The 109169-nt window shown below is 62.2% G+C and carries 114 protein-coding genes (2 of these 114 running past the window's edge); 62 read left to right on the forward strand and 52 right to left on the reverse strand.

Annotated features, from left to right (window positions below; translation table 11 throughout):
• From oscA to AC3Z8Y_RS00710, 5 genes are all read left to right on the forward strand, one after another.
• Positions 1-60, forward strand: the 3' portion of a protein-coding gene (gene oscA, locus AC3Z8Y_RS00690) for a sulfur starvation response protein OscA (RefSeq protein WP_181113917.1). It extends 123 nt beyond the left edge of the window; only the last 60 of its 183 coding nucleotides appear in the window; its start codon lies beyond the left edge, outside the window; it ends in the stop codon at positions 58-60.
• A gap of 138 nt (positions 61-198) precedes the next feature.
• A complete protein-coding gene (locus tag AC3Z8Y_RS00695; RefSeq protein WP_490088031.1) occupies positions 199-1209 on the forward strand; it encodes a sulfate ABC transporter substrate-binding protein in 1011 nt (336 codons plus the stop codon).
• 69 nt (positions 1210-1278) lie between these two features.
• Positions 1279-2097, forward strand: a complete 819-nt coding sequence (gene cysT, locus AC3Z8Y_RS00700; protein ID WP_490088032.1) for a sulfate ABC transporter permease subunit CysT — start codon at positions 1279-1281, stop codon at positions 2095-2097.
• Between the two features lie 12 nt (positions 2098-2109).
• Positions 2110-2982, forward strand: coding sequence for a sulfate ABC transporter permease subunit CysW (gene cysW, locus AC3Z8Y_RS00705; protein WP_490088033.1), 873 nt, complete (start codon positions 2110-2112; stop codon positions 2980-2982).
• Positions 2983-2985: 3 nt separating this feature from the next.
• Positions 2986-3957, forward strand: a complete 972-nt coding sequence (locus tag AC3Z8Y_RS00710; RefSeq protein WP_490088034.1) for a sulfate/molybdate ABC transporter ATP-binding protein — start codon at positions 2986-2988, stop codon at positions 3955-3957.
• Positions 3958-4047: 90 nt separating this feature from the next.
• On the opposite strand, the gene AC3Z8Y_RS00715 is transcribed toward AC3Z8Y_RS00710, so the two are convergent.
• Complete coding sequence (locus AC3Z8Y_RS00715; RefSeq protein WP_181113906.1) at positions 4048-4533, reverse strand: Mpo1 family 2-hydroxy fatty acid dioxygenase; 486 nt, start codon at positions 4531-4533, stop codon at positions 4048-4050.
• Positions 4534-4639: 106 nt separating this feature from the next.
• Between AC3Z8Y_RS00715 and AC3Z8Y_RS00720 the strand changes: the two genes are divergently transcribed.
• From AC3Z8Y_RS00720 to AC3Z8Y_RS00745, 6 genes are all read left to right on the forward strand, one after another.
• Positions 4640-5221 carry an RBBP9/YdeN family alpha/beta hydrolase gene (locus AC3Z8Y_RS00720; protein ID WP_490088035.1) on the forward strand — a complete coding sequence of 194 codons (582 nt, stop codon included), beginning with the start codon at positions 4640-4642 and terminating at the stop codon, positions 5219-5221.
• Positions 5222-5258: 37 nt separating this feature from the next.
• Complete coding sequence (locus AC3Z8Y_RS00725) at positions 5259-6206, forward strand: sigma 54-interacting transcriptional regulator (protein WP_490088036.1); 948 nt, start codon at positions 5259-5261, stop codon at positions 6204-6206.
• 95 nt (positions 6207-6301) lie between these two features.
• On the forward strand, positions 6302-7087 hold the full coding sequence (locus tag AC3Z8Y_RS00730) for a MetQ/NlpA family ABC transporter substrate-binding protein (RefSeq protein WP_490088037.1): 786 nt from the start codon (positions 6302-6304) through the stop codon (positions 7085-7087).
• 170 nt (positions 7088-7257) lie between these two features.
• Positions 7258-8331, forward strand: a complete 1074-nt coding sequence (locus AC3Z8Y_RS00735) for an efflux RND transporter periplasmic adaptor subunit (protein ID WP_490088038.1) — start codon at positions 7258-7260, stop codon at positions 8329-8331.
• Positions 8328-9392: an efflux RND transporter periplasmic adaptor subunit gene (locus AC3Z8Y_RS00740; protein WP_490088039.1), complete on the forward strand. Its 1065-nt coding sequence runs from the start codon at positions 8328-8330 to the stop codon at positions 9390-9392. Before AC3Z8Y_RS00735 ends, AC3Z8Y_RS00740 begins: the two co-directional genes overlap by 4 nt.
• Positions 9389-12430: an efflux RND transporter permease subunit gene (locus AC3Z8Y_RS00745; protein WP_490088040.1), complete on the forward strand. Its 3042-nt coding sequence runs from the start codon at positions 9389-9391 to the stop codon at positions 12428-12430. Before AC3Z8Y_RS00740 ends, AC3Z8Y_RS00745 begins: the two co-directional genes overlap by 4 nt.
• A 65-nt stretch (positions 12431-12495) precedes the next feature.
• On the opposite strand, the gene AC3Z8Y_RS00750 is transcribed toward AC3Z8Y_RS00745, so the two are convergent.
• From AC3Z8Y_RS00750 to AC3Z8Y_RS00780, 7 genes are all read right to left on the reverse strand, one after another.
• The gene (locus AC3Z8Y_RS00750; RefSeq protein WP_490088041.1) at positions 12496-13140 is read right to left on the reverse strand and encodes a methionine ABC transporter permease; all 645 of its coding nucleotides are present in this window, start codon (positions 13138-13140) and stop codon (positions 12496-12498) included.
• Positions 13130-14245 (reverse strand): methionine ABC transporter ATP-binding protein, encoded by a 1116-nt coding sequence (locus AC3Z8Y_RS00755; protein ID WP_490088042.1) that lies wholly within the window; start codon positions 14243-14245, stop codon positions 13130-13132. Before AC3Z8Y_RS00755 ends, AC3Z8Y_RS00750 begins: the two co-directional genes overlap by 11 nt.
• 3 nt (positions 14246-14248) lie before the next feature.
• Entirely contained in the window at positions 14249-15058 is an 810-nt protein-coding gene (locus tag AC3Z8Y_RS00760; protein WP_490088043.1) for a MetQ/NlpA family ABC transporter substrate-binding protein, read from the reverse strand.
• A gap of 139 nt (positions 15059-15197) precedes the next feature.
• Complete coding sequence (gene tcyN, locus AC3Z8Y_RS00765; protein WP_490088044.1) at positions 15198-15941, reverse strand: L-cystine ABC transporter ATP-binding protein TcyN; 744 nt, start codon at positions 15939-15941, stop codon at positions 15198-15200.
• 3 nt (positions 15942-15944) lie between these two features.
• Positions 15945-16613, reverse strand: coding sequence for a cystine ABC transporter permease (gene tcyL / locus AC3Z8Y_RS00770; protein ID WP_490088045.1), 669 nt, complete (start codon positions 16611-16613; stop codon positions 15945-15947).
• Positions 16610-17401, reverse strand: a complete 792-nt coding sequence (gene tcyJ / locus AC3Z8Y_RS00775; protein ID WP_490088046.1) for a cystine ABC transporter substrate-binding protein — start codon at positions 17399-17401, stop codon at positions 16610-16612. Before tcyJ ends, tcyL begins: the two co-directional genes overlap by 4 nt.
• A 27-nt stretch (positions 17402-17428) precedes the next feature.
• Positions 17429-18427 carry a D-cysteine desulfhydrase gene (locus AC3Z8Y_RS00780; protein ID WP_490088047.1) on the reverse strand — a complete coding sequence of 333 codons (999 nt, stop codon included), beginning with the start codon at positions 18425-18427 and terminating at the stop codon, positions 17429-17431.
• 220 nt (positions 18428-18647) lie between these two features.
• On the opposite strand from AC3Z8Y_RS00780, the gene epsC reads away from it, so the two are divergent.
• Complete coding sequence (gene epsC / locus AC3Z8Y_RS00785; RefSeq protein WP_181113870.1) at positions 18648-19595, forward strand: serine O-acetyltransferase EpsC; 948 nt, start codon at positions 18648-18650, stop codon at positions 19593-19595.
• A gap of 155 nt (positions 19596-19750) precedes the next feature.
• On the forward strand, positions 19751-21715 hold the full coding sequence (gene betT, locus AC3Z8Y_RS00790; protein WP_181119132.1) for a choline transporter BetT: 1965 nt from the start codon (positions 19751-19753) through the stop codon (positions 21713-21715).
• A gap of 15 nt (positions 21716-21730) precedes the next feature.
• Here the strand turns inward: betT and AC3Z8Y_RS00795 are convergent, their stop codons facing one another.
• From AC3Z8Y_RS00795 to tauA, 6 genes are all read right to left on the reverse strand, one after another.
• Entirely contained in the window at positions 21731-22471 is a 741-nt protein-coding gene (locus tag AC3Z8Y_RS00795) for an SDR family oxidoreductase (protein WP_490088048.1), read from the reverse strand.
• Between the two features lie 72 nt (positions 22472-22543).
• Entirely contained in the window at positions 22544-23554 is a 1011-nt protein-coding gene (locus AC3Z8Y_RS00800) for a hypothetical protein (protein ID WP_490088049.1), read from the reverse strand.
• Positions 23555-23608: 54 nt separating this feature from the next.
• A complete protein-coding gene (gene tauD / locus AC3Z8Y_RS00805) occupies positions 23609-24442 on the reverse strand; it encodes a taurine dioxygenase (RefSeq protein ID WP_490088050.1) in 834 nt (277 codons plus the stop codon).
• 36 nt (positions 24443-24478) lie between these two features.
• Complete coding sequence (gene tauC / locus AC3Z8Y_RS00810; RefSeq protein ID WP_490088051.1) at positions 24479-25306, reverse strand: taurine ABC transporter permease TauC; 828 nt, start codon at positions 25304-25306, stop codon at positions 24479-24481.
• Complete coding sequence (gene tauB, locus AC3Z8Y_RS00815; protein WP_490088052.1) at positions 25303-26091, reverse strand: taurine ABC transporter ATP-binding subunit; 789 nt, start codon at positions 26089-26091, stop codon at positions 25303-25305. Before tauB ends, tauC begins: the two co-directional genes overlap by 4 nt.
• A 28-nt stretch (positions 26092-26119) precedes the next feature.
• On the reverse strand, positions 26120-27103 hold the full coding sequence (gene tauA, locus AC3Z8Y_RS00820) for a taurine ABC transporter substrate-binding protein (protein WP_490088053.1): 984 nt from the start codon (positions 27101-27103) through the stop codon (positions 26120-26122).
• Positions 27104-27377: 274 nt separating this feature from the next.
• Here tauA and AC3Z8Y_RS00825 point away from each other — a divergent pair, with 274 nt between their 5' ends.
• Both AC3Z8Y_RS00825 and AC3Z8Y_RS00830 read left to right on the forward strand, forming a co-directional pair.
• Positions 27378-28016 carry a peroxiredoxin gene (locus AC3Z8Y_RS00825; protein ID WP_490088054.1) on the forward strand — a complete coding sequence of 213 codons (639 nt, stop codon included), beginning with the start codon at positions 27378-27380 and terminating at the stop codon, positions 28014-28016.
• Between the two features lie 262 nt (positions 28017-28278).
• Positions 28279-28581, forward strand: coding sequence for a helix-turn-helix domain-containing protein (locus AC3Z8Y_RS00830; RefSeq protein WP_490088055.1), 303 nt, complete (start codon positions 28279-28281; stop codon positions 28579-28581).
• A 43-nt stretch (positions 28582-28624) separates the two neighbouring features.
• Here AC3Z8Y_RS00830 and AC3Z8Y_RS00835 read toward each other — a convergent pair whose 3' ends face one another.
• A complete protein-coding gene (locus tag AC3Z8Y_RS00835) occupies positions 28625-30112 on the reverse strand; it encodes an inorganic phosphate transporter (protein WP_490089909.1) in 1488 nt (495 codons plus the stop codon).
• Between the two features lie 318 nt (positions 30113-30430).
• Between AC3Z8Y_RS00835 and ssuE the strand changes: the two genes are divergently transcribed.
• The 7 genes from ssuE (at position 30431) to AC3Z8Y_RS00870 (ending at position 35772) form a co-directional block, all read left to right on the forward strand.
• Positions 30431-31024, forward strand: a complete 594-nt coding sequence (gene ssuE, locus AC3Z8Y_RS00840) for an NADPH-dependent FMN reductase (RefSeq protein WP_181113846.1) — start codon at positions 30431-30433, stop codon at positions 31022-31024.
• A gap of 73 nt (positions 31025-31097) precedes the next feature.
• Positions 31098-32060 carry a sulfonate ABC transporter substrate-binding protein gene (locus tag AC3Z8Y_RS00845; protein ID WP_490088056.1) on the forward strand — a complete coding sequence of 321 codons (963 nt, stop codon included), beginning with the start codon at positions 31098-31100 and terminating at the stop codon, positions 32058-32060.
• A 43-nt stretch (positions 32061-32103) separates the two neighbouring features.
• A complete protein-coding gene (gene ssuD, locus AC3Z8Y_RS00850; RefSeq protein WP_490088057.1) occupies positions 32104-33252 on the forward strand; it encodes an FMNH2-dependent alkanesulfonate monooxygenase in 1149 nt (382 codons plus the stop codon).
• Between the two features lie 9 nt (positions 33253-33261).
• Positions 33262-34053, forward strand: coding sequence for an aliphatic sulfonate ABC transporter permease SsuC (gene ssuC / locus AC3Z8Y_RS00855; RefSeq protein WP_181119123.1), 792 nt, complete (start codon positions 33262-33264; stop codon positions 34051-34053).
• Entirely contained in the window at positions 34050-34856 is an 807-nt protein-coding gene (ssuB, locus tag AC3Z8Y_RS00860; protein WP_490088058.1) for an aliphatic sulfonates ABC transporter ATP-binding protein, read from the forward strand. Before ssuC ends, ssuB begins: the two co-directional genes overlap by 4 nt.
• A gap of 20 nt (positions 34857-34876) precedes the next feature.
• Complete coding sequence (locus tag AC3Z8Y_RS00865) at positions 34877-35092, forward strand: TOBE domain-containing protein (protein WP_168085268.1); 216 nt, start codon at positions 34877-34879, stop codon at positions 35090-35092.
• 95 nt (positions 35093-35187) lie between these two features.
• The gene (locus AC3Z8Y_RS00870; RefSeq protein ID WP_490088059.1) at positions 35188-35772 is read left to right on the forward strand and encodes a TerD family protein; all 585 of its coding nucleotides are present in this window, start codon (positions 35188-35190) and stop codon (positions 35770-35772) included.
• Positions 35773-35799: 27 nt separating this feature from the next.
• Here the strand turns inward: AC3Z8Y_RS00870 and AC3Z8Y_RS00875 are convergent, their stop codons facing one another.
• Together AC3Z8Y_RS00875 and AC3Z8Y_RS00880 are read right to left on the reverse strand one after the other, a co-directional pair.
• Positions 35800-36438, reverse strand: coding sequence for a TetR/AcrR family transcriptional regulator (locus tag AC3Z8Y_RS00875; protein ID WP_490088060.1), 639 nt, complete (start codon positions 36436-36438; stop codon positions 35800-35802).
• Between the two features lie 50 nt (positions 36439-36488).
• Entirely contained in the window at positions 36489-37865 is a 1377-nt protein-coding gene (locus AC3Z8Y_RS00880; RefSeq protein ID WP_490088061.1) for a glutamine synthetase family protein, read from the reverse strand.
• Between the two features lie 745 nt (positions 37866-38610).
• On the opposite strand from AC3Z8Y_RS00880, the gene AC3Z8Y_RS00885 reads away from it, so the two are divergent.
• The 8 genes from AC3Z8Y_RS00885 (at position 38611) to bipL (ending at position 47899) form a co-directional block, all read left to right on the forward strand.
• Complete coding sequence (locus AC3Z8Y_RS00885) at positions 38611-39969, forward strand: glutamine synthetase family protein (protein WP_181113823.1); 1359 nt, start codon at positions 38611-38613, stop codon at positions 39967-39969.
• Between the two features lie 46 nt (positions 39970-40015).
• Entirely contained in the window at positions 40016-41380 is a 1365-nt protein-coding gene (locus AC3Z8Y_RS00890) for an aspartate aminotransferase family protein (protein ID WP_181119121.1), read from the forward strand.
• A 132-nt stretch (positions 41381-41512) separates the two neighbouring features.
• Positions 41513-42610, forward strand: a complete 1098-nt coding sequence (locus AC3Z8Y_RS00895) for a polyamine ABC transporter substrate-binding protein (protein WP_490088062.1) — start codon at positions 41513-41515, stop codon at positions 42608-42610.
• Positions 42611-42787: 177 nt separating this feature from the next.
• Complete coding sequence (locus AC3Z8Y_RS00900) at positions 42788-43882, forward strand: polyamine ABC transporter substrate-binding protein (RefSeq protein ID WP_490088063.1); 1095 nt, start codon at positions 42788-42790, stop codon at positions 43880-43882.
• A 55-nt stretch (positions 43883-43937) separates the two neighbouring features.
• On the forward strand, positions 43938-45080 hold the full coding sequence (potA, locus tag AC3Z8Y_RS00905; protein ID WP_490088064.1) for a polyamine ABC transporter ATP-binding protein: 1143 nt from the start codon (positions 43938-43940) through the stop codon (positions 45078-45080).
• Positions 45081-45112: 32 nt separating this feature from the next.
• Positions 45113-45994: an ABC transporter permease subunit gene (locus AC3Z8Y_RS00910; protein ID WP_181113984.1), complete on the forward strand. Its 882-nt coding sequence runs from the start codon at positions 45113-45115 to the stop codon at positions 45992-45994.
• Positions 45991-46887 (forward strand): ABC transporter permease subunit, encoded by an 897-nt coding sequence (locus tag AC3Z8Y_RS00915; protein WP_490088065.1) that lies wholly within the window; start codon positions 45991-45993, stop codon positions 46885-46887. The genes AC3Z8Y_RS00910 and AC3Z8Y_RS00915 overlap by 4 nt, the downstream gene beginning before the upstream one ends.
• Positions 46888-46960: 73 nt before the next feature.
• Positions 46961-47899, forward strand: a complete 939-nt coding sequence (gene bipL / locus AC3Z8Y_RS00920; RefSeq protein WP_490088066.1) for a phospholipase BipL — start codon at positions 46961-46963, stop codon at positions 47897-47899.
• 14 nt (positions 47900-47913) lie between these two features.
• Here the strand turns inward: bipL and AC3Z8Y_RS00925 are convergent, their stop codons facing one another.
• Positions 47914-48648, reverse strand: a complete 735-nt coding sequence (locus AC3Z8Y_RS00925; protein ID WP_490088067.1) for a hypothetical protein — start codon at positions 48646-48648, stop codon at positions 47914-47916.
• Positions 48649-48785: 137 nt separating this feature from the next.
• Between AC3Z8Y_RS00925 and AC3Z8Y_RS00930 the strand changes: the two genes are divergently transcribed.
• Complete coding sequence (locus tag AC3Z8Y_RS00930; protein ID WP_490088068.1) at positions 48786-49409, forward strand: 2OG-Fe(II) oxygenase; 624 nt, start codon at positions 48786-48788, stop codon at positions 49407-49409.
• A 54-nt stretch (positions 49410-49463) separates the two neighbouring features.
• On the opposite strand, the gene serA is transcribed toward AC3Z8Y_RS00930, so the two are convergent.
• Complete coding sequence (serA, locus tag AC3Z8Y_RS00935; protein ID WP_181113802.1) at positions 49464-50693, reverse strand: phosphoglycerate dehydrogenase; 1230 nt, start codon at positions 50691-50693, stop codon at positions 49464-49466.
• Positions 50694-50895: 202 nt separating this feature from the next.
• Here serA and AC3Z8Y_RS00940 point away from each other — a divergent pair, with 202 nt between their 5' ends.
• The 3 genes from AC3Z8Y_RS00940 (at position 50896) to AC3Z8Y_RS00950 (ending at position 53556) form a co-directional block, all read left to right on the forward strand.
• On the forward strand, positions 50896-51561 hold the full coding sequence (locus tag AC3Z8Y_RS00940; RefSeq protein ID WP_490088069.1) for a fumarylacetoacetate hydrolase family protein: 666 nt from the start codon (positions 50896-50898) through the stop codon (positions 51559-51561).
• Positions 51562-51649: 88 nt separating this feature from the next.
• Entirely contained in the window at positions 51650-52588 is a 939-nt protein-coding gene (locus AC3Z8Y_RS00945; protein ID WP_490088070.1) for an SdiA-regulated domain-containing protein, read from the forward strand.
• A gap of 56 nt (positions 52589-52644) precedes the next feature.
• Positions 52645-53556 (forward strand): SdiA-regulated domain-containing protein, encoded by a 912-nt coding sequence (locus AC3Z8Y_RS00950; RefSeq protein WP_490088071.1) that lies wholly within the window; start codon positions 52645-52647, stop codon positions 53554-53556.
• A 3-nt stretch (positions 53557-53559) separates the two neighbouring features.
• On the opposite strand, the gene rpiA is transcribed toward AC3Z8Y_RS00950, so the two are convergent.
• A complete protein-coding gene (gene rpiA, locus AC3Z8Y_RS00955; protein WP_490088072.1) occupies positions 53560-54231 on the reverse strand; it encodes a ribose-5-phosphate isomerase RpiA in 672 nt (223 codons plus the stop codon).
• Between the two features lie 144 nt (positions 54232-54375).
• On the opposite strand from rpiA, the gene ilvA reads away from it, so the two are divergent.
• Entirely contained in the window at positions 54376-55890 is a 1515-nt protein-coding gene (gene ilvA / locus AC3Z8Y_RS00960; RefSeq protein ID WP_490088073.1) for a threonine ammonia-lyase, biosynthetic, read from the forward strand.
• A 37-nt stretch (positions 55891-55927) separates the two neighbouring features.
• Here the strand turns inward: ilvA and AC3Z8Y_RS00965 are convergent, their stop codons facing one another.
• Positions 55928-56584, reverse strand: coding sequence for a histidinol-phosphatase (locus AC3Z8Y_RS00965; RefSeq protein ID WP_490088074.1), 657 nt, complete (start codon positions 56582-56584; stop codon positions 55928-55930).
• A 140-nt stretch (positions 56585-56724) separates the two neighbouring features.
• Here AC3Z8Y_RS00965 and AC3Z8Y_RS00970 point away from each other — a divergent pair, with 140 nt between their 5' ends.
• Together AC3Z8Y_RS00970 and ptsP are read left to right on the forward strand one after the other, a co-directional pair.
• A complete protein-coding gene (locus AC3Z8Y_RS00970; protein WP_181113787.1) occupies positions 56725-57204 on the forward strand; it encodes an RNA pyrophosphohydrolase in 480 nt (159 codons plus the stop codon).
• A 22-nt stretch (positions 57205-57226) separates the two neighbouring features.
• Positions 57227-59506, forward strand: coding sequence for a phosphoenolpyruvate--protein phosphotransferase (gene ptsP / locus AC3Z8Y_RS00975; RefSeq protein ID WP_181113785.1), 2280 nt, complete (start codon positions 57227-57229; stop codon positions 59504-59506).
• 51 nt (positions 59507-59557) lie between these two features.
• Here the strand turns inward: ptsP and AC3Z8Y_RS00980 are convergent, their stop codons facing one another.
• Positions 59558-60307 (reverse strand): NRDE family protein, encoded by a 750-nt coding sequence (locus AC3Z8Y_RS00980; RefSeq protein WP_490088075.1) that lies wholly within the window; start codon positions 60305-60307, stop codon positions 59558-59560.
• Between the two features lie 119 nt (positions 60308-60426).
• On the opposite strand from AC3Z8Y_RS00980, the gene AC3Z8Y_RS00985 reads away from it, so the two are divergent.
• The 3 genes from AC3Z8Y_RS00985 to AC3Z8Y_RS00995 are packed head-to-tail and all read left to right on the forward strand — an operon-like array spanning position 60427 to position 63046.
• Positions 60427-61209, forward strand: a complete 783-nt coding sequence (locus AC3Z8Y_RS00985; protein WP_490088076.1) for a sulfite exporter TauE/SafE family protein — start codon at positions 60427-60429, stop codon at positions 61207-61209.
• Between the two features lie 13 nt (positions 61210-61222).
• On the forward strand, positions 61223-62032 hold the full coding sequence (lgt, locus tag AC3Z8Y_RS00990) for a prolipoprotein diacylglyceryl transferase (protein ID WP_181113779.1): 810 nt from the start codon (positions 61223-61225) through the stop codon (positions 62030-62032).
• A gap of 42 nt (positions 62033-62074) precedes the next feature.
• Positions 62075-63046: a thymidylate synthase gene (locus AC3Z8Y_RS00995; protein ID WP_490088077.1), complete on the forward strand. Its 972-nt coding sequence runs from the start codon at positions 62075-62077 to the stop codon at positions 63044-63046.
• A 188-nt stretch (positions 63047-63234) separates the two neighbouring features.
• Here the strand turns inward: AC3Z8Y_RS00995 and cadR are convergent, their stop codons facing one another.
• Complete coding sequence (gene cadR / locus AC3Z8Y_RS01000) at positions 63235-63684, reverse strand: Cd(II)/Pb(II)-responsive transcriptional regulator (protein WP_490088078.1); 450 nt, start codon at positions 63682-63684, stop codon at positions 63235-63237.
• A gap of 78 nt (positions 63685-63762) precedes the next feature.
• Between cadR and AC3Z8Y_RS01005 the strand changes: the two genes are divergently transcribed.
• Complete coding sequence (locus tag AC3Z8Y_RS01005; RefSeq protein ID WP_490088079.1) at positions 63763-66042, forward strand: heavy metal translocating P-type ATPase; 2280 nt, start codon at positions 63763-63765, stop codon at positions 66040-66042.
• On the opposite strand, the gene AC3Z8Y_RS01010 is transcribed toward AC3Z8Y_RS01005, so the two are convergent.
• Positions 66009-67382, reverse strand: a complete 1374-nt coding sequence (locus AC3Z8Y_RS01010) for a GTPase/DUF3482 domain-containing protein (protein ID WP_490088080.1) — start codon at positions 67380-67382, stop codon at positions 66009-66011. The genes AC3Z8Y_RS01005 and AC3Z8Y_RS01010 overlap by 34 nt on opposite strands.
• Positions 67375-68745 (reverse strand): DUF2868 domain-containing protein, encoded by a 1371-nt coding sequence (locus AC3Z8Y_RS01015; protein ID WP_490088081.1) that lies wholly within the window; start codon positions 68743-68745, stop codon positions 67375-67377. The genes AC3Z8Y_RS01010 and AC3Z8Y_RS01015 overlap by 8 nt, the downstream gene beginning before the upstream one ends.
• An 82-nt stretch (positions 68746-68827) precedes the next feature.
• Between AC3Z8Y_RS01015 and AC3Z8Y_RS01020 the strand changes: the two genes are divergently transcribed.
• On the forward strand, positions 68828-69346 hold the full coding sequence (locus AC3Z8Y_RS01020; protein ID WP_490088082.1) for a dihydrofolate reductase: 519 nt from the start codon (positions 68828-68830) through the stop codon (positions 69344-69346).
• A 39-nt stretch (positions 69347-69385) separates the two neighbouring features.
• Here AC3Z8Y_RS01020 and ilvD read toward each other — a convergent pair whose 3' ends face one another.
• On the reverse strand, positions 69386-71224 hold the full coding sequence (ilvD, locus tag AC3Z8Y_RS01025; RefSeq protein ID WP_490088083.1) for a dihydroxy-acid dehydratase: 1839 nt from the start codon (positions 71222-71224) through the stop codon (positions 69386-69388).
• A gap of 479 nt (positions 71225-71703) precedes the next feature.
• Between ilvD and mgtE the strand changes: the two genes are divergently transcribed.
• Positions 71704-73032, forward strand: a complete 1329-nt coding sequence (gene mgtE / locus AC3Z8Y_RS01030; protein WP_490088084.1) for a magnesium transporter — start codon at positions 71704-71706, stop codon at positions 73030-73032.
• On the opposite strand, the gene AC3Z8Y_RS01035 is transcribed toward mgtE, so the two are convergent.
• Both AC3Z8Y_RS01035 and AC3Z8Y_RS01040 read right to left on the reverse strand, forming a co-directional pair.
• Positions 73010-74200: an MFS transporter gene (locus tag AC3Z8Y_RS01035; protein ID WP_490088085.1), complete on the reverse strand. Its 1191-nt coding sequence runs from the start codon at positions 74198-74200 to the stop codon at positions 73010-73012. The genes mgtE and AC3Z8Y_RS01035 overlap by 23 nt on opposite strands.
• A gap of 255 nt (positions 74201-74455) precedes the next feature.
• Positions 74456-75652: a class I SAM-dependent rRNA methyltransferase gene (locus AC3Z8Y_RS01040; RefSeq protein ID WP_490088086.1), complete on the reverse strand. Its 1197-nt coding sequence runs from the start codon at positions 75650-75652 to the stop codon at positions 74456-74458.
• Positions 75653-75789: 137 nt separating this feature from the next.
• On the opposite strand from AC3Z8Y_RS01040, the gene AC3Z8Y_RS01045 reads away from it, so the two are divergent.
• The 3 genes from AC3Z8Y_RS01045 (at position 75790) to AC3Z8Y_RS01055 (ending at position 77914) form a co-directional block, all read left to right on the forward strand.
• A complete protein-coding gene (locus AC3Z8Y_RS01045) occupies positions 75790-76656 on the forward strand; it encodes an HDOD domain-containing protein (RefSeq protein ID WP_490088087.1) in 867 nt (288 codons plus the stop codon).
• 21 nt (positions 76657-76677) lie between these two features.
• Positions 76678-77490 carry a bifunctional DNA-formamidopyrimidine glycosylase/DNA-(apurinic or apyrimidinic site) lyase gene (gene mutM, locus AC3Z8Y_RS01050; RefSeq protein ID WP_490088088.1) on the forward strand — a complete coding sequence of 271 codons (813 nt, stop codon included), beginning with the start codon at positions 76678-76680 and terminating at the stop codon, positions 77488-77490.
• 82 nt (positions 77491-77572) lie between these two features.
• A complete protein-coding gene (locus AC3Z8Y_RS01055; RefSeq protein ID WP_490088089.1) occupies positions 77573-77914 on the forward strand; it encodes a multidrug transporter in 342 nt (113 codons plus the stop codon).
• 6 nt (positions 77915-77920) lie between these two features.
• Here the strand turns inward: AC3Z8Y_RS01055 and AC3Z8Y_RS01060 are convergent, their stop codons facing one another.
• From AC3Z8Y_RS01060 to AC3Z8Y_RS01070, 3 genes are all read right to left on the reverse strand, one after another.
• Complete coding sequence (locus AC3Z8Y_RS01060; RefSeq protein ID WP_181113750.1) at positions 77921-78172, reverse strand: YfhL family 4Fe-4S dicluster ferredoxin; 252 nt, start codon at positions 78170-78172, stop codon at positions 77921-77923.
• A gap of 93 nt (positions 78173-78265) precedes the next feature.
• Positions 78266-78745 (reverse strand): pantetheine-phosphate adenylyltransferase, encoded by a 480-nt coding sequence (gene coaD, locus AC3Z8Y_RS01065; RefSeq protein WP_181113748.1) that lies wholly within the window; start codon positions 78743-78745, stop codon positions 78266-78268.
• 95 nt (positions 78746-78840) lie between these two features.
• On the reverse strand, positions 78841-79059 hold the full coding sequence (locus AC3Z8Y_RS01070; protein WP_181113746.1) for an acyl carrier protein: 219 nt from the start codon (positions 79057-79059) through the stop codon (positions 78841-78843).
• A 186-nt stretch (positions 79060-79245) separates the two neighbouring features.
• Here AC3Z8Y_RS01070 and AC3Z8Y_RS01075 point away from each other — a divergent pair, with 186 nt between their 5' ends.
• Both AC3Z8Y_RS01075 and AC3Z8Y_RS01080 read left to right on the forward strand, forming a co-directional pair.
• Entirely contained in the window at positions 79246-79950 is a 705-nt protein-coding gene (locus AC3Z8Y_RS01075; protein ID WP_490088090.1) for a TetR/AcrR family transcriptional regulator, read from the forward strand.
• A gap of 30 nt (positions 79951-79980) precedes the next feature.
• On the forward strand, positions 79981-80856 hold the full coding sequence (locus AC3Z8Y_RS01080) for a sulfurtransferase (RefSeq protein ID WP_490088091.1): 876 nt from the start codon (positions 79981-79983) through the stop codon (positions 80854-80856).
• Positions 80857-80865: 9 nt separating this feature from the next.
• Here the strand turns inward: AC3Z8Y_RS01080 and AC3Z8Y_RS01085 are convergent, their stop codons facing one another.
• The 4 genes from AC3Z8Y_RS01085 to AC3Z8Y_RS01100 are packed head-to-tail and all read right to left on the reverse strand — an operon-like array spanning position 80866 to position 85256.
• Positions 80866-81858, reverse strand: a complete 993-nt coding sequence (locus AC3Z8Y_RS01085; RefSeq protein WP_490088092.1) for a hydrolase — start codon at positions 81856-81858, stop codon at positions 80866-80868.
• A gap of 8 nt (positions 81859-81866) precedes the next feature.
• Positions 81867-82460, reverse strand: coding sequence for a 16S rRNA (guanine(966)-N(2))-methyltransferase RsmD (gene rsmD, locus AC3Z8Y_RS01090; protein ID WP_490088093.1), 594 nt, complete (start codon positions 82458-82460; stop codon positions 81867-81869).
• Positions 82460-83908, reverse strand: a complete 1449-nt coding sequence (locus AC3Z8Y_RS01095) for a M16 family metallopeptidase (protein ID WP_490088094.1) — start codon at positions 83906-83908, stop codon at positions 82460-82462. The genes rsmD and AC3Z8Y_RS01095 overlap by 1 nt, the downstream gene beginning before the upstream one ends.
• A complete protein-coding gene (locus AC3Z8Y_RS01100; protein ID WP_490088095.1) occupies positions 83901-85256 on the reverse strand; it encodes a M16 family metallopeptidase in 1356 nt (451 codons plus the stop codon). The genes AC3Z8Y_RS01095 and AC3Z8Y_RS01100 overlap by 8 nt, the downstream gene beginning before the upstream one ends.
• A 230-nt stretch (positions 85257-85486) precedes the next feature.
• Here AC3Z8Y_RS01100 and ftsY point away from each other — a divergent pair, with 230 nt between their 5' ends.
• The 4 genes from ftsY to rpoH all read left to right on the forward strand — a co-directional run bounded on the left by ftsY (position 85487) and on the right by rpoH (position 89556).
• On the forward strand, positions 85487-86905 hold the full coding sequence (gene ftsY, locus AC3Z8Y_RS01105) for a signal recognition particle-docking protein FtsY (protein WP_490088096.1): 1419 nt from the start codon (positions 85487-85489) through the stop codon (positions 86903-86905).
• Positions 86902-87573: a cell division ATP-binding protein FtsE gene (ftsE, locus tag AC3Z8Y_RS01110; protein WP_181113731.1), complete on the forward strand. Its 672-nt coding sequence runs from the start codon at positions 86902-86904 to the stop codon at positions 87571-87573. The genes ftsY and ftsE overlap by 4 nt, the downstream gene beginning before the upstream one ends.
• Positions 87570-88595 (forward strand): permease-like cell division protein FtsX, encoded by a 1026-nt coding sequence (ftsX, locus tag AC3Z8Y_RS01115; protein ID WP_181113729.1) that lies wholly within the window; start codon positions 87570-87572, stop codon positions 88593-88595. The genes ftsE and ftsX overlap by 4 nt, the downstream gene beginning before the upstream one ends.
• A gap of 106 nt (positions 88596-88701) precedes the next feature.
• Positions 88702-89556 (forward strand): RNA polymerase sigma factor RpoH, encoded by an 855-nt coding sequence (gene rpoH, locus AC3Z8Y_RS01120; protein WP_181113726.1) that lies wholly within the window; start codon positions 88702-88704, stop codon positions 89554-89556.
• A 68-nt stretch (positions 89557-89624) separates the two neighbouring features.
• Here rpoH and mtgA read toward each other — a convergent pair whose 3' ends face one another.
• Complete coding sequence (mtgA, locus tag AC3Z8Y_RS01125; RefSeq protein ID WP_490088097.1) at positions 89625-90380, reverse strand: monofunctional biosynthetic peptidoglycan transglycosylase; 756 nt, start codon at positions 90378-90380, stop codon at positions 89625-89627.
• Between the two features lie 39 nt (positions 90381-90419).
• On the opposite strand from mtgA, the gene AC3Z8Y_RS01130 reads away from it, so the two are divergent.
• From AC3Z8Y_RS01130 to trmB, 4 genes are all read left to right on the forward strand, one after another.
• Positions 90420-90791 (forward strand): DUF423 domain-containing protein, encoded by a 372-nt coding sequence (locus tag AC3Z8Y_RS01130; protein WP_490088098.1) that lies wholly within the window; start codon positions 90420-90422, stop codon positions 90789-90791.
• Between the two features lie 78 nt (positions 90792-90869).
• Entirely contained in the window at positions 90870-91070 is a 201-nt protein-coding gene (gene thiS / locus AC3Z8Y_RS01135; RefSeq protein WP_181113722.1) for a sulfur carrier protein ThiS, read from the forward strand.
• Between the two features lie 44 nt (positions 91071-91114).
• Entirely contained in the window at positions 91115-91909 is a 795-nt protein-coding gene (locus AC3Z8Y_RS01140; RefSeq protein ID WP_181113720.1) for a thiazole synthase, read from the forward strand.
• Positions 91910-91917: 8 nt separating this feature from the next.
• A complete protein-coding gene (trmB, locus tag AC3Z8Y_RS01145; RefSeq protein WP_490088099.1) occupies positions 91918-92640 on the forward strand; it encodes a tRNA (guanosine(46)-N7)-methyltransferase TrmB in 723 nt (240 codons plus the stop codon).
• 67 nt (positions 92641-92707) lie between these two features.
• Here trmB and AC3Z8Y_RS01150 read toward each other — a convergent pair whose 3' ends face one another.
• From AC3Z8Y_RS01150 to AC3Z8Y_RS01185, 8 genes are all read right to left on the reverse strand, one after another.
• Positions 92708-93031, reverse strand: a complete 324-nt coding sequence (locus tag AC3Z8Y_RS01150; RefSeq protein WP_490088100.1) for a DUF3392 family protein — start codon at positions 93029-93031, stop codon at positions 92708-92710.
• A gap of 9 nt (positions 93032-93040) precedes the next feature.
• Positions 93041-94180, reverse strand: coding sequence for a radical SAM family heme chaperone HemW (hemW, locus tag AC3Z8Y_RS01155; protein WP_181113979.1), 1140 nt, complete (start codon positions 94178-94180; stop codon positions 93041-93043).
• A gap of 5 nt (positions 94181-94185) precedes the next feature.
• On the reverse strand, positions 94186-94782 hold the full coding sequence (gene rdgB / locus AC3Z8Y_RS01160; RefSeq protein WP_490088101.1) for an RdgB/HAM1 family non-canonical purine NTP pyrophosphatase: 597 nt from the start codon (positions 94780-94782) through the stop codon (positions 94186-94188).
• 99 nt (positions 94783-94881) lie between these two features.
• Positions 94882-95502: a methionine biosynthesis protein MetW gene (gene metW / locus AC3Z8Y_RS01165; protein WP_490088102.1), complete on the reverse strand. Its 621-nt coding sequence runs from the start codon at positions 95500-95502 to the stop codon at positions 94882-94884.
• A gap of 7 nt (positions 95503-95509) precedes the next feature.
• Positions 95510-96649 (reverse strand): homoserine O-succinyltransferase MetX, encoded by a 1140-nt coding sequence (gene metX, locus AC3Z8Y_RS01170; RefSeq protein ID WP_490088103.1) that lies wholly within the window; start codon positions 96647-96649, stop codon positions 95510-95512.
• A 116-nt stretch (positions 96650-96765) separates the two neighbouring features.
• Positions 96766-97356 carry a YggT family protein gene (locus tag AC3Z8Y_RS01175; RefSeq protein WP_490088104.1) on the reverse strand — a complete coding sequence of 197 codons (591 nt, stop codon included), beginning with the start codon at positions 97354-97356 and terminating at the stop codon, positions 96766-96768.
• A 10-nt stretch (positions 97357-97366) separates the two neighbouring features.
• On the reverse strand, positions 97367-98185 hold the full coding sequence (gene proC, locus AC3Z8Y_RS01180; RefSeq protein WP_490088105.1) for a pyrroline-5-carboxylate reductase: 819 nt from the start codon (positions 98183-98185) through the stop codon (positions 97367-97369).
• A 22-nt stretch (positions 98186-98207) separates the two neighbouring features.
• Positions 98208-98906, reverse strand: a complete 699-nt coding sequence (locus AC3Z8Y_RS01185) for a YggS family pyridoxal phosphate-dependent enzyme (protein WP_490088106.1) — start codon at positions 98904-98906, stop codon at positions 98208-98210.
• Between the two features lie 67 nt (positions 98907-98973).
• On the opposite strand from AC3Z8Y_RS01185, the gene AC3Z8Y_RS01190 reads away from it, so the two are divergent.
• Positions 98974-100008, forward strand: coding sequence for a type IV pilus twitching motility protein PilT (locus tag AC3Z8Y_RS01190; protein WP_490088107.1), 1035 nt, complete (start codon positions 98974-98976; stop codon positions 100006-100008).
• A gap of 28 nt (positions 100009-100036) precedes the next feature.
• Here AC3Z8Y_RS01190 and AC3Z8Y_RS01195 read toward each other — a convergent pair whose 3' ends face one another.
• On the reverse strand, positions 100037-100675 hold the full coding sequence (locus AC3Z8Y_RS01195; protein WP_490088108.1) for a C40 family peptidase: 639 nt from the start codon (positions 100673-100675) through the stop codon (positions 100037-100039).
• A gap of 247 nt (positions 100676-100922) precedes the next feature.
• Between AC3Z8Y_RS01195 and AC3Z8Y_RS01200 the strand changes: the two genes are divergently transcribed.
• Positions 100923-101348, forward strand: coding sequence for a TM2 domain-containing protein (locus AC3Z8Y_RS01200; RefSeq protein WP_490088109.1), 426 nt, complete (start codon positions 100923-100925; stop codon positions 101346-101348).
• A gap of 60 nt (positions 101349-101408) precedes the next feature.
• Here the strand turns inward: AC3Z8Y_RS01200 and AC3Z8Y_RS01205 are convergent, their stop codons facing one another.
• The 7 genes from AC3Z8Y_RS01205 to gshB form a co-directional block, all read right to left on the reverse strand.
• Positions 101409-102680 (reverse strand): dihydroorotase, encoded by a 1272-nt coding sequence (locus tag AC3Z8Y_RS01205; protein WP_490088110.1) that lies wholly within the window; start codon positions 102678-102680, stop codon positions 101409-101411.
• Complete coding sequence (locus AC3Z8Y_RS01210) at positions 102677-103681, reverse strand: aspartate carbamoyltransferase catalytic subunit (RefSeq protein ID WP_181113686.1); 1005 nt, start codon at positions 103679-103681, stop codon at positions 102677-102679. Before AC3Z8Y_RS01210 ends, AC3Z8Y_RS01205 begins: the two co-directional genes overlap by 4 nt.
• The gene (pyrR, locus tag AC3Z8Y_RS01215) at positions 103678-104211 is read right to left on the reverse strand and encodes a bifunctional pyr operon transcriptional regulator/uracil phosphoribosyltransferase PyrR (protein ID WP_490088111.1); all 534 of its coding nucleotides are present in this window, start codon (positions 104209-104211) and stop codon (positions 103678-103680) included. The genes AC3Z8Y_RS01210 and pyrR overlap by 4 nt, the downstream gene beginning before the upstream one ends.
• A gap of 39 nt (positions 104212-104250) precedes the next feature.
• Complete coding sequence (ruvX, locus tag AC3Z8Y_RS01220) at positions 104251-104691, reverse strand: Holliday junction resolvase RuvX (RefSeq protein ID WP_181113682.1); 441 nt, start codon at positions 104689-104691, stop codon at positions 104251-104253.
• Positions 104691-105260 (reverse strand): YqgE/AlgH family protein, encoded by a 570-nt coding sequence (locus AC3Z8Y_RS01225; RefSeq protein ID WP_490088112.1) that lies wholly within the window; start codon positions 105258-105260, stop codon positions 104691-104693. The genes ruvX and AC3Z8Y_RS01225 overlap by 1 nt, the downstream gene beginning before the upstream one ends.
• A gap of 49 nt (positions 105261-105309) precedes the next feature.
• Complete coding sequence (locus AC3Z8Y_RS01230; RefSeq protein WP_181113678.1) at positions 105310-106212, reverse strand: energy transducer TonB; 903 nt, start codon at positions 106210-106212, stop codon at positions 105310-105312.
• 101 nt (positions 106213-106313) lie between these two features.
• Positions 106314-107267, reverse strand: coding sequence for a glutathione synthase (gene gshB / locus AC3Z8Y_RS01235; RefSeq protein ID WP_490088113.1), 954 nt, complete (start codon positions 107265-107267; stop codon positions 106314-106316).
• Positions 107268-107473: 206 nt separating this feature from the next.
• On the opposite strand from gshB, the gene AC3Z8Y_RS01240 reads away from it, so the two are divergent.
• The 4 genes in view from AC3Z8Y_RS01240 to AC3Z8Y_RS01255 are tightly spaced (at most 56 nt apart) and all read left to right on the forward strand, a layout consistent with a single transcriptional unit that may run on beyond the window.
• The gene (locus AC3Z8Y_RS01240; protein WP_490088114.1) at positions 107474-107887 is read left to right on the forward strand and encodes a response regulator; all 414 of its coding nucleotides are present in this window, start codon (positions 107474-107476) and stop codon (positions 107885-107887) included.
• Positions 107888-107943: 56 nt separating this feature from the next.
• A complete protein-coding gene (gene pilH, locus AC3Z8Y_RS01245; protein WP_490088115.1) occupies positions 107944-108309 on the forward strand; it encodes a twitching motility response regulator PilH in 366 nt (121 codons plus the stop codon).
• An 8-nt stretch (positions 108310-108317) separates the two neighbouring features.
• The gene (locus AC3Z8Y_RS01250) at positions 108318-108857 is read left to right on the forward strand and encodes a chemotaxis protein CheW (RefSeq protein WP_490088116.1); all 540 of its coding nucleotides are present in this window, start codon (positions 108318-108320) and stop codon (positions 108855-108857) included.
• On the forward strand, positions 108844-109169 hold the 5' portion of the coding sequence (locus tag AC3Z8Y_RS01255; protein ID WP_490088117.1) for a methyl-accepting chemotaxis protein. The gene runs 1759 nt beyond the window's last position; 326 of the gene's 2085 nt are visible here — the first part of the coding sequence; the start codon lies at positions 108844-108846; its stop codon lies off the right edge, out of view. Before AC3Z8Y_RS01250 ends, AC3Z8Y_RS01255 begins: the two co-directional genes overlap by 14 nt.

The following is a 109169-nucleotide window of genomic DNA, read 5'->3' on the forward strand; positions in this document are numbered from 1 at the left end:
GTGCAGATCGAGCGCAAGGAAAAATTCCGACTGCAGCAGTCGGCGTCCAAGCCGAACTGAGGCGTTTCCGAGTTTGACCGACCGGGCGACCGGAGGCCGCAGCAGCACCTCGCCGCTTGTTGCCCAGGCACGAGCGAGCAGCGCCAGCGCGCCATAAGAATACCAACACAGAAAAAAGCCGCCATCAGGAGCACCACCATGTCCACCCGCCGTTATGCGCTGGCTGCCATTGCCGCCGCGTTGTTCGCTGGTTCCGCTGTTGCGAAGGATTACGAGTTGTTGAACGTTTCCTACGACCCTACGCGCGAGCTGTATCAGGAATACAACACTGAGTTCGCGAGCTACTGGAAGCAGCAGCACCCTGATGACACGGTGAAGATCCAGCAGTCCCATGGTGGCTCGGGCAAGCAGGGGCGCTCGGTCATCGACGGCTTGCGCGCCGACGTGGTAACCCTGGCGCTGGCAGGCGACATCGATGAAATCGCCAACCTTGGCAAGTTGCTCCCCACCGATTGGCAAAAGCGCCTTCCCGAGGCGAGCACGCCCTACACCTCGACCATCGTTTTCCTGGTGCGCAAGGGTAATCCCAAAGGCATCAAGGACTGGGGCGACCTGGTGAAGGACGGCGTATCGGTGATCACGCCAAACCCTAAAACCTCCGGCGGCGCGCGCTGGAACTTCCTGGCAGCCTATGCCTATGGCCTCAAAGCCAACAACGGCGACGAAACGAAGGCCAAGGCCTACGTCAAAGAACTGTTCCAGCACGTACCGGTGCTGGATACCGGTGCCCGCGGTTCGACCATCACCTTCGTGAACAACGGTCAGGGTGACGTGCTGTTGGCGTGGGAGAACGAAGCCCACCTGGCGCTGAAAGAAGACGGTGGCGCCGACAAGTTCGACATCGTGGTGCCTTCGTTGTCGATCCTGGCCGAGCCTCCGGTTGCGGTAGTAGACAAGAATGCCGAGAAAAAAGGCACTACCGGTATTGCCACGGCTTACCTGGAACACCTGTACAGCCCAGCTGGCCAGGAAATCGCCGCGAAGAACTTCTACCGCCCGCGTAATGCGGAGGTAGCGAAGAAGTACAAGGCCAGCTTCCCTGAATTGAACCTGGTCACTATCGACAAAGACTTCGGCGGCTGGAAAACTGCCCAACCGAAGTTCTTCAACGATGGCGGGGTCTTTGACCAGATTTACCAGGCCCAGTAACGCTTCAGGTATTGGTAACAACGAGCCCGGGTACCCACCCGGGCTTGGTTCGTTTAAACAAGGACTTCTATGTCGCGCCGTATATCCCCCGTCATACCCGGCTTCGGGCTGACGCTGGGCTACACCCTGGTGTACCTCAGCCTGATCGTGCTGATACCCCTCGCAGCCATGTTCGTCAACGCCGCCCAGCTGAGCCTGGAGCAACTCTGGGCCATTGTGACTGCCCCTCGGGTGCTGGCGGCGCTCAAGCTGAGCTTCGGTACCGCGCTCTATGCCGCCGTGCTCAACGGCGTGATCGGTACCTTGCTGGCCTGGGTGCTGGTGCGCTACAGCTTCCCGGGCCGGCGTATCATCGACGCCATGATCGACCTGCCCTTCGCGTTGCCCACCGCCGTGGCCGGTATTGCACTCACGGCGCTGTATGCACCGGCGGGGCTGGTTGGGCAATTTGCTACGGACCTGGGCTTCAAGATTGCCTACACCCCGCTCGGGATCACCCTTGCGCTTACTTTCGTGACGCTGCCGTTCGTGGTTCGCACGGTGCAGCCGGTACTGGCCGATATCCCGCGCGAAGTGGAAGAGGCCGCGGCCTGCCTCGGTGCCCGCCCGTGGCAGGTATTCCGCCATATCCTCGCGCCTGCCTTGTTGCCCGCGTGGCTTACCGGGTTTGCCTTGGCCTTTGCCCGGGGTGTGGGCGAATACGGCTCGGTGATCTTCATTGCAGGCAACATGCCGATGAAAACCGAAATCCTGCCGCTGCTGATCATGGTCAAGCTGGACCAGTACGACTACACCGGAGCAACCGCTATCGGCGTATTGATGCTGGTGGTGTCCTTCATCCTGTTGCTGCTGATCAACCTGCTACAGCGCCGTATCGAAACCCCTTGAAGGAAGGCCTCTATGTCCAGTTCGACCGTTTCGGCCGCGCAGGCGGCCAATGCTGCCCGGCGTGGCAGCCCCATCGCCAGGCGCGTGCTTATCACTTTGGCGTGGATAATCTTCGCGCTCTTTCTGCTGCTGCCGCTGTTCATCGTGGTGTCTCAGGCGCTGAAGTCCGGCCTGGGTACGTTCTTCACGGCCATTCTCGAGCCCGATGCGCTGAGTGCATTGAAGCTCACCGTATTGGCGGTGGTGATCTCCGTGCCGCTGAACCTGGTGTTTGGCGTGAGTGCCGCCTGGTGCGCCAGCAAGTATGAATTCCGCGGTAAAAGCCTGCTGGTGACGCTGATCGACCTGCCGTTTTCGGTGTCGCCGGTCATCGCCGGGTTGGTGTATGTGCTCATGTTCGGCGCCCGCGGCCTGTTCGGCCCATGGCTGTCAGACCACGATATCCAGATCGTCTTTGCCCTGCCAGGTATCGTGTTGGCGACCATTTTCGTGACTGTGCCCTTCGTGGCCCGCGAGCTGATTCCGTTGATGCAGGAGCAGGGTACTCAGGAAGAGGAGGCCGCCCGGCTGCTGGGCGCCAATGGGTGGCAGATGTTCTGGCACGTCACCCTGCCTAATATCAAATGGGGCCTTACCTACGGCGTGGTGCTGTGTACCGCTCGAGCCATGGGCGAGTTCGGCGCGGTATCCGTTGTGTCCGGGCACATTCGTGGCGTGACCAATACCTTGCCGCTGCACGTGGAAATTCTCTACAACGAGTACAACCACGTAGCTGCCTTCAGCGTAGCCAGTTTGCTGCTGGCCCTTGCCCTGTTCATTCTGCTGCTCAAGCAGTGGAGCGAAAGCCGCCTTGACCGCTTGCGCCATAGCGCCGCGGAGGAATAATTCATGTCGATCGAAGTACGTAGCGTAAGCAAGCGTTTCAACCAGTTCCAGGCGTTGAACAGCATCGACCTGGACATTCGCAGCGGCGAACTCGTTGCGCTCTTGGGCCCTTCCGGTTGCGGTAAAACCACCTTGCTGCGGATCATTGCCGGGCTCGAAACGCCGGACCAGGGCAGCATCGTGTTCCACGGTGAGGACGTGTCCGGCCATGACGTGCGGGACCGCAACGTGGGGTTCGTCTTCCAGCACTATGCGTTGTTCCGCCATATGAGCGTGTTCGACAACGTCGCCTTCGGCCTGCGCATGAAAAGCCGTGAGCAACGCCCAAGCGAAGCGAAGATCGCGGAAAAAGTGCACGAGCTGCTGAACATGGTGCAGCTGGACTGGCTGGCCGATCGTTACCCGGAGCAGCTGTCTGGCGGCCAGCGGCAGCGTATCGCCTTGGCACGCGCCCTGGCCGTGGAGCCTAAGGTGCTGCTGCTCGATGAACCCTTCGGCGCGCTGGATGCCAAGGTTCGCAAGGAGCTGCGCCGTTGGCTGGCCCGCCTGCACGAAGAAATCAACCTGACCTCGGTGTTCGTGACCCACGACCAGGAAGAAGCCATGGAAGTGGCGGACCGCATCGTGGTGATGAACAAGGGCGTGATCGAACAGATCGGCTCACCAGGCGAAGTGTATGAGCAGCCCGCCAGCGACTTCGTTTACCACTTCCTGGGAGACTCCAACCGCCTGCACCTGGGCGAGGAGCACCCGCTGCAGTTCCGCCCTCATGAAGTGTCGCTTTCCCGGTTGGCCGTAGACGCGCACCACGCCGCTCAGGTGCGCGACATCCGCCCCCTTGGCGCTACAACGCGGGTTACCCTCAAAGTGGAAGGGCAGGATGAGCTCATCGAGGCCGAAGTGGTCAAGGACCATGACAGCCTCACGGGGTTGAACAAGGGCGATACGCTGTTCTTCAAACCTAAAGCGCAGTAAGACCGGCCCGGTTCGCTTGTAGACCGGCGGGGCCGGCCTTCCGGCAAGGCCCGGGAATGGACTGCACCCATCGGAACAGGCCTACAGAGGTTATGGCAGGGGTGTACCGGTCTCGATCCGCGCCTTCAGCTCATCCCCCAGCCCCAGCAGAAAACCAAACTCCACCACCACGAACAGCGGGCCGATGATCAGCCCGCTGATATCGTCGATGAACGCAGGTTTGCGCCCTTCATAGTGATGGCCGAGAAATTGTATCGCCCAGCCCACCACGAACAGCCCAACGCCAATGGACAGCCAGCTGGTGGTCGACAGCGAGGCCACCGCATGGCCAAACCACAGGCTCAGGGCAAGCAGGGCAGACATCAACAGCCCTAGCTGCCTGTCCAGGCGTAGGTAGAAGACACAGGCGGCAAGGGTAGCCAGCAGGGCCGGGGTGATGCCGTACCAATTCGGGCGCGATAGTAGAATCGCGACCGCCAGTACGATAAAGGGAATGCCAATGAAGTGCGTGGCGATGTTACGCGGGTCACGATGGTAAGCGGCGTACTGGCCAAGGTACTCGGTCAGGGTTTTCATGGTTAGCATTCCCGGTTATTAATAAATAGCTTCTTATTCCTTAACGTATATATGGCGGGTCCCTATACTTTCACCATGAAAGCAGACAGGGGCAGGAGATGCCATCATGCGCACAGATTCCATTCGATACCTGATCGTACCCGGTTGGCAAGGCTCCCCTCCTGGCCATTGGCAACAACATTGGCATGCCAGCCTCCCTAACAGCCACTGGCTGGAGCAGGAAGACTGGATGAACCCGCGCCGGGAAGACTGGATCGCCTCGCTGGACCATGCCATCGCCCAAAGCAGCAAGCCCACGGTCATCATTGCTCATAGCTTGGGTTGCATCACGGTGGCCCACTGGGCGGAACACGCGCCGGTTCATTTATTGCGGCGTATTCAAGGCGCATTGCTGGTAGCGCCCGCCGACGTGGAAAGGGCCAACCGGCCAGCGGCATTGGCCAACTTCGCCCCGGTTCCGCGTAGCCCGTTACCCTTTCCCAGCCAGGTCGTGGGGTCTGACAACGACCCGGCCGCGACAGTGGCGCGGGCGCTGGAAATGGCCCGCGACTGGGGTGCCGAGGCCGGCATTCTCACAGGCGCTGGCCATATCAATGTGAAGTCCGGGCACCGTCGCTGGGAGCAGGGCTTTGCGTACCTTTATCGCCTGCAAGGCCGGGCACAGAGAAACGGGCTTCGCCGCGCCTGATGCAGCCTTCGCCATAACGGCGGGGCGGGAGTAGAACATGAGTTTGAGTGGTACCGCCGGGCAACCCTTGCTGACCTTTCCGGACGCCGACCGAAGCCCCTTGAGCATCCGCGCCAAGGCGCTGGTATTCGTCGATCCGCGTTCGCAAGCGTTGCGTGAGCGCATGGAAGTGTTGGCCCCCAGTGCGCTGCCGGTGTTGATACACGGTGAAACCGGCACAGGGAAAGAGTTGCTTGCCCGCCATTTGCACAAGGCCAGCGACCGGCCTGGGCTGTTCGTTTCAGTCAATTGTGGTGCCCTTAGCCCCACCTATGCCCAGGCCGAGCTGTTCGGCCACACACCAGGGGCCTGGTCGGGTTCGGCAGCGAGCCGGGCCGGCTGGTTCGGCTCCGCCAACGGTGGCACGCTGTACCTGGACGAAATCGCCGACCTCCCATTGCCGATCCAGGCGGCCCTGCTCGAGGCACTGGAAAACCACGAAGTGGTGCGGCTCGGTGCCTCACAGCCTACCCCGGTGGATGTACGGCTGGTGGCGGCATCCAGTATCGACCTCAGCCGGGCGGTTGCTGCAGGTAAGTTCAATGAGCGCCTGTGGCGGTACCTGGACGAGGGCCGGGTGGAATTGCCAGCCCTGCGCGAGCGGCCTGGCGACATTCTTTCTCTGGCCGAATATTTTCTCGGCGTGTACAGCCAGCGGCTGAGCCTGCCCGTGCCCACGTTCAGTGAAGCCGCGGCGAGGGTGCTGATTTCCCATGCCTGGCCCGGCAACACCCGCGAACTGGAGAACGTTGTTCACTTCGCATTACTGGTGAGCGAGGGCACAGATATTTTGCCGGAGCACCTCAACCAGGCGGGCGTAGGCAACCACCTCGCCGCGCTGGAGCGGCAGTTGGCGCTGTGCTTGAGCGGCCTGGGGGCGAACGACCGGGATGCGGCGCTCTCGCTGATCCATCGCCATACCCAGCCACTTGAAAAAAATTCATAAGCGGCTAGAAAAAAGGTATTTCATTGGCATAAGGGAATTGAGTATTGTCCCCGCCATGCCAGACTGCTGGCACATTGATAAAACAAGGATCTTCCATGAAAAAGGCTCTGCTGTTCTCGGCGTTCACCGCTGCGCTGTCCCTTGCCGGTTTGACCCACGCGGGCGAGAAGCTCGTGGTCGCGGCCACTCCGATCCCTCACGCCGAGATCCTCGAGCTGGTCAAGCCTACCTTGGCCAAGGAAGGCGTGGACCTTGAAATCAAGGTATTCACCGACTACGTGCAGCCGAACGTGCAGGTTGATCAGAAGCGCCTGGATGCGAACTACTTCCAGACCCTGCCCTACCTGAAAAACTTCAACGAAGGTAAAGGCACTCACCTGGAAACCGTGATCGGTGTTCACGTCGAGCCCTTCGGCGGCTACTCCAAGAAAGTCAAAAGCCTGGCTGACCTGAAAGACGGCGCCACCGTGGCAATCCCTAACGAAGGCAGCAACAGCGGCCGCGCTCTGCTGTTGCTGCAAAAAGCCGGGCTGATCACCCTGAAGGACCCGACCAACGCCCTGGCCACGCCGAAAGACATTGCCACCAATACCAAGAACCTCAAGTTCAAGGAACTGGAATCGGCCATGCTGCCCCGCGTGCTCAACGAAGTTGACCTGGACATGATCAACACCAACTACGCCCTGGAAGCAGGCCTGAACCCTGCCAAGGATGCGCTGGTGATCGAAGGCAGCGACTCGCCTTACGTGAACTACCTGGTTGCCCGCCCGGACAACAAGAACAGCGACGCTATCCAGAAGCTCGCCAAGGCCCTGACTTCGCCAGAAGTGAAAGCCTTCATCGAGAAGAAGTACAACGGCGCAGTACTGCCAGCGTTCTGAGCCTGAAGTGAAACAAACGCCTGGCTGATGACTGATCAGTCAGGCACTCCCGCCTGTCGATTCTCCTCCCCGCATCACGTTTTTTCCCCTCCGCAGCACTCAAGCCGCAATGAACCACTCACAATCGGTTACAGTCGCATCACGAGATTCAGCGTGCAAAGGGAGTGTGCATGACGCGTGTGTGGGGTAGAGGAGCGGCCTGGGTGGTCATCGCGATGCTGTGGGGCTGTGGCGAAAAGCCGGCTTCGCAGCCCGAGCGGCCACGGGTCAACGTGCAGACCGTACAGGCCGTTGATTTCGCCCCCAAGGTTGAAGTGACCGGGGATGTCCAGGCCCGCGTCCAGACGCAGCTCTCGTTCCGGGTAGGCGGCAAGGTCATCCAGCGTATGGTGGATGTAGGCGATCGGGTCACTCCCAGGCAAGTGCTTGCCCGGCTGGACCCTAAAGACCTGCAAACCAGCGTGGACTCCGCCGCGGCCGCCGTAGCGGCCGAACAGGCTCGCGTTACCCAAGCCAGCCTGGCCTTCGAGCGCCAGGCCAAGCTGCTGCCCAAGGGCTATACCAGCCGCAGTGAATACGATTCCGCCCAAGCTTCGCTGAAAAGCAGCCAGAGTGCCCTCGCTGCCGCCCGCGCCGAGCTGGCGAACGCGCGTGAGCAGCTGGGCTACACCGACCTGATAGCAGACGCCGCCGGCGTGATTACCGCGCGCCAGGCAGAAGTGGGCCAGGTGGTCCAGGCCACCCAACCCATGTTCAGCCTGGCGCGAGACGGCGAGCGCGACGCGGTGTTCAACGTGTATGAGGCCTTGTTCATCAAGCCTACCGGCGAGGCCCCCATCACGGTACGGCTGCTGGAAGACCCCAGTGTGACCGTGCGAGGCAAGGTGCGCGAAGTCACGCCTACGGTGTCGGCGCAAACGGGCACCCTTCAGGTCAAGGTCGCGCTGGAAACCCTGCCGGCCAGGATGCACTTGGGTTCGGTGGTGAGCGGTTCGCTGACCGCGCCTTCAAAACCTGCGATCGAACTGCCTTGGGCAGCGCTGACCAAAGACATGCACGACCCAGCCGTGTGGTTGATCAAGGACAACAAGGTCAACCTTCACAAGGTGACGGTGGGCCGCTACCTCACCGCCAAAGTGGTGATCACCGATGGCCTGTCCGCCGGGGACCGTGTGGTGATTGCAGGTGGGCAATTGTTGCACCCGGACATGGAGGTCGAAGTGGCCCAGGAGGCTGCGCAATGAAGCTGTGGCATGCGCTGCCGCTGTTACTGCTTGCGGGCTGCGGTGAGGATGCTCCGCCTCCCGAACCCATCCGCCCGGTGCTGTCTGCGCCGGTGGTAGCTGTGAACCAGCAGGAACTGGGGCGCTTCGCCGGTAACATCGAGCCCCGTTATCAAAGCACCCTGGGCTTTCGGGTGAGCGGGCGCATTGCACGGCGCCTGGTGGATGTGGGCAATGAAGTGAAGCAGGGCGACCTGCTCGCCGTACTGGACCCCACCGACCAGCAGAACCAATTGCGCTCACGCGAGGGCGATCTCAGCCGCGTCGAGGCGCAGTGGATCAACGCCCAGGCGAACAGCCGCCGGCAACAGGAACTGTACGACCGAGGCGTAGGCTCCGCCGCGCTGCTGGACCGCGCCACCGCCGACTTGCAAACGTCTCGCGCCTCGCTGGAACAAGCCAAGGCTGCGGTAAGCCAGGCCAGGGACCAGGTGGGCTACAGCGAATTGCGCGCCGACCACGACGCAGTGGTCACCGCGCTCAGCGCCGAGGCGGGTCAGGTGGTAGCGGCGGGCCAGGAAGTGGTAACCCTCGCGCGGCCCGATGTGAAGGAAGCAGTGATCGACCTGCCGGCCACGCTGGTTGAGCAATTGCCCCGTGACGTGGACTTCTACGTGCAAGCGCAGCTGGACCCGACCGTGGCCAGCCATGCCACCTTGCGCGAAATAGAACCCCAGGCCAACAGTACTACCCGCACGCGTCAGGTGCGCCTGAGCCTTGCGCAAACCCCGCCAGGCTTGCGGTTGGGCACCGCCATCAGTGTGACCCTGACCCACAAGGTAGCGCCGCGTGGCGAAGTGCCGCTTCGCGCATTGCAGGAAGCCGACGGCCACACCCGCGTATGGGTGATCGACGAGCAGGCGCATACCGTAGCCCCCCGCACAGTGAATGTGCTGGAGCGCAAGGCGGAAACCGCGATCATCGACGCCAGCGTGCGCCCCGGTGAAAAGGTCGCCATTGCCGGGCTCAACAGCCTCAAGCCGGGGCAACAGATCAAGACTGACCAAGGAAAGGCCCAATGAGCGGCAGCAAGTTCAACCTCTCGGACTGGGCGCTGCGGCATCAGTCGTTCGTGTGGTACCTGATGTTCGTTGCCCTGCTCATGGGCGTGTTTTCCTACATGAAACTGGGCCGCGAGGAAGATCCGGCGTTCACCATCAAAACCATGGTGATCCAGACCCGCTGGCCCGGCGCAACTCAGGATGAAACCCTCAAGCAGGTCACGGACCGCATCGAGAAGAAGCTCGAAGAACTCGACTCACTGGATTACACCAAGAGCTACACCCGGCCGGGTGAATCCACGGTGTTCGTGTACCTGCGCGACACTACCAAGGCAGGGGCGATTCCGCACATTTGGTACGAAGTGCGCAAGAAGATCGACGACATCCGTGGCGACTTCCCCCAAGGGTTGCAGGGGCCTGCCTTTAACGACGAGTTCGGCGACGTGTTCGGCTCCATCTACGCGTTTACCGCCGATGGCTTGAGCATGCGCCAGCTGCGCGATTACGTGGAGCAGGTGCGCGCGGGTATCCGCCAGGTGCCCAACCTGGGCAAGGTGGAAATGATCGGCGAGCAGGACGAAGTGATCTACCTGAACTTCTCCACGCGCAAGCTGGCGGCCCTGGGGCTGGACCAGCGAGAAGTTGTGCAGGCCTTGCAGGCACAGAACGCCGTCACGCCAGCGGGTGTGATCGAGGCGGGACCGGAGCGGATTTCGGTGCGCACCAGTGGCCAGTTCCATTCCGAAGCCGACCTGCGCGAGCTGAACCTGCGGGTCAACGATCGCTTCTATCGGTTGGCCGATGTGGCAGAAATCACCCGGGGCTATGCCGAGCCTCCTGCGCCGCTGTTTCGTTTCAACGGCCAGCCAGCCATTGGTTTGGCCGTGGCGATGCGCGACGGTGGGAATATTCAGGAATTTGGCAAAAACCTTCACGGCCGCATGAGCGAACTCACCGCTGAGCTACCGGTTGGCGTAGGTGTGCATACCGTCTCTGATCAGGCTGCCGTTGTGGAAAAAGCCGTCGGCGGGTTCACCAGTGCCTTGTTCGAAGCCGTGGTGATCGTGATGTTGGTGAGCTTCGTCAGCCTGGGCATTCGCGCCGGGTTGGTAGTGGCCTGCTCGATCCCGTTGGTGCTGGCCATGGTGTTCGTGTTCATGGAATACAGCGGCATCACCATGCAGCGGATTTCCCTCGGTGCGCTGATCATCGCCCTGGGCCTGCTGGTAGACGATGCCATGATCACGGTAGAGATGATGGTCACTCGGCTTGAGCTGGGGGACAGCCGCGAGAAAGCTGCCACCTTCGCCTATACCTCCACGGCCTTCCCCATGCTGACCGGCACACTGGTGACAGTGGCCGGTTTCACGCCTATCGGGCTGAACGCCAGCTCCGCGGGTGAATACACCTTCACCTTGTTTGCGGTGATCGCGATTGCCATGCTGGTGTCGTGGGTGGTGGCGGTGTTCTTTGCGCCCGTGATCGGCGTGCATATCCTCAGCGAGAAAGTCGCCAAGAAGCATTCCGACGAGCCCGGGCGCGTGGGCCGAGCGTTCAACAACGCGCTGGTGGGCTGCATGCGCCACCGCTGGCTGACCATCATCGGTACCCTGCTGCTGTTCGCGCTGTCGCTGTTCTGCATGCGGTTTGTGCAGAACCAGTTCTTCCCGTCCTCGGACCGGCCCGAACTGCTGGTGGACCTTAACCTGCCCCAGAACGCTTCGATTCATGAAACCGCCAAGGCGGTGGACAAGCTGGAAGGGTTGATCAAGGACGACCCGGACATTCTTCGCTGGAGCACCTACATCGGCGAAGGCGCGATCCGCTTTTACTTGCCGCTGGACCAGCAACTGCAAAACCCCTATTACGCTCAGTTGGTGATCGTCAGCAAAGGCCTGGAACAGCGCGAAGCACTGGCCCAGCGCTTGCGAGAAAAACTGCGCACGGACTTCGTGGGCATCGGCACCTATGTGCAACCCCTTGAGATGGGCCCGCCGGTAGGGCGGCCCTTGCAGTACCGTGTAAGCGGCCGTGACCTGGATGAGGTGCGCCGGCACGCCATCGACCTGGCCACGCTGCTCGATAAAAACCCCCATGTGGGCGACATGATTTTCGACTGGAACGAGCCTGGCAAGGTATTGCGCATCGACATCGCCCAGGACCGCGCACGGCAGTTGGGGTTGTCCTCCGAGGACGTGGCCAAGCTGATGAACACCATCGTCACGGGCACCACCATCACCCAAGTGAACGACGACATCTACCTGGTGGATGTGATCGGCCGGGCCGAGGACGCCGAGCGGAACTCGCCCGAAACCCTGCAAAACCTGCAAATCGTCACGCCCAGCGGCGTGTCCATTCCCTTGCTGTCGTTCGCCACTGTGCGCTACGAGCTGGAGCAGCCACTGGTGTGGCGCCGTGATCGCCTCCCAACCGTAACGCTCAAGGCAGCGGTACGTGACGGCATTCAGCCCACCGACCTGGTCACCCAGCTCAAGCCCGACATCGACCGCTTCTCGGCCGACCTGCCCACCGGCTACAAGGTCACCACTGGCGGCACCGTGGAGGAAAGCGGCAAGGCCCAAGGCCCGATCGCCCAGGTTGTGCCGTTGATGCTGTTCCTGATGGCGACCTTCCTGATGATCCAGCTGCACAGCGTGCAGAAGATGTTCCTGGTGGCCAGCGTCGCGCCACTGGGGCTGATCGGCGTGGTGGTCGCGCTGGTACCGACCGGCACGCCGCTGGGCTTCGTGGCGATCCTGGGTGTGCTGGCGCTGATCGGGATCATCATCCGCAACTCAGTAATTCTGGTGACCCAGATCGACATCTTCGAGCGCGATGGCTACAAGCCGTGGGATGCGGTAGTGGAAGCGACCCAGCACCGGCGCCGGCCGATCCTGCTCACGGCGGCCGCTGCAAGCCTGGGCATGATCCCCATCGCCCGGGAAGTGTTCTGGGGGCCCATGGCCTACGCCATGATCGGCGGCATCATCAGCGCCACGCTGCTCACGCTGCTGTTCCTGCCAGCGCTGTACGTGGCCTGGTATCGGGTGAAGGAGTAGGTGTGGCATTTTGCGTATTCCCTGGCGAAGCCAGGGAATGGACTGCCTGCAGAACCGGCTGAATATCAGCGCTTGTTCAACCGCTGCGCCAGCCTGTCACCACCCAACTGAATCACCGCCACCAGGGCCACCAGCAGCACGATCACGGTGAGCATTACCTGGGTATCGAAGCGCTGATAGCCATACCGATAGGCGATGTCGCCCAGGCCACCGGCGCCCACCGCGCCGGCCATGGCTGAACTGTTGATCATGGTGACCAAGGTGATCGTGAAGCCACCGACAATCCCGGGTCGGGCTTCGGGCAGCAGTACGTGCCAGATGATGTGCCAGCGGCGGCAGCCCATGGCCTGGGCCGCTTCGATCAGGCCGTGGTCCACCTCACGCAGGCTTACTTCGGCGATACGGGCGAAGAACGGCGTGGCGGCGAGGGTCAGCGGTACCACGGCAGCCCATACGCCATAGGTGGTGCCAACGATCCACCGGGTGAAGGGGATCAGCGCCACCATCAGGATCAAAAACGGAATAGACCGGAACAGGTTCACGAAGCCACCCAGCACGCGGTTCACCACCGGCGCTTCGAAGATTCCGCCGCGGTCACTGGTCACCAGAATCACCGCCATGGGAATGCCCACCAGCAATGCAATCAGCGAACTCAGCCCCACCATCAGCAACGTATCCAGCGCACCTTGCAACAAGCGATCAATCCACATAACCCAGTACCTCTACCTGTTCGGCCCACTGGCCGGCGCGCTCGATCAATTGGGCAGGCTCCAGCGGCGACTGTGCCACCGAAATCAGCAGCTGGCCCAGCGTGTGCCCTTGGATCTGCTCGATACCGCCGTGCAGCAGCCGTACATGCCCGCCCAGGGCACGAAACAGCCCGGACAGGTCCGGCTCGGTAGCACTGGCGCCGGTGAAGCGCAACGCCAGCACTAACGATGCGCCCGGGTGCTGAACGGGCTGCAGCCGGCCTACAAGTGCGGCAGGCAGGCCATGCTGCAGTGGGGCGAGCAGGGTACGGCTCACCTCATGACGTGGGTTGCCGAATACCTGCCATACCGGCCCTTGCTCCACCACCTCGCCCTGTTCGAGCACCACCACGCGATCGCAGATATCCCGGATAACCGCCATCTCATGGGTGATCAACACGATGGTGAGGCCAAGGCGCTGGTTGATATCGCGCAGCAATTGCAGGATGGAGGCCGTGGTTTCGGGGTCCAGCGCGGAAGTCGCTTCATCGCACAGCAACACGGCGGGGTCATGCACGAGCGCGCGGGCAATGCCCACACGCTGCTTCTGGCCGCCGGACAACTGCGCGGGGTAAACGTGGTGTTTGCCCTCCAACCCCACCAAGGCCAGCAGCTCTGCGACCTTGCGTTCCCGTATCGCCCGGGACACGCCGGCGACCTTCAGGGGCAGCTCCACGTTCTGAGCTACGGTTTTTGCCGACATCAGGTTGAAGTGCTGGAAGATCATGCCGATGCCGCGGCGCGCTTCCACCAGTTGATCTTCGTTCAAAGTCCCAAGGTTGATCTCGTCCAGGATCACGTCGCCGGCCGTCGGCGACTCCAGGCGGTTCAAGGTACGCAGCAGGGACGATTTGCCGGCGCCGCTTCGCCCGATGATGCCGAAGATTTCGCCGCGCTCAATCTCCAGGTTGATATCCCGCAGCGCGTGCACCGGCCCGAGCGGGCCTTGATACACCTTGCTCAAGCCGTGAAGGCGGATATGCGGAGCGCCACGAGCAGGGTCGGGCGCTTGGCGGGTGCCCGCCAGGCGCGTGTTATCGATCAAGCGTAGCGAAGGGGCATTCATGGCTTACCCCTTCCAGCCGACCTGGTACAGCGTGCCCAGAGACTTGTCCAACGCGGCCTTCACCACCGGTGAATGCTGGTAGATATCAATGAATTTGGCCAGCCGAGGGTCGTCTTTTTTCTGGGGCTGAATCACGAACTGAATCACGTATTCGGGGTGGTCCAGGCCGTCGAAGAGCAACGCGGACTCGGGGTCGAACGTCTTGGCCAGGCGAATGTAGGCCGGGTAGCCCTGCACCAGGTCGGCGTCGTCATACGCCCTTACCAGCTGCACCGCCTCCACCTGCAGGATTTTCAGCTGCTTGGGGTTGCTGACAATATCGTCTTCGGTGGCCTTGTAGCCCACACCTGGCTTGAGCCCGATAAGCCCGGCCTTGGCCAGCAGTTGGAGGCCCCGGCCGCTGTTGATCGGGTCGTTCGCAATCGCGACCGACGCGCCCTGTGGCAAGTCGTTGAAGCTTTTGAAACGCTTCGAGTACAGGCCCACGTTGTTGATGATGCCGGGCGCGTAAGGTATCAGGTCGAACCCTGCTGCCTGCTTCGCATTTTCCAGGAAGGGGATGTGCTGGAAGTAGTTCACGTCGATGTCGCCGGCGGCCAGGCTCACGTTAGGCGCGATCCAGTCGGTGTACTCCACCAGCTCCACCTTGAGCCCTTGTTTCTCTGCCTCCGCCACGGCAGCTTCGAGGGGAATGGCAAAGGCAGCGGTGGTGCCGACTTTCAAAGGCGCATCGGCGGCATGAGCGCCGCCGGCAATCAGGCCGGCACTGAGTAGCAGTACCCGTAGTGGGGTAAACAGGGAAGCGCGAACCATACCGTCCTCACGAAATAGATACCGCACAAAGGCGGCGTGCATGTGATGGTCCGGTGGTCCGGTGGTTATACCCTAAAGGAGCTTGAAGCCGATTTGAAATAACCGTTCGTGCTTGGATTAGAAGCGGAATGTCAGCGCTTCACCCCAGAAACTTCCCCAGAAACTGCCGGGTACGCTCGTGCTGAGGCGAAGCGAACAACGCTTTGGGATCTCCCTGCTCAACGATCCGGCCCTTGTCGAAGAAAATGACCCGGTTGGCCACGTCGCGAGCAAAGCTCATTTCGTGGGTCACGATCACCATGGTGCGTTTTTCCTCGGCAAGCCCGCGAATGGTTGCCAGCACTTCGCCAACCAGCTCCGGGTCCAGCGCCGAGGTAGGCTCGTCAAACAGGATCACCTGTGGCTCCATCGCCAACGCTCTGGCGATGGCAACGCGCTGCTGCTGGCCCCCGGATAGCCTGCGCGGATAAGCGTCTTCCTTGCCTGCCAGCCCTACCTTGGCCAACAACGTACGGCCCAGGGCCTGGGCTTGCTCCAGAGGTATTTTTTTCACCACCACCGGCCCCTCGATCACGTTTTCCAACGCGGTGCGGTGGGGGAAGAGGTTGAAGTTCTGGAACACGAACCCTACCTGCTGGCGCAGTTGCCGAACCGCGGCCTGCTGCCGGGCGATAGGCTGGTCGGCATCAATGTGCACTGCGCCGACCTGTATCTGGCCGGCGCTGGGTGTTTCAAGCAGGTTAAGGCAGCGCAGGAAGGTGGTTTTGCCCGAGCCACTGGGCCCGATGATTGCCACCACTTCCCCTTCGTTCACCCTCAGGTCTACATCGTCCAGCACGGTGGTGTCGTTGAATCGCTTGGTCAGGTGTTCCACCACAATCATTGCTTAGCGCTCCAGGTCGTGGCGGTTGGCACGCTGTTCCAGGCGGTTCTGGAAGTGCGCGAGGATGCTGGCCAGCACCCAGTAGATCAACGCGGCCGTAAGGTACATGGCGAAAATTTCAAAGGTACGCGCCGTTACCAACTGCGCCTGGCGGAACAGCTCCGGCACCTGGATAGTAGCGGCCAGGGCCGTGTCCTTTACCAGTGAGATAAAGCTATTGCCCAGCGGTGGCAAGGCCGTGCGAGCGGCCTGGGGCAGGATGGTGCGGCGCAGGGTTTGCGCACGGGTCATGCCAATACTGGCAGCCGCTTCCCACTGGCCACGGTCGATGGAACTGATGGCCGAACGCAGGATTTCACACGCGTAGGCGGCCATGTTCAGCGAGAAGCCAATCAAGGCCGCCGTGAGCGGGCTCAGTTCCAGCCCTATGGAAGGCAGGCCGTAATAAATCAGGAACAGCTGCACCAGCAGCGGCGTGCCCCGAAAGAACGACACATACACCCGCGACACCGCGCGCAATGCCATCAGCCGGGACAGGCGCATCAGTGCCAGCGCAAAGCCGAGCAGCAGCCCGAAGAACATGCCGCCCAGGCTGAGAATCACGGTAAACCAGGCGCCCTGGAGCAGGAACGGTAGTGACTCCAGGGCGACGCGCAAACTTTCCTGATTCATTGCGTTACATCAGCGCCGAACCACTTCTGCGACAGCTGGGCAAGGGTGCCGTCCTTGCGCAGCTTGGCCAACGCATCGTCCACTGCCTTGAGCAACTCGGGCTCGCCCTTGCGCAGCGCGATACCGGCTTCCTGTCGCGAGAAGGCATCGCCGGCCACGGCCAGGCGGTCGCCGGTTTTCTTCACGGTATCCAGCGCGGCCAGGCGGTCCACCAGAATGGCGTCGATACGTTTGTTCATCAGGTCCTGGAATTTGGTGGGGTCGTCTTCGTACGTGCGCACGTCCGCCTGCGGTACGTTTTGCTTGAGCCACTGTTCGTAGTTGGTACCCAAGCCTACGCCCACCTTCTTGCCGGCCAGGTCTGCCGGTTTGCTGATGGAGCTGGCGTCTGCCTTGCGGGTCAGGGCCTGAATGCCGGACACGGTGTAGGGGACCGAGAAGTCGTATTTTTTCTTGCGCTCATCGGAAATGGTCACCTGGTTGATCACCACATCCAGGCGCTTCGATTCCAAGGCTGCCAGGATACCGTCCCATTTGGTGGGCTGAACGTCTGCCTTTACGCCCAGTTCCTTGGCCAGGGCCTGCGCCAGCTCCACTTCGAAGCCAGTCAATTTGCCGCTTTCGTCTACAAAGCTGAACGGCGGATAGGTGCCTTCGAGGCCTACCTTGATCGCACCGTGGTCCTTGATTTGCTGGAGTTGCTCGCCAGCCTGGGCCTGAGCCCCGAAGGCGGTGGCAAGCACCAGGGCAGTGAGGGCGAACTGGCGACGCAGTGCGTTCAAGCGCATGGAAATATCCTTTTTGTAAGAGAGAGGTCAGGCTGACCAGGCATCGGTGTAGGCAAAAAGCGCGGGAGCGCCGCCGGTATGCAGGAACAGGATCGGGCCGTCGTTGAAGCGTTGCCGACCTACGCCATCGAGCAGGCCAGCCATGGCCTTGGCGGTGTACACGGGATCGAGCAGGATGCCTTCCTGGCCCGCCAGCAGCTTGATCGCGGCCAGCCCGCCCGCGTTCGGCTCGCCGTAGCGAGGGCCATAGTATTCGTCCCAGAGGTGAACCTTGAAGTCCGCTGGCAGCGGCACACCCAGCAACTCGGCGGTGGCCTCGACCAATTGGCGGACCTTGGGCCGCTGCTGGTCCTCATCGCGCGAAACAGTCACACCAATCACCGGCAGGTGCGGGAGCTGCTCACTCAGAGCAAGGGCAAGGCCGGCATGGGTCCCGGCACTGCCACTGGCCAGCACCACGGCGGAAAATTCGACGCCGCTGGCGGTGACCTGCTCGGCAAGCTCTAGCCCGGCGCGTACGTAGCCAAGCGTGCCCACTGGGCTGGAGCCGCCGATGGGCACGATATAGGGCTGCTTGCCGGCGGTGCGCAGGCGTGCCGCCAAGGCTTCGAGCGAGGCCTGGGCGTTATCGAGGTTATCCACAAGCTCGACCCGGGCGTCGAACAGGTCCAGCAACAGGCGGTTGCCGTTATGCAGGTAATCGGCCTGGGTGGTGCCGGTGGGGTTTTCCAGCAGGGCGAAGCAGGCCAGCCCCAGGCGGGCGGCGATGGCGGCGGTTTGCCGCACATGGTTGCTCTGGATTGCCCCGGCAGTTACCAGCGTATCGGCGCCCTGCGCGAGGGCGTCGGCCGCCAGATACTCCAGCTTGCGCAGCTTGTTGCCGCCCAACGCCAGTGGCGTGAGGTCGTCGCGCTTGATGTAGATGTCACGGCCCAGCCAGGTGGAAAGCCGGTTGAGCTTTTCCAGCGGCGTAGCGGCGGGCATCAGGTCCAGGCGGGCAAAACGGGAAAGCTGCTCGGTGATCATGAAGTATCCGATAAGTGGACGAACCGCGACTATAGGCATGGCACCACGCCCAGGCAATACGTTCTCGACCCCACTTTAACGAGGTTGTTACATATTCCTGACCGCAGGGTAGTGCGCAAAAACGGTTATTTTTTGATACGTCGGATTTCCCGTACAGTAGGCGCCGGAGCGGCGCATACCCGGGCCGTATGCACCGCCCTTAACCGCAGGAGAAGCGACCGTGAGCGAAAATGGGCAAGGCTGGGGCCAGAACGGCGGCCACTGGCAACTGAAAAGCATTGTCGGTGAGCTGCGTGCCGCGCGCGAACAATGGCGCCGGCAGAACGGCCGCAGCTGCGGTTCCACTGGCGGGCGCGAGCTGCCCTCGCGGGAAGCCATGGCAACCATTCTCGAGCTGCTGTGCGGCGCGCTGTTCCCGATGCGCCTCGGGCCGGTGGACCTGCGCGAAGAAAGTGAAGACTTCTACGTGGGGCACACGCTGGATGCCGCACTCAATGGGCTGCTGACCCAGGCGCGCCTGGAGCTTCGCTATGCCGGGCGTCATGGCCCGTGCAATACCGAGGCACTGGACGCCACCGCCTTGCGCCTCACGCAGGGCTTTGCCGCCGCCTTGCCAGGCATTCGGCAACTGCTCGATACCGACGTACTGGCTGCCTACCAGGGTGACCCGGCGGCGCGCAGCGTGGATGAAGTATTGCTGTGCTACCCCGGCGTGCTGGCAGTCATTCACCACCGCCTGGCCCACCACCTGTATCAGGCAGGGCTACCCCTGCTGGCGCGCATTGCTTCGGAGCTGGCGCACTCCACCACCGGCATTGATATCCACCCTGGCGCCCAGATCGGGCCAAGCTTCTTCATCGACCATGGCACGGGCGTGGTGATCGGCGAAACCGCGATCATCGGCGAGCGGGTGCGCATTTATCAGGCCGTGACACTGGGCGCCAAACGGTTCCCGGCTGCGGAAGATGGCACTCTGCAGAAGGGCTTGCCGCGCCACCCCATCGTGGAAGACGACGTGGTCATCTATGCCGGGGCCACCATTCTGGGGCGGATCACCATCGGCAAAGGCTCCACCATCGGGGGCAATGTATGGCTCACCCGTAGCGTGCCGCCAGGCAGCAACCTCACGCAGGCCAGCCTGCAGCAGGATGAAGGCAGTACGCGCTGAATCGTGTTCAGCCACGGTACCGACTGGCCGTGGCGGTTTGGCCTCAACGGATAATCATGTTTAAATTGAACGCTCGTTCAACTTAAACATGTTCGCATGCTGCGTTCATCCGGAGGCCCGACCTGTCCGTGAGCAGTCTTTCCGCACCTGTTCGTATGAACCCGCCAGTATTCGCTTTTGCCGCGGGTGCCATCCTTCTCTTCGCTGCCGTTGTGCTGGCCTTCCCTGCCCAGGCCGGGGCCTGGTTGCTCGCCGCGCAGAGCTGGGCCGCCAACACCGTTGGCTGGTATTACCTGCTCGCCATGACCCTCTACCTGGTGTTCGTGGTGGTCACTGCCTTGTCGGGGTACGGGCGGATCAAGCTGGGCGCCGACCACGACGAGCCGGAATTCAGCTACCTGTCCTGGGCCGGCATGTTGTTCGCCGCCGGTATCAGCATCACGCTGTTCTTCTTCTGCGTATCCGAGCCCCTTACCCACTTTTCCCAGCCACCTGTAGGCGAAGGGGGTACCGCAGCTGCTGGGCGCCAGGCAATGCAGCTACTGTTCCTGCACTGGGGCCTGCATGGCTGGGGCGTGTTTGCGTTCGTGGGTATGGCGCTGGGTTATTTCGCCTATCGACACAACCTGCCGCTTGCGCTGCGCTCTGCCCTGTATCCGTTGATTGGCAAGCGCATCAATGGCCCGATCGGCTATGCGGTGGACGGTTTTGGCATCATCGCGACGGTGTTCGGCCTGGGCGCGGACATGGGCTTTGGGGTACTGCACCTCAATGCCGGGCTGGATCAGCTATTTGGGGTGCCCCATAGCCAATGGGTGCAGCTGGGGTTGATTGCGCTGATGATGGGTGCGGCGATCCTGGTAGCCGTGTCGGGCGTGGACAAGGGTGTGCGCCTGATGTCCGACCTGAACATGCTGCTCGCCTGCGGCCTGTTGCTGTTCGTGCTGTTTGCCGGGCCTACCCAGCACTTGCTGAACACGCTGGTGCAGAACATCGGCGATTACCTATCGGTATTGCCTGCCAAGAGCTTCGACCTGTATGCCTACGGTGACGCTGGCGGCTGGCTGGGCGACTGGACGGTGTTCTACTGGGCGTGGTGGATTGCGTGGGCCCCGTTCGTAGGCCTGTTCATCGCGCGTATTTCCCGCGGGCGAACCATCCGCGAGTTCGTGTTCGGCGTGCTGTTCATCCCCCTGGGCTTCACCTTGGCATGGATGTCCATCTTCGCCAACAGTGCGCTGGACCTCCAGCTGCACGGCGTACTGGACCTGGCAGGTTCAGCGGTCGCCGACCCCTCCCGCACCCTTTACCTGATGTTGCAGCAATACCCCTGGAGCCGCACGGTTATCGGGGTAACGGTATTCGTAAGCTTCGTGTTCTTCGTGACCTCGGCGGATTCAGGCACCGTGGTGCTGTCTACCCTGTCGGCCAAGGGCGGTAGCCCGGATGAAGACGGGCCCAAGTGGCTACGCGTGTTCTGGGGCAGTGCCACGGCGCTGGTGACGGGGGGCCTGCTGTTCGCTGGCAGCATCGATTCGTTGAAGTCGGCGGTGGTACTGACGTCGCTGCCGTTTTCGTTGATCCTCCTGCTGATGATGTGGGGCCTGCACAAGGCGTTCTACATGGAGTCCCAGCGGCAGATCGCCCAACTGTACTCGCTGGCCCCCACCACATTGGCCGGGCGTGCCCGCGGCCGTGGTGGCTGGCGCCAGCGCCTGAGCCAGGCGGTGCACTTCCCGTCGCGGGACGAGGTATACCGTTTCATGGAAGGTTCGGTGCGCCCCGCCATGCAGGACGTTTGCGCCGAATTTGTAGGCAAGGGCCTTAATGCACGGGTGGAAGAAGACACGGGCCACGGGGCCGAAAGCCTGATCGTGACCCACGGCGAAGAGCGCCCGTTCGTGTACCAGGTGCGCATGCGCGGGTATTTCACGCCTTCGTTCGCCCGGGGCAGCATGGGCAACCGGGAGCTGAAGAACCGCCGCTATTACCGCGCCGAAGTGCATCTGGCCGAGGGTAGCCAGGATTACGACCTGGTGGGCTACCACAAGGACCAGATCATCACCGACATGCTCGACCAGTACGAGCGGCACATGCAGTTCCTGCACCTGGTGCGGTAAGCGAATGGGCGGCGGTTAAACGATGCCGCCGTTCGCCCGGAGCACTTGCCCGTTGATCCAGCCGCCTTCCGGCCCCACCAGGAAAGCGACCACGCTGACAATGTCGTCGGGCTCGCCCAAGCGTTCCAGCGGCGGGCGCTTGGCCAAGGCCTGTACCTGCTCGTCGCTTTTGCCTTCGAAGAACAGCTCGGTCGCGACCGGCCCTGGCGCCACGGCGTTTACCGTAATCTGGCGGCCGCGCAGTTCCTGGGCGAATACCTTAGTGAAGGATTCCACCGCCGCCTTGCTGGCGATATAGATCGAGTAGTTGGGCAGGTTCATGCCCACGGTGCTGCTGGAGAAGTTCACGATACGGCCGCCATCGTTCATGCGGCGCGCGGCCTCGCGCAGGGTATTGAACGTGCCGCGGGTGTTGATGTTGAACGTGTTTTCGTAAAGCTCATCGGTGCTGTCAGCCAACGAAACCATTTTCAGCACGCCAGCGTTGTTCACCAGCACGTCCAGTTTGCCGAGTTGGTTTTCGGTTTCGTCGAACAGGCGCCGTACGTCTTCGCTTTTTGACACGTCTGCCTGAATGGCGACGGCGCGGCCACCTTCATCGGTAATGCGTTTGACCAACGCCTCGGCTTCTGTGGCGCTGCGGGCATAATTGATGGCGACTGCATAGCCTTCGTCGACTAAGCGGAGTGCCAGCGCGGCGCCTATTCCGCGGGAAGCCCCGGTAACCAAGGCGACTTTTTGACCAGGCTTGACCATCACACGCTCCTTCGAAAATGAGAAATCCAGGCAAGCAACCATAGCCCAGCGCGCAGTAACGTTGGATGAAAATCAACGGCCGCTGCCGATGGCCAGCAATTTTAGGGTTATCGGCGACGTATAGAGCTCTTCTACGCTATGGCCCACCCCCGGCACTTCGGCCTGCACGCGCACAAGAGAAGCGTGCCATTGCTGGCCAAGCAGCCGTTCATAGGCAAGGAAATGCCGTTGGCGGTCCAGGCGCGAGCTGCCCTGCGCTTCGGCTGCGCAGGTTTTGTCCAGCAACCGGTGCCCCGGATCGTTGTCCGCCCCGCCTACCAGGTACGTGATGTGCTGCTTCGCGTAGTGCTCGAACAGCGCATGCGCCGCTATGGGCTGGGCTGCCACATAACCTGGCACGCCCTCAAGGCCATAGCGGTAATGGTTTACCTCAGGGCAATGAGCAACGGCGGCTTCATCAAAGCCAGCTCCCGAAGGGCGGCGGTCATCGAAGTAGAGGTAGCTCGACGGGCTGGAGATCACGTAGCGCACCTCAACCCCTCGAGAGGAAAGGCGCTGCTCGGCATTCCCGAATACGGCATAACGCTGCAACAGCTGGGCGCCCGCCGAATGGCCGATCAGCAGGATGCGCTTGAGCCGGGGATAACGTTCTTCGTTGCCCAACCACGCCAGCAGGTCATCCAGGGCCTGCAGCGGGGTAATCCCTGCCTGGCCTTGTACCGCCGGGCTGCCTTGCATCCATCGCCGATCCCACAACGGAACGTTCGCAGCGTTCGGGTTATCCCGAGCGGTAAAGAACCCCGGGGCCAACAGCAGCGTCTGGGTATCGGCCCAGTGCTCGGCGGCCAGTATCTGCTGGCCGATGTGGAAGTAATCCTGCGGATTGCGCCGAACCCCATGCAGGATGATTACCGCCTGTTCCACCTCGGGTGCCTGCTTGGTCGCCGTCACCGATTGGTTGGCGAACGCGGCCAAGGCATATCCGGGGCTTACCGGCACCGCCTGAAGGGCGTCTTCAGCCTTCGCCGGCGCGGTTAAAACGCAGGCCAGGCACAGCAAGGCGGCAAGGTAGCGAGGTGGCATTGGCAAACTCCATTGCTGGGCCATCGCCAAGTACGAAGGACCGGCGAGCCCGTTTCAGTACGGGGCGTCACCCAGAATAGTCGCCCGGTGCATCACCCGACGCGCCGGTCGGTAATCATCCACCGCATAGTGCTGGGTAACCCGGTTATCCCAGAAGGCGACATCGTTGGCTTGCCACTGCCAGCGCACGGTGAACTCCGGCCGCGTGGCGTGGGCGAACAGCATCGGCAGCAGGGCCGCGCTTTCCTGTTCGGACAGCTCATTGATGCGGGTAGTAAAGCCGTCATTCACGAACAACGCTCGGCGCCCGCTGACGGGATGGGTACGCATCACCGGGTGGGTTACGGGCGGATGACGCCGGCGAGTGTCATCCCAGCGCGCGAGATCCTCCGGCGTGCTGCCGAACCGCTCAAGCGGGAAGGATTTGGTGAAGTCATGGGTGGCGGTCAGCCCTTGGAGCAAGCGTTGCATGGGCGCCGACAGCCCTTCCCAGGCAGCGATGCCACTGGCCCAGAGGGTGTCGCCGCCGTAAGCCGGCACCTGTTTGGCCGCCAGCACCGCACCCATGGCGGGCGTAGGGAGGAAGGTTACATCGGTGTGCCAGATGGCGTTATCGCGCACGTCTGTGACCGCGGTATCCAGAACCAGCACTTCGGGCTGCTCGGGCACGTTCGGGTAAATCGGATGAATGTGCAGCTCGCCGAATTCCATGGCCAGGCGCGCTTGCTGCCGAGGGGTAAGGGGCTGGTTGCGGAAGAACAGCACGTGATGGTCAAGCAGGGCGCGTTCGAGCGCCTGCTGCTGGGCGGGGCTGATGGGCGAGGCCAGATCGATGCCCTCGACCCGCGCGCCAATGGCCGGGTTGAGGGGGGTCACGGTAAATGTCATTTCAGTTCGCTCGGTTGACCAATACGAAAGTGCGGATCAGTGACTCTGGCCGTGCCATGGCACCAGCTTGCGCTGCAACGCGCGCAGCCCCAGCTCCAGCGCGAAAGCAACCACCGCGATAATCAGGATGCCCAGTACCACCACGTCGGTGACCAGAAATTGCGCCGCCGACTGCACCATGAACCCCAGCCCACTGGTGGCGGCAATCAACTCGGCAGCTACCAGCGTGGACCAGCCCACGCCCAGGCCGATGCGAACACCGGTAAGGATGTCCGGCAAGGCGCTGGGCAGTATCACATGGCGAACCAGTTGCGCCCGGGAGGCACCCAGCGACTGCGCGGCACGCAAACGGGCCGGGTCCACCGTGCGTACCCCGGTAGCGGTAGCGATCGCGATCGGGGCAAAGATGGCGAGGTAAATCAGCAGCACCTTGGAGAATTCGCCGATGCCGCACCAGATCACGATCAGGGGCAAATAGGCCAGCGGCGGTATGGGGCGGTAGAACTCGATCAACGGATCGAGGATGCCCCGGGCGATACGATTGCGGCCGATGGCGATGCCCACCGGTATTGCCGTGACAATGGCCAGGCCCAGCGCGATGCCGATGCGTTGCAGGCTGGCGCCCAAGTGCTGCCAGAGAGTGGAATCCATGTAGCCCGTGGTTGCCAGCAACCAGCCTTTTTCCGCTACCGACGCAGGTGCGGGCAGGAACAACGGGTCAATCAGGCCAAAATGGGTCGAGGCCCACCAGGCCAACAGCAGGCTCGCCCCGGTCAGCAGGCTGATGGTTCGCGTACCTACGCGCCAGCTTTTGACTGGGGCAGGGGAGGTAGTGGCTTCCAGAGCCAGGTCGACGCTGCTCATACGGCCTCCTCGGTCACGCTGCGCTGAGAGAACACACGGGAAAGCACATGTTCGCGGGTTTCAATGAAGCGGGGGTCAGACTTGATCGCCCGTGCCGGTTCGCCCTCGGCGTACCGGCGGCCGAAATCCAGCGACAATCGCTCCACGATTCGCCCCGGGTTAGGTGCAAGCAGGATCAGCTCGGTCGCCAGAAATACGGCTTCTTCGATATCGTGGGTGATCAGGAAAACCGGTTTGGACGTGCGCCGCCATACGTTGAGCAGCAGTTCTTGCATCTGCTCGCGGGTGAAAGCGTCGAGCGCACCAAAGGGCTCGTCCATGAGTAATACTCGCGGGTCGGCGGCCAAGGCACGGGCCAGGCCGACGCGTTGCTTCTGGCCCCCGGAAAGCTCCCATACCCGGCGCTCGCCGAAATGGGCAAGGCCAACCAGCCCCAGCAGCTCTTGAGCGCGCGCCTCGCGCACCGGGCGGCTGGCACCGGCCAGTGCAAGGCCAAACGCAACGTTCTGCAGCACGTTTTGCCATGGCAGCAATACGTCGTCCTGGAACACCACACCGCGGTCCGCCCCCGGCCCAAGCACAGGCTCTCCGTCCAGGCGGATGCTTCCCACGCTAGGGGGCACGAAGCCCGCAATCAGGTTGAGCAACGAGGTTTTGCCGCTGCCGGAAGGGCCAAGCGCCACGGTAAGTTGGTTTGCCCCCAGGCGCAGGGAGATGTCTTGCAATACCGGCAGTGAAGCACCGGGGTACTGCGCGCTGACACGATTGAGCTCCAGCTGTGCCATGGGTTCGGCCCTCTATGAACGGTGCGGCTTATTTGATGTAGGTAGCGCTGACATAGGGGCTGTAGTCCGGTAGAACGGCCTCTACCTTCCCTTGCTCCTTGAGGAATTGGGCGGTTTCGCTGATTGCCTTGGCGGTACCGCCTTCCAGCAACTGGGTAGACGCCTGAGCATTGGCATCAGGGAACGCAGAGCCGGCGAGCAACTCAGGTACATCGCTGGCGTTGGAGCCGGTCAGTTTGGCGATTTTCTGCACGGGCGCGGAATCGGCAGTCCAGCTGTCCTTGTGCGCGGCATAATCGGCGTAGGCATCCAGCGTGACATGGGCGAACTTGGCGATCACGTCCGGATGCTTCTCGGCGTAATCCTTGCGCGCTACCCACACTTCAAAGGTGGGCGCTCCCCACTGGCCTACTTGCGCGGCATCGGTGAGCACCGTGCCGGTCTTGCGAATTTCACCCAACGCCGGCGACCACACGAACGCGCCGTCGATGTCCCCGCGCTTCCACGCAGCGGCAATCTCGAGCGGCTGCAGGTTGACCACCTTCACTTTGGTGGTATCCAGGCCCCAATGCTTGAGTGCACCCAACAGGCTGTAGTGAGACGTCGAAACGAATGGGGTGGCGATGGTTTTGCCCACCAAGTCTTCAGGCTTGGAAATACCGCTGCCGTTGCGCACTACAAGCTGTTCGGACGAGTTGATTTGCGCGGACACGATAAACGCCACGATCGGCAGTTTGCGCGATGCCGCCGCGGCGAGTGGGCTTGAGCCCAGGTTGCCGATCTGCACGTCTCCGGAGGCCAGCGCCGTGACCACTTCGGGGCCGCTGTTGAAGCGGCGCCAGTCGATTTTTTCACCGATAGCCTTTTCATAGGCGCCGTCGGCCTGCGGCACTTTGCTCGGGTCGATGCCGGTCTGATAACCCACCGTCAAGTTCGCGGCCTGCGCAGACAGCGCAACAGCGGTGAGGGCAATAGCGGTGAACAGTGCGCGGGGAGCGAAGGGGCGTGCCATGGGGAGTGCCTTAGGTGGGAGGGCGAATGGCACCTAGATTATCGTTATAAAAAATTACGGATAAATACTATTTGGGCATTAGCTTATGGCGGTTCGTTACGCTTTTGCTAACCGGGCGAGCGCGCATTTTGGGCTACACCTATAGGAGAGATACGACTGACCGGCAAAGCAGCGGCCATGACACATACGGTTATAACCACAGCATTATTCATTCTTTTTTAATTCCCGCCGGGCCATGCACCATGGCCTCAACACATCCCAAGGAGCTGACAACATGGGCCTCAAGCTTGGCGACATCGCCCCTGACTTCGAACAGGAATCCAGCATTGGCCGCATTCATTTCCATGAATGGCTTGGCAACAGTTGGGGCGTGCTCTTTTCCCATCCTGCGGATTTCACCCCGGTGTGCACGACCGAACTGGGCTTTACCGCCAAGCTGAAGGATGAGTTCGACAAGCGCGGCGTGAAGGCCATAGCACTGTCCGTGGACCCGGTGGACTCCCACATCAAGTGGATCGAGGACATCAACGAAACCCAGAACACCACGGTCAACTTCCCGATCCTGGCCGACGCCGATCGCAAGGTTTCAGACCTTTATGACCTGATCCACCCAAATGCCAATGACACCCTCACGGTGCGCTCGCTGTTCGTGATCGACCCGAACAAGAAAGTGCGCCTGACGATTACTTACCCGGCGAGCACCGGCCGTAACTTTAATGAAATCCTTCGGGTGATAGATTCGTTGCAACTCACCGACAGCCACAAGGTGGCGACCCCCGCCAACTGGCAGGACGGGGATGAAGTAGTGATCGTGCCGTCGCTCAAGGACGAAGCCGAAATCGCCCAGCGCTTTCCCAAGGGCTACCGCGCCGTGAAACCCTATCTGCGCCTCACGCCGCAACCCAACCGCTGAACCGAATGCCTAAGCAGGGCTTTGGGGGGCCATCGACTTGGCCCCCCTTTTTTTTATGCAAGCTGCCGCACCGCCCCATATGCGACGCTATAGCTACCACCCGTTTCTGCAATATCTATTAGCAATGTAGCCCCCATCAACGCCCTGCATTTAGCGACGGTGTCGCACCCGACTGGTAAGGTATGCCCGAAACGGGTAGGGATCTCTCACCCGTAGGAAGCGGGCGAAAGCTCGCGAAGAAATCCTCATCGGGTATCGTGCAATGAGCGAGATCATTGAATCCCTTCGCGGTGACCTGGCCGCGCTAGAGAAAGCAGGTGCTATCGATAAAGTCACAATGCGTGACTTCGATACGAGCTATCCGGCGCCTGTGCGAGCTTTTACGGCGGCTGATATCAAACATCTGCGTGAATCGCTTTTGTTCAGCCAGCCTGTGTTTGCTCACCACCTACACACCACCGCGTCCACAGTGCGTAAATGGGAGCAAGGGGAAACCCGTCCAAGCGGGCCTGCGTTGAAGCTGCTCAATATTATTGCCAGCAAGGGGCTTCAAGTGCTGCTCTAAGCGCTTATGCAAAGGAAGATCTCTAGGCCCTGTTTGCCCTTCCTTAAACAAACTGCCTGAACAACCAGTACAGCCCGGCCGACAGCGCAATGGCCGCTGGCAGGGTGAGCACCCAGGCCATGAGCAAGTTGCGCACGGTGCGCATCTGCAGGCCTGAGCCGTTGGCGGCCATGGTGCCCGCAACACCGGAAGACAGTACATGTGTGGTGGAGACGGGCAGCCCGTACATGTCCGCCGCGGCAATGGTCAGCATGGCGACGGTTTCGGCGCTGGCGCCTTGGGCGTAGGTAAGGTGCGTTTTGCCGATGCGCTCGCCTACCGTCACCACAATGCGCTTCCAGCCCACCAGTGTGCCCATGCCGAGCGCCAGCGCTACGGCGACCTTGACCCACGGCGGTATGAAGCGCGTGGCCTCGCCGATGTAATCCTGGAAGGCCTTGAGCTTGTCACGGGTGTCGGCGTCAAAGGTGCCTATCTTTTCTTTCTCCATCACCCGGATCGCTTCGGACGCCAGGTACATGTCGTTGCGCACGTTGGAGCTGGCGCGGGCGGGTACGCGGTCGAGCGAGCCGTACGACCTCACCTGATCGCCGATACTGCCCACCACTGCCGCCAGCGCCGGTACCAGCCCTGCGCTTGGCTTGTGGTCGATCAGGAAGGCTTCCAGATGCTGACGAGGGTCCTGGGTCAACGGTTGCGGCTCGGCTCTGACCAGCGCTTGTTGAGTCACCTGGGCCAGCGCCGCGAACCGTTGCGTCTGTTGCTCGGGAATCGCTCGGTTCAACGCGTAGGCCATGGGCAAGGTGCCGATCAGGATCAACATGATGAGCCCCATGCCCTTTTGCCCATCGTTCGAGCCATGGGCGAAGGACACGCCGGTGCAGGTAAGTATGAGCAGGCTGCGAATCCAGAACGGCGGCGGCGCGCTGCCTTCGGGGGCCTGGTAGAGCGCGCGGTTCTTCACAAAGTGGCGCAAGCCGAGCATCAGCAACCCCGCACATGCGAAGCCGATCAGCGGGGACAGCAGCAAGGCATAACCGACCTTGGCCGCTTGGCCCCAATCCACGCCTGACACGCCGTCTCGGCCATTCATCAACGCATTGGCCACGCCCACCCCGATGATGGAGCCGATTAGCGTGTGAGACGAGGAAGCGGGCAGGCCGAGCGCCCAGGTGCCCAGATTCCAGAGAATCGCGGCGAGCAATAGGGCGAAAATCATCGCAAAGCCGGCCGACGACCCTACCTGAAGAATCAGGTCCACCGGCAGCAATGCAATGATGCCGAAGGCCACCGCGCCGCTGGAGGCGAGCACGCCCAGGAAGTTGAAGCAGCCCGACCACATCACAGCCACATGGGCCGGCAGCGAATGGGTGTAGATCACCGTTGCCACCGCATTTGCCGTGTCATGGAACCCATTCACGAACTCGAACCCCAGCGCAATGATCAAGGCCACGCCCAGCAGTATGTAGGGCGTCCAGGTGGTACTCGATGCATTGCTCGTGTCGAGATCCTGGCTGAGGCTCCAGAACATGTAGCACAGCCCAGCGATTAATACCGCGTAGAGAATGGCCTTGCTCAAAGGAGAGGCGCGGCGATCGAGAACCGGCCCGGTTCTGACAGCTCCCGGGTTGAAGGGAGAGGTGGTCATCGGGCAGCTCCGAGTAAGAGGGACCTGAACCATGATCCGCTTTAAATATGACAGAAAGTTTCCAAGTGTTTCCGCGCAGTTGAAAGCCGATGGCCGGCAATGCCGTTTAGGCATAAGCAAATGAATAAATATGATTTATGGATATAAACCATCCGCTGTACTCTCGCTTTACGTTCACACAGCGACCTTAAGGAAGCCCGGATGCTAGTCGTTTCAATCGGAGGAAGCCCAAGCGTACGCTCTCGCTCCAACGTGATACTCGAACGTGCCCGGCACCTGCTACAGCAACGCGGCGTGGAGGTAGTGAGCTACCAGGTACGTGAATTTCCTGCCGAAGATCTGTTACACGCGCGCTTCGATAGCCCTCAGGTGGTGGACTTCCAACAGAAAGTGGAGCAGGCGGACGGCCTGATCGTTGCTACCCCTGTTTACAAGGCATCGTTCAGCGGCGCGCTGAAGACCTTGCTGGACCTGCTGCCCGAACGCGCGCTCAGCCACAAGGTGGTTTTGCCAATCGCCACAGGGGGCAGCATCGCCCACATGCTTGCGGTCGATTACGCGCTCAAGCCCGTGCTCGCGGCCCTCAAGGCCCAGGAAATGCTGCAAGGGATCTTCGCCGAAGACAGCCAGATCACCTATGCACAGGGATCGGCCCCGGCGGGCCTCGCGCAGGCACTGGAGCAACGGCTTGAAGCCGCACTTGAAGATTTCCATCAAGCCCTGGTGCGGCGGCCCCGCCCGCTCGCACCCGGGCAACTCAGTCGCAGCCTGATCGAGGCGCGCTGGAGCATCTGAACACCTTACGTACTTACTGACCCGACCACGGGAAGCAGGTACCGGTACCCCGACATCCCTCAAGGAGAGCGCCATGCGCCCGTTTACCTTGCGTCGAGGCCTGGTCGCCCTGTTTGCCGCGACCCTTGCCTTTGGCGCCCTCAGCCAGGCCCAGGCCGACACCCTGCGCATCGGCTATCAGAAATACGGCACCCTGGTGCTGCTCAAAGCCAAGGGGACCCTTGAAAAGCGCCTGGCCGACCAAGGCATCACTGTTCAATGGACCGAATTCCCCGGCGGCCCGCAACTGCTGGAAGGGCTGAATGTTGGCTCGATCGATTTCGGCGTTACCGGTGAAACTCCGCCTGTATTCGCCCAGGCGGCAGGCGCCGATCTGTTGTACGTCGCCCATGAGCCTCCTGCGCCAACCAGCGAAGCGATCCTGGTGCCCAAGGATTCGCCGGTTACCAGCGTGAAGGACCTCAAGGGCAAGAAAGTGGTGCTCAACAAGGGCTCCAACGTTCATTACCTGTTGGTGCGGGCCCTGGGAGACGCCGGCCTGAAGTACAGCGACATCCAGACCGTATTCCTGCCGCCAGCTGATGCCCGTGCGGCATTCGAGCGTGGCAGCGTGGATGCCTGGGTGATCTGGGACCCCTACCAGGCCGCCGCGGAACAGCAGCTCAACGCCCGTACGCTGCGTGACGGCACTGGCCTGGTGGACAACAACCAGTTTTACCTGGCTACCCGGCCGTATGCACAAGCGCATCCGGATGTCGTCGCGGCCCTTGTCGATGAAGTGCGCAAAACCGGTGAATGGTCCCGCGCCAACCCGGATGAGGTAACGCAGCAGGTAGCGCCGTTGCTCGGCTTGCCCGCGCCGATCGTATTGACCTCGGTGAAACGCCAGGGCTTCGGCGCGGCGTACATCTCACCTGAGGTGATAAACGCCCAGCAGAAGATCGCCGACGCCTTTTACCAGCTCAAGCTGATTCCCAAGCCGCTAAGCATCAAGGACGTCATCTGGGCGCCGCCGGCTGGCATCGCAAGCAAATAACCTCGCGCCGGCCTGGCCGGCGCCCACTCTGGAGACAACTCCCATGAGCCTGAACATTTTCTGGTTTCTACCTACGCATGGCGACGGTCATTACCTTGGCACGTCGGATGGCGCCCGCGCGGTGGACCATGGCTATCTGCAGCAGATTGCCCAGGCAGCGGACCGCCTGGGGTTTGGCGGGGTGCTTATTCCTACCGGCCGCTCCTGTGAAGATTCCTGGCTGGTCGCCGCATCGCTGATCCCGGTGACCCAACGCTTGAAGTTCCTGGTGGCGTTGCGCCCGGGGATTATCTCGCCAACCGTAGCGGCGCGTCAGGCGGCCACGCTGGACCGCCTGTCCAACGGCCGCGCCTTGTTCAACCTGGTCACCGGGGGCGACCCGGATGAGCTCGCCGGCGATGGCCTGTTCCTCACCCATGAGGAGCGTTACGAAGCCTCGGTTGAGTTCACCCGCATCTGGCGCCGCGTGCTGGAAGGCGAAACGGTGGACTACGACGGCAAGCACCTGAAGGTCAAAGGCGCGAAGCTGCTGTACCCGCCTATCCAGCAACCGCGACCACCACTGTACTTCGGTGGCTCGTCGGATGCCGCGCAGGACCTCGCCGCCGAGCAGGTCGAGTTGTACCTCACCTGGGGCGAGCCGCCTGCCGCGGTGGCCGAGAAGATAGCCCAGGTGCGCGCGAAGGCCGCCGCGCAAGGGCGTACGGTTCGCTTCGGTATTCGCCTGCATGTGATCGTTCGGGAAACCAACGACGAAGCCTGGCGCGCCGCTGACCGGCTGATCGCTCAGCTGGACGACGAGACGATTGCCAAGGCGCAATCCGCGTTCGCGCGCTTCGACTCGGTTGGCCAGCAACGCATGGCAGCCTTGCACGGCGGGCGCCGCGATCAATTGGAAGTCAGCCCCAACCTGTGGGCGGGCGTAGGGCTGGTTCGTGGTGGTGCGGGTACCGCCTTGGTGGGCGACGGGCCAACCGTTGCAGCGCGTGTGAAAGAGTACGCCGACCTGGGCATCGACACCTTCATTTTCTCCGGCTACCCCCACCTGGAAGAGTCGTACCGCGTGGCGGAGCTGCTGTTCCCGCATCTGGATGTAGAGCGGCCCCAGGCCGCAGGCGGCACGGGGTACATCAGCCCGTTCGGGGAAATGGTCGCCAATGATATCCTTCCCAAAGCCGCAGCGCAGAGCTGAGGGGGCGTGATGAGCATTTCGCGTAGAACCGCCGACCGGCTGGCACCATGGGCGCTGCCCGTGCTGCTGCTCGCCGTCTGGCAACTGGCAGTGAGCGCGGGCTGGCTTTCCACCCGGATTCTTCCCGCGCCCAGCGCGGTACTGGAGGCGGGTGTACAGCTGGTACGCTCTGGCGAAATCTGGACCCACCTGGCAATCAGCAGCTGGCGCGCGGCGGTGGGCTTTGCCATCGGCGGCAGCATCGGCCTGGCGCTGGGCTTCATTACGGGCCTGTCGCGCTGGGGCGAGCGGTTGCTCGACAGTTCAGTGCAGATGATTCGCAACGTTCCGCACCTGGCGCTGATTCCGCTGGTGATCCTGTGGTTCGGCATCGACGAGTCGGCCAAGATTTTCCTGGTAGCCCTGGGCACGCTGTTCCCCATTTACCTCAACACCTACCACGGCATTCGCAACGTAGACCCGGCTTTGCTGGAAATGTCGCGTAGCTACGGGCTGTCGGGGTTCGGGTTGTTCTGGCAGGTGATTCTTCCCGGCGCGCTGCCCTCGATCCTGGTGGGCGTTCGCTTCGCGCTCGGCTTCATGTGGCTGACGCTTATCGTGGCCGAGACGATCTCTGCCAGCTCCGGCATCGGTTATCTGGCAATGAATGCCCGAGAGTTTCTGCAAACCGACGTGGTGGTGCTGGCCATCGTCCTATATGCGGTACTGGGCAAGCTGGCAGACCTCGCCGCGCGGGGCCTGGAGCGGGTGTGGTTGCGTTGGCACCCAGCCTATCAAACCGCGAAGGAGGGCCGCGCATGAGCGTCTTGAACGAAACGCCGCATTTCCTTCGGGGCATCAGCCTGGATGTAGACAACCTGACCAAGACCTTTGGCGAACGGCAGGTGTTGCAGGGCATCGATTTGCATATTCCTGCGGGCCAGTTCGTCGCTGTGGTGGGCCGCAGCGGATGCGGCAAGAGTACCTTGCTGCGCCTCCTGGCGGGGTTGGACAAGCCGAGCAGTGGCCGGCTTGGCAGTGGCGAAGACACGCTGGCAACCGTGCGCGAGAACACCCGGTTGATGTTCCAGGAACCGCGCCTGTTGCCGTGGAAAACCGTGATCGAAAACGTAGGCCTGGGCCTCAAGGGTGACTGGAAGCCCAAGGCGTTCGAGGCGCTGGATGCCGTGGGGCTCGCCGAGCGGGCCAAGGAATGGCCGGCCGCGCTCTCCGGTGGGCAAAAGCAACGCGTGGCCCTGGCCCGGGCGTTGATCCATGAGCCTCGCCTCTTGTTGCTGGACGAACCACTCGGCGCACTCGATGCGCTGACCCGTATCGAAATGCAGCAGCTGCTTGAGCGGCTCTGGGCTCGACACCGGTTTACCGTGCTGCTGGTAACCCATGACGTGGCGGAAGCCGTCGCGGTAGCGGACCGAGTGATTCTCATTGAAGAAGGCCGTATCGGCCTGGACGTGGCCGTTGACCTGCCACGTCCGCGGCAGCGCGGCTCCCATGCGCTGGCAGAGATAGAAACACGCATTCTGGACCGGGTGCTTTCGTTGCCCGGGCAGGATATCCAGGAACCCCCATCCCCCCTGCCCACGCAACTGCGTTGGGCTTATTGACGCCATCCGAGGAAATCACCATGACCATCAAAGCCATCAACGTTCGCAACCAGTTCAAAGGCACTGTGAAGGAAATCATCGAAGGCCCCGTACTGTCGGAAATCGATGTGCAAACCGCCTCCGGGATCGTGACCTCGGTCATTACCACGCGCTCGGTGAAGGAACTCGAACTGGGCGTCGGCAGCGAGGTCATTGCCTTCGTGAAGTCCACTGAAGTTTCCATCGCCAAACTGTAGCCCTGACATTTCCTACGAAGGTTAAGGAATCGGCTGGCTTACACCCTCTGGGGGGCGCTCTACAGTAGCGCTTTTCCCCAGCGGGCAGCCCTCCCATGACCCTTACGCTCACCAAGCAACAAAGCGTATCTCTAGACAAAGCCAGTGGTGGCCCCCTTGCCCGAGTCACCCTCGGGTTGGGCTGGGACCCTATCCGAACCGGCTTTCTAGGCAAATTCATGCGTGCTGGCGAGATCGACCTGGACGCTTCCTGCATCGTTTTCGATAACGCGCTCAATCGGCTCGACCTTGTCTGGTTCCGTCAACTGGCGTCGAAAGACGGTGCCATCGTCCACTCGGGCGATAACCGCACCGGCCAGGGCGATGGCGATGACGAAACCCTGGAAATCGACCTCCTGCGGCTTTCGCCGCAAGCAGCGAAGCTGGTGTTCACGGTCAACAGCTTTACCGGGCAAACCTTCGAAAGCGTGCAAAACGCCTATTGCCGAGTCCTGGACGCAAGCACGGGAATGGAGCTGGCGCGTTTCGATCTTTCCGAAAAAGGCCGGCATACCGGTATCGTGATGGCGTGCCTCAGCCGTGAGGCTGGTGGTTGGGGGTTCAAGGCATTGGGCGCTATCACTGGCGGGCGAACGGCCGAGGATCTGGCAAGCGCTGCGGCCAAAGCGCTCCGGGGCTGACTGGCCACATTTGGCGCGGGTAGTCGTTTATACGGCAGGCGCGCGCTTCGCCATGTAGGGCGGCAGGTAAAGGCCCAGGTAGGCGTCGAACACGCGCATGCCTTCCTCAGCCAGGCGTGGCGTGATCTCCCCGTGCATCTGCACCGACCGTGCATACACCCGATCCCCCAGTTCCATGGCCAAGGTAAACACGTCCACGTCGTCGGGCAGCTGGGGTAACACGAAGTGGCGGGCGAATACGTCCCGCATCAGCGCTCCCAATTCGATGTCATGACGCCGGTCTGCCTGGGTCACTTCGCTCAGGCCATGCTGCGCCAGAATCAACTGCCGTGCCGCGGCGTCTTCGTTGTACAGGCTGAGCATGCGCTGCTCGACCAGCCGCGAAAGGTCGTGCCAGTTACACAAGGCTGATGAGTCGATGGGGGCTTCAAGGCATGCCCGAAACGCTGCGTGGATGTCGGCGGTAAGCCCCTCAAGCAAAGAGGGAACGCTTGGGAAGAAGTGGTACACCGAAGAGGGTGGAATCTGCGCCAGCTCTGCTACGGCATACACCGACAGCCCGGCTACCCCGTCCCGAACCAGCAACGTACGGGCAGCCGCCAGGATCGAGTCGATTCTGGCCTGGCTGCCTGGGCGGGGTTTGCGGCTGGTGACAGTACGAGGCATGAAGCGGGCTCCCTGAAGGCAGCCCGCATTCTAGCCTGAACCTTGCTGCCCTACACCGTGTGCAAGTACCAGTTGTATTCGAGGTCCGAGATGGAGTGCTCGAATTCCGCCAGTTCGCTTTCCTTGCAGGCCACGAAGATGTCGATGTACTTCGGATCGATGTACTTCGCCATGATTTCGCTGTCGTCCAATGCCCGCAATGCGTCCCGCAGGTTGTTCGGCAAGCTGGGCTCGGTCTGCTCGTAGGCGTTGCCTTCCAGAGGCGCACCCGGGTCGCACTTGGTGGTCAAGCCATGGTGGATACCCGCCAATACCGCCGACATCAGCAGATACGGGTTGGCGTCTGCACCCGCGACGCGGTGCTCGATGCGTACGGAATCCGGTGCGCCGGTCGGCACCCGCAGCGCTACGGTGCGGTTGTCCAGGCCCCAGGTGGGCGAGTTCGGTACATAGAACTGCGCGCCAAAGCGGCGGTAGGAGTTCACGTTCGGGCAGAGGAAGGCCATGGAGGCCGGCAGGGTCTCGAGCACACCGCCGATCGCGTTACGCAATGCGGCGTTCTGCTCGGGATCCTCGCTAGTGAAGATATTCTTGCCGTCCCTGTCCAGGATCGAGATATGCACGTGCAGGCCATTGCCGGCTTGCCCTGGGTAGGGCTTGGCCATGAAGGTGGTGTCCATTTCATGGTCGTAGGCGATGTTTTTGATCAGCCGCTTGAGCAGTACCGCGTAGTCGCAGGCCTTCAGCGGGTCGGCAACATGGTGCAGGTTCACCTCGAACTGCGCCGGGGCGCTTTCCTTCACGATGGCGTCGGCAGGGATGTGCTGTTCCTTGGCGCCTTCGAGAATGTCCTGCAGGCAATCAACGTACTCGTCCAGGTCGTCGATCAGGTATACCTGGGTCGACTGAGGGCGTTTGCCCGAGATGGGCGAGCGCGGCGGCTGAGGCCGACCATTCACGTTTTCCTGGTCGATCAGATAAAACTCGAGTTCGAACGCGGCGCAGATGGTCAGCCCCAGGTCGTCGAACTTCTGTACCACCTGGCGCAACACCTCGCGAGGGTCCGCGAAGAAGGGTTCGCCTTCAAGCTCATGCATGGTCATCAGCAGTTGTGCGGTCGGGCGCTTCTGCCATGGCTCATTGCTGAGGGTATTGGGGATGGGGTAGCAGATCCGATCCGCATCGCCGATATCCAGGCCCAGGCCGGTGCTTTCCACCGTGGAGCCGTTGATATCCAGTGCAAACAACGATGCCGGGAGGTTGATGCCTTTTTCGTACACCTTGTGCAGGCTGGTGCGCTCAATGCGCTTGCCACGCACTACACCATTCATATCTGCAATCAGAAGGTCGACGTACAGAACCTCAGGATGATCCTTAAGGAATGCGTTCGCTTCATTAAGCTGAACGGCACGCGGGGGTACCGACATGATGCAACACCTTTGTTGTTAAAAATTTCAATCATTGGCTTACAAGCGTCTCAGTCAATCCGAAAGCCAACACGAAGTCAAGCTAGCCCGTTCCTGCACTAAAAGAGTGCGATTTGGGCGATTTCGCACTGTCAGGGGGCGTTTTCCGCTGAATTTTCCGTCATGTTCTGAATCTCCTTTTTCGCCGTGCTGAATTTTTTACGGAGTGTTGTATAAAAAATTGAACGGCGCTAAGCTCGGTTGCATCCCATAACAGCAACAATAACGGGGAATATCATGGCACGCCTGCTATGTACTGGCGCGAATGCCTGGCTTGCATGGGCGTTTCACGCCTTGCGCCAACTGGCATCGACTGGCCAGAACCGCACCGAACACGCTGCAAAGGCCTTGCCGGCCCGGCCGGCTGAAGCCTGGATTCCGAACGCTCGCGGCTGGGCGGACAACACAGGGTACGTAACACCCTATCATTACAAAGCCTCTGGCTCGACTGGAGCGCTCCACGAACTTTCACAGGTTCGTATTACCATACTGCCAGAAGTCGCTTCGACGTACCTGCCCGGCTTGTCGCCCGGCTGTTCTCGAGGGCGCGCGTCCGCTGTTGCCCAACGCCGGGCCACAGGCGCGTCGCCTGGCCCGAAGCAACATCGCGTGGCACGTTCAAGCAGCATGCTCCACCATACTCTGACGCGTACACGTCAAAAACCCCCGGCTCCGCCGAGCCTGGGCCTTGCCTCCTGAGGTATTTATGAGTACCAACCTCGACCAGCTCACCGATTGGTTGAAAAAGCACAAGATCACCGAAGTCGAATGCCTGATCAGCGACCTGACCGGCATCACCCGCGGGAAGATCTCGCCCACGAACAAGTTTATCGCCGAAAAGGGCATGCGCCTGCCTGAAAGCGTATTGCTGCAGACCGTGACGGGCGACTATGTAGAAGACGACATCTATTACGAGCTGCTCGACCCCGCAGACATCGACATGCTCTGCCGGCCGGACGAGAACGCCGTTTTCCTGGTGCCTTGGGCGATCGAGCCTACCGCCCAGGTGATTCACGATACCTACGACAAGCAAGGCAACCCGATCGAGCTGTCGCCCCGTAACGTGCTCAAGAAGGTGCTCAAGCTCTATGCCGACCGCGGCTGGCAGCCGATCGTGGCGCCGGAAATGGAGTTCTACCTGACCAAGCGTTGCGACGACCCGGACTTCCCGCTGCAGCCGCCGATTGGCCGCTCTGGCCGTCCGGAGACGGGGCGGCAGTCGTTTTCCATCGAAGCCGCGAATGAGTTCGACCCGCTGTTCGAAGACGTGTACGACTGGTGCGAACTGCAGAACCTGGACCTCGACACGCTGATCCACGAGGACGGCACGGCTCAGATGGAAATCAACTTCCGTCATGGCAGTGCCCTGGCGCTGGCAGACCAGATCGTGGTGTTCAAGCGCACCATGCGCGAGGCGGCGCTCAAGCATAACGTGGCTGCCACCTTCATGGCCAAGCCCATGACCGGTGAGCCCGGCAGCGCCATGCACCTGCACCAGAGCGTGGTAAGCGTGGACACCGGCCGCAGTATCTTCTCCAACGAAGACGGCTCCATGAGCCAGCTGTTCCTGCACCATGTGGGCGGCTTGCAAAAGTACATCCCGGAGTTGCTGCCGTTGTTCGCCCCGAACGTGAACTCGTTCCGCCGCTTCCTGCCGGATACCTCCGCGCCGGTGAACGTGGAGTGGGGCGAGGAAAACCGCACCGTAGGGTTGCGGGTGCCGGATGCCACCCCACAGAACCGCCGCGTGGAAAACCGTTTGCCGGGCGCGGATGCCAACCCCTACCTGGCCATCGCTGCCAGCTTGCTGTGTGGCTACATCGGCATGGTCGAAGGTATTCCCCCTAGCGCCCCCGTTCATGGCCGCGGCTACGAGCGGCGCAACCTGCGCCTGCCGCTGACCATCGAGGATGCGCTGGAGCGCATGGAAACCTGCAAGACCATCGAGAAATACCTGGGTCGCAAGTTCGTCACCGGGTATGTGGCGGTGAAGCGGGCGGAACACGAAAACTTCAAGCGCGTGATCAGTTCGTGGGAACGGGAGTTCCTGCTGTTCGCGGTCTGATCGTTACCGGCCTGGCCTAGAGGGCCTGCCGGCTCAGGAGATGAAAATGAGCAATAACAATCCACAAACCCTGCAGTGGCAATCCCTCAGTGGCGACCATCACCTGGCGCCTTTCAGCGACTACAAGCAGCTGAAGGAAAAAGGCCCGCGCATCATTACCAAGGCGCAGGGCGTGCACCTGTGGGACAGCGAAGGGCACAAGATCCTCGACGGCATGGCGGGCCTGTGGTGCGTGGCGGTGGGTTATGGCCGCGAAGAGCTGGTGGAGGCCGCAGCCGCCCAGATGCGCGAGCTGCCTTATTACAACCTGTTCTTCCAGACCGCCCACCCGCCTGCGCTGGAGCTGGCGCGCGCGATTGTGGACGTAGCGCCCGAAGGCATGAGCCATGTGTTCTTCACCGGCTCCGGCTCGGAAGGGAACGACACGGTACTGCGCCTGGTTCGTCACTACTGGGCCCTCCAGGGCAAGCCAGGCAAGAAAACCATCATCAGCCGTATCAACGGCTACCACGGCTCTACCGTGGCTGGCGCCAGCCTGGGCGGTATGTCCGGGATGCACGAGCAGGGCGACCTGCCGATCCCCGGCATTGTGCACATCGCACAACCGTACTGGTTCGGTGAAGGCGGGGACATGAGCCCCGAAGAGTTCGGAGTGTGGGCCGCGAACCAGCTCGAAGAAAAGATTCTCGAGCTGGGCGAAGACCAGGTAGGCGCCTTTATCGCCGAGCCTATCCAGGGGGCGGGCGGTGTGATCATTCCGCCGGAAACCTACTGGCCGCGCATCAAGGAAATCCTCGCCAAGTACGACATTCTGTTCGTGGCCGATGAGGTGATCTGTGGTTTCGGTCGCACGGGTGAGTGGTTCGGTAGCGACTACTACGACCTCAAGCCAGACCTGATGACCATCGCCAAAGGCCTTACCTCCGGTTACGTGCCCATGGGCGGCGTGATCGTTCGGGACCGGGTGGCGCGGGTGATAAGCGAGGGCGGCGATTTCAACCACGGCTTTACCTATTCCGGGCACCCCGTTGCCGCTGCGGTTGGCCTGGCCAACCTGCGCCTGCTGCGTGAAGAAAAAATCATCGAAACGGTGAAGAGCGAAACGGCACCATATTTGCAGAAACGCCTGCGGGAGCTCGAAGACCACCCACTGGTGGGCGAGGTCCGAGGGTTGGGCATGCTGGGCGCGATCGAGCTGGTGAAAGACAAGGCAACCCGGGCGCGGCACGAAGGGCGTGGGGCCGGGATGATCTGCCGGCAGTTCTGCTTCGATAACGGCCTGATCATGCGAGCGGTGGGCGACACCATGATCATCGCTCCACCTTTGGTGATCAGCCGCGATGAAATCGATGAACTGGTCACCAAGGCGCGCTTGTGCCTGGACCTGACCCTTAATGCGCTGAATGGCTAAATGCTAGTCTGTGCAGCGGCGCGCTTGTATCGAGCGCGCTCACAGGCAAGCCTGCGTTCCGGTTTACCGCCTCGCTGGTGAGGCACCGGCGCCCTAAAGGTGGTTTTTCAAAAAAAATTTGGAGCATTACGCATGAAGAAATTTGGCAAGACGCTGCTCGCCATGTCGATGATGGGGGCCGTGGTCGGGGCAGTTCACGCTGATGACAAGGTTCTGCACGTGTACAACTGGTCCGACTACATTGCACCAGACACCGTGAAGAAGTTTGAAGACGAGTCGGGCATCAAGGTCGTGTACGACGTGTTCGACAGCAACGAGACCCTGGAAGCCAAGCTGCTTGCAGGCAAGTCCGGCTACGACATCGTAGTGCCGTCGAACAACTTCCTGGCCAAGCAGATCAAGGCGGGCGTGTATCAGGAGCTGGACAAGTCCAAATTGCCAAACTGGAAAAACCTGGACGAGTCGCTGCTCAAGGCCGTGGGCGATGCCAGCGACCAGGGCAACAAGCATGCGTTCCCGTACATGTGGGGCACCATCGGTATCGGCTACAACCCCGAGAAAGTGAAAGCCGCGCTGGGTGTGGACAAGATCGACTCGTGGGACGTCCTGCTCAAGCCCGAGAACATCGCCAAGCTGAAATCCTGCGGCGTAAGCTTCCTGGATTCGCCAACCGAAATGCTGCCGGTAGCGCTGCATTACCTGGGCCTGCCAACCAACAGCCAGAAGAAAGAAGACCTCAAGCAGGCTGAAGAACTGTTCCTCAAGGTTCGTCCAAGCATCACCTACTTCCACTCTTCCAAGTACATTTCCGACCTGGCCACAGGCAACATCTGCGTAGCGGTAGGCTATTCGGGTGACGTGCAGCAGGCCAAGTCCCGTGCCGAAGAAGCCGGTGGCAAGGTGAAGGTCAGCTACACCATTCCCAAAGAAGGCGCGGGTACCTTCTATGACATGGTCGCCATTCCGAAGGATGCCGAGAACGTGGACGGCGCCTACAAGTTCATGAACTTCCTGCTCAAGCCGGAAGTGATGGCGGAAATCACCAACGCCGTGCAGTTCCCGAACGGCAACAAGGCGGCTACCGAGTTCGTGGAAGATGCGATCAAGTCGGACCCGAACATCTATCCGTCGGACGAAGTGAAGGCCAAGTTCTATGCGATCTCCGACCTGCCAGCGGCCACTCAGCGTGAGATGACCCGCAGCTGGACCAAGATCAAGTCGGGCAAGTAATTCGCCTGCCCGGGCACCTGTCTGGCCATTGATCTGGCAGGTGCCTGGCGTTTATCGACAGGCTTATAACGAATTCATTTTGCCCGGCAGGTTTATCGAAGGTAAGTTGCGCCCCGGTTTTGTATTCCGGTCGGTTGATTGCCGTCTGAAAAAGATCACTTTCGAGAGGATTTCCACTTGGCTGACTCCCTGATTGGCAAGGCGTTGTTGCTCACCGCCGGGCTTGCACTCACGGCCGGCGCCCACGCGGCCGGCACGGTGAAGATCTACAACTGGTCCGACTACATTGGCGAGACCACGCTGGCCGACTTCGAGAAAGCGACTGGCATCAAACCGTCGTACGACGTGTTCGATTCCAACGAAACGCTTGAAGGCAAGCTGCTGGCCGGCCATACCGGCTACGACGTGGTCGTGCCGTCGAACCACTTCCTGGGCAAGCAGATCAAGGCTGGGGTATTCCAGAAGCTGGATCGCAGCCAATTGCCGAACTGGAACCATCTGGACCCAGCCCTGATGAAGCGCCTGGAGGCTAACGATCCTGGTAACCAGTACGCCATTCCCTACCTGTGGGGCACCAATGGCATTGGCTACAACCCGCAGAAGGTGAAAGCCGCACTGGGTGTGGACACGATCGACTCCTGGGCCACGCTGTTCGAACCGGAAAACATGAAAAAGCTGCAGAAGTGCGGCGTGGCTTTCCTCGATTCGCCAGACGAGATGATGCCTGCGGTACTTCAATACCTCGGGCTGGACCCCAACAGCACCAACCCGGAAGACTACAAGAAGGCCGAGGCCAAGTTACTGGCTGTGCGCCCTTATGTTCGCTACTTCCATTCCTCCAAGTACATTACCGACCTGTCCTCGGGGAACATCTGCGTGGCGGCTGGCTTCTCGGGTGATGTGTTCCAGGCGCGCAACCGCGCCAAGGAAGCGAAGAACGGCGTGAACGTTGCCTACGCTGTACCCAAGGAAGGCGGCAACCTCTGGTTCGACATGCTGGCTATTCCGGCCGATGCCAAGGACGTGAAAGAAGCCCACGCGTTCCTCAATTACCTGTTGGAGCCCAAAGTCATCGCCCAAGTGAGCGATTACGTCGGTTATGCCAACCCCAATCCCGAGGCCAAGACCGACATGGACGAGGCCGTGAGCGAAGACCCTGCGGTGTACCCGCCGCAGGACGTGCTCGACAAGGCGTATGTCAGCCACGAGCTGCCGCCTAACATTCAGCGCTTGATGACCCGCTCCTGGACCCGAATCAAGACGGGCAAGTAATTAACCTACGCTCGCCGGAGACGGCGGGCACGTGAAAAAAGTTGGGAGTTCGTTGATGGCCGTTGCCTCCAGTGCCTATAAGAAAGCCCTCGAAGGTGGCCAACACCCCAAGCAGGTGTTGGTCAAGATCGACCGGGTAACCAAAAAGTTCGACGAGACGATCGCTGTGGACGACGTGTCGCTGCAGATCCACAAGGGTGAAATCTTCGCCTTGCTGGGCGGATCGGGCTCGGGCAAGTCGACCCTGCTGCGTATGCTCGCGGGCTTCGAACGGCCTACGGAAGGGCGGATTTTCCTCGACGGCGAGGACATCACCGACATGCCGCCCTACAAGCGGCCCATCAACATGATGTTCCAGTCCTATGCATTGTTCCCGCACATGACCGTTTCGCAGAACATTGCCTTCGGCCTGAAGCAGGACAGGATGTCCAGCGCCGAGATCGACGCCCGGGTAGCCGAAATGCTCAAGCTGGTGCACATGACCCAGTACGCCCGGCGCAAGCCGCATCAATTGTCCGGCGGCCAGCGCCAGCGGGTTGCACTGGCCCGCTCCCTGGCCAAGCGGCCCAAGCTGTTGCTGCTCGATGAGCCCATGGGTGCGCTGGACAAGAAGCTGCGTTCGGAAATGCAACTGGAGCTGGTGGAAATCATCGAGCGCGTAGGCGTGACCTGCGTGATGGTGACCCACGACCAGGAAGAGGCCATGACCATGGCCCAGCGCATCGCGATCATGCACCTGGGCTGGATCGCTCAGATCGGCAGCCCTGTGGATATCTACGAAACCCCGACCAGCCGATTGGTGTGCGAATTCATCGGCAACGTCAACCTGTTCGACGGTGAAGTCATCGAAGACATGGAAGGCTACGCACTGATCAGCTCGCCTGAGCTGGAACGCACTATCTACGTGGGCCACGGTGTGAGTACGGCCGCGCAGGACAAGAGCGTGACCTACGCGATCCGCCCGGAAAAGCTCCTGGTTACGGTCGAGCAACCCTCCACTGAGCACAACTGGTCGCGCGGCAAGGTGCATGACATCGCCTACCTGGGCGGGCACTCGGTGTTCCACGTCCAGCTGCCCAGCGGCAAGATCGTGCAGTCGTTCGTGGCCAACGCGGAGCGCCGTGGCGCGCGGCCGACCTGGGACGACGAAGTGTTCGTATGGTGGGAAGACGACAGCGGCGTGGTGCTCCGGTCATGAACAAGAAGCTCAAGCGTATCTATAACCGCTGGATGCCGGGCGGCCGGCAAGTGGTCATCGGGATTCCGTTCCTGTGGCTGTTCCTGTTCTTCATGTTGCCGTTCTTCATCGTTCTGAAGATCAGCTTTGCCGAAGCGGATGTGGCCATTCCGCCGTATACCGATATCTGGCAGTACGCCGAAGGCAAGATCGACATCGCGCTGAACCTGGCCAACTACTTGCTGCTGGGCGACGACGAGTTGTATTTCTCGGCGTACCTGGGCTCGTTGAAGATGGCGTTCTTCAGCACCTTGCTGTGCGTACTGATCGGTTACCCGATGGCCTACGCGATGTCGGTGGCCAAGAAGGAAACCCAGACCGTGTTGCTGCTGCTGATCATGATGCCGACCTGGACGGCCATCCTGATTCGGGTGTACGCCTGGATGGGGCTGCTGAGTAACAATGGCTTGCTCAATGGCTTCCTGATGTACCTGGGCGTGATCGACCAGCCCTTGCAGATCCTGAACACCAACCTGGCGGTGTACATCGGCGTGGTGTATTCCTACCTGCCGTTCATGATCCTGCCGCTGTTCGCCAACCTGGTGAAGCATGATCAAAGCCTGCTAGAGGCCGCATCAGACCTGGGTTCCAGCCGCTTCAACAACTTCTGGAAAATCACCGTACCGCTTTCACGCAATGGCATCGTTGCCGGTTGCATGCTGGTGTTCATCCCTGTTGTGGGGGAGTTCGTGATCCCCGAACTGCTTGGCGGCCCGGAAACCTTGATGATCGGTAAGGTGCTGTGGCAAGAGTTCTTCAATAACCGCGACTGGCCCGTAGCCTCGGCGCTGGCGGTGGTGATGCTGGCACTGTTGATCGTGCCCATTCTTCTCTTCAACCGCAGCCAGGCCAAAGAGATGGAGGGCAAGGTATGAATTCCCGGTTCCGATTTTCAACCTTCATGCTGTGGGCGGGCTTGATCTTCATCTACGCGCCCATGCTGATCCTGGTGATCTTCTCGTTCAACGCCTCGCGCCTGGTAACGGTGTGGGGCGGGTGGTCGGTGAAGTGGTACGTGGGGCTGATGCACAACGATCAACTGATGAGCGCGGTGTTCCGCTCGCTGGAGATCGCGACCTACACGGCCATTTCTTCGGTGATATTGGGCACCCTGGCAGCGTTCGTGCTCACCCGCGTGGCAAGGTTCAAGGGCCGTACCCTGTTCGGTGGCCTGGTTACCGCACCGCTGGTAATGCCTGAAGTGATCACCGGCCTCTCGCTGCTGCTGCTGTTCGTGGCAATGGCGCAAGTGATCGGCTGGCCGCAGGAGCGTGGCGTACCCACCATCTGGATCGCTCACACCACCTTCTGCGCGGCCTATGTGGCAGTGGTGGTGTCGGCGCGCTTGCGCGAGCTGGACCTGTCCATCGAGGAAGCAGCGATGGACCTTGGCGCGCGGCCGTGGAAGGTGTTCCTGTTGATCACCATTCCAATGATCGCGCCGTCACTGGCGGCGGGCGGGATGATGTCCTTCGCCTTGTCGCTGGATGACCTGGTGCTGGCCAGCTTCGTGGCGGGGCCTGGCTCCACCACGCTGCCGATGGAGGTGTTCTCTCAGGTGCGCCTGGGTGTGAAGCCGGAGATCAACGCCATTGCCAGCCTTATCCTGCTGGTGGTGTCGATCTTTACCTTCTTCGTGTGGTTCTTCAGCCGCCGTGCCGAAGAGCGCCGTCGCCGTGCTATCCAGCAAGCGATCGAGGAAGCCGCCGTGGCCAACTCGTCCCAGCCAGATCCGCGTCGCGCCAGCGTCGAAGCCGTTTCGGCCTGAGGCGCCAGCAAGCAAGGCCTTGTTTGTCGGCGTGAAGAGGGGGTAGGGTTACCCGTATAACCGGGTAGCCCACATGACTTCGACGTTCCATCCCGACCGGCTGCGTGCCAGCCTTTCCTCGCTGAACGACGCCCGCCCCTTGTGTGAACAGGGGGTGGCGTATCAGCGTTTCTACGGGCTCGACCTTCCTGGTTTCGCGGTACGGTTCGACACACATCTAGGCCTTTTCGAAGCTGAAGGGTTCGAGCTGGTGTGCCAGGCATGGGTACCCCGGCAGCCCCGCGGCACTCTGGTGCTGCTGCACGGTTTTTACGACCACATGGGCTTGTTTCGCCATGTGATCGAATGGGCACTCGGGTGCGGGCTTGCGGTGGTGTCCTGCGACCTGCCAGGGCATGGCCTGTCGAGCGGCCCGCGCGCCAGTATCGAAGACTTCGCTCACTACCAGTCAACGCTCGACGGCCTGCTGGCGCAAGCAACGAGCTTGCACCTGCCCAGGCCTTGGCATGTGCTTGGCCAAAGCACAGGCGGTGCCATTGTCATTGACCATGCCTTGCACCGCGGCGATGAAAGCCTCATCGACGGTCGCCTGATATTGCTGGCCCCGTTGGTGCGCCCGCGCGCATGGGCCCGCTCGAAGCTCAGTTACCGGGTGCTCAGCCCTTTTGTGGATGGTATCGCGCGCCGGTTCAGCGAAAACAGCAACGACCCTGAGTTTCTGCCCTTCCTTCAGGCCGATCCGCTGCAGCCGCTGCGCTTACCCACCGCGTGGGTCGGGGCACTGGTGGAGTGGATCAACCGCATCGAAGCCGCCCCCTCCTGCAAACACACGCCCTTGATTGTGCAGGGTGAGCAGGACATGACGGTGGATTGGCGATATAACCTTCGAGTACTGGAGCGCAAATTCAGCCAACCGGAAGTACTACGCATCCCCTCGGCGCGCCATCACCTGGCCAATGAAACGGTGCACATTCGCGAGCAGTACCTGCGGTTTATCGAGCGGTACTTGTAGCGCCTGCTTCCAGGTTAGCGCGCGCCTACCGCCAGCCCCGCCCGCACGGCCGCCAGCGCTGCTTTGTAGTAGGCCTGGCCCTCGGGTGATTCAGCAAAGGCGACGAATTCTTCCAGCTCCGGATCGCTCAGTTCGCGATAAACGTAGAGCAGGGTGTTATCCAGGTCTACGCCAATTTGCTGCTGCAAGCGCTCGCGCTGCCCATCCAGCAGGCTTTGCGCCGAGCTGCCGCCCAGCAAACCTGGAATCATGGAACTGAGGCTGTCGGCGGCGACGCCGGCAATGGCCAGGCTCACCTCGGCACCGGCCTCGCGAGCCGGAAGCGCCCGGGCCAAGTGGCCGATCAGTAACTGACGGGTATCACTGGCCTGCATTTTGGGCAGGCCCTGCGCGTTGCGGGCAAGCTGGTCCGAGCGGGTTGCCAGCAATTCAGCGGCAACGATCTTGCGCCCTAACGGAGATTGAAAGAACGCCAGCGCGGGTTGTGGATTGGCCAGTGCCTGCCGCAGGCTGCCTTCGGCACGCTGGTCTACCGCCTGAGGGGCGAAGCGCTGATTGCTGTTGTTGACCAATGCCTGGAACACTGCCGGCGGCAGGCTGTTCTGATAGCGCTGCTGTGCGGCGCGCAGCGCGTCGGTGAAGTGCACGCGTTGCTCTGGCCAACCGGCTGCCTTATAGAGCTCGTCGTGGATGTCTGCCCACGCCGGCAAGGCGCAGCACATCAACACAACGGAAAGAAAACGACGCATGAGGGACTCCTGTCGGCAGGGCGCTATTGTCCGTGTCGTCAGCGGCATTTGTCGAGAGAGGCGAGGCGGTGACCGATGAAACTCGTGTTTCTTGCGGGGGATCTGTCGGTTTATGCGGCGGGTCGCTACCATGTGCCATGAACATTTCTCTCGATCATCCGCTGTTTGCCCGAATCGCTTCCGACCTCGCCGGCCACGGCTGGTCGCAGCAGAATATTTTTCTTCCCAGCACCCTTACCGAGGAGCTGGCGCGAGACTGCCTCGAGCGGGCCCGCCTCGGCCAGCTCAAGCCTGCGGCCACAGGGCGCGGTGTGACGGCACAGGTGCGAGAGGGCATCCGTGGGGACGCTATCGAGTGGGTCGAGCAAGGCCAGAGCGCGCCAGTCGATCGTTATCTGAGCCTGATGAACAGCCTGCGGCAAAGCCTCAATCAGTCTCTGTTCCTCGGGCTTGAGGATTTCGAGAGCCACTTCGCCTGCTATCCACCCGGTGCCTGTTACCTGCGCCATCTGGACCGCTTCAGCGACGACGACCGGCGCAGCGTGTCTACCGTTGTGTACCTGAATCAGGCCTGGTTGCCCGAAGACGGCGGGCAGCTACGCCTCTACTTGCCAGGCGAGCGAATTCACGACGTGGTCCCCACCGGTGGCGCGCTGGTGGTGTTCCTGTCGGACCAGATCCCTCATGAAGTATTGCCGGCCCAGCGGGAGCGCTTGTCACTTACGGGCTGGTTCCGGCGCCGTGGCTCGGGCCCTTTATAGGGCCCGAACCTTTGCCGGCTGTGAAGGCCGCCCCGAACGAGGCGGCCGAGCCGCTTAGAACAGCACGCGGCTGCGGATGGTGCCTTTGATGTGCTGCAGCTTGGCTTGCGCCAGGTCGGAATACTCGGCGTCCACATCAATGACCACATAACCAACTTTTTCGTTGGTTTGCAGGAACTGGCCAGAGATGTTGATGCCGTTCTCGGCGAACACCTTGTTGATCTCGCTGAGCACGCCCGGGATGTTTTCGTGGATGTGCAGCAAGCGGTGCTTGCCCGGGTGTGCCGGCAGGGCTACTTCCGGGAAATTGACCGAAGATACCGAGGTACCGTTGTCGCTGTATTTGACCAGCTTTTCGGCCACTTCCAGGCCGATGTTTGCCTGCGCCTCGGCAGTGGAACCACCGATGTGCGGAGTGAGGATCACGTTGTCCAGGCCACGCAGCGGGCTTTCGAAGATATCGTCGTTCGAGCGCGGCTCTACCGGGAACACGTCGATGGCGGCGCCGATCAGGTGCTTGTCCTTGATCGCTTCAGCCAGGGCCTCGAGGCGAACCACGGTGCCACGGGCTGCGTTGATCAGGATGCCGCCCTTTTTCATCGCGCGGATTTCTTCTTCGCCGATCATCCACTTGGTGGAGGGCAGTTCGGGCACATGCAGCGAGACGATGTCTGCCAGGCCCAGCAGCTCCTTGAGCGTAGGCACCTGGGTAGCGTTACCCAGTGGCAGCTTGGTCAGCGGGTCGTAGAAGAACACCTGCATGCCCAGGCCCTCGGCCAGGACCGACAGCTGGGTACCGATGGAGCCATAACCGACGATGCCGAGCTTCTTGCCGCGAATCTCGAACGAGTTGGCCGCGCTCTTGATCCAGCCGCCACGGTGGCAGGAGGCGTTCTTTTCCGGAATGCCGCGAAGCAACAGGATGGCTTCGGCCAATACCAGTTCGGCGACCGAGCGGGTATTGGAGTAGGGCGCGTTGAACACCGCAATGCCGCGCTCGCGGGCCGCGTTGAGGTCAACCTGGTTGGTGCCGATGCAGAAGCAGCCGACCGCTACCAGCTTCTTCGCGCGGTCGAAGAGCTCTTCGGTCAGATGAGTGCGCGAGCGGATGCCGATGAAGTGGGCGTCGGCGATCTTTTCCTTCAGCTCTGCTTCCGGCAGGGAACTGGAGTGATACTCGATGTTGGTGTAACCGGCCGCCTTGAGCGTGTCCACGGCGGTTTGGTGTACGCCTTCGAGAAGAAGGAACTTGATCTTGCTCTTGTCGAGAGAAGTCTTGCTCATCTGCTTAAACCTGGTTCCGGAAAAATGGCAGGGAAAGGAACGCCCGCTGCGCTCGGGCTGCCCATCTGCAGCCTTGTAGCGGGGGCGTATGCTAGCATGTTCGCCTTCCCTGGAACCCGCCCCAGACGTGAATATGGCTCAGGCGCCGCATGAGCGGCTCGCGGGTTCGCTTACTTTTCCGCGTTCCTTCGAGGTGTCGATAATGAGCTACCAGCACCAGTACGCCGACGGTACCCACATTCATTTCCCCCTGGGGAAAGTAGTGTGTATCGGCCGCAACTATGCCGAACACGCCCATGAGTTGAACAACCCGGTACCGGCCGAGCCGCTGCTGTTCATCAAGCCGGGTAGCTGTGTGGTGCCCGCAGCAGGCGGATTCAAGATCCCGGCCGAACGAGGCTCGGTACACTACGAAACCGAAATCGCGGTACTGCTGGGCAAGGCGCTTTCCACTCAGCCCAGCGAGGAAGAAGTACTGGACGCGATTTCAGGCTTTGCACCGGCGCTGGACCTGACCCTGCGTGATGTGCAAGCCAAGCTCAAGGAAAAGGGGCTGCCCTGGGAGCTGGCCAAGTCGTTCGATGGCGCTTGTGTGCTGGCGCCTTTCGTTGCGGCCAGCACCTTCGAGGACCTGACGGACATTCCCGTAAGGCTCACCCTCAACGGCGAGGTGCGGCAGGATGGCAGCAGCGCCTCCATGCTCAACCCTATCGTGCCGATGATCCAGTACATGGCCGCGCACTTCTCGCTGCATGCCGGTGATGTAATTCTCACTGGAACCCCGGCGGGCGTGGGGCCGCTGGCCAGCGGGGACCAACTCGTACTGGAATTGCCGGGCGCAATCCGGGTGGAAACCCACGTGGTGTGAAGCGGTTGGCGGAGCGGCTGTTTCCCATTTTTTTCACATTGCGTGCGGATAATGCGCTGGCCCTTCAGCCTTGACCGCAGGTATTCCCATGCCCACAGCCGCCTTGCCTTCCGCTACCACACCGCGCCGCTCGGCACGGCGGCTGCGCCTGTGGCTGATCGGCGTTGCGGCGGTTGCCATTGCCTACACCATAGCGGCCATCCTGCACTGGGATGACCGCGGGCTGCTGTGGCTCAAGGAGCGGTTGACGTCTCCAGCAGCCCAGGCGCAGGCGATCTGGCTGCCAGGCTACCGCGCTACCGTCGATGCCAAGCCGCTGCCAGGCATGGAAGACGACGAAGCGTCCGACCTTACTTACGACCCTGCCAGCCGCACACTTTATTCGGTAATGGGCAAACACCCCTTCCTGGTTCAGCTCACGCTGCAAGGGGATGTGCTGCGCAAATTGCCCCTCGTTGGCTGGAGCAACCCCGAAGGCGTCGCCATGCTCGGAGATGGCCGGATGGCAATCACCGACGAACGCTTGCATACCGTGACCGTGGTCAAGGTTGAACCGAACACTACGGCGCTGAATTACGCGGATTTCCCGAAGATCGACCTTGGTACTTCACCCAGTGCCAACAAAGGGTTCGAAGGCGTGGCCTGGGATCCCCGCCACCAGCGGCTGCTGGTTGGGCAAGAGCGGCCGACTACACTGTTCAGCCTCAAGCAAGGCGAAAACGGCAGCTTCGTACCAGACCGGGTGCTCGTGCCTAACAACGCCATGGACATGCGTAACCTGTCCGCGGTAAGCGTAGACCCCCGCACGGGCCACCTGCTGCTGCTTTCGGCCGATTCCCATCTGCTGATGGAAGCGGACAACAACGGTCAGCCAGTGAGTTTCATGGCACTGCTTGGGGGCTTCAATGGCATTGCCAATACCATCCCACGCGCCGAAGGCGTGGCCATGGACGAGCAGGGCACCTTGTACATGGTCAGCGAGCCCAACCTGTTCTATGCCTTCAAGAAAAATCAGGGCGGCTCTTAAGTCCGGGTTCAGCGGGCTGTGGTTTCATGTCGGGGTCTTCCACTGGTAAGCCTCCCATGTACCTTTCCCTTAACGCTCGCCCGGTTCGCCTGGGCCTGTTGCTGCTGATACTCGCCCTTGGCGGCGGTGCCGTTTACTTCTCCCGGGCGCCCGCCAGCGCGTGGTTCGCCATCAGCCAATGGTTATCGCCTGGCCGCTCTGCGCTGGGGCTTGCGGATTATCAGGCCGCGCTTCAGGCGCAGCCCATCGAGGGGCTGAGCGGGGATGTTTCGGCACTGACGTACGATCCGGATCGCAACACCCTGTTTACGGTGACCAACAAAACCCCCGAACTGGTAGAGCTGTCTCTCAACGGGGACGTACTTCGGCGCATTGCCTTGATTGGTTTTTCCGATCCGGAAGCCGTGGAGTACATAGCGCCCGGCACTTACGTGATAAGCGACGAACGCCAGCAGCGCCTGGTACAGGTGGAAGTCAGCGACGCAACGGCCAGCGTGGACATCGCAAGCGGCCATCAGTTGGCCCTGGGCCTGGGGCTCAATGGCAACAAGGGCTTCGAGGGCTTGGCCTATGACCTTTCAAGCAAGCGCTTGTATGTGGCCAAGGAGAGGGACCCGGTGCGTATTTATGAAGTGAGCGGTTTCCCGCTGGGGAGTAATGGCCCTGTGGCCATCAGCGTGTCAGAGAACAGGCAGCGGGATCGCGCCATGTTCGTCAAAGACCTTTCCAGCCTGCAGTTCGATCCCGGCAGGGGGCACCTGCTGATCGTTTCCGATGAATCCCGGGTGGTGGTAGAACTGGACCCCGATGGCAAGCCCATCGCCAGCCTTTCGCTGGTCGAAGGGGCCGCCGGGCTGAAGCGCGCAGTGCCTCAACCCGAAGGCGTTGCCATGGACACCGCAGGCATCTTGTACATGGTCAGCGAGCCGAACCTCTTCTATCGCTTCGAACCCCGGCCCGCTCAGTAACGGTCAGCGGGTGTAGGTTTTCACACCTTCAGGCGTGCCGAGCAGCAGCAAGTCAGCGGGGCGGGCGGCGAACAGGCCATTGGTGACCACGCCGACGATCTGGTTGATGCTCGCTTCGAGGCTTACCGGGTCGGTAATGTGCAGGTTGTGCACGTCCAGGATGATATTGCCGTTATCGGTCAGCACCCCGTCACGGTAGACCGGGTCCCCGCCCAGCTTGACCAGCTCGCGCGCGACGTGGCTGCGCGCCATGGGCACTACTTCTACGGGTAGCGGGAACTGCCCGAGCACCGGCACCAGTTTGCTGGCATCGGCAATACAGATGAAGCGACCAGCGACCGCGGCCACGATCTTTTCGCGAGTAAGCGCCGCGCCACCGCCCTTGATCAGGTGCAGGCGTTCGTCGCTTTCATCGGTGCCATCCACGTAAAACTCCAGCTCCCCGACGGTGTTGAGGTCGTAGACCGGAATGCCGTGCCCCTTCAGGCGCGCGGCGGTCGCTTCGGAGCTGGCCACGGCGCCGTCGAAGGCCCCCTTGTGGCGCGCAAGCGCATCGATGAACAGGTTGGCGGTCGACCCAGTGCCCACCCCGACAATGCTCTTGTCCGTGAGGCTGGGCAAAATGTGGTCGACGGCTGCCTGGGCCACGGCCTGTTTGAGTTGATCCTGGGTCATGCTGGCGCTCCGCAAGGGGCTGGTGATCGAAAAGGGGCCGCATTATAGCCATACGGGCGGCGGAAACCTTGCCCCGATGTGGTGGGCGGGCAGAGCCGTGGGGTAGACTCGCGGGTCTGGTTCTTTGGCAGTGACTGCGCGCCCATGCTCGAACAGTACGTTAAAAAGATTCTCACCTCGCGTGTTTATGACGTGGCGGTTGAAACCCCGCTCCAACCGGCCAATCAGCTGTCTCGCCGGCTGCATAACCATGTGCTGCTCAAGCGCGAGGATCTGCAGCCGGTGTTCTCGTTCAAGGTGCGCGGGGCTTACAACAAGCTCTCGCAACTCACCGACACTGAGCGCAGCCGTGGTGTGGTCACCGCTTCAGCGGGCAACCATGCCCAAGGGCTGGCGTTGGCGGCGCGCGAAATGGGCGTGCAGGCCGTGATCGTGATGCCCAAGACCACGCCCGAGATCAAGGTAGAAGGCGTGCGCTCGCGCGGCGGCAAGGTCGTGCTGCATGGTGACTCCTTCCCCGAAGCCCTGGCCTGGTCGCTCAAGCTGGTAGAGGAAAAGGGCTATGTGTACATCCATCCCTACGACGACCCGGACACCATCGCCGGCCAGGGAACGGTCGCCATGGAGATTCTGCGTCAGCACCAGGGGCCTCTTGATGCGATCTTCGTTCCAGTGGGCGGCGGGGGGCTGATCTCCGGCATAGCGGCCTATGTGAAATACCTGCGCCCGGAGGTCAAGATCATTGCCGTAGAGCCTGACGACTCCAATTGCCTGCAGGCGGCCCTCGCAGCGGGCTCTCGAGTGGTGCTGCCTCAGGTAGGGCTGTTCGCGGACGGCGTGGCCGTTGCACAAATCGGTGAACATACTTTCGAGATCTGCCGCCGTTATGTCGACGAGGTTATCACCGTCAGTAGCGATGAAATCTGCGCTGCGATCAAGGATATCTACGACGATACCCGCTCGATCACCGAGCCAGCCGGGGCGCTAGGCGTAGCTGGCATCAAGAAGTACGTGGAAAACCGTGGCGTGACGGGGCAAACCCTTATCGCGATCGACTCCGGCGCCAACGTGAACTTCGACCGCCTGCGCCATGTGGCCGAGCGCGCCGAGTTGGGGGAAGGAAGAGAAGCGATCATCGCTGTCACCATTCCTGAACGCCCGGGCAGCTTCAAGGCGTTCTGCGAGGCGGTGGGCAAGCGGCAGATCACTGAATTCAACTACCGGTACCACACCGGCGCTGAGGCGCACATATTCGTAGGGGTTCAAACCCACCCGGAAACCGACCCGCGCGCCGCGTTGATCGCAAGCCTCGCCGCGCAGGGCTTCCCTGTTCAGGACCTGACCGATAACGAGCTGGCCAAGCTGCATATTCGTCATATGGTAGGCGGCCACGCGGTAAAAGTGAGTGACGAAATGGTGCTGCGCTTCGAGTTCCCGGAGCGGCCAGGCGCCTTGTTCAACTTCCTCAACCGGTTGGGCGGGCGCTGGAACATATCGATGTTCCACTACCGCAACCATGGCGCAGCGGATGGCCGAGTGGTGGCCGGGCTCCAGGTGCCCGTCGCCGAGCGCGATCAGGTATATGCCGCGCTCGAAGAGATCGGGTATCCGTTCTGGGATGAAACGGACAACCCCGCGTATCAGCTGTTTCTGGGGTAGCGTGGGACCGGGGGGCGGCCTCCGCGTCCCCCAGTAATCAATCCCGCAGCGAAATCACCTTCCAGCCCCGGCGCATCGCTTCGCCATGCAGCACGGGGTCCGGATCCACGGCAACCGGATGTGCCACGCGCTCAAGCAACGGCATGTCGTTCATCGAGTCGCTATAGAAGTAGCTGTCTTCGAGGCTGAGGCCGGTTTCGGTAAGCCAGCGTTCCAGCCGCGTGACCTTCCCTTCACGGAAGCACGGCACATCTATGCTGCGGCCGGTATAACGGTCACCCTCCATTTCGCATTCGGTCGCCAGCAAGGTTTCCACCCCCAGGCGCTCGGCGATGGGGCCGGTGACGAAGCGGTTGGTCGCGGTAATGATCACCAGCTTGTCGCCTGCCTGGCGATGTTGTTCGAGCAATGCCAGTGCCTTGGGAAGGATGATCGGCTCCACGCAGTCGCGCATGAATGCGGCGTGCCATTGCTTCAGCTGGGCTGGCTCGGTGGCCGCGAGAATTTCCAGGCTGAAGTTCAGGTATGCCTGCAGATCCAGCTTGCCGGCCAGGTAATCCTGATAGAACGCGTCGTTGCGCGCCTTGTATTCCACCGGGTCCAGTATGCCCTTGGCGCAGAGGTAATCGCCCCAGGCATGGTCGCTGTCGCCGCCTAGCAGCGTGTTATCGAGGTCAAAAAGGGCCAGACGCATGAATTCACTCGTATTAACGGCGGAGATGCTTCACAGAATACGGCCTTTTATTAATGCTGCACATAACGCTATAACCCTCGTTGCTGCTCTGCCGGGCTTTGTGGAACAATGCCCGAACATGCGTTTGCGAGGTTGCCGCCGTGATCGACCCCGATGGATTCCGCCCCAATGTAGGCATCATTCTTACCAATGATGCCGGCCAGGTGCTATGGGCGCGCCGGATCAATCAGGATGCCTGGCAGTTTCCCCAAGGCGGTATCAACCCCGAGGAAACGCCGGAGCAGGCGTTGTATCGCGAGTTGAATGAAGAAGTGGGCCTTGAGCGCCAGGACGTGGAGATTCTTGCCTGCACCCGCGGCTGGCTGCGCTACCGTCTACCCCAGCGGCTGGTGCGTACCCACAGCCAGCCGTTGTGCATCGGGCAAAAGCAAAAGTGGTTCCTGCTGCGCCTTGTGAGCAACGAGCAGCGCGTGCGGATGGACCTAACCGGCAAGCCGGAATTCGACGGCTGGCGGTGGGTCAGTTATTGGTATCCGCTCGGGCAGGTAGTGACGTTCAAGCGGGAAGTGTATCGCCGGGCCTTGAAAGAATTGGCGCCACGCCTCTTATCGCGCGACTGACGACGGAGTTCGACCCCGAGCCATGCTCAATACGCTGCGCAAGATCGTCCAGGAAGTCAACTCCGCCAAGGATCTGAAAACGGCGTTGGGGATCATCGTCATCCGCGTACAGGAGGCGATGAGCAGCCAGGTATGTTCGGTGTATCTGCTGGATCCCGAAACCAATCGCTTTGTGCTGATGGCGACCGAAGGGCTGAACAAGCGCTCCATCGGCCGCGTCAGCATGGCCCCCAACGAAGGCCTGGTGGGCCTCGTGGGTACCCGTGAAGAACCCCTTAACCTCGAAAACGCAGCCGATCACCCCCGGTACCGCTACTTCGCCGAAACCGGCGAGGAGCGCTATGCCTCCTTCCTCGGCGCGCCGATCATCCATCACCGCCGCGTAGTCGGCGTGCTGGTCATTCAGCAGAAGGAGCGCCGGCAATTCGACGAGGGCGAAGAAGCCTTCCTCGTGACCATGAGCGCCCAGCTGGCCGGCGTAATCGCCCATGCCGAGGCTACCGGCTCCATTCGCGGGCTGGGGCGCCAGGGCAAGGGTACCCAGGAGGCGCGCTTCGTAGGTGTGCCCGGTTCGCCCGGCGCGGCCGTGGGCACCGCGGTTGTGGTGCTGCCGCCAGCGGACCTGGAGGTGGTTCCGGACCGCACGGTGACCGACGTGGACGCCGAAATGCAGTTGTTCGAGACCGCCCTTGAAGGCGTGCGCAACGACATGCGCACCCTCTCGGCGAAGCTCGCAACCCAACTGCGGCCAGAGGAGCGCGCCCTTTTCGATGTGTACCTGATGATGCTCGACGATGCCTCCCTGGGCAGCGAAGTGCGTAATGTCATCAAGACCGGCCAGTGGGCACAAGGCGCTCTGCGGCAGGTGGTCAGCGAGCACGTCAACCGTTTCGAGCTGATGGACGACGCCTATCTGCGCGAGCGCGCCGCAGACGTGAAAGATCTGGGCCGCCGGTTGCTGGCCTACCTTCAGCAAGCCCGGCAGCAAACGCTGGTGTATCCGGACAACACCATTCTGGTCAGCGAAGAGCTGTCCCCGGCGATGCTGGGCGAAGTGCCGGAAGGCAAGCTGGTCGGGTTGATCTCCGTCATGGGCTCGGGCAACTCCCATGTGGCGATCCTGGCGCGCGCCATGGGCATCCCTACCGTGATGGGCCTGGTGGACCTGCCGTATTCGAAGGTCGACGGCATTCAGATGATCGTCGACGGCTACCACGGCGAGGTCTTCACCAACCCTAGCGAGATCCTCACCAAGCAATACGCCGCAGTGGTGGAAGAAGAGCGGGAACTGGCCAAGGGCCTGGACGCGCTACGGGAACTGCCTTGCGTAACCCTCGACGGCCACCGTATGCCGCTTTGGGTGAACACCGGGCTGCTGGCCGATGTTGCCCGTGCCCAGCAGCGAGGCGCCGAAGGTGTTGGGCTGTACCGCACCGAAGTGCCCTTCATGATCAACCAGCGCTTTCCGTCCGAGAAAGAGCAGCTGGCCATTTATCGTGAGCAACTGGCGGCCTTCCATCCGTTGCCGGTCACCATGCGCAGCCTGGACATCGGTGGCGACAAGTCGCTGTCCTATTTCCCCATCAAGGAAGAGAACCCCTTCCTTGGCTGGCGTGGCATTCGCGTAACCCTGGACCACCCGGAGATTTTCCTGGTGCAGGCCCGGGCGATGCTCAAGGCCAGCGAGGGGCTGAATAACCTGCGCATTCTCTTGCCGATGATTTCAGGTACCCACGAGCTTGAAGAAGCCTTGCACCTGCTGCACCGTGCCTGGGGCGAGGTGCGTGACGAAGGCACCGATGTGCCCATGCCGCCCATCGGTGTAATGGTCGAAATTCCGGCGGCGGTCTACCAGACCCGCGACCTGGCCCGGCAAGTAGACTTTTTGTCAGTCGGCTCCAACGACCTTACTCAGTACCTGCTGGCCGTGGACCGTAACAACCCGCGCGTGGCCGACCTCTACGACTACCTGCATCCGGCGGTACTACAGGCCCTGCAACACGTGGTAACCGAGGCGCATGCCGAGGGCAAGCCCGTGAGCATCTGCGGCGAAATGGCCGGTGACCCTGCTGCAGCGGTTTTGCTGATGGCCATGGGCTTCGACAGTTTGTCGATGAACGCCACCAACCTACCGAAAGTGAAGTGGATGCTGCGCCAGGTGAGCCATGAGAAATCCTGCGAACTGCTGGCCCAGTTGATGAAAATCGACAACCCGCAGCTGGTTCACAGCACCCTGCAGTTGGCGCTGAAGAATCAGGGCCTGGCGCGTATGATCAACCCGGCCGCCCCGAAAAGCCTCTAGCCCGCCGCGGCCGGGCCGTTGATCGGCCTGGCCTGGAGCCTATTGGAAGGGCTATCGCGGCACCTCGATCGCGACTTCGCCCAAGTGCCCGCCGCCTGGCCCGAAGCTTCGCTCTATTATTTCCCGACGCCCATCCGCGTGTGCGATCACGACGGTGCTGGCCCGAGTGCCGTAGCTGGGGCTGGCGATGAATACGCTCGACAGCAATCGCTCGGTCACCAGGCCCACGCCGGTTTCGGGAAGCTCGGCATCGTGGGCTGGGGCGGTGTCGGCAAGCGCTTCGAGCAGGTTGCCAGAAGGGCCGCCGAGCTGAGCGGCAAAGGCTTTGCGGGCTTTCATAAGCTTGGGCCACGGCGTGTTCAGTGCCGCGTTGGATAGCCCGTACACGCCCTCTGCAAGCGCTTCGGGCACCGTGCTTTCGCTGTTCAGGTAATAGAGCTGCTGGCCATCTCCCAGCAGCAGATTGAAGCCGGCATACTCCCGGGCGCGGCTGCATACCGCTCGGGCGTAGGCATCCATGGATTGTTCCCCGGTCAAGTAGGCTGCGCACAGGTCGCCCCGGGAGCGCTTGCCGGGCATGGCACCGCCACTGCGAATGTTCGTTACCGCAGCGAATCGCCCGCCAGGCCCCAGGCCCAGCCAGGTGCCTCCTGCCTCCAGGTCCCTTCCTGCGAATACTCCCGGCGCATCAGCCCACTGGGCCAGTGGCGCGGTAGGGCGGGCATAGAATTCGTCCCGGTTGGCAGCAACGACAAGCGGGCGCTCGTGGCCAGGCCGCCACGCAAATACAATCAGGCACATAGGGCGAGGGGTCCTCTTTTTCTGAAACTGTACACGCCAACGAAGGTTCGCTTCCATCGCGATAGCTGGAGCCCACTGGGGTGATCCGGTACCATGCGCCCTCGCTCGAGGGAACTCACATGGAATATGCGCTCTACCTGGCCCTGGGGGCTTGTGCCGGTGTGCTGGCGGGCCTGTTCGGCGTAGGCGGCGGCATTATCATCGTGCCAGTGCTGGTGTTCAGTTTCGGCCTGCAGGGCTTTTCGCCTGATGTGCTGACACACCTGGCGGTAGGTACCTCGCTGGCAACCATCGTCTTTACCTCGTTCAATGCCATCCGTGCTCACCACAAGCGTGGCGCGGTGCGATGGCCCATCTTCGCGTGGATGACCCTCGGCATTATCCTCGGCAGCGTGCTGGGCGCGAAAACCGCCTCGCTGATCCAGGGGCCGCACCTGCAGAAGATCATCGGCGTGTTCGCGCTGCTGGTGAGCCTGCAGATGGCGATCGACTATAAGCCGAAAGCCAGCCGAGAGGTCCCCGGCAAGGCCGGGCTTACCGTGGCGGGTGTGGTGATCGGTTGGGCGTCGGCGATTTTCGGCATTGGCGGCGGCTCGCTGACGGTGCCCTTCCTCAGTTGGCGCAGTGTGCCCATGCAACAGGCAGTGGCTACCTCGTCGGCCTGCGGCTTGCCGATCGCGCTTTCGGGTGCACTAAGTTTCATCTTGCTGGGCTGGCACGACCCTTTGCTGCCAGCGCATAGTTTCGGGTTCGTTTATGTGCCGGCACTTGTGGGCATTGCCATCACCAGCATGCTGTTCGCCCGTTTCGGCGCGGCGCTGGCGCATCGGCTTTCACCACGGCTGCTCAAGCGGCTGTTTGCCCTGCTGCTGTTCAGTGTCGGCCTGAGTTTTTTGCTTTGATCGAGGAATAAAGATGCTGCCTTACCCGCAGATAGATCCCGTTGCCCTAAGCCTGGGGCCGCTGAAGATTCACTGGTACGGCTTGATGTACCTGGTGGGCATTGGCAGCGCGTGGCTGTTGGCGCCACGCCGGATGAGCCGGTTCGACCCTACCTGGAACCGCGAAAAACTCTCGGACCTGGTGTTCTGGGTCGCCATGGGCGTGATACTCGGCGGCAGGCTGGGTTATGTGTTGTTTTACGATCTACCTGCCTACATTGCCCATCCCGCACTCATCTTCGAAGTATGGAAAGGCGGTATGTCCTTCCACGGCGGCTTGATCGGGGTGATGCTGTCCACCTGGTGGTTCGGCAAGCGCAACAACAAGACCTTCTTCCAGCTGATGGACTTCATCGCGCCGTTCGTGCCGTTGGGCCTGGGCGCAGGGCGCATCGGCAACTTCATCAATGCCGAGCTTTGGGGCAAGCCCACCGACGTGCCTTGGGCCATGATCTTCCCGCCGTTCAGTGACCCTGCCCAGCTGCCGCGCCATCCGTCGCAGCTCTACCAGTTCGCGCTGGAAGGTGTAGCGCTGTTCGTTATCCTGTGGCTTTACTCCAGCAAGCCGCGCCCGACCATGGCCGTCTCGGGCATGTTCGCGCTGTGCTACGGCATCTTCCGCTTCCTGGTGGAGTTCGTCCGTGTACCGGACGCCCAGCTGGGCTACCTGGCCTTCGGCTGGCTCACCATGGGGCAAGTGCTATGCCTGCCTATGATCATCGGCGGCGCGGCCCTGATCTGGTACGCCTACCACCGCGATGCTGCCCCGCGGCAGACCGCCTAATTTTGCTGGCGGGGCTTGTGCCCCGCCTGATTCAGGATACTCATGAAGCAATATCTCGATCTCGTCGCCCAGGTGATTCAGCAGGGCTCTCGCCAGGCCAACCGCACGGGCGTGGACACCATCAGCCTGCCCGGGGCCATGCTGAAGTTCGACCTCAAGGATGGTTTTCCAGCCATTACCACCCGCAAACTGGCGTTCAAGTCGGCAGTAGGCGAAATGGTGGGGTTCCTTCGAGGTGCCAATAGCGCGGCGGATTTCCGTGCCCTTGGGTGCAAGGTGTGGGACCAGAACGCAAACGAGAACAGCCAGTGGCTGAGCAACCCCTTCCGCCAGGGCACCGATGACCTGGGCGAAATCTACGGGGTGCAGTGGCGTAAATGGCCCGCCTACAAGCGGGTGCCCCTGAGCAACGGCGCCGCGATCGAGGCCTGCCTGGCCCAGGGCTATCGCAGCATTGCCGAGGATCAGGAAGGCGGCGAAGCCTTTGTGGTGCTGTACAAGGCCATCGATCAGGTTCGCCAGTGCCTGGACACCATCGTGAACGACCCGGGAAGCCGGCGCATTCTGTTCCATGGCTGGAACTGCGCCCAGCTCGACGAAATGGCCCTGCCGCCGTGCCACTTGCTGTATCAGTTCCACCCCAATGCCCAAACCCGTGAGCTGTCCCTTACGCTTTATATCCGCTCGAACGACTTGGGCCTGGGCACGCCCTTCAACATCACCGAAGGCGCTGCCATGCTGTCGCTGTTCGGCCGCCTCACTGGCTACACGCCACGCTGGCTGACCTATTTCGTAGGCGATGCCCACGTGTACGTGAACCACCTGGACATGCTCAACGAGCAGATGCGCCGCGAGCCCCTACCCGCGCCGAAGCTGGTCATTTCCGACCGCGTACCTGCCTTTGCCGACACTGGCGTGTATGCGCCGCAATGGCTGGAAAAGATCGAGCCGAGCGATTTTTCACTGGAAGGGTACGAGCACCACCCGCCGCTCACGGCGCCGATGGCGGTGTGAGCGTAGGCCCATGCGGGCTCGGTCGGTCATTGCTGCGCGGTAGAAGTTACTAAATACACGTGCTGCTACCGTGCTGGACCTGCGTTTGTAGCAGCCGGGCCGGGCCACGCCGGCTTGCCCGCAGCTGATCCGCTGGCGACAGGTCGTGCCCGAAATGGTTGAACTTGAAATCCGGATCTTGGGGTACCTCAATGCCCATGACTACGCCCCACATGGCTCGCTTCCACTGTCGGCAATTCAACCGCGCCGTTCACTTCCAGCTGTTCGAGAATGCCGCAGTGTGAAGTTGTATCACTGGCGTGGCAGCGTTCGCGCAGGGCAATCAATTGGGCTTCAAGCGCGAGCAGCCCGTTGATCCGGGCTCGCACGTGCGCAATGTGCTCATCTACAAGCGCGTTGACGCTGGCACAGGGCGCACTGGCGTTGTCACGCAGGGCGAGGAGGGCGCGGATTTCGTCGAGCGTCATGTCGAGCGTGCGGCAATTGCGTATGAACGTCAGCCGCTCCACATGGGCGTGGGTGTACTCGCGGTAGTTGCCTTCGGTACGTGAGGGCGCGGGCAGCAGGTTCTCCCGTTCGTAGTACCGGATAGTCTCCACCTGGCAGTCGGTGGCTTTGGCTAACGCGCCGATCTTCATGCTGATCTCCCAACAGTGCTTGACCCTATAGTGGCTACAGGGTGTTGACTAAGCAACAGTCAATATCTGGAGCCAACCATGGACCGTAGTACCGAGCCGCTGCGCGACGCTGCCCACCCCGCGACTTCGCCCTGCACCCACACGGCGGGGCACGACCATGGTCACCACGATCACCACCACGACCACGCAAACCCACAGCAAAGCCATGTGAGTTTCGATGGCGCAGGGGAGGGGTCGTGGAGCCGTTTTCGCATTGAGGCCATGGATTGCCCCACCGAGCAAACGCTGTTGCAGAAGCGCCTGGGCACGGTCGCCGGTGTGCACGGGCTCGAATTCAACCTGATCAACAGGGTACTGGGCGTGCGCCATTCCCTACCGGATACGGCGCCAATCGAGGCGGCGATCGCCGAAATAGGCATGACGGCCGTCCCGCTAGCGCAGGCTGAAGCAGAAGGAGCGCAAGCCCCCGCCCCCAGCAAACGCGGCCGTATCACGCTGGTTGCAGGGCTGGCCGCCGCAGCAGCAGCCGAACTGTGCCACTTGTATCAGGCAGGGCCGCCATGGCTGGTTATCGTGCTGGCGTTGTTCGCCATCTGCACAAGCGGCCTTGGCACGTATCGCAAGGGCTGGATCGCGCTGCGTCAGCTGAACCTGAACATCAATGCACTGATGAGCATTGCCGTAACCGGTGCCGCGGTCATTGGGCAATGGCCTGAGGCAGCCATGGTCATGGTGTTGTTCGCCATCGCCGAGCGTATCGAAGCACGCTCTCTGGAGCGGGCCCGCAACGCGATTGGGGCGCTGATGCAATTGGCGCCTGCCACCGCCACGGTGCGTGAGGCCGACGGTCAATGGCGCTCAAACGCAGTGGCTGCAATCGAAATCGGTAGCCTGCTGCGAGCCCGGCCAGGAGAGCGTATTGCCTTGGACGGCGAAGTCACCGCGGGGCGCTCGACGGTGAACCAAGCCCCAATTACCGGCGAGAGCTTGCCTGTGGATAAAACCATCGGCGACACGCTGTTCGCCGGCACTGTCAACCAAGGAGGGGAGCTTGAGTATCGCGCAACCCAGCTGGCGAACGACTCGACACTCAGCCGTATCCTGCGGGTTGTGGAGCAGGCCCAGGGTAGCCGTGCGCCAACGCAGCGTTTCGTCGACCGATTTTCGCGCATCTACACCCCCGCAGTGATCGTGCTGGCCTGCGCCACAGGGCTGGTTCCGCCTCTGCTCGGGCTTGGCACGTGGCTGGAGTGGGCATACCGGGCGCTGGTGTTGCTGGTGGTCGCATGCCCTTGCGCGTTGGTTATTTCCACGCCAGTCACTTTGGTCAGCGGGCTTGCGGCGGCAGCGCGGCGGGGGATTCTTGTAAAGGGTGGCGCCTACCTGGAAATGGCTCACGGCCTTCAATGGCTGGCCCTTGATAAAACCGGCACCCTTACCCGTGGAGCGCCTGAGCTTACAGACGTTCTGCCTCTGCATGGCGATGCTTCGCATCTCAATGCTATTGCAGCAAGCCTGGCCTGGAGGTCCGACCATCCGGTATCGAAGGCGCTGGCGGTTGGCCTCGGAAACATCGGTGAAAGCGAGGTCGCCGAATTCGAGGCTTTGCCCGGCCGGGGCAGCCGCGGGCGGGTAGGCGATACGTTGTACACCTTGGGCAACCACCGGCTGGTTGAAGAGCAAGGGCTGTGCGATGAAGCGCTTGAGATCACCCTGGCGGGCCTGGAGCAGCAAGGCAAAAGCGTTGTCGTGCTATGCGATGCCGGCCAACCCCTCGCCGTGTTCGCGGTTGCCGATACATTGCGGGTCACCAGCGTTGCGGCCATTGCCCACCTGCACGGTTTTGGTGTGAAAACGCTCATGCTCAGTGGGGACAACCAGGCTGCGGCTGCGGCGATCGCGGCTCAGGTTGGCATCGATGAGGCCCGTGGCAACCTGCTGCCCGAGGACAAGTTGCAGGCCATCGAAGCCCTCGCCAGCAAGGGCCATGTGGTGGGCATGGTGGGCGACGGTATCAATGACGCGCCCGCGTTGGCCCGTGCGCACATTGGTTTCGCCATGGGGGCGGCCGGCTCACATACGGCAATCGAGACCGCCGACGTGGCCCTGATGGACGATGACTTGCGCAAGGTCGGCGAATTCATAGCTTTGTCGCGGCGCACACGGCGCCTGTTGATCCAGAACATCGCACTGGCGCTCGGAATCAAGGCCGTGTTCCTGGCCCTTACTTTCCTGGGTATGGCAACGCTGTGGATGGCGGTATTCGCCGATATGGGCGTAAGCCTGTTGGTAGTGTTCAACGGGCTGCGGCTGCTGAGGCCCAATCAAAGCGCATCCGCCAGTTCGGCTACCACATGATCTCGCTCTGCCTGGCTCGATGCGCCTCGCTTCTTGCGCAGGGCCGAGTTCAAGCTGGACCACTCCGGATGGGCGCGGGCGCGCTTGAGCGCGGCGGGCAGGCGGCCCTGGCGCCAGTGTTCCGGATCCTGATCCGGTAGTTGCAACGGTTCCCGCGCCGCATGGCCGCGACGGGCAAGCGCCAATAGCAACGCATGCTGGCGAAGCGCAAGCAGCCGCAGCACTGGGTCATCCACACTAAGTACCTGCTCGCCCCGCCATTTGCCTATCAGGCGGCCACCATAGCCTCTCGCCGTTTGCACCGCCCCGCCGGCGATAGCTCCGGCCAAAGCGGCCAGGCCCAGGGTCATGCCGCCGGCCATCAGGTCTACCCCTGCACCTGCCGCAGCGCCTGCCGCCATTCCGCCGCCCAGCTTGATACCCATTTGGCGCAGCGTTTCGGGGTTGAACACGTCATCACCCCAGCGGCCGTCCAGCAACGGCAGGCTTGCGGCAGCTGCATCCTGCGCACGGAAGCCGAACAGCTTCAGCAGGGCGACGACGCACACCTGCTCTCGATCGCGCACCTGCTGGCGAAGCGCTTCGATTTCCGACTCCTGATTATCAGGCGGTACCCGTCGGCGCGCCGCCGCGCAATCGACCAGCAGGTCGGCGACCAGCGTGCGACCGGCCTTCAGCCGCCGTGCATGTTGTGCCTGGAGATCGGCTACAAGACGCTCCAACGCGGGCCGTGCTCGCTCGATCAGCAATGCCAGGCTCTCATACAGGCGCCGCTCGCCGTCGTCTGGCGGCGCCACGCTATCAAACGCAACCTGGGCGTGTAAGCCCAGCCGGGCAAGGGCAACCTGCCAATCATCGCGGCGCGCATTGGGGGCACTGACAAAATTAAGCACCGGGAGCAGAGGTTTGCCGCAACTGGCCAGGATCTGCAGTTCGTCCCGGTATTTGGCCAGAATGGGCTCGCGGGCATCGATTACATACAGGCCGGCATCCGAGGCGCTGAGTTGACGCACAACCTTTGCCTCCTGCTCGAAGCGCTGGCGTGCCTCGGCCGAACCCAGGAAGGCTTCGATACGCCCGGGCCCATCGAGGCGGATAATCCCGCCACCCAGGCGCTCCAGGTATTCAAGCAGGGCCACGGCATCTTCCAGGCCCGGTGTGTCGTACAGCTCCATCAGGGCTTCGCCGTCTACCGACAAGCGTGCGCCTTCCACATGGCGAGTGGTGCCAGGGCGGTCTGAGACTTCGCCGAACGCCACATCGCGGGTAAGCGTGCGCAGCAAGGACGTTTTACCGACATTCGTGTGCCCTACCACGGCAAGCTTCAATGGATCAGGCATCAGCAGGCTCCAGCCAGCCAGATGGGAAACTGAGCTCCCTTGGCAAATTCAGATCATCCAGTGCCTCTTGCCACGCGGCCAACCGTGAGGGGCTGCACGCCTCGCCCGAGGGCGGTGATATCAACCACACGCGGGTCTCGTGGGCGTTGCGCGCAAGCTCCGAAAGCAGCGCCCGCGTGCCCCGGTCAGGCGAGCGGCGGGGGTCGCACACCAGGAGCAAGCGCTCAGCCGGTTGTGCTGCCAACGCCTCCAGCAGGCGCTGGCGGGACGCCCGGTCATCAAGGATGCCGGCATCGCGCATGGGGGTTCCGGCCACAGGAGGCCAAGGCAAATCGCCATCCAGCTCGATGCCGGCTATCACGCTTCCGCTGCCCAGGCTTACCTGCATCGGAGCCGCCGTCACCCAGCCGGGCTCGGCTGGCAGGTCGGTTACGCCCAGCGGCTCGGCAGAGGGCATCAGCCGTTCCCGCAGGGCGAGCGCCTCGGGGGTGTCCAGCTCAGGCGCCAGGCGGGCAACGCCCCGTCGCCAGCCTACCCAGCAAGCGAGGGAGAGCAATGCGCGCGGCAGTAGCCCGTAACAGACGACCACACCCATCAGCCAGCCTGCCCAAGCCTGTCGGGCACCATCGAAGGCGGCCGGGCCATTACCGCTGGCGCGAACGAGTTCAGGATCGGGCACGGGAAAGCCCAGCCAGGCTGGAAGGCTACCAAGCAGAACAGTCAGGCTTACGAAGGCATCGCTGTGCAGCAACGTGGTTTCCCATACGAAATCGTAGCGGCGCGCGGCGAACATCAGCATGAGTGTCGTCAAGGTGGCGAGCATGCAGAGGGCCCATAGCCCATTGATCACCGCGCCAAACAACCACCGGTTCAGCCGACCGCGATGCAGCAACACCAGCAATGCGGCGCCAAGATGGGCCGCTTTTGCATCGCGCGCGAGGCGCTGGGTAATGCTCAGCCAGGCGCGGCCCAGCCAGGAGCTTTGATCACCCCCGGCTACCAGGCCCAGTAGCCAGCCTGCCAATAGCAGCAGGTTCAGCCCCAGCAGGCTTCCCGTTGCCCAGAAAACGTTGACCGGCCGGGGCGCGCCAGCAAGGGCTGCGCCTGCCATGCCGATACCGCTGATTACCGCCAAGGCAGCAAGGGCCAGCAAGCCCAGCCGCGCACCGTGTTTCCAATGTTGCAAGGCGCTCACCAAGCCGTCGCGCTCGGCCAGCCAAAGGGCGCGCGACTGCCAACGGCTGGGGAAATCCGCGCCGGCCTGGCGAGCCTGCCGGTTGGCTTCGCTGTCCTCCAGTGGGCCGGTTTCCCGCTCGCGCAGGCTGATGGCCTCGGCCAGCCAAAGGGTGTCCAGTGTATTCACGCACACTCCTGTAAAGCGGTTAGGGGCAGAGCATACCCCACCGTGGCTGCCGGGGCCGCATCGCTCTGCTATCCTCGCCGGCATGAAAAAGACCCTCACCCTGAGCCTGATTGCCGCCCATGCCGAAAATGGCGTGATCGGTATCGAAAACCGCATGCCCTGGCACTTGCCAGGGGATTTCCGCTATTTCAAGGCGACCACCCTGGGCAAACCCATCATCATGGGCCGTAAAACCTGGGACTCGCTTGGCCGGCCATTGCCTGGCCGCTTGAACCTGGTAGTAAGCCGGCAACCTGGGCTGGCCCTCGAAGGCGCCGAAGTGTTTGCTTCCCTGGAAGCTGCCATTGCCCGGGCAGAATCCTGGGCGAAAGAACAAGGAGGGGGCGAGGTGATGCTCATCGGCGGTGCCCAGCTCTATGCGCTAGGGCTGCCATTCGCGGACCGCCTGTACCTGACCCGGGTCGCGGCCTCGCCCAAGGGGGATGCATTTTTCCCCACGTTCGATCAAGCCGGGTGGGTGAAGGTTTCGGATGTGAGCAATCCGGCTGAAGGCGAAGCGCCAGCCTATAGCTTCGAGGTGTGGGAGCGAGGGGGCAGCTGATCAGGGCGCGGCGAGTGCCGGCCCTGATTGACGCGAGTATCAGCCGTCGAGCAACGCCTTGTCGCGAACGGCGCCTTTGTCGGCACTGGTGGCTAGCAATGCGTAGGCCTTGAGCGCGGTAGTCACCTTGCGTGGGCGAACTTCAGCGGGCTTCCAGCCTTTCTCTTCCTGATCGGTACGCCGCGCAGCCAGCTCGGCGTCGTCCACCAGCAGGTTGATGCTGCGGTTGGGGATGTCGATCAGTACCTTGTCGCCGTCCCGTGCCAAGGCAATGGTGCCCCCGGCGGCAGCTTCAGGCGAGGCGTGGCCGATGGAGAGGCCAGAGGTACCCCCGGAGAAGCGGCCATCGGTGAGCAGGGCGCAAGCCTTGCCCAGCCCCTTGGACTTCAAGTACGACGTGGGGTACAGCATTTCCTGCATTCCCGGGCCGCCTTTAGGGCCTTCGTAGCGAATGATCACCACGTCCCCGGCACTTACTTCGTCATTCAGAATGCCGCGCACCGCGCTGTCCTGGCTTTCGAAGATCTTTGCCCGCCCTTCGAAGCGATGGATGGACTCGTCCACGCCAGCGGTTTTCACCACACAGCCGTCCAGGGCCAGGTTGCCATAGAGCACCGCCAGGCCGCCTTCCAGCGAGAACGCGTGGTCGAGGCTGCGGATACAACCCTCTGCACGGTCATCGTCGAGCGTTTCCCAGCGGGTGCTCTGGCTGAACGCTACCTGGGTAGGAATGCCCGCAGGGCCCGCACGGTAGAACTCCCGTACGGCTTCGTCGGTGGTCAGCGTGATGTCCCACTGCGCGATGGCGTCGGCCATGGTAGGGCTGTGCACCGTCGGTACGTCGGTATGCAGCAGTTCGGCGCGCGCCAGCTCGCCAAGAATTCCGAAAATGCCCCCTGCGCGGTGCACATCTTCCATGTGGTACTTGGGCGTATTGGGCGCCACCTTGCACAGCTGCGGTACCTTGCGGGACAACCGGTCGATGTCGCGCAGGTCGAAGTGCAGCTCGGCTTCCTGAGCGGCGGCCAGCAGGTGAAGGATGGTATTGGTGGAGCCGCCCATGGCGATGTCCAGGGTCATCGCGTTTTCGAAGGCCTTGAACGAGGCAATGTTGCGAGGCAGCACTGATTCATCGTTGTCGTGGTAATACCGCTTGGCGATCTCCACGATGGTACGGCCGGCACGCAGGAACAGCTGCTCCCGGTCGGAGTGGGTAGCCAGCACCGAGCCGTTCCCCGGCAACGCCAGGCCCAGGGCTTCGGTAAGGCAGTTCATGGAGTTGGCGGTGAACATCCCCGAGCAGGAACCGCAGGTAGGGCAGGCGCTGCGCTCGTATTCGGCAACCTTTTCATCCGAGGCAGAGCTGTCGGCGGCAATCACCATGGCGTCGACGAGGTCAAGCCCGTGGCTTGCCAGTTTGGTCTTGCCGGCTTCCATCGGCCCACCGGACACGAACACCACCGGGATGTTCAGGCGCAGGGCGGCCATCAACATGCCGGGGGTGATCTTGTCGCAGTTGGAGATGCAGACGATCGCATCGGCGCAATGCGCATTGACCATATATTCCACGGAGTCGGCAATGATCTCGCGGCTGGGCAGCGAATACAGCATGCCGTCATGGCCCATTGCAATGCCGTCATCCACGGCAATGGTGTTGAATTCCTTTGCTACACCGCCTGCGCGCTCGATTTCCCGGGCAACCAGTTGGCCCAGGTCCTTGAGGTGCACGTGGCCAGGTACGAACTGGGTAAAGGAGTTGGCGATGGCGATGATCGGCTTTTTAAAGTCGTCGTCCTTCATCCCCGTAGCGCGCCAGAGGGCGCGGGCACCGGCCATGTTGCGGCCATGTGTGGATGTTTTCGAGCGGTAATCAGGCATGGAGCACTCCGGGCGGCAAATCAGGTTTCAGAAAGATCGAGCCTTGTGCGGTTCCGGCGAGGCGGCCGTTGGGCTGGCCTTCGCGGAACTGACCATCGGCTTCGCGGGATCGCCGCAAGCTCAGGCCTGGCTCATAAACCCGCCGGGGGATGTTGGCGATGGATAGACCGATTCTACACCGCTGGCGCGATGATGGAACCGGATAGCTGACAGCGGGCGTGATCCTCCAAAAGAGGAAAACAAGCGTAGGACGTTTCCGAGAAACGTTTCAGCAACCCCCCGGTGTGTGGCCTTCCCATCATTCGTTTTCTACTATGCCGCCGCCGCATATGCGGTGAACCGAGACCTGCATGAATGGACCCTTCCAGTTCATTGACCTTCAACTGCTCGACACAGGCGTGCTACCGCCTGGTCCGGTGAGCCGAGCGGCATAGTGCCGCGCGTTCTCCGGCCTGCGGCTGCACGCCCGGAGAAACGCCATGACCGATACTGTATTCCCAACCGCCCAGGCCCTCGGCCACCCCGGCGATGCTGTTGCTGCCAAAGCCCAGCTCGCGGCGGATATTGCCCGCTACCTCGCCCTCATGACACCCACCGCCGCGGTTGAGAGCCTCGGCCAGGTGGACCTCGCCAAGCGTGCGGAGGTGTTTGGCTACCTGCCGCTGGAGCGCCAGGTGGAGCTCACCGCACTGATGCCCAGGGCACAGTTGGCGCAATTGATGAGCGCCATGTCTGCCGACGAGCGGGCCGACCTCTTCAAGCGGCTCGGCGAGGGCATGCGGCTTCCGCTGCTGGCTGCCCTTGCCCAGGCCGAACGGGACGACCTGCTCAGGCTATGTGCCCACGAGGAGGGTACAGCCGGGGCTATCATGACCAGTGACTACTGCACCGTGGACGCCGGCATGAGCGTAACCGAGGCCATCACCTCGCTGCGCGAGAGCGCCCCCGATGCCGAAACGATCTATCAGGCCTATGTGGTCGATGCCCAGCGGCGCCTTGTGGGCGTGCTGTCGCTTCGGGACCTGGTACTCGCCAATCCCGAAGCCCGGGTTGCCGATCTCGCCCGGCGGCAGGTCGTCAGCGCCTGGGTCGATAGCCCTCAGGAACAAGCCGCCCGGCTGATCAGCGACTATGACCTGCTGGCCCTGCCAGTGCTCAGCCATGACAAAGAGCTGGTGGGGATCGTGACCTGTGACGACGCCATGGACGTGATGGTGGTGGAAGCCACCGATGACTTCCACAAGGGCGCCTCCATCGTGACCCGCATCGGCAACCTCCGGAACGCTACTGCCGGACTGCTTTACCGCAAGCGTGTGCTTTGGCTGGTTCTGCTGGTGTTTGGCAACCTGTTCTCGGGCGCGGGGATTGCAGCCTTCGAGGATGTGATCGCGGCCCATATCGCCCTGGTGTTCTTCCTTCCTCTGCTTGTGGACAGCGGCGGCAATGCCGGCGCCCAGTCGGCAACCTTGATGGTGCGTGCACTTGCCACGGGCGAGGTGGTGCTTCGGGACTGGATCAAGCTACTGGGGCGTGAATGCATAGTGGCCCTTGCGCTGGGCCTCACTATGGCGGCTGCGGTGGCTTTGCTTGGTGTAATGCGCGGCGGGCCGGCCATTGCGGTAATCGTTGCCTCCAGCATGGTGCTGATCGTAATGCTGGGCAGCGTGATTGGCATGAGCCTGCCGTTTCTGCTCAGCCGCTTCCGGCTCGACCCCGCCACGGCCAGCGGGCCCCTGATCACGTCTATTGCGGACGCCGCTGGCGTGATGGTGTATTTCGCGATTGCTACTCAAGTGCTGGAGCTGTAGCGGCATCAACCGCGGCGGTTGGCTGCAGTGCCGCCGCCCGGCACAGGGCGAAGCCTAGCCCGCTGATCACAAGCCAGGTGGTGGGCAACACCCACCTGGCTTCGGTGGCGATCAGGCCGAGCAGAAAGCTGATAGCCCCACCACCCATGAACGTCATTGCATTCAAACCCGCCGCGGCACTCCCTGCCCGGCCGGGGAGGGCATTCATGGCGAGAGTGGTCGCCGCAGGCCTCAGCAGGGTTACGCCGCAGGTCATCAGGCAAGCTCCGCTCAGCACGCTCGCGCTGGTGATACCGGTAAGCATATGAGACACGCCCATGGCGCCTCCGCCTACCGCAATCAGCGCCAGCCCAAGGCGAATCTGGGTAAATTCCATGGCCCGCCGTGCGACGGTCGTTGCGAGCATGCCACCGAGCAGGTAGGCAGCGCCGTAACACAGCATGATCAGCCCGTAGCGGTTGGCAGGGGTCTGGAGTATTTCCAGAAAGACCACGGGAGATAACACGATGAAACTGAAATGGGCGATAAAGCCAAGCATGGTGATGGCCGCAGCACACCTGAAGCGCGTTGGGTTGGCCGTCGTCGAGCCGGTGCCATTGCTGAAGTGGCAACGTTTCTGGCCCCTCGGCAACGCCTTGGCCGCCAGCAGCATGGCCAGGCTTGCGAGCACTGCAAATACCCAAAAGCTACCCTGCCATCCGGCGTGGGTTTGTAGAAACACGCCAAACAATGGTGAGATCGAAATGAACACACCGCCGGCGGTGCTGAGCCAGATTCGCTGGCGCGTACGCTGCTCAGCGTCGAACAAATCCTGTACCAGGGCATGCGCCAGCACGAAACCGCCGCAGCCGATGGCCTGCACGGCGCGCCAGGCATGAAAGGCCGTAGCGGTTTGAGCATAGGCACACCCGATCGAGCCCGCGATCGCCACCACCAGGCTTGCCAATAGCAGCGGTTTGCGGCCGTAACGGTCCGAGGCCCGGCCGATCATCAGTTGAGCGAGTGCCACCAGCACGGTCAGCAAACCGATGCTGGCGGTGATCGACTGCGTTTCGGTGCCCAGGTGCTGGGCCAGCGCAGGTATGGAGGGCAGGATGACGTCTATGGGAAAGACGCCAAGCATGGTCATCAGTAACAGCAGTATGAAAACAGGCGTGATCGCCGCCATAAAGCACCCGTTGTGTCTGGAGCAAGCCTCAGCGTAACGTGAAGCCCGAGCGGGCAGGTGCGTAGAGTGGCGTAGGAAAGTTCTGGCACAACGGCCAATCCAGCGAAGTTACTGAAGAGAGGCCCTCTCGCCCCAAGGCGCCATCACGTGCTTAGGACGACGAATCGTCCACGTCACAAAGGGGGATGGTCGCTGTACGAGGCGAGAGGGCCGGGGTCAGACTCCCAAAACTGAAGGGAAAGGAAAAGCCCCGGATCAGCTGTTAGGCAATAGCCGGCAGGTGATGCTCTTGATGTAGCGGGTTTCGGGAATGGCGGGGTGAACCGGGTGGTCCGGGCCCTGGCCGCCGCGCTCGAGCAGCTGGATATTGCGGTCCAGATGGCGTGCGCTGGTGAGCAGGATGTTCTGCAGGTCGTCTTCTGGCAGGTGCATCGAGCAGGAAGCGCTCACCAGGATGCCGTCCTTGCTGAGCAAGCGCATGGCCTGTTCGTTCAGGCGGCGGTAGGCGCCTTCACCGTTTTTCAGGTCCTTCTTGCGCTTGATGAACGCAGGTGGGTCCGCCACGATCACGTCGAAGCGCTCTTCAGCGGCCTTCAGCTCTTTGAGCGCTTCGAACACGTCGCCTTCCACGCAGGTGACCTTTTCGGCGAAACCGTTGAGCGCGGCGTTGCGCTCTACCCCATCGAGCGCAAAGGCCGAGGCGTCTACACAAAATACTTCGCTGGCGCCGAAGGCACCCGCTTGCACACCCCACCCGCCGATATAGCTGAACAGGTCCAGCACCCGCTTGCCTTTGACGTAGGGCGCCAGGCGTGCGCGGTTCATGCGGTGGTCATAGAACCAGCCGGTTTTCTGCCCCTGCATCACCGGGGCCTCGAACTTCACGCCGTTCTCTTCCAGCGCAACCCATTCCGGCACCACGCCGAACACTGTTTCAACGTAGCGCTGCAGGCCCTCGGCATCCCGCGCCGACGAATCATTCTTGAACAGCACGCCGCTGGGCTTGAGCACCTGGATGAGCGCGGCGAGCACGTCGTCCTTGTGAGCTTCCATGGTGGCCGAGGCCAGCTGCACCACCAGCACGTCGCCAAAACGGTCCACGACCAGCCCGGGCAGCAGGTCGGAATCCCCATACACCAAACGGTAATAGGGCTTGTCGAACAAACGCTCGCGCAGGGACAGGGCCACGTTGAGGCGGTGCACCAGCAAGGATTTGTCCAGGGCCAGGCGCGGGTCCCGCGAGACCAGCCGAGCGCAGATCAGGTTGTTGGGGCTGACCGCCACCACGCCCAGAGGCTTGCCGCCAGCGGCTTCGAGAACCGCCTGGTCGCCAGCCTGAAAGCCGTGCAGTGGCGTTGCGACAACGTCCACTTCGTTGCTGAACACCCATAGATGACCGGCGCGCAACCGACGGTCGGCGTTGGCTTTGAGGCGAAGGCTGGGCAGGGACATCTGGGTGCTCCGAACAAAAGAGCGCGATTATACCCTGCGCGAAGGCGCTGGCGCCTCAGCCAATGAAACCCTCCAGGCGGTTTCCCCGGCCGGGCAGCCAAGCGGTAGAATTGCGCTATCCCGGAGTATGTCCCCCTATGGCGCAAGCGCTAACCCCCAAAAAACTCGAGCAAGCCCTTCAAGGCATCAGCGTTCCCCCGCAACCGCAGATCATGGTCGACCTACAGATGGAACTGTACATGCCGGACCCGGACCTTCCGGCCATCGCCCGGCTGATCGCCCAGGACCCAGGGCTGGCCGGTGCTGTATTGAAGGTCGCCAATTCCCCGCTGTTCAGTGCCGGCGAGGCCTTGGCTTCGATCCACCAGGCAGTCACCGTGCTGGGGCCCCAGGCTGTGGTCGCCCTCATCAATGCCCAGTCGATCAAGGGCGAGATGGCCGACGAGACCATCGTGACGCTCAACCGTTTCTGGGACGATGCGCAAGACGTCGCCACGGCAAGCGCAGCGCTGGCGCGCCACCTGGGCGCGCCTTCGCAGGATCAGGCTTACGCGCTAGGGCTGTTTCACGACTGTGGCGTGCCGCTGATGCTCAAGCGGTTCCCTGGCTACATGAGCGTGCTCGAAGCCGCCTATGCAGGCGCAAGCGATGGCCAGCGGATCGTGGATACGGAGAACCGTGCGTTCAATACCAACCACGCCGTGGTGGGTTACTACACCGCTCGCGCCTGGCGCTTGCCTGCGGAGCTCTGCACCGCGATTGCCAACCATCACAATGTACTGGCGGTACTGGAAGAAGAGCGCAGCCAGCATACGACGCTGAAAAACCTGCTGGTGGTGCTCAAAATGGCCGAGCATATCGCTCACTCCCATCAGGTGCTGGGCGGCCAGGCCGAAGATCATGAATGGAACCGCATCGGCGCGCAGGTGCTCGACTATGTAGGGCTCACTGAGTATGAGTTCGACAACCTGCGTGAAACGCTCCGCGAGCTGAGCGCCCGTTAACCCTTTTTACCGAGTGGACGCATGCCTGAGCTACCTGAAGTCGAAACCACGCGTCGTGGTATCGCGCCCCATGTCGAAGGCCAGCGCGTGGAGCGCGTGGTGGTGCGTGATCGGCGGCTGCGCTGGCCTGTTCCGGACGACCTGGACACGCGGCTTTCCGGCCAGCGCATTCTCAGCGTGGACAGGCGGGCCAAATACCTGCTGATCAATGCCGAAGCCGGCACGCTGATCGCGCACCTGGGCATGTCTGGCAACCTGCGCCTGGTGCCGGTGGGCCAGGCCCCGCTCAAGCATGAACACGTGGATATCGAACTGGAGTCCGGCCTGGCGCTGCGTTATACCGACCCCCGCCGCTTCGGTGCCATGCTCTGGAGCAACGACCCTCATGCCCATGAGCTGCTCACCCACCTGGGCCCAGAGCCGTTGACCGATGCTTTCGACGGTGATCGGCTGTTTGCCCTGTCTCGTGGCCGCAGTGCGGCGGTGAAGCCGTTCATCATGGATAACCAAGTGGTGGTAGGCGTAGGCAACATCTACGCGACCGAGGCATTGTTCGCCGCAGGGATCGATCCTAGACGTGCCGCCGGGGGTATTTCACGCGGGCGCTACCTCAAGCTTGCCGTGGAGATAAAGCGCATCCTGGCCTATGCCATCGAGCGGGGAGGGACCACCTTGCGGGACTTCATCGGCGGTGACGGCCAGCCGGGCTATTTTCAGCAGGAACTGTTCGTGTACGGCCGTGGCGGCGAGTACTGCAAGGTATGCGGGAAGATACTAAGAGAAACACGCCTTGGGCAGCGGGCCAGCGTATATTGCCCGGGATGTCAGAAATAATTTGCCGGCTCACAGCGGGCGCCGCGCTGATATAGTGAATTGACCTTGCAGTCGCTTTCCCCGTGGGAAAAAAGGAAGCCACATGAAGCCGTTCCGTGCCCTTTCATCCGCCGTTGCACTGGCCATGGCGCTGCCATTCACGCCGGCCATGGCTCAGTCAACCCAAAGCAATTCCAGTGGCGACCCGGTCTACGACGTGCAGGCCCCGCCGGCGTACGCCATGATCGGTGACTTGGTAATCGCTCGGCCGCTGCTGATCGCCGCTACGGTGGTTGGCGCGGGCGTATTTGTGGTTTCGCTACCGTTCACCGCGCTGGGCGGCAACATTGGGGCGGCAGGCAAGGCCTTGGTGGTAGACCCCGGCAAGGCGGCCTTTGTGCGATGCCTGGGATGTACGGAAAGCGGCTACAACCGGCAGAACTGATGCCAGTCAGGCATTGCCGGTGATCCGCTGGTACTTGGCCATCAGTTGATCGTGGCTTTCCGGGTTTGCTTCATCCAGTGGGATGCAGTCGACCGGGCATACCTGCTGGCATTGCGGCTCGTCATAGTGGCCTACGCATTGGGTGCACAGGTTCGGGTCGATGACGTAGATCTCTTCGCCCTGCGAAATTGCAGCGTTCGGGCACTCAGGTTCGCAGACGTCGCAGTTGATGCAATCGTCGGTGATGATCAGGGACATGAAAACTCCAGCCCGGGCTGGCGCCAGGGCGATCAAGAACAATGCGTGCATTTTGCCCCAATAACCGGCGCCTTGCACGCCGGCATGTCGGGCTCAGCCCTTGAAGCGCTCCTTCAGGGCATCGGCAACGGCAGGGTGCACGAACTTGCTGATGTCCCCACCTAGCGCCGCGATTTCGCGCACCAGCGTCGAGGAGATGAACGAGTAGCGCTCCGAAGGCGTCAGGAACAGGCTTTCTACGTCCGGTGCCAGTTGCCGGTTCATGTTCGCCAGCTGGAATTCGTATTCGAAATCCGAAACGGCACGCAAGCCGCGCAGCAATACATTCGCGCCTTGCTCCTTGGCGAACGAGGCCAGCAAGGTAGAAAAACCGACCACTTCAACATTAGGCAGGTGGCCGGTCACTTCACGCGCCAGCGCTACACGCTGCTCCAGCGTGAACAGCGGGTTCTTGCGAGGGCTCGCGGCGACGGCGATCACAACGGTGTCAAACAGGCGGGAGGCCCGCTCGACCAGATCGCCATGGCCCTTGGTAATAGGGTCGAAGGTGCCTGGATACAACACTCGGTTCATCGCGTCGTCCTGAGAGGGAAGCCGTTAGGGACTCGGATGGTAGCGCAGCCACCTGCACGCGCGCCAGCCATGACGCCCCTGGTAGGCAGAGGACATCAGCAGGCAGTAGCGGCCAATAGCCCTGCCGGCGTGGGATCAGCGTAGAAACGGCGCACGTCTATGCCAGCGCTGTAATGAAGGCTTACTTCATAGACAAGCCGCAAAACCTGGATCGAATCGCCACCCAACTCAAAAAAGTTGTCCTGATCGCCCACGACATCAACGTGCAAATGTTTTTTCCACAGGGCGACTACATCATCACGCGATAAATTCATTGCAGCCTCGTTGGCACGGGTGTTGGCTTACGGCTGCCAACGGCCTGTGTGTAACGCTAGTGGTGGCACAGCGCCACGTCAAGCACAACCGTTGGTATCTGGGGCATGCCCTGCAAATCCGCACGACGGCGCATAGCTGTGTCACTATGGATAAAACAATGACAATCGGGCCGGGAGAGCCACACAGTGAAGGCGTCTACGAGAACCCGCGAGCGCATCGCCCGGATAAGCCTCCAACTGTTCAACGAACAAGGTGAGCGCAGTGTGTCCACCAATCACATTGCGGCGGCGGCGGACATCTCTGCGGGTAACCTGTACTACCACTTCAACAACAAGCAACAGATCGTTGCTGTCCTTTTTGCCGACTATCAAACGCGCATTCTGGAAGCACTGTTGGCGCGCCCACCTGCTGGCACTGATGTGGAGCCGCTACGGCATTGCGTAACCGTAGTCATCAATGCCATCTGGGATTATCGGTTCATCTACCGAGACCTTGAGCATCTTGTGGAAGTCGATCCCGAACTGGCCGCCCGCCACCGAACTTTTTCGGTGGGCTGCCTGCGCGAAGGGCGGGGGCTGCTCGATCATCTTTGCCAGGCGGGCGTGCTCGACATGAGCCCGGCGGAGCAACACACCGTGGCGGTCAATGCCTGGCTGATCCTCACATCCTGGGTGCGCTACCTCCACACCACCTTGCCATCCTCTGCGGCCATTACCCCCGCTGCGGTACGTCGTGGTGCATGGCAGGCACTAAGTTTGTTGCAAGCCTATGTAACGGCCCCAGCGGCAGCGTCGTTCGTTGACTTGATGAACGAATTCAAGGGAGGCGGGCGTGCATGCGTTGGCATGAGCGGGCGTAGTGGTCGCCCGGAACTTCAGCCAGAACCGTGACTCAATCCTGCATTTCCCAGGGAACCTGCCATGCCCATCGCCCAACTGATTTCGCCCCCGCAACTTCACCAGCGGCTTGAAGAGCCAAGCCTGGTCATTCTCGACTGCCGGGCCTCGCTGGATGACCTGGATTACGGCCGCCGTAGCTACGCCCAAGGGCACATCGAAGGGGCGAGGCTGGCAGACCTGGAGCGCGACCTCAGCGGCAAGGTGGTAAAGGGCGTAACCGGCCGGCATCCGTTACCTAGCCCCGGCCACTTGTTGGAGCGTTTTCAGGCGTGGGGCATCAACGCCAACTCTGATGTAGTGCTTTACGACGACGGCCCAGGTGCTTTCGCCGCGCGGGCGTGGTGGCTGCTCGTATGGTTGGGCAAGCGTAATGGCCTGTATATCCTCGATGGGGGCCTCAAGGCATGGCACGAGGCACGCCTGCCACTGAGCCTGAATCCGCCGCCCACCGAACGTGGGCATCTGAGCGGCAAGCCTGACAGCGAGCTGGTAGTCACCGCGCAGCAGCTGCATGAACGGCTGGGCGCAGGCGTGACGCTTCTGGATGCCCGCGCCGAGCCCCGCTTCAAAGGCGAGGCCGAGCCGATCGACCCTGTTGCCGGGCATATTCCCGGCGCACATTGCCTGGACTTCAGCAAAAACCTGCAACCGAGCGGCGCATTCCTGCCGCCCGATCAACTTCGCGAGCGGTTCAAGCCATATCTGCGGGAGGATGGAGGCGACAGCCAGGTGGTTGCCTATTGTGGTTCAGGCGTGACCGCGTGCCATAACCTGTTCGCCATGTGCCTGGCGGGCCTGCCATTGGCCAAGTTGTACGCTGGCTCCTGGAGCGAATGGATCACCGATACCCAACGGCCGGTCGCAACCGGGCCAGACAGCAACGGCCAGGAGCGTTAGACGCCCAAGCTACCCAAGGCTCGATAGCCATTGCGGAATGCGCCGCTCCAGATAGTATTCGGGGCGCCGCAGGCTGCCTGATACAAACCCTACATGCCCACCCGCCGCGTGCCGCTCGAACGTGGTGCCTGGCGCCAGCTCCTCTGCCGATGGCAGGCTGTGGGGAAATACGAAGGGATCGTCCTCGGCCTGGATCAACAGGCAGGGCCGCTGTATCTGCTTGAGGTAATAACGGCTCGACGCCTGGCGGTAGTAGTCCTGCGCGCCGTTGAAGCCATGTAGCGGCGCGGTGATGCGCCCATCGAAGTCCCAGAACGTACGAATGCCCTCCAGCGGCCCCAGGGCCGATAAGGCTTCGATGTGCTGGACATGGCCTTCCTGTTCGAAGCGCTGGCGCTTGTGCTTGAGGTAGCCCAGCATCTCTCGCATGAAATGCGCCTGGTAGATTTTCGAAAAGCCCAGCCCTATGCGGTCGGCGCACTGGTCGAGACGAAAAGGCACTGAAACGGCCGCCCCGGCGCGTAGCGGGCACGCACTGCCTGTTTCTCCCAGGTACTTGAGCAGGATGTTGCCCCCGAGGGAGTACCCCACGGCATACAAAGGGGCCAGCGGCCGACGGGCCTGCACCAGCTGCACCACTTCGGCCAGATCCTCCGTGGCGCCGGAGTGGTAGCTGCGGGGCAGCAGGTTGGGCTCCCCCGAGCAGCCGCGCCAGTTGAGCGCGACACTTGCCCAACCCTGAGCTGCCAATGCGCGCTGCAGGCCGAGCACATAAGGGGACTGCGAGGAGCCTGTAAGCCCATGCAGCACCATCACCAACGGCGCTTGGGCCCTGTGAGGCCCATGCCAATCCACATCGATGAAGTCGCCGTCGGCCAGCCATAGCCGCTCGCGGGTTCGGTCCAGAGGCGGCTGTTTGCGCCACAACGGCCCCCACAACGTTTGCAGATGCGGGTTACCCAAGCCTCTGGCAGGGCGAAACACAGGTGCTGGCATCCCCATGATGACGCTTATCGCCCCTTCGCCCACAGTGCGTAATACACCTGGCCAGCCTGTTTTTCACGATGTAGCTGCCAGCTTGCCGGCAAGCCGAGCGTGGAAGGCGGTGCTTCGCTTTCGGTGTAGATCCAGGCCTGCTCCGCCAGCCAACCCTTGGCCTCGAGCAGCTCACACACCGGCTGCAGCAAGTTCTGGTGGAAAGGCGGATCAAGGAACACCAGGTCGAACGGGTGGGCCGGCTGGTTTTCGAGATAGCGAACGGCATCGCCCTGCACCAGCTGCCCTACCGGGCATTTGAGCAGGTCGAGGTTCCCACGAAGGCTTGCGATGGCCACTGCGTTGTTATCCAGTGCCAGCCCCATGGCCGCGCCTCGGGACAGCGCTTCGAGATACAGCGCGCCGCTGCCGGCGAATGGGTCCAGCACCCGGGCGCCGGCCACATACGGCGCCAGCCAGTTGAACAGTGTTTCGCGAACCCGGTCCGGTGTGGGCCGCAAGCCTGGCCCGTCCGGGAAGGTGACGCGACGGCTGCGCCATTCACCACCGATGATGCGAAGTTGGCCCTGGCCGCCATGGGGGCCGGATTTGGCAGGTTGAATAGCCATCAGTGCTCCGGAATACCGAGTGCAGGCTCGGCGGGATGATCGGTTGGAGGGGGCAGGGGATCTTGTGGCAGCGTTGGCCCTGCCGTGATCACAAGCATGTTGTCGGCATCGAGGTGTCGACGCATCGCGTCTCTGACCTGCTCGGTGGTGAGCTGCTGGGACTGTGCCATGAAGTCCTCCAGATACGAGGTGGGCAGGCCGTAGAAGCCCATGCTGCCCAGCTGGCCAACAATGCTTGCGTTACTGGCATTGGACAACGGGAAGCTTCCTGCAAGTTCCTTCTTGGCGGCGGCGAGCTCGGCTTCGGTGGGGCCGTCGCGCAGGTAATCGCGGAGCACCTGGCGCACCAGCTCCAGCGTGCCCTGGCTGACCTGCGCCCGCGTTTGCAGGCCGATGGTGAACGGGCCCCGGGCTTGCATGGGCGAGAAGCCCGAGTACACCCCATAGGAGAGACCGCGGCGCTCCCGCACTTCGGTCATCAGCCGGGTGCCGAAGCCGCCGCCGCCGAGGATCTGGTTGCCCATGGTGAGCGCGGCATAGTCGGGATCGCTGCGTTCGATACCCAGCTGGCCAATCAACAGATGGGTTTGCTTGGAAGGGAATTCGATATGACGAGTGACTGCCACAGGTGGCTTGGCCGCTTGAACCGGAGCAAGCGCCGGGCCCTTGGGTAGCGCCTGGGAAACCTGCTCGGCCAGTGCTTCGGCCTGGGAACGGTCGAGGTCGCCTACCAGCGCGATCACCGCATTCCCTGCCGCGTAGGCACGCTTGTGGAACGCACGCATCTGTTCAACTGTGATGGCCTTGATGGCGCTCGCATTGCCTTCGCTGTCATGCGCGTAGGGGTGGGCCCCGTAAAGCGCGGCCATGAATGCCTGGTTCGCCAAGTGTCCCGGGTTCTGCTTCTGGTACTCGAAACCGGCAAGCAGCTGGTTCTTGATCCGGGCCACCGAGGCGGCGGGGAACGTGGGATGGCCGAGCACTTCGCTGAACAGTGCCATGGCCGGCTCACGTTTGGCCGGCTCTACCAGGCTGCGAAGGCTCGCCACGGCCATATCCCGATACGAGCCATTGCCGAAGTCTGCGCCCAGCCCTTCGAAGCCTCGTGCGATGGCGTCGACGTCCTTGCCTTTCACCCCTTCGTTGAGCATGGCGTTGGTCATCAGCGCCAGGCCTGGAGAACGCTCATCTCGGGCGCTGCCGGCTGCAAAGGTAACCCTCAGGTCGAACATGGGCAGCTCGTGAGCTTCAACGAACAGCACACGCGCGCCTGCTTTTGTAACCCAGCGCTGAACGTTCAGCTGCCGGTAGGCCGGCGTGGCGGCCTCGGCGCTGGCAAGGGTGGCCAGGTGTGGGGCGGTCGAGGGTTGCTCGTCGGCATGAAGCGAAGCGCTGGCGCCGAGCGTGAGCGCGATGAGAAGGGCCGCGAACGGGCGATGGTCAGTCATGTGGCGCTGCCTCCGGCAATACATGGGCAACCGTAAGGCGGCTGTGGGTGAAGTACGTGCGCGCGGCTTGCTGGATGTCTTGAGGCGTAACCTGGTTCAGCGCGTCCATTTCGGTGTCGAGCACCGTCCATGGCAAGCCGACTGTTTCCAGCTGCCCGATGGCGGTCGCCTGGGCAGTGATCGAATCCCTGTCGTAAACCAGCCCCGCAATATATTGCGCCCGTACCCGCTCCAGTTCTTCCGCGGAGGGCGGTGTGCGCTTGAGATCATCGAGCAGCCCCCACAGTGCTTTTTCCGCGTCCGCGAGCGTTTTGTGTTTTTCAGCGTTCGGTGTGGCCGAGAGGGTGAACAGGCTATCGCCGCGCTCATAAGCGTCGTAGCTGGCCGACGAGCCGGACACTACCTCGGCGCCTCGCTCCAGCCGGGAAGCCATGCGCGCACTGTAGCCGCCGTCTAGCAGGGCGACGGTCAGGCGCAAGGCTTGAACGCTGCGCGGGTCCGCAGCCGTTGCCGCGCCTGGCACATTGAAGGCCATCAGCAGGCTGGGCAACTGAGTGCGTACCGGTAGCGTGAGGCGTCGCTCACCAGGCTCGGCCAGCTCCACCGGCCGCTTGGCAACAGGGATGGGCCGCTGCGGGATGCTCCCGAAGAACCGCTCCGCCAGTGCCTTGACCTCTTCAGGTTGCACATCGCCAACCACCACCAGCGTGGCGTTGTTCGGCGCATACCAGGTGTGATACCAGTCGCGCGCGTCCTGAACGGTCACGCGCTGAAGGTCAGCCATCCACCCAATGGTGGGCGTGCGGTAGCTGCTGGAAGGGTAGGCCGCTGCCTTGAACAGCTCGAACGCTTTCTGCGAGGGCTTGTCGTCGGTGCGCAGGCGCCGCTCTTCCTTGATGACTTCGATTTCCCGCGTGAATTCTGCTTCAGGCAAGGCGAGGGTGGCCATGCGGTCGGCTTCCATTTCCAGGGCCACCGGCAACCTGTCACGGGCCAGCACTTGGTAAAAAGCGGTGTAGTCATCGCTGGTGAACGCGTTTTCCTCGGCGCCGAGGTCGCGCAGTACGCGGGACGCCTCGCCCGGGCCCAGTTTGCTGCTGCCTTTGAACATCATGTGCTCGAGCACGTGGGACAAGCCGGTCTGGCCAGGCCCTTCGTAGCTGGAGCCCACCCTGTACCAAAGCTGGGAAACCGCCACGGGCGCGCGATGATCCTCGCGTACGACCACCTTCAGCCCATTGGCCAGTACGTATTCATGGGTAGGTTGCGCGGCCAGCGCGGTGGCGGCCATGGAGTAGCAGGCCAGGCCTGCCAAGAGCCTGGCGAGGCGGCAAGAGAGAGCGGTCATGTGATTATGGAACCTGTACGAATGCCCCCTTGCCTTAGCGTCGGCGGGCGAGGAGGTGCTAGGATACTGATCCGCCCGGCTGACGGCCACGCCTGTGGCCGCATTCGTCAGCCGTTATCGGCTCTAGATGTTGCACGAACCCGTCGGGCAAAAAAGGGTCTGTTCTGCGACCTTCGGATTTCCAGAAGCGCCCCGGCTGGCGCTTCGCTACCTTGAGATAGCCGCCTTCCATGTTTGGTTCCAGTGACGATAAGAAGACCCCGGCCCCGGCCGGCGAGAAAAAAGGCCTGTTCGGCTGGCTGCGGAAAAAGCCGCAGGAGCCCGCTGTTCAGGCGCCTGAGGCGCCCCTCGAGCCGGAAACTCCCGCTCCCGCGCCCACCGCTGCGCAAACTACCGCCGAGCGCGCCGTAGAGCTGGCGCCTGAGCCGGTGTTGGCACCGGAGCCTGCACCCGAGCCCGAGCCCGAGCCCGCGAGCGAGCCCAGCCTTGCGCCACCGCCACCGCCGGCGCTGGAACTGCCGGTGCCCGAGGAGCCCGTTGGCATCCGGCCGGAGCCCGACCCCGCTCCGCTGCCGCCACCTACCGCTGCGCAAGCCGTTCAGGCGGCTCACGCCGTGGCTGCCAGCGAGCCCGCTCCGGTTGTAGAGCCGGTTACGGTAGCTGCGCCGCAGGTTGAGCCTGCCGCGCCAGCTCAAGCCGAGCCTGAGCCTGTTGCAAAGGCCGGGTTCTTCACACGCCTCAAGCAGGGGTTGAGCAAGACCAGCGCCAGCATCGGCGAGGGCATGGCCAGCCTGTTCCTGGGCAAGAAAGCTATCGACGATGACCTGCTCGATGAAATCGAAACCCGGCTGCTCACGGCGGACGTAGGCGTAGAAGCGACATCGGTGATCATCCGCAACCTCACCCAGAAAGTTGCCCGCAAGCAGCTGACTGACGCCCAGGCGCTGTACAAATCGTTGCAGGGTGAGCTTGCCGACATGCTTCGCCCTGTGGAGCAGCCACTGGTCATCGACAAGCAGCAGTCACCCTTCGTTATCCTGGTGGTCGGCGTGAATGGCGCGGGCAAGACCACCACCATCGGCAAGCTTGCCGCGCGCTTCCAGCGCGAAGGCAAAAAGGTGATGCTGGCAGCAGGCGATACCTTCCGGGCGGCTGCTGTAGAGCAGTTGCAGGTGTGGGGTGATCGCAACAACGTGCCGGTTATCGCGCAGCACACGGGCGCCGATTCCGCCTCGGTAATTTTCGACGCGGTTCAGGCGGCAAAGGCCCGCGGCATCGATGTACTGATCGCCGACACCGCCGGGCGGCTGCACACCAAGGACAACCTCATGGAGGAGCTGAAGAAGGTACGCCGTGTGATCGGCAAGCTGGACGAAGCCGCGCCTCATGAGGTGTTGCTGGTGCTGGATGCCGGCACCGGGCAGAACGCGATCAACCAGGCCAAGCACTTCAACCAGTCGGTGGCGCTTACCGGCCTGGCGCTGACCAAGCTGGACGGTACAGCCAAGGGCGGCGTCATCTTCGCACTGGCCAAGCAATTCGCCCTGCCGATTCGCTATATCGGCGTAGGCGAGGGCATCGACGACCTGCGTGCGTTTGAAGCCGAACCGTTCGTTCAAGCCCTGTTTGCCGAGCGTGACCACTCATGATCCGCTTCGAACAGGTCGGCAAGCGCTATGCGAATGGCCACGTAGGCCTGCATGAGCTGAGTTTTCGCGTGCGGCGCGGCGAATTTCTTTTCGTCACAGGGCACTCTGGTGCCGGTAAAAGCACGCTTTTGCGTTTGCTGTTGGCCATGGAACGCCCCACCAGCGGCAAGCTGCTGCTGGCCGGGCAGGACCTCGGGCAGATAAGCAACGCCCAGATTCCGTTCCTGCGCCGGCAGATCGGCGTGGTATTCCAGAACCACCAGCTGCTGTTCGACCGTACGGTGTTCAACAATATTGCCCTTCCGCTGCAAATTCTAGGCCTGTCCAAGGCCGAAATCGCCAAGCGGGTGGATGCCGCCCTGGATCGCGTATCGCTCGGCGACAAGGGCGATTTGTATCCGGGCGACCTGTCCACCGGCCAGCAACAGCGAGTGGGTATCGCCCGGGCGATCGTTCACAAGCCAGCCCTGCTGCTGGCGGACGAGCCCACGGGTAACCTCGACCCACGGCTGGCGGCGGAAATCATGGGCGTGTTCGAAGACATCAATCGGCTGGGCACCAGCGTGCTTATTGCCAGCCATGACCTTGCGCTTATCGCTCGCATGCGCCATCGCATGCTTACACTGCAGCGTGGCCGGTTGATCGGTGACGGGGAGGCTGGCCAATGAGCGCGACACGTAGCCCGAAGGTGTCCGACCGAGTGGCGCCGAAGCCTGCCGAGGCGGCACCTAAAAAACCGCGGCGCAATGACGACGATGATGGGCCGGACTTCAGCACCCTGTTCCGTGCCTGGCTTGAAAGCCATCGCGCCAGCCTGGCTGATAGCCTGAAGCGCCTGGGCCGGCACCCTATAGGTAGCCTGTTCACATGCCTGGTGATGGCTGTAGCGCTCAGTCTGCCCATGGGCCTGTCCTTGCTGCTCAAGAATGTGGAACGCTTGGGCGGCTCGTGGCAGCGCGCGGCGCAGATTTCTCTGTATATGCGCATGGAAGCCGGCAGCCGTGAAGGCGATGCGTTGGTCGAACAGGCCAAGGCGCTGGCCGGCGTAGCGGACGCCGAATTTATCAGCCGCGAGAAGGGCCTGGATGCCTTCCAGCAACAGTCAGGCCTGGGTGAAGCCATCAGAGAGCTTCCGGACAATCCGCTGCCGGGCGTTGTGGTGGTCACCCCGCGAGAAGTCGACAAGCCGGCCCTGGAAGCGCTGCGCGAGCAGTTGTCCCAGTTGCCCAACGTGGAACAGGCGCAGCTTGATCTGGTATGGGTCGAACGCCTTGCGGCCATTCTCAAACTGGGGGACCGTTTCGTCTTCGGCCTGGCAGTGCTGTTGATCTCGGCATTGTTGCTGGTGATCGGCAATACCATTCGGTTGCATATCGAGAACCGCCGGAACGAGATCGAGGTCATAAAGCTGGTCGGTGGCACCGACGCCTATGTACGCCGCCCCTTCCTTTATATGGGTGCCCTCTATGGCTTCGGCGCAGGCGTGCTGGCCTGGGCGGTACTCGCCTTCGGCCTGGATTGGCTCAACGGCGCGGTGGTCAACCTTGCCGGGCTTTATGGAAGTGATTTCGCGCTGGGCGGGGTTCCGGGTTCGGACGGGCTGTCCCTCTTGCTTGGTGCGGTATTGTTAGGGTATATCGGTGCGTGGATTGCAGTGGCGAGGCACCTCAGGGAGCTGGCGCCGCGATAACCACATTTCTGACGCCAAGGAACGCGCGCCCGGAACTCATCCCTGGCAGCGCGGTCTATTGGGTCGGCGCTCACAAGGCGCACATCTGTTTGTCGGAGGTTTTTGAATGACCACTTCATTGCAACCTGCGTATACGCTAGTCCCGGGGGCAAACCTCGAGGCCTACGTGCATGCGGTGAACAGCATCTCGCTGCTGACACCGGAGCGGGAGCGCGAACTGGCCGAAAAGCTCTACTACGATCAGGATCTCGACGCAGCGCGGGAGATGGTACTGGCCCACCTGCGCTTCGTGGTGCACATCGCACGCAGCTATTCCGGCTACGGGTTGGCCCAGGCCGACCTTATCCAGGAAGGTAACGTTGGCCTGATGAAGGCCGTCAAGCGCTTCAACCCTGAAATGGGCGTACGCCTCGTGTCCTTTGCCGTGCACTGGATCAAGGCGGAGATTCACGAATTCATCCTGCGCAACTGGCGCATCGTCAAGGTGGCCACCACCAAGGCGCAGCGCAAGCTGTTCTTCAACCTGCGCAGCCAGAAAAAACGCCTGGCCTGGCTGAACAACGACGAAGTACACCGTGTGGCCGAGAGCCTCGGCGTGGAGCCACGCGAAGTGCGTGAAATGGAGAGCCGCCTGACCGGCCAGGACATGGCGTTCGACCCGGCTGCGGAAGCGGACGACGACAGCGCGTTCCAGTCGCCTGCCAATTACCTCGAAGATCACCGTTACGATCCAGCGCGTCAGCTCGAAGACGCAGACTGGGCGGACAGCTCCACCAGCAACCTGCACGAAGCGCTGGAAGTACTGGACGAGCGCAGCCGCGACATCCTTTACCAGCGCTGGCTGGCTGAAGAGAAAGCCACGCTGCACGAGCTTGCCGCCAAGTACAACGTGTCGGCCGAGCGCATTCGGCAGCTGGAAAAGAACGCGATGACCAAGCTCAAGGGCGCTATCGCCGCTTGATGCCCGGGCCGGGCCCCTCCGCATCTTGGGGGGGCCGGGCCATCCTCTTCAGATACCCTCAGGTGCCGTCAATCCGCCCACGGCGCCGACCGGGCCTTGCCCAGGTTCGCCAGGTAATCGCTCCCTCCCAGTTGGCTCATCTGCTGGCGAATCCACGCAGCCCTTCTCAGCACATAGGGGCTAGGGCGTGCCGCGCTCCATTCTCGGGGCGCGGGCAGTACCGCGGCCAGTAGGCTGGCCTGTTGCCGAGATAGATTGGCAGCACTGGTATTGAAGTGATGCCGCGCCGCCGCTTCCGCGCCAAACACCCCGTCGTCCCATTCCGCGCTGTTGAGGTATACCTCAAGTATCCGTTGCTTGGGCCAAAGTACTTCGATCAGCACGGTGAACCAGGCTTCCAGGCCCTTGCGCAAATAGCTGCGCCCCGACCACAGAAAGAGGTTCTTGGACACCTGCTGGCTGAGCGTACTGGCGCCGCGAAGCGAACCGCCTCGTTCGTTATGAGTGAACGCAGCGCGGATCGCGGGGAGGTCGAACCCCCAATGGAATGGAAACTTCTGATCTTCGCCTGCAATGACCGCTACCTTGAGGTCATCCGGCAAGGTGTCCCAGGCGCGCCAGGTGCGCTGCAGGTCGATAGGTTGCCCATCGACCCAGGATTGCACCTTGCGCTCCACCATTAACGCGGTACCCGGTGGTGGCACCCAGCGCAACACCAGTACCAATGCCGCGCTGCCAATGGCGAACCACATCAGGAAGCGGCGAATGCGCTGCAGTAGAGTACCTAGCATAGTGAGCTTGGCCCGGCCGTGAGAGCGGGCCATTATACAGGCCCTGACGCTGTCGATCCGGACGGAGCTTTCATGTTGCGCAGTTTCCTGATGCTAGCCGCTTTCTTTGGCTTCACTGGCGTAGGCCTTGGCGCATTCGCCGCCCACGGCCTCAAGGGCAGGCTTTCCCCGGATTACCTGGCTATCTTCCAGACCGGGGTGCAGTATCAGCTGGTGCATGCGTTGGCGCTGCTGGGCGTTGCCGTGCTCGCAAACCTGTTGCCGGGGCGCCTTGTCACCTGGGCAGGCCTGCTGTTTTGCCTCGGCATCGTATTGTTTTCGGGCAGCCTTTACGCGCTCACCCTGAGCGGCGTGGCGCGCTTGGGCATCATTACGCCCTTCGGTGGCCTGGCGTTCCTGGCAGGCTGGGCGTGCCTGGGGCTTGCCGCCTGGCGCCTGGGCTGACGCGCGCGGTCGCAGGCGCCTTGGTCGGCGTGCGCGATCGGGCTAGAATGCACGCCCCACTTTTCGATGGCGCCCCACATGCGCATTCAGTTGAACGGAGACACCTTCGAGCTGCCTGACGGCGAAACCGTCGCTGGGCTGCTGGCTCGCATGGAACTGGCCGGGCGACGTGTCGCGGTCGAACTGAACCTGGACATCGTCCCCCGTGGCGAGCATGCCAGCACGCCGCTTAAAGAAGGCGACCAGGTAGAAGTGGTGCAGGCCATCGGCGGCGGTTAGGCGCCCCGTACCTGCAGCGCGTCTACCATCTACGAGGATCACCCATGAGCACATCCCGCAGCGACAAGCCGTTCGTTCTGGCAGGCCGTACCTATCAGTCCCGCCTGCTGGTAGGTACCGGTAAATACCGTGACCTGGAAGAAACCCGGCTGGCCATCGAAGCCTCTGGCGCCGAGATCGTCACGGTAGCGGTACGGCGTACCAATATCGGCCAGAATCCGGGCGAACCCAACCTTCTGGACGTACTGCCGCCGGACCGCTACACCATCCTGCCAAACACCGCCGGTTGCTACGATGCCACCGAAGCCGTGCGCACCTGCCGCCTGGCCCGGGAACTGCTCGATGGCCACAAGCTGGTGAAGCTCGAAGTGCTGGCCGACCAGAAAACCCTTTTCCCCAACGTGATCGAAACCCTCAAGGCCGCTGAAGTATTGGTCAAGGAAGGTTTCGACGTGATGGTGTACACCAGTGATGACCCGATCATCGCGCGCCAGCTGGCCGAAATCGGCTGCATTGCAGTAATGCCGCTCGCAGGCCTGATCGGTACTGGCCTGGGCATCTGCAACCCCTACAACCTGCAGATCATCCTGGAAGAAGCCAAGGTGCCGGTGTTGGTCGACGCGGGAGTGGGCACAGCTTCGGACGCCACCATTGCCATGGAGCTGGGCTGCGAAGCCGTGCTGATGAATTCGGCGATTGCCCATGCACAGCACCCCGTACAAATGGCCGAAGCCATGAAACACGCGATCATCGCCGGCCGCTTGGCCTGGTTGGCCGGTCGCATGCCGAAAAAACTCTATGCCAGCGCCTCTTCGCCGCTGGATGGCCTGATCAAGTAAGAGCCTTCATGACTGATTCGCACTCTACCCCGGCTGATGCCGAGGGCACCCCGGCGCACCACCGCACCATCAAAAGCTTCGTGATGCGTGCCGGGCGCATGACCGAAGGGCAACAGCGTGGCCTTGACCAAGGTGGGCCGCTGTTCATCCTGCCGCTGGCCGACGCTCCGGTCGACTTCGACAAGGTATTCGGCCGTGTTGCGCCGCGCACGCTGGAGATCGGTTTCGGCATGGGCCATTCCTTGCTGGAGATGGCCGCAGCAGCGCCGGAGCAGGACTTCATCGGCGTTGAAGTTCACCGTCCCGGCGTGGGCGCGCTGCTCAATGGTGTACTGGGCCAGGGGCTGAACAACGTTCGGGTGTTCGATTGCGATGCCATCGAAGTACTCAAGCGCTGCGTGGCCGATGCTAGCCTGGATCGCCTGCTGTTGTTCTTCCCCGACCCTTGGCACAAGAGCCGCCATCACAAGCGCCGAATCGTGCAGCCAGCGTTCGCCGAGCTGGTGCGCAGCAAACTCAAGCCCGGCGGCGTGCTGCACATGGCGACGGATTGGGAAGCCTATGCCGACCATATGCTTGAGGTGATGAACGCAGCGCCCGGCTACCGCAACCAGGCCAGTGATGGCCGCTGGGTAGAGCGCCCGAGCGAGCGCCCGGTGACCAAGTTCGAACGCCGCGGCGAACGGCTGGGCCATGGCGTGTGGGACCTGAAGTTCGAGCGGGTGGAATAACCCGAATCACTGTACGAGGGGTCGAAGACCCCGAACCTGGCTTGGCCCCACAGCAATCCACCTGCTGCTACTTTTTGTCGGCTACCACGCCAATCAGTACCAGCACCACAAGCAGCACGGGTGCCAGGCTGTAGTTGTTGAACTGCTGCAGCCCCTTGAGTACCCACGGCGTGGCATAGATGAGCGCTGCGCCGCTGCCTACCATGCAGGCCAATGCCATGGCCGGTATGCGCAATATCCCGCCCATGCTGCCGACTTTCTGTTCGCCCCAGGCCTTTACCCGGGCGCCGAACAGCACGAGCACGCAGCCGACCAGGGCCAGGGCGATTTCCGAAAGGTTGCCTCGGCACCAGCGTGACATCGTTGAAAGCAGCTCCAGAAGCATGTCCATCCGGGGTCCTCAGGTCAAAAACAGTTGCAGAAGGTCATTCAGGAACAGCTGGCCCCGCTCCGTCGCCGCCAGCCGCTCCGGTTCGACGCGCAACAAGCCTTTTTGTTCGGCGGCCCGGCGGCCTTCTTCCAGCGCAGCCAGCGGCAACCCGGTGCGCTCGGGAAAGAGCGCCGCAGGTACACCCTCGGTCAAGCGCAAGGCATTCATCAGAAATTCGAACGGCAACTCTTCGGGTGCCAGAACCTTTTCGCCCGCCAGGTACGGCTTGGCAAGGTTCAGGTAGTCCTTGGGCAACCGGGTTTTCCAGGTGCGTCGCACACTGCCGTCCGCGCCGGTGAGCTTGCCATGGGCGCCAGCGCCGATCCCGATGAAATCACCGAAGCTCCAGTAATTGAGGTTGTGCCGCGCGGGGCGCCCGGGGCGAGCGTAGGCCGACACTTCGTATTGGGCAAAGCCTGCGCTGGCCAACAATGCCTGGCCGGCCTCCTGGATGTCCCAGAGAATGTCGTCTTCGGGCAGCTGTGGCGGCTGGTTCCAGAACACCGTGTTGGGTTCGAGCGTAAGCTGGTACCAGGACAGGTGCGTGGGCGCCAAAGCGATGGCCTGGCGCAAGTCGTCCAATGCTTCCTCCTGACTCTGGCCGGGCAAGCCATGCATCAGGTCCAGGTTGAAGTTATCAAAGCCGGCCCGGCGCGCCATCTCCGCGGCCCGCAGTGCTTCATCTCCGCTATGAATACGCCCCAGCGCCTCGAGCTTGTCGGCCTGGAAGCTTTGGATGCCGATGGACAGCCGATTGATGCCCAGCTTGCGGTAGGCAACGAACTTATCCTGCTCGAACGTGCCGGGGTTGGCCTCCAGGGTGATTTCCACGTCCGGCGCCATGGGGATCCGGGCGCGCAGGCCTTCCAGCAATCGCCCAAGCGCCGCTGCACTGAACAGGCTGGGCGTGCCGCCACCGAAGAAGATGGAGGTCAGTGGCCGCCCCAGCGCAGCGGGCAGGTCGCGGTCGAAGTCGTCCAGCAGTGCGCTGACGTAGGCGTCCTCAGGTAACTCTGGCCCGGCTGCGTGCGAATTGAAATCGCAGTAGGGGCATTTGCGTACGCACCACGGGATGTGGATATACAGCGCCAGCGGTGGTAGCTCGATCATGGGTTTCACGCAAGGCCCAGGCGCTGGCGAAGCAGGGCCATTGCCCGGGCGCGGTGGCTGATCCGGTTTTTCTCTTCAGGCGAGAGCTCGGCGCTGGAGCAGTCGCGCTCCGGTACCCAGAACAGCGGGTCGTAACCGAAGCCGTTGGCGCCGCTGGCGGCAGGCAGAATGCGCCCGTGCCACAGGCCCTCGCAAAGGACAGGCAGTGGGTCATCGGCATGGCGCACCAGCGCCAGCACGCACACGAACTGCGCGCCACGCCCCGCATCGGGCACCCCTTCAAGGGCAGACAGCAACTTGGCGTTGTTCGCCGCATCGCCTTGGCCATCGGCATACCGCGCTGAATAAATGCCCGGCGCGCCGCCCAGGTAATCTACCGCCAGCCCGGAATCATCCGCCAGGGCCGGTAACCCGGACAGGCGCGACGCATTGCGAGCCTTGAGAATCGCGTTCTCGACAAAGGACAACCCGGTTTCTTCCGGTTCGACCTGGCTGAATTCGCCTACCGAGCGCAGCTGAACGCTGCTCCCCAACATGGCCTGAAGTTCTTTGAGTTTGCCGGCGTTATGGCTGGCAAGTACCAACTGAGTGATGTTCATCATAAATAGATAGCTGCTTGATAAGCGACCGGCGCCGAGGCGCCGGAAATAGCGGGAGCATGCCCCGGGGTGGCCGTGGCGGCAAGCGCATCGGCCGGGCGGTCACACGGCCATGTGTTCCGGGCGCAACTGAGGGCTGCTGAGGCGATAGATACCGATCTCGCCTAGCAAGTTGGGCCACAGGCGGCTGGCCCAGCCATGGCGGTGCAGGCGGTCGACGGCCAGGCGGTCGAGCACCTGTGCGTCACGCTCGCGGCACAGGTTCTCGAAGTCTTCGAAGGTGCAGAAGTGGATGTTCGGGGTGTTGTACCACGTGTAGGGCAGGAACTCCGACACCGGCATGCGGCCTTTGGTGGCCAGGTACCAGCGGCACCGCCAGTGGCCGAAATTGGGGAAGGTGATGATGCACTGCCGGCCTACCCGCAGCATCTCTTCGAGGATCCGGTCGGGATACTCGACGGCCTGCAGGGCTTGCGTCATCACCACCACATCGAAGCTGTTGCTGGCGAAGTTGCCCAGCCCCTTGTCCACGTTCTGCTCGACGACGTTCACGCCCTTGCGCACGCATTCATTGATGTTGCCCGGGTCGATTTCCAGGCCGTAGCCGGTCACACCCTTGTGGTCCCGCAACCATGCGAGCAACTCACCGTTGCCGCAGCCCAGGTCGAGTACCCGGCTGCCGGCCGGTATCCATTCCTGGATGATTTCCAGATCGGCTCTCATGGGCACCTCAAATCACAATACGGTTCATGTAGCTGGAAAACGCCTGCAGGTAGCGCGGGATAGGAATCAGGAACGCATCGTGGCCCTGGGGCGCGTCGATTTCGAGGTAGGACACGTTCTTGCGCGCCGCCATCAGGGCATCGACGATCTCACGCGAGCGTGCCGGCGAGAATCGCCAGTCCGTGGTGAAGGACATGATGCAAAAGTCGGCGCTTGCGTTGGCCAGGGTTTTGGCCAGGTCATCGCCGTGCGCAGCGGCAGGGTCGAAGTAGTCCAGTGCCTTGGTCATCAGCAAGTAGGTGTTGGCGTCGAAACGGCCCGAGAACTCTTCGCCCTGATACCGCAGGTAACTTTCTACCTGGAAGGCAACGCTGTGGAAATCGTAGGCCAGTTGGTCGTGCTTGAGCTCACGGCCGAATTTCTCGCCCATGGAGTCATCCGACAGGTAGGTGATATGGCCTACCATGCGCGCCAGCATCAGCCCGCGCTTGGGGATCACGCCTTCGGCCTGGAAATCACCACCATGGAATTCGGGATCGGACAAAATGGCCTGCCGGGCCACTTCGTTGAACGCAATGTTCTGGGCGGACAGTTTAGGTGCCGAGGCGATGGCCACGCAGTGACGCAGGCGCTCCGGGTAGCTGATCGACCATTGCAGCGCTTGCATGCCACCCAGGCTGCCGCCCACCACGGCGGCCCATTGGCGGATGCCCAGGAGGTCGGCAAGGCGCGCCTGGCTGTTTACCCAGTCTTCCACGGTAAGCACCGGGAAGTTGGCGCCGAACGGCGTGCCGGTAGCAGGGTCGATACTGCCCGGGCCAGTAGAGCCGTTGCAGCCACCGAGGTTGTTCAGGGCCACTACAAAGAAGCGGCGAGTATCGATGGGCTTGCCTGGGCCAATGGCGCTGTCCCACCAGCCGGGCTTGCGGTCGGCTTCGCTATGGTAGCCCGCGGCGTGGTGATGCCCGGAAAGGGCGTGGCAGATCAATACGGCGTTACTGGCGTCGCTGTTGAGCTGGCCGTAGGTTTCGTAAATCAGCTCGTAGGCGGCCAGCGAGCGCCCACAGGCCAACGGCAATGGCTCGCTGAACGTCGCTAGTTGCGGTGTGACCAAACCGACGGAATCTTCGGGGAAGACTGTGGACATCGACCCTGCTCTCACTCAAATGAGGCGTAAGGATAAGGAGGGGGGGCAGAGGGGGCAAGCGCCTTCGCCGCGGCGCTTGCCAGTAGCGCGCTGCGGCGAGCAGCGCAGGCACGTTATCAGATGAGTGTGCGCAGGATCTGCGGCATGCCAGTCATGGCGGCAAGGTTGTTGATTACCAGCATGTCCAGCAGCTTGAGCACCATGAATGCCAGGATCGGGGAGATATCCAGGCCCCCCAGGTTTGGCAGCAGGCGGCGGAAAGGCGCCAGCACCGGTTCGCAGATCTGATTGACCAGTTCCGCGCCCGGGTTATGGCTGGCCGGGGCCACCCACGACAGGATCACGCTGATGATCATGGCGAAGAAGAAGATATTCAGGAACAGCGCCGTCACGCCAATGATCGACCAGATCAACAACTGCAACGGGTTGCCCGTGGTGCCATAGGCCAGCAGCAGGGTGAGGGCCATGATCACCATCTGGATGATGATCGCCAGCAACAGCGACGACATGTCTAGCCCGAACAGGCTGGGCACGATCCGCCGCAACGGGCGCAGCAGCGGCTGGGTAGCGCGTACGGCAAACTGGCTCAGCGGGTTGTAGAAGTCCGCCCGTACCAGTTGCAGCACGAAGCGCAGCAGAACAATCAGCAGGTAAAGGCTGCCCAGGGTTTGCAGCACGTAAATCAGTGCGGTGTTCAATCCAATCATCTAACGCTCCTTAGTGGGCGAGTTGTTCTGCCAGTTCTTTCGAGCGATGGGCTGCCGCACCCAGAGCCTGTTCCACCAGTGCCTCGAAACCGCCGGCCTGGAAGGACTTGATCGCCGCTTCGGTGGTGCCTGCCGGAGAGGTTACCCGACGGCGCAGCTCAGCGGCATCCACATCGCTGTCGGCCGCCATGCGCGCAGCACCAACGGCTGTTTGCAGGGTGAGCCTGGCGGCGGTTTCGCGGGGCAGGCCAAGGGCTTCCCCGGCCTGGGTCATGGCTTCGATCAGGAGGAAGAAGTACGCCGGGCCGCTGCCAGATACCGCCGTTACGGCGTCCAGTTGCTGTTCGCTTTCCAGCCACAATGCCATGCCCACGGCGCCGAGCAGCTGCTGGGCGTCACGCTTTTGCTCTTCGCTCACCTGAGCCGTGGCATACAGGCCGCTGGCACCTTCACGTACCAACGCCGGGGTGTTGGGCATGCAGCGTACGATAGGGCACTCACCGAGCCAGGCGTGCAGGCTGGCGCAGGTAATGCCTGCGGCAATCGACGCAACCAGTTGGCCCGGGCGCAGTGCGGGGCGCAAGGCTTCGCACACAGCCTTCATGGCCTGGGGTTTGACGGCGAGTACCACGATGTCGGCATTGTTCGCCGCCGCGGCGTTGTCTTCGAACGTGGCGATGCCATAGGCCGCGGCGATGCGTTCGCGGGTGTCCTGGCCTGGATCGCTGGCCGTGAGCCGGCTGGCCTCGACGCCCTCGGCGCGCAGGCCACCGATCAAGCTCGCTGCCATGTTGCCGGCGCCGATGAAGGCGATACGTGGTGTGCTCATGAAAATTCCTGTGATCGGGTAGTCAGGCGGTGGGTTCAGGCTTGCTGTAGTCGCGGGCGCCGAACAGTGCGGTACCAATGCGAACCCAGGTCGCGCCCTGGCTGATCGCGGCCTCGAGGTCGTCACTCATGCCCATGGACAGGGTATCCAGTGCGCCATCGAGGCTGTCGCGCAAGGCCCGCACGCGCGCGAAAGTAGCGTTCTGTTCGTCAATGCTCATGCCGGGCTCGGGAATGGCCATCAAGCCCCGCAGGCAGATGCCTGGTAGCCTGGCAACCGCAGCGGCCAGGGCGGCAAGCTCGGCGGGTTCACACCCGGCCTTGCTGGCCTCGCCGCTGATGTTCACCTGCAGGCATACGTTAAGGGGCGGAAGATGGGCAGGCCGTTGTTCGGCCAGGCGTTGGGCAACTTTCAGCCGGTCTACCGAATGCACCCAGTGAAAGTGCTCGGCAATGGCTTTGGCCTTGTTGGACTGGATAGGCCCGATGAAATGCCAGGTAAGGTCCAGGTCCGCCAGTTCGGCTTGCTTGGCCAGCGCCTCTTGAAGGTAGTTTTCGCCGAAATGCCGTTGCCCCGCCGCATGAGCTTCGCGTACGGCCTGGGCCGGCTTGGTCTTGCTCACCGCCAGCAGGTTCACGCTGCCGGGCGCCCTGCCCGCGGCTTGAGTGGCGGCACCGATTCGCGCGATCACCGAGGAAAGGTTGTCTGCTATGGTGGACATTGACTTGGCGCCAGCGGCTTTAGGGGTCAGCGGCATTCTACCTGCTTGTCTGTATTTGGGGAGTCTCATGGACATTACTGAGTTGTTGGCCTTCAGCGCGAAGCAAGGTGCCTCGGATTTACACCTTTCCGCCGGGCTGCCGCCCATGATTCGCGTGGATGGCGACGTTCGCCGCATCAACCTGCCGCCGCTGGATCACAAGGCCGTGCAGGCCTTGATCTACGACATCATGAATGACAAACAACGCCAGGATTTCGAAGAGTTCATGGAAACGGACTTCTCTTTCGAAGTGCCGGGTGTCGCGCGCTTCCGGGTGAACGCATTCAACCAGAACCGTGGGGCCGGCGCGGTATTTCGGACCATCCCCTCCAAAGTGCTGAGCATGGATGACCTGGGCATGGGTGATGTGTTCCGGCGCATCACCGATGTGCCGCGGGGGCTGGTGCTGGTAACCGGGCCCACGGGGTCGGGCAAGTCCACTACCTTGGCGGCAATGATCGACTACCTGAACAACAACAAGCATCACCATATTCTTACGATCGAAGACCCGATCGAGTTCGTTCACGAATCGAAGAAATGCCTGGTGAACCAGCGTGAGGTGCATCGCGATACGCTCGGCTTTTCCCATGCGCTGCGCTCGGCGCTGCGGGAAGACCCGGACGTGATCCTGGTAGGGGAGATGCGGGACCTGGAAACCATTCGGCTGGCGTTGACCGCCGCGGAAACCGGCCACCTGGTGTTCGGCACCCTGCACACCACCTCGGCGGCCAAAACCATCGACCGCGTGGTGGATGTGTTCCCGGCCGAAGAGAAGTCGATGGTGCGCTCGATGCTGTCCGAATCACTGCAGGCGGTGATCTCTCAAACCCTGCTGCGAAAGATCGGCGGGGGGCGAGTGGCGGCCCACGAGATCATGATCGGCACGCCCGCCATCCGTAACCTCATCCGGGAGGACAAGGTCGCCCAGATGTATTCGGCCATCCAGACGGGCGGATCGCTTGGCATGCAGACGCTGGATGCCTGCCTCAAGGACTTGCTGTCCAAGGGCCTGATTGCCAAGGATGCGGCCCGGGAAAAAGCCAAGAACCCTGAAAGCCTGTAAACCGTGCCCTCTTTAACGAGGGCGGGCTTCAGCGCTGGGTGATACGCAAGGTGGTAGCAGCGGGCTGCTTCGGCAACACCCGCTTGGCCACTACGTAATGAGCTTTCCAGTACGGCTTGTTCAAGGTGTCGATAGACACCGCCTTGCCACGGCGCGGGGCATGGATGAACTTGTCGTCACCCAGGTAGATCGCGACGTGATTCACCTGGCGGCCCTTGATGTTGAAGAACAGCAGGTCGCCGGGCTTGAGGTCTTCCCGGGCAACTTTCACCCCGTGGCCGTCGGCCATGGCGTTGGAGGTTCTGGGCAGGTCGATGGCTTTTACGTCATTGAAGGCGTATTTCACCAGGCCGCTGCAGTCGAAGCCCTTGCTTGGGCTGCTGCCCCCCCATTTGTACGGCGTACCCAGTACCTGAACGGCGCGGCTGAGCACGGCATTGCTCTGGCTGTTCTGCCGGGCGGACATCTGGGCAGCCGCTACCTGAGCGGAATGGATACCAGCCTTGCGCGGAGCATGGCGGGGAGCGCGGGGCGCGGATTCGGTTTCGCCAGCCTGAGCGGTGTAACCCGAAAAACTCGAAGGCAGCGGTTGCTCACGGTTAGAGGCGTAAGCGGCCAGGGGACATAAAAGGCAAACTGTCAGCCATGTCTTGATTAGTAGGTGCATTAGGCAGGGCTCGATGATGTGGCGCGCAACTTTATAACAGCTTTTTTCCCTGTTTTTGACCCGCTGGTCGATCCGCGAACGTGCTACGGCGAACCCTGAACAGGGTTTTATGTCTATGACATCCACCTAGCCCCCGGTTTAGCCGGCTTCGCTCACGCTTTATACTGCGTTACCGCTTGTCGGGTAACCGCCGGAAAGTCACACTTTCTTCCACAAATTTTAATAATCGAGAGCGAAGTCAGCCTCTATGAATACCTATCAACCCGAGCCCAGGCTTCAAGACACGCACAGCATTGTGTTCGGCTATGCCTTGTGGATTTTCGGCTTCACGGGGGCTCACCGCTTTTACTATGGCAAGCCGGTGACCGGCACGATCTGGCTGTTGACCCTCGGGTTACTGGGTATCGGCTGGTTGATCGACCTGTTCCTGATCCCCGCCATGGATCGCCAGGCAGACCTGCGTTTCCATAGCGGCCCGCTGGACTACAACATCGCTTGGTTGCTGTTGACCTTTCTCGGGCTTTTCGGGGTACACCGCCTTTACCAGCGCAAATGGATCACGGCGGTGCTGTACTTCTTCACCGGTGGGCTGTTCGTGGTGGGAATTCTTTACGACTTCTGGACGCTCAACGACCAGATTTCGCTGAAGAACCGCGAAGCGTATCGCGGCTGATCTCAGGGATGCGACTCGCCGGGGTATCACCTCCGCCGGCAAGCCACGCCGCAGCAGCCTTTACGATTCGTGGCTGATGTGCCCGTCCACGATCGTGTAACGCACCGCGCCCGGGAGGCAGTGGCCCGCGAAGGGGTTGTTTTCCCCACGCGAATGCCAACGCTCGCCCGCCAGGGTGCTGGCGGCAGGATCGAACAGCAACAGGTCTGCCGGGCCACCCACTTTCACTTCCCCGGCAGGCAGGCGCAGTGCCTGAGCCGGGCCTGCGGTGAGGCGGGCCAGCAATGTGGGCAAATCCAGCAACCCTTCTTCTACCAAAGTCAGTGCAAGCGGCAGCAATAGCTCCACGCTGCTGATGCCTGGCTCGGTCGCGCCGAACGGCGCCTGTTTGGCGTCGCGTTCATGCGGTTGATGATGGCTGGAGATTGCCTGGATGACACCGGCTTTCACTGCTTCACGCAGCCCGTCGCGGTCTGCCCGGGTGCGTAATGGCGGCTGCACGTGGTACAGGCTGGAGAAGCCGGTCAATGCCTCATCGGTGAGGATCAACTGGTACAACGCCACGTCCGCGGTAACCGGCAAGCCACGTGCCTGAGCCTGGGCGATCATTTCGGCGCCACGGGCCGTGGTCAACTGGCTGAAATGCGCCCTTACACCGCTTTGCTCCACAAGCAACAAGTCTCGCGCCAGCGCAACGGTTTCGGCCGTTTCCGGTATCCCCGACAAGCCGAGGAAGCTCGCCGTGGGGCCTTCGTGCGCCAGGCCGCCGGCCGCCAGGTCCCGATCCTGGGAGTTGAAGACAACGGTCAGGTCGAAGGTGGCGGCGTATTCCAGCGCCCGGCACAGCGTGCGCGTGTTGCTAAAGCTGTTCAGGCCATTGCCGAAGGCCACGCAGCCTACATCCCGCAATGCAACCAGCTCGGCCAGCTGCTCGCCCTCCAGGCCTTTGCTCAGTGCGCCGATGGGGTACACCTTGCAGTGACCGGCGTCGCGGGCGCGGTCGAGGATCAGTTCGGCCACGGCGGAGGTGTCCAGCACCGGGCGGGTCAGCGGAGGGCAGCACAACGAGGTCACGCCACCCGCGGCCGCAGCCCGGGTTTCGCTGGCGATGCTGCCCTTGCGGCTGTAGCCTGGCTCGCGCAGCGCAACGTTGAGGTCTACCAGCCCCGGCGCGGCCACCAGCCCTTGAGCGGCGATCTGCCGCGCCGGTGCGAAGCCTGCCGGGGCGGCGCCGATAGCCAGTACCTTGCCGTTTTCCACATGGAGGTCGGACAGCTGATCCAGGCCCGACGCCGGGTCGATAAGCCGGGCGCCGATAATGCTTAAACTCACTGCACGTTCTCCTGCTCGAACTGCCGTTGGGCTGCTTGGCCGCTCATGGCCATGGACAGCACCGCCATACGCACGGCAATGCCGTAGGTGACCTGGTTGAGGATGACAGATTGTGGGCCGTCGGCCACTGCCGACTCGATCTCTACGCCGCGGTTGATCGGCCCTGGGTGCATCACGATCGCATCGGGCCGCGCCAGTGCCAGGCGCTGAGTAGTCAAGCCGAACAGCCGATAGAATTCGCCTTCGCTGGGCAGCAACCCGCCCTGCATGCGCTCACGTTGCAGCCGCAGCATGATGACCACGTCCACGTCCTTGAGCCCCTGGGCCAGGTCGGTATAGACCTTAACGCCATACTGCTCCACGCCGACCGGCAGCAGGGTTTTCGGGCCTATCACCCGGATGTCGGGGCACCCCAGGGTTTTCAGCGCGATCATGTTGGAACGCGCCACCCGGGAGTGGAGGATATCGCCCACGATCGCCACCGACAGGTTTTCGAACCCACCCTTGTGCCGGCGAATGGTGAGCATGTCGAGCATGCCTTGGGTAGGGTGCGCATGGCGGCCATCGCCCCCGTTGATCACGGCCACATCAGGCGACACGTGTTCAGCGATGTAATGGGCTGCGCCGGAGTCTGCGTGGCGCACCACAAACATGTCGGCGGCCATAGCCTCTAGGTTGCGCAAGGTATCGAACAGCGTTTCGCCCTTGCTGGTGGAGGACGTGGACACGTTCAGGGTAATCACGTCTGCGGACAGCCGTTGCGCCGCCAGTTCGAACGTGGTGCGGGTGCGCGTGGAGTTCTCGAAGAACACGTTGCACACGGTCTTGCCGCGCAGCAAGGGGACCTTTTTGACCGCCCGGGCGCCTACCTCGAGAAACGAGTCGGCGGTGTCCAGAATCTCGGTCAGCAATTCCCGGGGCAATCCGTCCAGAGACAGGAAATGCCGCAGTTGGCCCTGATCGTTCAGTTGCAAGGGGCGCTTGGCATGGGTCGGGTTCATCGAGGAGACTCTTGAAGGCCGGAGGCAGGCTCAACAACCTGCTGCTCCAGGGAAAGCGGGGAAGGGCCGAGCAATTTTACCCGTTCGTTCGGCGCCAGCGACAGGGTTACCCCGGCAATGTCCGGCCGGATGGGCAACTCGGCAGCATTCAGGTCCACCAGGCTGACCAGTGTCACGCTGGCAGGCCGGCCGTAATCGAACAGTTCGTTCAAGGCAGCCCTGATGGTCCGGCCGCTCATCAGCACGTCGTCAACGAGAATGAGGTGCTGACCTTCGATTTCGAACGGCAGGTCCGACGGGCGCACTTGAGGGTGCAGCCCGTTCTGGCTGAAATCATCCCGATAAAAGGACACGTCGAGGGTGCCGAATGCGCTGGCGATGCCCATCTCCTCGAGCAACGCCTGGGTCACCCAGACCCCGCCAGTACGTATGCCGATGAAACGTGGCGCCTCGATACCACGGGCTTGAAGCCGCGTGCGCAGGTCGATGGCCATTTGACGGATGAGGTCCGCAGGGTTCGGTAGGGTCATGCAGGCTCCAATCGGCCGCGGCCAGCGGCCCGGCAGGGGTCAGAAATCAGAGAGTTGCGCGGCGTTGGCTTCCAGCCAGCCCTCCAGTAGCAGCCGCGCAGCGATGGCGTCCACTGGGTTGTCTCGGTAGCTGTGGGTGCGTTGGCCTCGGGCCATGCGCTCGCCCTTCGCTTCGAAGGTGGTCAGGCGCTCGTCATGGGTGTGTACCGGCAGGTTGAAGCGGCCATTGAGCTGGCGGGCGAAGCGCTCCGCACGGGCGCTCATGTCGCTTGGGCTGCCATCCATGTTCAGCGGCAGCCCCACCACCAGCGCATCGGGCTTCCATTCCTTGATCAGGGCTTCCACCTTGAGCCAGTCGGGCACGCCGTTCTGTGCCTTGAGTACGCACAGCTCACGGGCCTGGCCGGTGATCACCTGGCCCACGGCGAGGCCGATCTGCTTGCTGCCGTAGTCGAACCCCAGAAGCAGACGCACGGCCATCAGGCGTGCCCCGCCTGGCTGGTCAGCAGGCTCAGGTTTACACCCAGGCGCGCGGCGGCTGCGCTAAGGCGCTGTTCGCTGGCCACGGAGAACAGGATGTCGGGGTCGAACGGGCAAGTCAGCCAGGCGTTTTCGGCCATTTCGCTTTCGAGCTGGCCTGCCTCCCAGCCGGCATAGCCCAGGGTGATCAGGCTGTTGGCCGGGCCGCTGCCATCGGCGATCGCGAACAGCACATCCTGAGACGTGGAGAGGGAAATCCCGCCCAGGTCTACGGTAGCCTCGTATACGGGCCCGCTGGTGTGCAATACGAAGCCGCGGTCCATTTGTACCGGCCCGCCGCCATATACGGGCACCAACTGTGCCGAAAGCGGTGGCGTCGCCTCTGGCCGGAGCTGCTCGAGAATATCCGCCAGGTTCAGCTCTTGGGGCCGGTTCACCACCAGCCCCATGGCGCCACGGTCCGTGTGCTCGACGATGTACGTGAGGGTCTGGGCGAAGTTCGGATCGGCCATGTGCGGCATGGCGATCAGGAACTGATGCTTGAGGTAGCTCGTTTCAAGGGTTTTCATAGGCGTAGTGTGGCGCTGCCTCGATATGCTTACAAGCGATGGACTGTCACTAGTTACTGGACAACCGGTCGCCTTTGGCGAACCGCCATGTCCTGATGATTTCGAGCCGATCGATGTCCGAAAGGTCCCCGGTGAACGGCGCGAAGGGTGCCGCCAGGCGCACGATACGTTGGGCTGCTTCGTCCAGCAGGGGCTGGCCGGAGGATTCGAGTATCAGCACTTCGTATAGCGAGCCGTCGCGGTTGATCGACACCAGCATGCGCAGGCTGCCGTAGATCTGCTGCTGGCGCGCACGCTCGGGGTAGTTCAGGTTGCCGACGCGTTCAACCTTCTTGCGCCAGTCTTCCTTGTACCAGGCGCCCTTGTCACGCATGGTCGAGGCTGCACTCAAGCGATAGATGCGAGGGCGTTTGGCGTAGGCCTGCTGCTCGTTCGACAGCTCTGCTTCAAGGCTGGCGATCTCGCTGGACAGCTGCGAGCTGTCGAAATCGGGGGTGGTGACCTTGGGTTTTTCGTCCGCGGGTTGCTGCTGCGGGCGCGCTTCGACCTTGCGTGGTTGCACGGTGGTGGTGGCCACGGCCTTGGTTTTCTGCGGCGCCTGCTCACGTACGGGGCGTGGTGCCGGTGGCGGGGTGACCTTGTTGATCTGTTCGCTCTGGAAGGGCGCGACCTCTGTGGTTTTGGGCACCGCATTGTGTTCGAGCGTGCCGCTGCCCTGCTGATTGTCCTGGGCCAGGAAGTCCGCTTTTTCGGGCGCCTTGTCGCTCTTGAAGGTCGACAAGGTGATTTCCAGCGTTTTGCTGATCTGGGCAGGGGGCTCCAGGCTGAAACTGACGCCGAGAATCACCGCCAGGTGCAACAAAGCGGCGACGAACAAGGCAAAGCCCAGGCGGTCTGCCGGGCGGGCCGCCTTGGGCGCAAGCTTTGAGGAAATGTCGGTAAAGCTGGTCATCGGCTATATGGAGCCCACACCGCTGGGAGTCGAATGGCGGAGCATCATACCGCAAATGCCCCGCTTCGGTGCCGCCGCTGGTAGGCGGGCGGCAGGATGCATCAGCGGCTTTGCAGCTTGCGCTCGATCGCGTCCATCAGCAGGCCGCCGATATTCGTGCCGTAGGCTGCGTCGATTTCACGGGCGCAGGTAGGGCTGGTCACGTTGATTTCGGTCAGGTAGTCGCCGATTACGTCCAGGCCCACGAACAGCAGCCCTCTTTCGCGCAGGCTGGGCCCCACCTGGGCGGCGATCCAGCGGTCACGGTCCGAGAGTGGGCGCGCTTCGCCACGGCCGCCTGCGGCCAGGTTGCCTCGGGTTTCACCTGCGGCAGGGATCCGGGCCAGGCAATAATCCACCGGCTCGCCGTCGATCATCAGGATGCGCTTGTCGCCCTCGGCAATGGCCGGGATGTACTTCTGCGCCATGGTCTGGTGGGTGCCATGAACCGTCAGCGTTTCGAGGATCACCGAGAGGTTCGGATCGCCCTGGCGGTGGCGGAAGATGGATGCACCGCCCATTTCATCCAGCGGCTTGAGAATCACGTCGCCGTGTTCGGCCACGAAGTCGCGGATGATGTCCTGGCGCCGGCTAACCAATGTTGGCGGGTTGCACTGCGGGAACTGGGTGGCGAACAGCTTTTCGTTGCAGTCGCGCAGGCTTTGCGGCTTGTTGACCACCAGCACGCCGGCCCGCTCCGCTTGTTCCAGGAAGTACGTGGCGTACACGAACTCGATATTGAACGGCGGATCCTTGCGCATCAGGATCACGTCCAGGTCTTGCAGGGCGATGTCCTGGGCGGCTTCCAGCTCGTACCAATGCTCCGGGTCAGCGAACACCTTCAAGCTCGCGGCCTTTGCCCGTGGCTGCCCGTTGGCCTGGTACAGGTCTGGCAGCTCCATGTAGGTCAGCTCCCAGCCCCGCGCCTGAGCGGCGAGCAAGAGCGCCAGCGACGTGTCTTTCTTGTAGTTGATACGCGAAATGGGGTCCATGACGATGCCGACGCGAATGGGCATGGTGGTGTGTCTCCAGGCAGAATGGCAGGCTTTGATGGCCGTCAGGGTGGCCCGCTCAACCGTGCTGGTCAAGGGCGCCTGCAAGGGCGCCTGCAAGGGCGCGGCATGGAAGCCGCCTCAAGACTGTGCTAAAAAGCTCCGAGGCCCGCGCGTGACGCCCCGCAGCGGCGCATGGGCCACCCGCCGACGAAACCGAACGAGCGATCATGGAACAGCATTCGCGAACGTATTCGCGGAACTTGAAGGTCATGGTGGTCGATGATTCCAAGACCATCCGCCACACCGCTGAGACACTGCTCGAGCAGGTGGGGTGCGAGGTCGTCACCGCGGTGGACGGTTTCGATGCCTTGGCGCAATTGGCCGATCACGCTCCCAGAATCGTGTTCATCGACGTGATGATGCCTCGCCTCGATGGCTATCAGGCCTGCCAACTCATCAAACAGAACCCCCGCTTCTCTGGAACTTCAGTAATAATGCTGTCGTCTCGCGAAGGTCTGTTCGACCGGGCCCGTGCGCGCGCCGTGGGCGCCGACCGGTTCCTCACCAAGCCGTTCGACCGAGCCTCGCTGCTTGAAGCAATCCGTGCCGAGGTGCCGGAGTTCCAGCCTTTGCCAACCTGACGGCGAGCGCGAAAGCGTTGATGCAGACGTCAATTCATAACCGAACGAGGACCAGCATGGCTCGAATCCTGATCATCGATGACTCGCCGACCGAATTGCAGAAACTGACCGGCATGCTCGAGCGGCAAGGGCACCAGGTGCTCAAGGCCGCCAATGGCGGCGATGGCGTTGCGTTGGCGCGCCAGGAAAAACCCGACGCGGTGCTGATGGATATCGTGATGCCGGGCATGAACGGGTTTCAGGCTACCCGTCAGCTCACCAAGGACGAGTCGACCGCCAACATTCCCATCATCATCATTACCAGCAAGGATCAGGAGACCGACAAGGTCTGGGGCGCACGTCAGGGCGCGCGGGCCTACCTGACCAAGCCTTTCGAGGAGAGCGAGCTGGTGGCTGCCCTCGGCGATGTGCTGGCGAACTGACTGAGCGCATGAACGCCTCGTATACCGCTTTCGAACTGTTGTTGGCCATTGATCAACGCTGCCGCGCCCGGGCTGCGGGGCTGCCAGTGGAGCTGGAGGGCGAACAGCCCTGGAGCGGCATCAGCTTTCGCATGGGCAACGGCTGGTATGTGGCGCCCATGAGCGAGGTAGCCGAAGTGCTACCCGAGCCGCGCATGACCCGTATCCCGGGGGTCAAGCCTTGGGTACTGGGTGTAGCGAACCTGCGCGGGCGCCTCCTGCCCGTCATGAACCTTTCCGGCTATTTCGGCGCGGCGCTGTCCAGCCACCGGCGGCAGCGCCGCGTACTGGTGATCGACCACGAAGAAGTGTTCACTGGCCTGCTGGTGGACGAAGCGCCAGGCCTGCAGCATTTTCCCGCTTCGGACCTGGCAACGGTACGCCCCGAAAGCCTTGACGAAGCGCTGGCCCCCTTCGTCAAGGGCTACTTCTTTCATGAGCGGGAATGGGCGGTGTTCAGCCCGTTCTCGTTGGTCACGGCAGCGGAGTTTCTGAATGCGGCGGCATGACACTGGCGGGGGGCGCGCATCGAGCAGTCAGGGCGCAGGTGCGACCCAACAGGCCTCGCGCAGTACGGCTCAGATCGCCGGCCTGTTCGTGGCCCTGGTGATCCTGATCATGTTGCTGTTTGCCAATTTCGCCTACCTCAATACCCAGGGCAATCATGATAAGCAGTACATCGGCCATGCCGGTGAGCTGCGCGTGGTATCACAGCGCATCGCCAAGAATGCAACCGAAGCCGCCACGGGCAAGGCAGAGGCTTTCCGCGAGCTGACCGCGGCGCGTAACGAGTTCGATCGCCGCTGGCGCTACCTTACCGA

The organism is Pseudomonas sp. 3MAES_34.3B (assembly GCF_058145875.1).

Excerpts from the sequence above, each read along its gene's own strand:
- AC3Z8Y_RS00695 (WP_490088031.1), top strand. The coding sequence starts at position 199 with ATGTCCACCCGCCGTTATGCGCTGGCTGCCATTGCCGCCGCGTTGTTC.
- cysT (WP_490088032.1), top strand. The coding sequence starts at position 1,279 with ATGTCGCGCCGTATATCCCCCGTCATACCCGGCTTCGGGCTGACGCTG.
- cysW (WP_490088033.1), top strand. The coding sequence starts at position 2,110 with ATGTCCAGTTCGACCGTTTCGGCCGCGCAGGCGGCCAATGCTGCCCGG.
- AC3Z8Y_RS00710 (WP_490088034.1), top strand. The coding sequence starts at position 2,986 with ATGTCGATCGAAGTACGTAGCGTAAGCAAGCGTTTCAACCAGTTCCAG.
- AC3Z8Y_RS00715 (WP_181113906.1), bottom strand. The coding sequence starts at position 4,533 with ATGAAAACCCTGACCGAGTACCTTGGCCAGTACGCCGCTTACCATCGT.
- AC3Z8Y_RS00720 (WP_490088035.1), top strand. The coding sequence starts at position 4,640 with ATGCGCACAGATTCCATTCGATACCTGATCGTACCCGGTTGGCAAGGC.
- AC3Z8Y_RS00725 (WP_490088036.1), top strand. The coding sequence starts at position 5,259 with ATGAGTTTGAGTGGTACCGCCGGGCAACCCTTGCTGACCTTTCCGGAC.
- AC3Z8Y_RS00730 (WP_490088037.1), top strand. The coding sequence starts at position 6,302 with ATGAAAAAGGCTCTGCTGTTCTCGGCGTTCACCGCTGCGCTGTCCCTT.
- AC3Z8Y_RS00735 (WP_490088038.1), top strand. The coding sequence starts at position 7,258 with ATGACGCGTGTGTGGGGTAGAGGAGCGGCCTGGGTGGTCATCGCGATG.
- AC3Z8Y_RS00740 (WP_490088039.1), top strand. The coding sequence starts at position 8,328 with ATGAAGCTGTGGCATGCGCTGCCGCTGTTACTGCTTGCGGGCTGCGGT.
- AC3Z8Y_RS00745 (WP_490088040.1), top strand. The coding sequence starts at position 9,389 with ATGAGCGGCAGCAAGTTCAACCTCTCGGACTGGGCGCTGCGGCATCAG.
- AC3Z8Y_RS00750 (WP_490088041.1), bottom strand. The coding sequence starts at position 13,140 with ATGTGGATTGATCGCTTGTTGCAAGGTGCGCTGGATACGTTGCTGATG.
- AC3Z8Y_RS00755 (WP_490088042.1), bottom strand. The coding sequence starts at position 14,245 with ATGAATGCCCCTTCGCTACGCTTGATCGATAACACGCGCCTGGCGGGC.
- AC3Z8Y_RS00760 (WP_490088043.1), bottom strand. The coding sequence starts at position 15,058 with ATGGTTCGCGCTTCCCTGTTTACCCCACTACGGGTACTGCTACTCAGT.
- tcyN (WP_490088044.1), bottom strand. The coding sequence starts at position 15,941 with ATGATTGTGGTGGAACACCTGACCAAGCGATTCAACGACACCACCGTG.
- tcyL (WP_490088045.1), bottom strand. The coding sequence starts at position 16,613 with ATGAATCAGGAAAGTTTGCGCGTCGCCCTGGAGTCACTACCGTTCCTG.
- tcyJ (WP_490088046.1), bottom strand. The coding sequence starts at position 17,401 with ATGCGCTTGAACGCACTGCGTCGCCAGTTCGCCCTCACTGCCCTGGTG.
- AC3Z8Y_RS00780 (WP_490088047.1), bottom strand. The coding sequence starts at position 18,427 with ATGATCACCGAGCAGCTTTCCCGTTTTGCCCGCCTGGACCTGATGCCC.
- betT (WP_181119132.1), top strand. The coding sequence starts at position 19,751 with ATGAACCCGCCAGTATTCGCTTTTGCCGCGGGTGCCATCCTTCTCTTC.
- AC3Z8Y_RS00795 (WP_490088048.1), bottom strand. The coding sequence starts at position 22,471 with ATGGTCAAGCCTGGTCAAAAAGTCGCCTTGGTTACCGGGGCTTCCCGC.
- AC3Z8Y_RS00800 (WP_490088049.1), bottom strand. The coding sequence starts at position 23,554 with ATGCCACCTCGCTACCTTGCCGCCTTGCTGTGCCTGGCCTGCGTTTTA.
- tauD (WP_490088050.1), bottom strand. The coding sequence starts at position 24,442 with ATGACATTTACCGTGACCCCCCTCAACCCGGCCATTGGCGCGCGGGTC.
- tauC (WP_490088051.1), bottom strand. The coding sequence starts at position 25,306 with ATGAGCAGCGTCGACCTGGCTCTGGAAGCCACTACCTCCCCTGCCCCA.
- tauB (WP_490088052.1), bottom strand. The coding sequence starts at position 26,091 with ATGGCACAGCTGGAGCTCAATCGTGTCAGCGCGCAGTACCCCGGTGCT.
- tauA (WP_490088053.1), bottom strand. The coding sequence starts at position 27,103 with ATGGCACGCCCCTTCGCTCCCCGCGCACTGTTCACCGCTATTGCCCTC.
- AC3Z8Y_RS00825 (WP_490088054.1), top strand. The coding sequence starts at position 27,378 with ATGGGCCTCAAGCTTGGCGACATCGCCCCTGACTTCGAACAGGAATCC.
- AC3Z8Y_RS00830 (WP_490088055.1), top strand. The coding sequence starts at position 28,279 with ATGAGCGAGATCATTGAATCCCTTCGCGGTGACCTGGCCGCGCTAGAG.
- AC3Z8Y_RS00835 (WP_490089909.1), bottom strand. The coding sequence starts at position 30,112 with ATGTTCTGGAGCCTCAGCCAGGATCTCGACACGAGCAATGCATCGAGT.
- ssuE (WP_181113846.1), top strand. The coding sequence starts at position 30,431 with ATGCTAGTCGTTTCAATCGGAGGAAGCCCAAGCGTACGCTCTCGCTCC.
- AC3Z8Y_RS00845 (WP_490088056.1), top strand. The coding sequence starts at position 31,098 with ATGCGCCCGTTTACCTTGCGTCGAGGCCTGGTCGCCCTGTTTGCCGCG.
- ssuD (WP_490088057.1), top strand. The coding sequence starts at position 32,104 with ATGAGCCTGAACATTTTCTGGTTTCTACCTACGCATGGCGACGGTCAT.
- ssuC (WP_181119123.1), top strand. The coding sequence starts at position 33,262 with ATGAGCATTTCGCGTAGAACCGCCGACCGGCTGGCACCATGGGCGCTG.
- ssuB (WP_490088058.1), top strand. The coding sequence starts at position 34,050 with ATGAGCGTCTTGAACGAAACGCCGCATTTCCTTCGGGGCATCAGCCTG.
- AC3Z8Y_RS00865 (WP_168085268.1), top strand. The coding sequence starts at position 34,877 with ATGACCATCAAAGCCATCAACGTTCGCAACCAGTTCAAAGGCACTGTG.
- AC3Z8Y_RS00870 (WP_490088059.1), top strand. The coding sequence starts at position 35,188 with ATGACCCTTACGCTCACCAAGCAACAAAGCGTATCTCTAGACAAAGCC.
- AC3Z8Y_RS00875 (WP_490088060.1), bottom strand. The coding sequence starts at position 36,438 with ATGCCTCGTACTGTCACCAGCCGCAAACCCCGCCCAGGCAGCCAGGCC.
- AC3Z8Y_RS00880 (WP_490088061.1), bottom strand. The coding sequence starts at position 37,865 with ATGTCGGTACCCCCGCGTGCCGTTCAGCTTAATGAAGCGAACGCATTC.
- AC3Z8Y_RS00885 (WP_181113823.1), top strand. The coding sequence starts at position 38,611 with ATGAGTACCAACCTCGACCAGCTCACCGATTGGTTGAAAAAGCACAAG.
- AC3Z8Y_RS00890 (WP_181119121.1), top strand. The coding sequence starts at position 40,016 with ATGAGCAATAACAATCCACAAACCCTGCAGTGGCAATCCCTCAGTGGC.
- AC3Z8Y_RS00895 (WP_490088062.1), top strand. The coding sequence starts at position 41,513 with ATGAAGAAATTTGGCAAGACGCTGCTCGCCATGTCGATGATGGGGGCC.
- potA (WP_490088064.1), top strand. The coding sequence starts at position 43,938 with ATGGCCGTTGCCTCCAGTGCCTATAAGAAAGCCCTCGAAGGTGGCCAA.
- AC3Z8Y_RS00910 (WP_181113984.1), top strand. The coding sequence starts at position 45,113 with ATGCCGGGCGGCCGGCAAGTGGTCATCGGGATTCCGTTCCTGTGGCTG.
- AC3Z8Y_RS00915 (WP_490088065.1), top strand. The coding sequence starts at position 45,991 with ATGAATTCCCGGTTCCGATTTTCAACCTTCATGCTGTGGGCGGGCTTG.
- bipL (WP_490088066.1), top strand. The coding sequence starts at position 46,961 with ATGACTTCGACGTTCCATCCCGACCGGCTGCGTGCCAGCCTTTCCTCG.
- AC3Z8Y_RS00925 (WP_490088067.1), bottom strand. The coding sequence starts at position 48,648 with ATGCGTCGTTTTCTTTCCGTTGTGTTGATGTGCTGCGCCTTGCCGGCG.
- AC3Z8Y_RS00930 (WP_490088068.1), top strand. The coding sequence starts at position 48,786 with ATGAACATTTCTCTCGATCATCCGCTGTTTGCCCGAATCGCTTCCGAC.
- serA (WP_181113802.1), bottom strand. The coding sequence starts at position 50,693 with ATGAGCAAGACTTCTCTCGACAAGAGCAAGATCAAGTTCCTTCTTCTC.
- AC3Z8Y_RS00940 (WP_490088069.1), top strand. The coding sequence starts at position 50,896 with ATGAGCTACCAGCACCAGTACGCCGACGGTACCCACATTCATTTCCCC.
- AC3Z8Y_RS00945 (WP_490088070.1), top strand. The coding sequence starts at position 51,650 with ATGCCCACAGCCGCCTTGCCTTCCGCTACCACACCGCGCCGCTCGGCA.
- AC3Z8Y_RS00950 (WP_490088071.1), top strand. The coding sequence starts at position 52,645 with ATGTACCTTTCCCTTAACGCTCGCCCGGTTCGCCTGGGCCTGTTGCTG.
- rpiA (WP_490088072.1), bottom strand. The coding sequence starts at position 54,231 with ATGACCCAGGATCAACTCAAACAGGCCGTGGCCCAGGCAGCCGTCGAC.
- ilvA (WP_490088073.1), top strand. The coding sequence starts at position 54,376 with ATGCTCGAACAGTACGTTAAAAAGATTCTCACCTCGCGTGTTTATGAC.
- AC3Z8Y_RS00965 (WP_490088074.1), bottom strand. The coding sequence starts at position 56,584 with ATGCGTCTGGCCCTTTTTGACCTCGATAACACGCTGCTAGGCGGCGAC.
- ptsP (WP_181113785.1), top strand. The coding sequence starts at position 57,227 with ATGCTCAATACGCTGCGCAAGATCGTCCAGGAAGTCAACTCCGCCAAG.
- AC3Z8Y_RS00980 (WP_490088075.1), bottom strand. The coding sequence starts at position 60,307 with ATGTGCCTGATTGTATTTGCGTGGCGGCCTGGCCACGAGCGCCCGCTT.
- AC3Z8Y_RS00985 (WP_490088076.1), top strand. The coding sequence starts at position 60,427 with ATGGAATATGCGCTCTACCTGGCCCTGGGGGCTTGTGCCGGTGTGCTG.
- lgt (WP_181113779.1), top strand. The coding sequence starts at position 61,223 with ATGCTGCCTTACCCGCAGATAGATCCCGTTGCCCTAAGCCTGGGGCCG.
- AC3Z8Y_RS00995 (WP_490088077.1), top strand. The coding sequence starts at position 62,075 with ATGAAGCAATATCTCGATCTCGTCGCCCAGGTGATTCAGCAGGGCTCT.
- cadR (WP_490088078.1), bottom strand. The coding sequence starts at position 63,684 with ATGAAGATCGGCGCGTTAGCCAAAGCCACCGACTGCCAGGTGGAGACT.
- AC3Z8Y_RS01005 (WP_490088079.1), top strand. The coding sequence starts at position 63,763 with ATGGACCGTAGTACCGAGCCGCTGCGCGACGCTGCCCACCCCGCGACT.
- AC3Z8Y_RS01010 (WP_490088080.1), bottom strand. The coding sequence starts at position 67,382 with ATGCCTGATCCATTGAAGCTTGCCGTGGTAGGGCACACGAATGTCGGT.
- AC3Z8Y_RS01020 (WP_490088082.1), top strand. The coding sequence starts at position 68,828 with ATGAAAAAGACCCTCACCCTGAGCCTGATTGCCGCCCATGCCGAAAAT.
- ilvD (WP_490088083.1), bottom strand. The coding sequence starts at position 71,224 with ATGCCTGATTACCGCTCGAAAACATCCACACATGGCCGCAACATGGCC.
- mgtE (WP_490088084.1), top strand. The coding sequence starts at position 71,704 with ATGACCGATACTGTATTCCCAACCGCCCAGGCCCTCGGCCACCCCGGC.
- AC3Z8Y_RS01035 (WP_490088085.1), bottom strand. The coding sequence starts at position 74,200 with ATGGCGGCGATCACGCCTGTTTTCATACTGCTGTTACTGATGACCATG.
- AC3Z8Y_RS01040 (WP_490088086.1), bottom strand. The coding sequence starts at position 75,652 with ATGTCCCTGCCCAGCCTTCGCCTCAAAGCCAACGCCGACCGTCGGTTG.
- AC3Z8Y_RS01045 (WP_490088087.1), top strand. The coding sequence starts at position 75,790 with ATGGCGCAAGCGCTAACCCCCAAAAAACTCGAGCAAGCCCTTCAAGGC.
- mutM (WP_490088088.1), top strand. The coding sequence starts at position 76,678 with ATGCCTGAGCTACCTGAAGTCGAAACCACGCGTCGTGGTATCGCGCCC.
- AC3Z8Y_RS01055 (WP_490088089.1), top strand. The coding sequence starts at position 77,573 with ATGAAGCCGTTCCGTGCCCTTTCATCCGCCGTTGCACTGGCCATGGCG.
- AC3Z8Y_RS01060 (WP_181113750.1), bottom strand. The coding sequence starts at position 78,172 with ATGTCCCTGATCATCACCGACGATTGCATCAACTGCGACGTCTGCGAA.
- coaD (WP_181113748.1), bottom strand. The coding sequence starts at position 78,745 with ATGAACCGAGTGTTGTATCCAGGCACCTTCGACCCTATTACCAAGGGC.
- AC3Z8Y_RS01070 (WP_181113746.1), bottom strand. The coding sequence starts at position 79,059 with ATGAATTTATCGCGTGATGATGTAGTCGCCCTGTGGAAAAAACATTTG.
- AC3Z8Y_RS01080 (WP_490088091.1), top strand. The coding sequence starts at position 79,981 with ATGCCCATCGCCCAACTGATTTCGCCCCCGCAACTTCACCAGCGGCTT.
- AC3Z8Y_RS01085 (WP_490088092.1), bottom strand. The coding sequence starts at position 81,858 with ATGGGGATGCCAGCACCTGTGTTTCGCCCTGCCAGAGGCTTGGGTAAC.
- rsmD (WP_490088093.1), bottom strand. The coding sequence starts at position 82,460 with ATGGCTATTCAACCTGCCAAATCCGGCCCCCATGGCGGCCAGGGCCAA.
- AC3Z8Y_RS01095 (WP_490088094.1), bottom strand. The coding sequence starts at position 83,908 with ATGACTGACCATCGCCCGTTCGCGGCCCTTCTCATCGCGCTCACGCTC.
- AC3Z8Y_RS01100 (WP_490088095.1), bottom strand. The coding sequence starts at position 85,256 with ATGACCGCTCTCTCTTGCCGCCTCGCCAGGCTCTTGGCAGGCCTGGCC.
- ftsY (WP_490088096.1), top strand. The coding sequence starts at position 85,487 with ATGTTTGGTTCCAGTGACGATAAGAAGACCCCGGCCCCGGCCGGCGAG.
- ftsE (WP_181113731.1), top strand. The coding sequence starts at position 86,902 with ATGATCCGCTTCGAACAGGTCGGCAAGCGCTATGCGAATGGCCACGTA.
- ftsX (WP_181113729.1), top strand. The coding sequence starts at position 87,570 with ATGAGCGCGACACGTAGCCCGAAGGTGTCCGACCGAGTGGCGCCGAAG.
- rpoH (WP_181113726.1), top strand. The coding sequence starts at position 88,702 with ATGACCACTTCATTGCAACCTGCGTATACGCTAGTCCCGGGGGCAAAC.
- mtgA (WP_490088097.1), bottom strand. The coding sequence starts at position 90,380 with ATGGCCCGCTCTCACGGCCGGGCCAAGCTCACTATGCTAGGTACTCTA.
- AC3Z8Y_RS01130 (WP_490088098.1), top strand. The coding sequence starts at position 90,420 with ATGTTGCGCAGTTTCCTGATGCTAGCCGCTTTCTTTGGCTTCACTGGC.
- thiS (WP_181113722.1), top strand. The coding sequence starts at position 90,870 with ATGCGCATTCAGTTGAACGGAGACACCTTCGAGCTGCCTGACGGCGAA.
- AC3Z8Y_RS01140 (WP_181113720.1), top strand. The coding sequence starts at position 91,115 with ATGAGCACATCCCGCAGCGACAAGCCGTTCGTTCTGGCAGGCCGTACC.
- trmB (WP_490088099.1), top strand. The coding sequence starts at position 91,918 with ATGACTGATTCGCACTCTACCCCGGCTGATGCCGAGGGCACCCCGGCG.
- AC3Z8Y_RS01150 (WP_490088100.1), bottom strand. The coding sequence starts at position 93,031 with ATGGACATGCTTCTGGAGCTGCTTTCAACGATGTCACGCTGGTGCCGA.
- hemW (WP_181113979.1), bottom strand. The coding sequence starts at position 94,180 with ATGATCGAGCTACCACCGCTGGCGCTGTATATCCACATCCCGTGGTGC.
- rdgB (WP_490088101.1), bottom strand. The coding sequence starts at position 94,782 with ATGATGAACATCACTCAGTTGGTACTTGCCAGCCATAACGCCGGCAAA.
- metW (WP_490088102.1), bottom strand. The coding sequence starts at position 95,502 with ATGAGAGCCGATCTGGAAATCATCCAGGAATGGATACCGGCCGGCAGC.
- metX (WP_490088103.1), bottom strand. The coding sequence starts at position 96,649 with ATGTCCACAGTCTTCCCCGAAGATTCCGTCGGTTTGGTCACACCGCAA.
- AC3Z8Y_RS01175 (WP_490088104.1), bottom strand. The coding sequence starts at position 97,356 with ATGATTGGATTGAACACCGCACTGATTTACGTGCTGCAAACCCTGGGC.
- proC (WP_490088105.1), bottom strand. The coding sequence starts at position 98,185 with ATGAGCACACCACGTATCGCCTTCATCGGCGCCGGCAACATGGCAGCG.
- AC3Z8Y_RS01185 (WP_490088106.1), bottom strand. The coding sequence starts at position 98,906 with ATGTCCACCATAGCAGACAACCTTTCCTCGGTGATCGCGCGAATCGGT.
- AC3Z8Y_RS01190 (WP_490088107.1), top strand. The coding sequence starts at position 98,974 with ATGGACATTACTGAGTTGTTGGCCTTCAGCGCGAAGCAAGGTGCCTCG.
- AC3Z8Y_RS01195 (WP_490088108.1), bottom strand. The coding sequence starts at position 100,675 with ATGCACCTACTAATCAAGACATGGCTGACAGTTTGCCTTTTATGTCCC.
- AC3Z8Y_RS01200 (WP_490088109.1), top strand. The coding sequence starts at position 100,923 with ATGAATACCTATCAACCCGAGCCCAGGCTTCAAGACACGCACAGCATT.
- AC3Z8Y_RS01210 (WP_181113686.1), bottom strand. The coding sequence starts at position 103,681 with ATGAACCCGACCCATGCCAAGCGCCCCTTGCAACTGAACGATCAGGGC.
- pyrR (WP_490088111.1), bottom strand. The coding sequence starts at position 104,211 with ATGACCCTACCGAACCCTGCGGACCTCATCCGTCAAATGGCCATCGAC.
- ruvX (WP_181113682.1), bottom strand. The coding sequence starts at position 104,691 with ATGGCCGTGCGTCTGCTTCTGGGGTTCGACTACGGCAGCAAGCAGATC.
- AC3Z8Y_RS01225 (WP_490088112.1), bottom strand. The coding sequence starts at position 105,260 with ATGAAAACCCTTGAAACGAGCTACCTCAAGCATCAGTTCCTGATCGCC.
- AC3Z8Y_RS01230 (WP_181113678.1), bottom strand. The coding sequence starts at position 106,212 with ATGACCAGCTTTACCGACATTTCCTCAAAGCTTGCGCCCAAGGCGGCC.
- gshB (WP_490088113.1), bottom strand. The coding sequence starts at position 107,267 with ATGCCCATTCGCGTCGGCATCGTCATGGACCCCATTTCGCGTATCAAC.
- AC3Z8Y_RS01240 (WP_490088114.1), top strand. The coding sequence starts at position 107,474 with ATGGAACAGCATTCGCGAACGTATTCGCGGAACTTGAAGGTCATGGTG.
- pilH (WP_490088115.1), top strand. The coding sequence starts at position 107,944 with ATGGCTCGAATCCTGATCATCGATGACTCGCCGACCGAATTGCAGAAA.
- AC3Z8Y_RS01250 (WP_490088116.1), top strand. The coding sequence starts at position 108,318 with ATGAACGCCTCGTATACCGCTTTCGAACTGTTGTTGGCCATTGATCAA.